The 111,606-nt window shown below is 63.3% G+C and carries 112 protein-coding genes, 2 tRNA genes, 1 pseudogene and 1 riboswitch (1 of these 116 cut by a window edge); of the genes and pseudogenes, 76 read left to right on the plus strand and 39 right to left on the minus strand.

The genetic code is table 11. From position 1 onward, the window contains the following. The 5 genes from AC07SZ_RS02305 to AC07SZ_RS02325 all read left to right on the plus strand — a co-directional run. Positions 1–134, plus strand: the 3' portion of a protein-coding gene (locus AC07SZ_RS02305) for a DMT family transporter (RefSeq protein ID WP_056563142.1). Its footprint begins 790 nt before the window's first position; 134 of the gene's 924 nt are visible here — the last part of the coding sequence; its start codon lies beyond the left edge, outside the window; its stop codon occupies positions 132–134. After that, positions 127–330, plus strand: coding sequence for a hypothetical protein (locus tag AC07SZ_RS02310; protein ID WP_056563138.1), 204 nt, complete (start codon positions 127–129; stop codon positions 328–330). The genes AC07SZ_RS02305 and AC07SZ_RS02310 overlap by 8 nt, the downstream gene beginning before the upstream one ends. Before the next feature lie 161 nt (positions 331–491). Further along, positions 492–941: a Ros/MucR family transcriptional regulator gene (locus AC07SZ_RS02315; RefSeq protein WP_081294783.1), complete on the plus strand. Its 450-nt coding sequence runs from the start codon at positions 492–494 to the stop codon at positions 939–941. Positions 942–1,077: 136 nt separating this feature from the next. After that, positions 1,078–2,955: an ABC-F family ATP-binding cassette domain-containing protein gene (locus AC07SZ_RS02320; RefSeq protein ID WP_056565525.1), complete on the plus strand. Its 1,878-nt coding sequence runs from the start codon at positions 1,078–1,080 to the stop codon at positions 2,953–2,955. Between the two features lie 212 nt (positions 2,956–3,167). Next, entirely contained in the window at positions 3,168–5,276 is a 2,109-nt protein-coding gene (locus AC07SZ_RS02325) for a molybdopterin-containing oxidoreductase family protein (RefSeq protein WP_494913117.1), read from the plus strand. A gap of 22 nt (positions 5,277–5,298) precedes the next feature. On the opposite strand, the gene AC07SZ_RS02330 is transcribed toward AC07SZ_RS02325, so the two are convergent. Together AC07SZ_RS02330 and AC07SZ_RS02335 are read right to left on the minus strand one after the other, a co-directional pair. Next, positions 5,299–6,441: a flavin-containing monooxygenase gene (locus AC07SZ_RS02330; RefSeq protein WP_494913118.1), complete on the minus strand. Its 1,143-nt coding sequence runs from the start codon at positions 6,439–6,441 to the stop codon at positions 5,299–5,301. An 82-nt stretch (positions 6,442–6,523) separates the two neighbouring features. Continuing rightward, a complete protein-coding gene (locus AC07SZ_RS02335; RefSeq protein WP_494913119.1) occupies positions 6,524–7,003 on the minus strand; it encodes an Lrp/AsnC family transcriptional regulator in 480 nt (159 codons plus the stop codon). 104 nt (positions 7,004–7,107) lie between these two features. On the opposite strand from AC07SZ_RS02335, the gene AC07SZ_RS02340 reads away from it, so the two are divergent. The 10 genes from AC07SZ_RS02340 (at position 7,108) to AC07SZ_RS02385 (ending at position 17,628) form a co-directional block, all read left to right on the plus strand. Continuing rightward, on the plus strand, positions 7,108–8,316 hold the full coding sequence (locus AC07SZ_RS02340; protein ID WP_494913120.1) for a diaminopropionate ammonia-lyase: 1,209 nt from the start codon (positions 7,108–7,110) through the stop codon (positions 8,314–8,316). Continuing rightward, positions 8,313–9,545 (plus strand): Zn-dependent hydrolase, encoded by a 1,233-nt coding sequence (locus AC07SZ_RS02345; RefSeq protein ID WP_056563123.1) that lies wholly within the window; start codon positions 8,313–8,315, stop codon positions 9,543–9,545. Before AC07SZ_RS02340 ends, AC07SZ_RS02345 begins: the two co-directional genes overlap by 4 nt. A 4-nt stretch (positions 9,546–9,549) precedes the next feature. After that, positions 9,550–10,710 (plus strand): M20 aminoacylase family protein, encoded by a 1,161-nt coding sequence (locus AC07SZ_RS02350; RefSeq protein WP_172374087.1) that lies wholly within the window; start codon positions 9,550–9,552, stop codon positions 10,708–10,710. Between the two features lie 280 nt (positions 10,711–10,990). Then, entirely contained in the window at positions 10,991–11,191 is a 201-nt protein-coding gene (locus AC07SZ_RS02355; protein ID WP_494913121.1) for a hypothetical protein, read from the plus strand. Between the two features lie 275 nt (positions 11,192–11,466). Next, positions 11,467–11,640 (plus strand): hypothetical protein, encoded by a 174-nt coding sequence (locus AC07SZ_RS02360; RefSeq protein WP_081294691.1) that lies wholly within the window; start codon positions 11,467–11,469, stop codon positions 11,638–11,640. Between the two features lie 86 nt (positions 11,641–11,726). Then, positions 11,727–13,820 (plus strand): ATP-dependent helicase, encoded by a 2,094-nt coding sequence (locus AC07SZ_RS02365; RefSeq protein ID WP_056563117.1) that lies wholly within the window; start codon positions 11,727–11,729, stop codon positions 13,818–13,820. A gap of 8 nt (positions 13,821–13,828) precedes the next feature. Beyond that, a complete protein-coding gene (gene dapB, locus AC07SZ_RS02370) occupies positions 13,829–14,605 on the plus strand; it encodes a 4-hydroxy-tetrahydrodipicolinate reductase (RefSeq protein WP_494913122.1) in 777 nt (258 codons plus the stop codon). A gap of 203 nt (positions 14,606–14,808) precedes the next feature. Continuing rightward, on the plus strand, positions 14,809–15,822 hold the full coding sequence (locus tag AC07SZ_RS02375; protein WP_172374083.1) for an ABC transporter substrate-binding protein: 1,014 nt from the start codon (positions 14,809–14,811) through the stop codon (positions 15,820–15,822). 106 nt (positions 15,823–15,928) lie between these two features. Continuing rightward, on the plus strand, positions 15,929–16,738 hold the full coding sequence (locus AC07SZ_RS02380; RefSeq protein WP_056563111.1) for an ABC transporter ATP-binding protein: 810 nt from the start codon (positions 15,929–15,931) through the stop codon (positions 16,736–16,738). 11 nt (positions 16,739–16,749) lie between these two features. Continuing rightward, positions 16,750–17,628 carry an ABC transporter permease gene (locus AC07SZ_RS02385; RefSeq protein ID WP_494913123.1) on the plus strand — a complete coding sequence of 293 codons (879 nt, stop codon included), beginning with the start codon at positions 16,750–16,752 and terminating at the stop codon, positions 17,626–17,628. Between the two features lie 13 nt (positions 17,629–17,641). Here AC07SZ_RS02385 and AC07SZ_RS02390 read toward each other — a convergent pair whose 3' ends face one another. Both AC07SZ_RS02390 and AC07SZ_RS02395 read right to left on the minus strand, forming a co-directional pair. Next, entirely contained in the window at positions 17,642–19,000 is a 1,359-nt protein-coding gene (locus AC07SZ_RS02390) for a sensor histidine kinase (protein ID WP_494913124.1), read from the minus strand. Further along, on the minus strand, positions 18,990–19,658 hold the full coding sequence (locus AC07SZ_RS02395; protein WP_056563102.1) for a response regulator: 669 nt from the start codon (positions 19,656–19,658) through the stop codon (positions 18,990–18,992). Before AC07SZ_RS02395 ends, AC07SZ_RS02390 begins: the two co-directional genes overlap by 11 nt. A gap of 480 nt (positions 19,659–20,138) precedes the next feature. On the opposite strand from AC07SZ_RS02395, the gene AC07SZ_RS02400 reads away from it, so the two are divergent. From AC07SZ_RS02400 to AC07SZ_RS02415, 4 genes are all read left to right on the plus strand, one after another. Next, the gene (locus AC07SZ_RS02400; protein WP_056563099.1) at positions 20,139–20,342 is read left to right on the plus strand and encodes a DUF680 domain-containing protein; all 204 of its coding nucleotides are present in this window, start codon (positions 20,139–20,141) and stop codon (positions 20,340–20,342) included. A gap of 47 nt (positions 20,343–20,389) precedes the next feature. Next, complete coding sequence (locus AC07SZ_RS02405) at positions 20,390–20,617, plus strand: DUF680 domain-containing protein (protein WP_056563096.1); 228 nt, start codon at positions 20,390–20,392, stop codon at positions 20,615–20,617. A 441-nt stretch (positions 20,618–21,058) separates the two neighbouring features. Continuing rightward, entirely contained in the window at positions 21,059–21,292 is a 234-nt protein-coding gene (locus tag AC07SZ_RS02410; RefSeq protein WP_056563093.1) for a DUF680 domain-containing protein, read from the plus strand. 219 nt (positions 21,293–21,511) lie between these two features. Then, a complete protein-coding gene (locus AC07SZ_RS02415; RefSeq protein ID WP_494913125.1) occupies positions 21,512–21,754 on the plus strand; it encodes a DUF680 domain-containing protein in 243 nt (80 codons plus the stop codon). 49 nt (positions 21,755–21,803) lie between these two features. Here AC07SZ_RS02415 and AC07SZ_RS02420 read toward each other — a convergent pair whose 3' ends face one another. The 3 genes from AC07SZ_RS02420 to purM are packed head-to-tail and all read right to left on the minus strand — an operon-like array spanning position 21,804 to position 24,142. Then, positions 21,804–22,313, minus strand: a complete 510-nt coding sequence (locus tag AC07SZ_RS02420) for a SixA phosphatase family protein (protein ID WP_494913126.1) — start codon at positions 22,311–22,313, stop codon at positions 21,804–21,806. A gap of 15 nt (positions 22,314–22,328) precedes the next feature. Further along, the gene (purN, locus tag AC07SZ_RS02425) at positions 22,329–23,036 is read right to left on the minus strand and encodes a phosphoribosylglycinamide formyltransferase (protein ID WP_056563083.1); all 708 of its coding nucleotides are present in this window, start codon (positions 23,034–23,036) and stop codon (positions 22,329–22,331) included. Next, positions 23,033–24,142: a phosphoribosylformylglycinamidine cyclo-ligase gene (purM, locus tag AC07SZ_RS02430; protein WP_494913127.1), complete on the minus strand. Its 1,110-nt coding sequence runs from the start codon at positions 24,140–24,142 to the stop codon at positions 23,033–23,035. Before purM ends, purN begins: the two co-directional genes overlap by 4 nt. A 209-nt stretch (positions 24,143–24,351) precedes the next feature. Between purM and AC07SZ_RS02435 the strand changes: the two genes are divergently transcribed. Genes AC07SZ_RS02435 through hdaA form a run of 3 tightly spaced genes read left to right on the plus strand, consistent with a single transcriptional unit; the run spans position 24,352 to position 26,789 of the window. Next, positions 24,352–24,909: a CDP-alcohol phosphatidyltransferase family protein gene (locus tag AC07SZ_RS02435; RefSeq protein WP_494913128.1), complete on the plus strand. Its 558-nt coding sequence runs from the start codon at positions 24,352–24,354 to the stop codon at positions 24,907–24,909. Further along, positions 24,881–26,083 carry an AI-2E family transporter gene (locus AC07SZ_RS02440; protein ID WP_056563073.1) on the plus strand — a complete coding sequence of 401 codons (1,203 nt, stop codon included), beginning with the start codon at positions 24,881–24,883 and terminating at the stop codon, positions 26,081–26,083. The genes AC07SZ_RS02435 and AC07SZ_RS02440 overlap by 29 nt, the downstream gene beginning before the upstream one ends. A gap of 1 nt (position 26,084) precedes the next feature. Further along, the gene (gene hdaA, locus AC07SZ_RS02445; protein ID WP_056563067.1) at positions 26,085–26,789 is read left to right on the plus strand and encodes a DnaA regulatory inactivator HdaA; all 705 of its coding nucleotides are present in this window, start codon (positions 26,085–26,087) and stop codon (positions 26,787–26,789) included. Positions 26,790–27,275: 486 nt separating this feature from the next. On the opposite strand, the gene AC07SZ_RS02450 is transcribed toward hdaA, so the two are convergent. Then, positions 27,276–27,352 (minus strand) — tRNA-Pro (locus AC07SZ_RS02450). A gap of 124 nt (positions 27,353–27,476) precedes the next feature. Between AC07SZ_RS02450 and AC07SZ_RS02455 the strand changes: the two genes are divergently transcribed. From AC07SZ_RS02455 to AC07SZ_RS02485, 7 genes are all read left to right on the plus strand, one after another. Next, the gene (locus AC07SZ_RS02455; RefSeq protein WP_015318428.1) at positions 27,477–27,782 is read left to right on the plus strand and encodes an ETC complex I subunit; all 306 of its coding nucleotides are present in this window, start codon (positions 27,477–27,479) and stop codon (positions 27,780–27,782) included. Positions 27,783–27,831: 49 nt separating this feature from the next. After that, a tRNA-Arg gene (locus AC07SZ_RS02460) sits at positions 27,832–27,908 on the plus strand. Between the two features lie 151 nt (positions 27,909–28,059). Then, positions 28,060–28,305 carry a hypothetical protein gene (locus AC07SZ_RS02465; RefSeq protein WP_244493888.1) on the plus strand — a complete coding sequence of 82 codons (246 nt, stop codon included), beginning with the start codon at positions 28,060–28,062 and terminating at the stop codon, positions 28,303–28,305. A 172-nt stretch (positions 28,306–28,477) separates the two neighbouring features. Continuing rightward, positions 28,478–28,699, plus strand: a complete 222-nt coding sequence (locus tag AC07SZ_RS02470) for a hypothetical protein (RefSeq protein ID WP_172374078.1) — start codon at positions 28,478–28,480, stop codon at positions 28,697–28,699. 175 nt (positions 28,700–28,874) lie between these two features. Then, entirely contained in the window at positions 28,875–29,663 is a 789-nt protein-coding gene (locus AC07SZ_RS02475; RefSeq protein ID WP_494913129.1) for a GGDEF domain-containing protein, read from the plus strand. Positions 29,664–29,833: 170 nt separating this feature from the next. After that, positions 29,834–30,838, plus strand: coding sequence for a glycosyltransferase family 4 protein (locus tag AC07SZ_RS02480; RefSeq protein ID WP_494913130.1), 1,005 nt, complete (start codon positions 29,834–29,836; stop codon positions 30,836–30,838). A gap of 121 nt (positions 30,839–30,959) precedes the next feature. Next, entirely contained in the window at positions 30,960–32,186 is a 1,227-nt protein-coding gene (locus AC07SZ_RS02485) for an anion transporter (protein WP_056563058.1), read from the plus strand. Here the strand turns inward: AC07SZ_RS02485 and AC07SZ_RS02490 are convergent. After that, positions 32,183–32,770, minus strand: a complete 588-nt coding sequence (locus AC07SZ_RS02490; RefSeq protein ID WP_056563055.1) for a TetR/AcrR family transcriptional regulator — start codon at positions 32,768–32,770, stop codon at positions 32,183–32,185. The two genes, AC07SZ_RS02485 and AC07SZ_RS02490, sit on opposite strands and share 4 nt — an antisense overlap. 79 nt (positions 32,771–32,849) lie before the next feature. On the opposite strand from AC07SZ_RS02490, the gene AC07SZ_RS02495 reads away from it, so the two are divergent. Continuing rightward, positions 32,850–33,725 carry a crotonase/enoyl-CoA hydratase family protein gene (locus tag AC07SZ_RS02495; RefSeq protein WP_056563052.1) on the plus strand — a complete coding sequence of 292 codons (876 nt, stop codon included), beginning with the start codon at positions 32,850–32,852 and terminating at the stop codon, positions 33,723–33,725. Here AC07SZ_RS02495 and AC07SZ_RS02500 read toward each other — a convergent pair. From AC07SZ_RS02500 to AC07SZ_RS02520, 5 genes are all read right to left on the minus strand, one after another. Then, on the minus strand, positions 33,704–34,027 hold the full coding sequence (locus AC07SZ_RS02500) for a cupredoxin domain-containing protein (RefSeq protein ID WP_172374075.1): 324 nt from the start codon (positions 34,025–34,027) through the stop codon (positions 33,704–33,706). The two genes, AC07SZ_RS02495 and AC07SZ_RS02500, sit on opposite strands and share 22 nt — an antisense overlap. Next, positions 34,024–34,548 (minus strand): DUF4142 domain-containing protein, encoded by a 525-nt coding sequence (locus tag AC07SZ_RS02505; protein ID WP_494913131.1) that lies wholly within the window; start codon positions 34,546–34,548, stop codon positions 34,024–34,026. Before AC07SZ_RS02505 ends, AC07SZ_RS02500 begins: the two co-directional genes overlap by 4 nt. Positions 34,549–34,655: 107 nt before the next feature. Continuing rightward, positions 34,656–35,342: an RNA polymerase sigma factor gene (locus AC07SZ_RS02510; protein ID WP_494913132.1), complete on the minus strand. Its 687-nt coding sequence runs from the start codon at positions 35,340–35,342 to the stop codon at positions 34,656–34,658. A gap of 94 nt (positions 35,343–35,436) precedes the next feature. Next, positions 35,437–36,516: an HPP family protein gene (locus AC07SZ_RS02515; RefSeq protein ID WP_172374072.1), complete on the minus strand. Its 1,080-nt coding sequence runs from the start codon at positions 36,514–36,516 to the stop codon at positions 35,437–35,439. Positions 36,517–36,742: 226 nt separating this feature from the next. Then, the gene (locus AC07SZ_RS02520; protein ID WP_494913133.1) at positions 36,743–37,924 is read right to left on the minus strand and encodes a cystathionine beta-lyase; all 1,182 of its coding nucleotides are present in this window, start codon (positions 37,922–37,924) and stop codon (positions 36,743–36,745) included. 677 nt (positions 37,925–38,601) lie between these two features. On the opposite strand from AC07SZ_RS02520, the gene AC07SZ_RS02525 reads away from it, so the two are divergent. The 5 genes from AC07SZ_RS02525 to AC07SZ_RS02545 all read left to right on the plus strand — a co-directional run bounded on the left by AC07SZ_RS02525 (position 38,602) and on the right by AC07SZ_RS02545 (position 43,638). Beyond that, positions 38,602–39,630: an amino acid ABC transporter substrate-binding protein gene (locus AC07SZ_RS02525; protein ID WP_056563038.1), complete on the plus strand. Its 1,029-nt coding sequence runs from the start codon at positions 38,602–38,604 to the stop codon at positions 39,628–39,630. 63 nt (positions 39,631–39,693) lie between these two features. Next, positions 39,694–40,881, plus strand: a complete 1,188-nt coding sequence (locus AC07SZ_RS02530; RefSeq protein WP_056563035.1) for an amino acid ABC transporter permease — start codon at positions 39,694–39,696, stop codon at positions 40,879–40,881. Between the two features lie 4 nt (positions 40,882–40,885). Then, the gene (locus AC07SZ_RS02535) at positions 40,886–42,043 is read left to right on the plus strand and encodes an amino acid ABC transporter permease (RefSeq protein WP_056563032.1); all 1,158 of its coding nucleotides are present in this window, start codon (positions 40,886–40,888) and stop codon (positions 42,041–42,043) included. 79 nt (positions 42,044–42,122) lie between these two features. After that, a complete protein-coding gene (locus AC07SZ_RS02540) occupies positions 42,123–42,872 on the plus strand; it encodes an amino acid ABC transporter ATP-binding protein (protein WP_031240865.1) in 750 nt (249 codons plus the stop codon). Positions 42,873–42,972: 100 nt separating this feature from the next. Then, complete coding sequence (locus AC07SZ_RS02545) at positions 42,973–43,638, plus strand: TIGR02117 family protein (RefSeq protein ID WP_494913134.1); 666 nt, start codon at positions 42,973–42,975, stop codon at positions 43,636–43,638. 144 nt (positions 43,639–43,782) lie between these two features. Here the strand turns inward: AC07SZ_RS02545 and AC07SZ_RS02550 are convergent, their stop codons facing one another. Both AC07SZ_RS02550 and AC07SZ_RS02555 read right to left on the minus strand, forming a co-directional pair. Beyond that, the gene (locus tag AC07SZ_RS02550) at positions 43,783–45,021 is read right to left on the minus strand and encodes an FAD-dependent monooxygenase (RefSeq protein WP_494913135.1); all 1,239 of its coding nucleotides are present in this window, start codon (positions 45,019–45,021) and stop codon (positions 43,783–43,785) included. A 19-nt stretch (positions 45,022–45,040) separates the two neighbouring features. Beyond that, complete coding sequence (locus tag AC07SZ_RS02555) at positions 45,041–45,286, minus strand: zinc-finger domain-containing protein (protein WP_056563026.1); 246 nt, start codon at positions 45,284–45,286, stop codon at positions 45,041–45,043. Between the two features lie 143 nt (positions 45,287–45,429). Here AC07SZ_RS02555 and AC07SZ_RS02560 point away from each other — a divergent pair, with 143 nt between their 5' ends. Then, positions 45,430–47,631, plus strand: coding sequence for an RNA degradosome polyphosphate kinase (locus tag AC07SZ_RS02560; RefSeq protein WP_056563022.1), 2,202 nt, complete (start codon positions 45,430–45,432; stop codon positions 47,629–47,631). Further along, entirely contained in the window at positions 47,631–49,166 is a 1,536-nt protein-coding gene (gene ppx, locus AC07SZ_RS02565) for an exopolyphosphatase (protein WP_056563019.1), read from the plus strand. The genes AC07SZ_RS02560 and ppx overlap by 1 nt, the downstream gene beginning before the upstream one ends. Positions 49,167–49,457: 291 nt before the next feature. On the opposite strand, the gene AC07SZ_RS02570 is transcribed toward ppx, so the two are convergent. From AC07SZ_RS02570 to AC07SZ_RS02585, 4 genes are all read right to left on the minus strand, one after another. Continuing rightward, complete coding sequence (locus tag AC07SZ_RS02570; RefSeq protein ID WP_494913136.1) at positions 49,458–49,862, minus strand: DoxX family protein; 405 nt, start codon at positions 49,860–49,862, stop codon at positions 49,458–49,460. Between the two features lie 155 nt (positions 49,863–50,017). Next, positions 50,018–50,440, minus strand: coding sequence for a DoxX family protein (locus AC07SZ_RS02575; protein WP_056563013.1), 423 nt, complete (start codon positions 50,438–50,440; stop codon positions 50,018–50,020). 177 nt (positions 50,441–50,617) lie between these two features. Then, complete coding sequence (fumC, locus tag AC07SZ_RS02580; protein WP_056565502.1) at positions 50,618–52,015, minus strand: class II fumarate hydratase; 1,398 nt, start codon at positions 52,013–52,015, stop codon at positions 50,618–50,620. A gap of 128 nt (positions 52,016–52,143) precedes the next feature. Further along, a complete protein-coding gene (locus AC07SZ_RS02585) occupies positions 52,144–52,917 on the minus strand; it encodes an SDR family NAD(P)-dependent oxidoreductase (protein ID WP_494913137.1) in 774 nt (257 codons plus the stop codon). Positions 52,918–53,140: 223 nt separating this feature from the next. On the opposite strand from AC07SZ_RS02585, the gene AC07SZ_RS02590 reads away from it, so the two are divergent. Next, positions 53,141–54,076 carry a glycosyl transferase family 90 gene (locus AC07SZ_RS02590; protein ID WP_172374070.1) on the plus strand — a complete coding sequence of 312 codons (936 nt, stop codon included), beginning with the start codon at positions 53,141–53,143 and terminating at the stop codon, positions 54,074–54,076. Between the two features lie 54 nt (positions 54,077–54,130). Here the strand turns inward: AC07SZ_RS02590 and betI are convergent, their stop codons facing one another. Beyond that, a complete protein-coding gene (gene betI / locus AC07SZ_RS02595) occupies positions 54,131–54,769 on the minus strand; it encodes a choline-binding transcriptional repressor BetI (RefSeq protein WP_081294693.1) in 639 nt (212 codons plus the stop codon). 81 nt (positions 54,770–54,850) lie between these two features. On the opposite strand from betI, the gene choX reads away from it, so the two are divergent. Then, positions 54,851–55,789 (plus strand): choline ABC transporter substrate-binding protein, encoded by a 939-nt coding sequence (gene choX / locus AC07SZ_RS02600; protein ID WP_494913138.1) that lies wholly within the window; start codon positions 54,851–54,853, stop codon positions 55,787–55,789. Then, positions 55,786–56,616, plus strand: a complete 831-nt coding sequence (locus tag AC07SZ_RS02605; RefSeq protein WP_494913139.1) for an alpha/beta fold hydrolase — start codon at positions 55,786–55,788, stop codon at positions 56,614–56,616. Before choX ends, AC07SZ_RS02605 begins: the two co-directional genes overlap by 4 nt. Here AC07SZ_RS02605 and AC07SZ_RS02610 read toward each other — a convergent pair. Continuing rightward, positions 56,613–57,395 (minus strand): NIPSNAP family protein, encoded by a 783-nt coding sequence (locus AC07SZ_RS02610; RefSeq protein WP_494913140.1) that lies wholly within the window; start codon positions 57,393–57,395, stop codon positions 56,613–56,615. The two genes, AC07SZ_RS02605 and AC07SZ_RS02610, sit on opposite strands and share 4 nt — an antisense overlap. Before the next feature lie 148 nt (positions 57,396–57,543). Between AC07SZ_RS02610 and AC07SZ_RS02615 the strand changes: the two genes are divergently transcribed. Both AC07SZ_RS02615 and AC07SZ_RS02620 read left to right on the plus strand, forming a co-directional pair. After that, entirely contained in the window at positions 57,544–58,167 is a 624-nt protein-coding gene (locus tag AC07SZ_RS02615; protein WP_246738840.1) for a TetR/AcrR family transcriptional regulator, read from the plus strand. 222 nt (positions 58,168–58,389) lie between these two features. Next, the gene (locus AC07SZ_RS02620; protein WP_065004975.1) at positions 58,390–59,523 is read left to right on the plus strand and encodes a metallophosphoesterase; all 1,134 of its coding nucleotides are present in this window, start codon (positions 58,390–58,392) and stop codon (positions 59,521–59,523) included. Positions 59,524–59,571: 48 nt separating this feature from the next. Here the strand turns inward: AC07SZ_RS02620 and AC07SZ_RS02625 are convergent, their stop codons facing one another. Next, positions 59,572–59,751, minus strand: a complete 180-nt coding sequence (locus AC07SZ_RS02625) for a CsbD family protein (RefSeq protein WP_494913141.1) — start codon at positions 59,749–59,751, stop codon at positions 59,572–59,574. 162 nt (positions 59,752–59,913) lie between these two features. On the opposite strand from AC07SZ_RS02625, the gene AC07SZ_RS02630 reads away from it, so the two are divergent. The 9 genes from AC07SZ_RS02630 to AC07SZ_RS02670 all read left to right on the plus strand — a co-directional run bounded on the left by AC07SZ_RS02630 (position 59,914) and on the right by AC07SZ_RS02670 (position 65,536). Further along, positions 59,914–61,359, plus strand: coding sequence for a patatin-like phospholipase family protein (locus AC07SZ_RS02630; RefSeq protein ID WP_494913142.1), 1,446 nt, complete (start codon positions 59,914–59,916; stop codon positions 61,357–61,359). 217 nt (positions 61,360–61,576) lie between these two features. Further along, positions 61,577–62,245: a glutathione S-transferase family protein gene (locus AC07SZ_RS02635; RefSeq protein ID WP_494913143.1), complete on the plus strand. Its 669-nt coding sequence runs from the start codon at positions 61,577–61,579 to the stop codon at positions 62,243–62,245. 56 nt (positions 62,246–62,301) lie between these two features. Continuing rightward, positions 62,302–62,625, plus strand: coding sequence for a YciI family protein (locus tag AC07SZ_RS02640; RefSeq protein ID WP_172374062.1), 324 nt, complete (start codon positions 62,302–62,304; stop codon positions 62,623–62,625). Between the two features lie 450 nt (positions 62,626–63,075). Further along, a complete protein-coding gene (locus tag AC07SZ_RS02645; protein ID WP_010915421.1) occupies positions 63,076–63,285 on the plus strand; it encodes a cold-shock protein in 210 nt (69 codons plus the stop codon). A 354-nt stretch (positions 63,286–63,639) separates the two neighbouring features. Further along, a complete protein-coding gene (locus AC07SZ_RS02650) occupies positions 63,640–63,864 on the plus strand; it encodes a hypothetical protein (protein ID WP_056565493.1) in 225 nt (74 codons plus the stop codon). Next, positions 63,864–64,271, plus strand: a complete 408-nt coding sequence (locus AC07SZ_RS02655) for a hypothetical protein (RefSeq protein WP_056562978.1) — start codon at positions 63,864–63,866, stop codon at positions 64,269–64,271. Before AC07SZ_RS02650 ends, AC07SZ_RS02655 begins: the two co-directional genes overlap by 1 nt. 1 nt (position 64,272) lies before the next feature. After that, entirely contained in the window at positions 64,273–64,437 is a 165-nt protein-coding gene (locus AC07SZ_RS02660; protein ID WP_081294695.1) for a hypothetical protein, read from the plus strand. 4 nt (positions 64,438–64,441) lie between these two features. Then, positions 64,442–64,822: a YkgJ family cysteine cluster protein gene (locus AC07SZ_RS02665; protein WP_081294696.1), complete on the plus strand. Its 381-nt coding sequence runs from the start codon at positions 64,442–64,444 to the stop codon at positions 64,820–64,822. 102 nt (positions 64,823–64,924) lie between these two features. Then, positions 64,925–65,536, plus strand: a complete 612-nt coding sequence (locus tag AC07SZ_RS02670) for a LysE family translocator (protein WP_056562976.1) — start codon at positions 64,925–64,927, stop codon at positions 65,534–65,536. Positions 65,537–65,601: 65 nt separating this feature from the next. On the opposite strand, the gene AC07SZ_RS02675 is transcribed toward AC07SZ_RS02670, so the two are convergent. The 7 genes from AC07SZ_RS02675 to AC07SZ_RS02705 all read right to left on the minus strand — a co-directional run bounded on the left by AC07SZ_RS02675 (position 65,602) and on the right by AC07SZ_RS02705 (position 72,390). Beyond that, a complete protein-coding gene (locus tag AC07SZ_RS02675; protein WP_065004976.1) occupies positions 65,602–66,042 on the minus strand; it encodes a TadE/TadG family type IV pilus assembly protein in 441 nt (146 codons plus the stop codon). After that, complete coding sequence (locus AC07SZ_RS02680) at positions 66,039–66,644, minus strand: TadE/TadG family type IV pilus assembly protein (protein WP_155772382.1); 606 nt, start codon at positions 66,642–66,644, stop codon at positions 66,039–66,041. The genes AC07SZ_RS02675 and AC07SZ_RS02680 overlap by 4 nt, the downstream gene beginning before the upstream one ends. Beyond that, positions 66,641–68,692 carry a pilus assembly protein TadG-related protein gene (locus tag AC07SZ_RS02685; RefSeq protein ID WP_494913144.1) on the minus strand — a complete coding sequence of 684 codons (2,052 nt, stop codon included), beginning with the start codon at positions 68,690–68,692 and terminating at the stop codon, positions 66,641–66,643. The genes AC07SZ_RS02680 and AC07SZ_RS02685 overlap by 4 nt, the downstream gene beginning before the upstream one ends. Positions 68,693–69,060: 368 nt before the next feature. Beyond that, complete coding sequence (locus AC07SZ_RS02690; protein ID WP_494913145.1) at positions 69,061–69,345, minus strand: hypothetical protein; 285 nt, start codon at positions 69,343–69,345, stop codon at positions 69,061–69,063. Between the two features lie 196 nt (positions 69,346–69,541). Beyond that, on the minus strand, positions 69,542–71,197 hold the full coding sequence (gene groL / locus AC07SZ_RS02695; RefSeq protein ID WP_065004977.1) for a chaperonin GroEL: 1,656 nt from the start codon (positions 71,195–71,197) through the stop codon (positions 69,542–69,544). Positions 71,198–71,259: 62 nt separating this feature from the next. Then, positions 71,260–71,556, minus strand: coding sequence for a co-chaperone GroES (gene groES / locus AC07SZ_RS02700; RefSeq protein ID WP_010915433.1), 297 nt, complete (start codon positions 71,554–71,556; stop codon positions 71,260–71,262). A 207-nt stretch (positions 71,557–71,763) separates the two neighbouring features. Beyond that, entirely contained in the window at positions 71,764–72,390 is a 627-nt protein-coding gene (locus tag AC07SZ_RS02705; RefSeq protein ID WP_172374060.1) for a TetR/AcrR family transcriptional regulator, read from the minus strand. A 124-nt stretch (positions 72,391–72,514) separates the two neighbouring features. On the opposite strand from AC07SZ_RS02705, the gene AC07SZ_RS02710 reads away from it, so the two are divergent. From AC07SZ_RS02710 to AC07SZ_RS02725, 4 genes are all read left to right on the plus strand, one after another. Further along, positions 72,515–73,699: an MFS transporter gene (locus AC07SZ_RS02710; RefSeq protein ID WP_494913146.1), complete on the plus strand. Its 1,185-nt coding sequence runs from the start codon at positions 72,515–72,517 to the stop codon at positions 73,697–73,699. Positions 73,700–73,710: 11 nt separating this feature from the next. Beyond that, positions 73,711–74,988: a D-arabinono-1,4-lactone oxidase gene (locus tag AC07SZ_RS02715; RefSeq protein ID WP_494913147.1), complete on the plus strand. Its 1,278-nt coding sequence runs from the start codon at positions 73,711–73,713 to the stop codon at positions 74,986–74,988. Next, positions 74,985–76,130: a DSD1 family PLP-dependent enzyme gene (locus AC07SZ_RS02720; RefSeq protein WP_056562960.1), complete on the plus strand. Its 1,146-nt coding sequence runs from the start codon at positions 74,985–74,987 to the stop codon at positions 76,128–76,130. Before AC07SZ_RS02715 ends, AC07SZ_RS02720 begins: the two co-directional genes overlap by 4 nt. 188 nt (positions 76,131–76,318) lie before the next feature. Next, on the plus strand, positions 76,319–77,254 hold the full coding sequence (locus AC07SZ_RS02725) for a bifunctional helix-turn-helix transcriptional regulator/GNAT family N-acetyltransferase (protein WP_494913148.1): 936 nt from the start codon (positions 76,319–76,321) through the stop codon (positions 77,252–77,254). Positions 77,255–77,260: 6 nt separating this feature from the next. Here AC07SZ_RS02725 and AC07SZ_RS02730 read toward each other — a convergent pair whose 3' ends face one another. Further along, positions 77,261–78,094: a GyrI-like domain-containing protein gene (locus AC07SZ_RS02730; RefSeq protein ID WP_494913149.1), complete on the minus strand. Its 834-nt coding sequence runs from the start codon at positions 78,092–78,094 to the stop codon at positions 77,261–77,263. 263 nt (positions 78,095–78,357) lie between these two features. Then, positions 78,358–78,562: riboswitch (cobalamin riboswitch) on the plus strand. A 90-nt stretch (positions 78,563–78,652) separates the two neighbouring features. On the opposite strand from AC07SZ_RS02730, the gene AC07SZ_RS02735 reads away from it, so the two are divergent. From AC07SZ_RS02735 to AC07SZ_RS02770, 8 genes are all read left to right on the plus strand, one after another. After that, positions 78,653–79,066 carry a DUF1636 family protein gene (locus AC07SZ_RS02735; RefSeq protein WP_494913150.1) on the plus strand — a complete coding sequence of 138 codons (414 nt, stop codon included), beginning with the start codon at positions 78,653–78,655 and terminating at the stop codon, positions 79,064–79,066. Beyond that, positions 79,047–79,835, plus strand: a complete 789-nt coding sequence (locus AC07SZ_RS02740) for an ABC transporter ATP-binding protein (RefSeq protein WP_494913151.1) — start codon at positions 79,047–79,049, stop codon at positions 79,833–79,835. The genes AC07SZ_RS02735 and AC07SZ_RS02740 overlap by 20 nt, the downstream gene beginning before the upstream one ends. Before the next feature lie 45 nt (positions 79,836–79,880). After that, positions 79,881–80,828 carry an ABC transporter substrate-binding protein gene (locus tag AC07SZ_RS02745; protein WP_056562947.1) on the plus strand — a complete coding sequence of 316 codons (948 nt, stop codon included), beginning with the start codon at positions 79,881–79,883 and terminating at the stop codon, positions 80,826–80,828. After that, entirely contained in the window at positions 80,828–81,877 is a 1,050-nt protein-coding gene (locus AC07SZ_RS02750) for a FecCD family ABC transporter permease (protein WP_065004981.1), read from the plus strand. Before AC07SZ_RS02745 ends, AC07SZ_RS02750 begins: the two co-directional genes overlap by 1 nt. A 148-nt stretch (positions 81,878–82,025) precedes the next feature. Then, entirely contained in the window at positions 82,026–82,505 is a 480-nt protein-coding gene (locus tag AC07SZ_RS02755; protein ID WP_056562941.1) for a MarR family winged helix-turn-helix transcriptional regulator, read from the plus strand. Continuing rightward, a complete protein-coding gene (locus AC07SZ_RS02760; RefSeq protein ID WP_056562938.1) occupies positions 82,502–83,683 on the plus strand; it encodes an HlyD family secretion protein in 1,182 nt (393 codons plus the stop codon). The genes AC07SZ_RS02755 and AC07SZ_RS02760 overlap by 4 nt, the downstream gene beginning before the upstream one ends. 297 nt (positions 83,684–83,980) lie before the next feature. Beyond that, a complete protein-coding gene (locus AC07SZ_RS02765; protein WP_056562935.1) occupies positions 83,981–85,516 on the plus strand; it encodes a DHA2 family efflux MFS transporter permease subunit in 1,536 nt (511 codons plus the stop codon). 134 nt (positions 85,517–85,650) lie between these two features. Beyond that, a complete protein-coding gene (locus AC07SZ_RS02770; RefSeq protein ID WP_494913152.1) occupies positions 85,651–86,634 on the plus strand; it encodes an isopenicillin N synthase family dioxygenase in 984 nt (327 codons plus the stop codon). 6 nt (positions 86,635–86,640) lie between these two features. On the opposite strand, the gene AC07SZ_RS02775 is transcribed toward AC07SZ_RS02770, so the two are convergent. From AC07SZ_RS02775 to AC07SZ_RS02785, 3 genes are all read right to left on the minus strand, one after another. Further along, positions 86,641–87,153, minus strand: coding sequence for a CAP domain-containing protein (locus AC07SZ_RS02775; protein ID WP_056562930.1), 513 nt, complete (start codon positions 87,151–87,153; stop codon positions 86,641–86,643). A 431-nt stretch (positions 87,154–87,584) separates the two neighbouring features. Then, a complete protein-coding gene (locus AC07SZ_RS02780) occupies positions 87,585–88,868 on the minus strand; it encodes an NRAMP family divalent metal transporter (protein WP_056562927.1) in 1,284 nt (427 codons plus the stop codon). A 362-nt stretch (positions 88,869–89,230) separates the two neighbouring features. Beyond that, complete coding sequence (locus AC07SZ_RS02785) at positions 89,231–90,454, minus strand: TadE/TadG family type IV pilus assembly protein (protein WP_056562925.1); 1,224 nt, start codon at positions 90,452–90,454, stop codon at positions 89,231–89,233. A gap of 294 nt (positions 90,455–90,748) precedes the next feature. Here AC07SZ_RS02785 and AC07SZ_RS02790 point away from each other — a divergent pair, with 294 nt between their 5' ends. Then, positions 90,749–91,573, plus strand: coding sequence for a DUF2189 domain-containing protein (locus AC07SZ_RS02790; protein WP_056565478.1), 825 nt, complete (start codon positions 90,749–90,751; stop codon positions 91,571–91,573). Positions 91,574–91,620: 47 nt separating this feature from the next. Here AC07SZ_RS02790 and AC07SZ_RS02795 read toward each other — a convergent pair whose 3' ends face one another. Together AC07SZ_RS02795 and AC07SZ_RS02800 are read right to left on the minus strand one after the other, a co-directional pair. Beyond that, positions 91,621–92,253, minus strand: a complete 633-nt coding sequence (locus tag AC07SZ_RS02795) for a LysE family translocator (RefSeq protein ID WP_056562922.1) — start codon at positions 92,251–92,253, stop codon at positions 91,621–91,623. A gap of 139 nt (positions 92,254–92,392) precedes the next feature. Beyond that, the gene (locus AC07SZ_RS02800; protein ID WP_494913153.1) at positions 92,393–94,378 is read right to left on the minus strand and encodes a TadE/TadG family type IV pilus assembly protein; all 1,986 of its coding nucleotides are present in this window, start codon (positions 94,376–94,378) and stop codon (positions 92,393–92,395) included. Between the two features lie 363 nt (positions 94,379–94,741). Here AC07SZ_RS02800 and AC07SZ_RS02805 point away from each other — a divergent pair, with 363 nt between their 5' ends. Continuing rightward, on the plus strand, positions 94,742–95,602 hold the full coding sequence (locus AC07SZ_RS02805; protein ID WP_494913154.1) for a TIGR01459 family HAD-type hydrolase: 861 nt from the start codon (positions 94,742–94,744) through the stop codon (positions 95,600–95,602). 6 nt (positions 95,603–95,608) lie between these two features. Further along, the gene (locus AC07SZ_RS02810) at positions 95,609–96,589 is read left to right on the plus strand and encodes a bifunctional riboflavin kinase/FAD synthetase (protein ID WP_172374055.1); all 981 of its coding nucleotides are present in this window, start codon (positions 95,609–95,611) and stop codon (positions 96,587–96,589) included. Positions 96,590–96,666: 77 nt separating this feature from the next. Here AC07SZ_RS02810 and AC07SZ_RS02815 read toward each other — a convergent pair whose 3' ends face one another. Further along, the gene (locus AC07SZ_RS02815) at positions 96,667–97,221 is read right to left on the minus strand and encodes an HdeD family acid-resistance protein (RefSeq protein WP_056562914.1); all 555 of its coding nucleotides are present in this window, start codon (positions 97,219–97,221) and stop codon (positions 96,667–96,669) included. Positions 97,222–97,409: 188 nt separating this feature from the next. Here AC07SZ_RS02815 and AC07SZ_RS02820 point away from each other — a divergent pair, with 188 nt between their 5' ends. The 3 genes from AC07SZ_RS02820 to AC07SZ_RS02830 all read left to right on the plus strand — a co-directional run bounded on the left by AC07SZ_RS02820 (position 97,410) and on the right by AC07SZ_RS02830 (position 102,467). Then, positions 97,410–98,222: a MipA/OmpV family protein gene (locus AC07SZ_RS02820; RefSeq protein WP_494913155.1), complete on the plus strand. Its 813-nt coding sequence runs from the start codon at positions 97,410–97,412 to the stop codon at positions 98,220–98,222. Between the two features lie 287 nt (positions 98,223–98,509). Next, on the plus strand, positions 98,510–101,506 hold the full coding sequence (gene ileS / locus AC07SZ_RS02825; protein WP_056562908.1) for an isoleucine--tRNA ligase: 2,997 nt from the start codon (positions 98,510–98,512) through the stop codon (positions 101,504–101,506). Between the two features lie 283 nt (positions 101,507–101,789). After that, positions 101,790–102,467, plus strand: a complete 678-nt coding sequence (locus AC07SZ_RS02830; protein WP_081294697.1) for a metal ABC transporter substrate-binding protein — start codon at positions 101,790–101,792, stop codon at positions 102,465–102,467. Between the two features lie 34 nt (positions 102,468–102,501). On the opposite strand, the gene AC07SZ_RS02835 is transcribed toward AC07SZ_RS02830, so the two are convergent. Beyond that, complete coding sequence (locus tag AC07SZ_RS02835; RefSeq protein ID WP_172374053.1) at positions 102,502–102,951, minus strand: nucleoside deaminase; 450 nt, start codon at positions 102,949–102,951, stop codon at positions 102,502–102,504. A 241-nt stretch (positions 102,952–103,192) separates the two neighbouring features. Between AC07SZ_RS02835 and AC07SZ_RS02840 the strand changes: the two genes are divergently transcribed. The 6 genes and pseudogenes from AC07SZ_RS02840 to AC07SZ_RS02865 all read left to right on the plus strand — a co-directional run. Beyond that, positions 103,193–105,178, plus strand: coding sequence for a pseudouridine synthase (locus AC07SZ_RS02840; RefSeq protein ID WP_494913156.1), 1,986 nt, complete (start codon positions 103,193–103,195; stop codon positions 105,176–105,178). Beyond that, a complete protein-coding gene (gene rsmD / locus AC07SZ_RS02845) occupies positions 105,175–105,729 on the plus strand; it encodes a 16S rRNA (guanine(966)-N(2))-methyltransferase RsmD (protein ID WP_056562902.1) in 555 nt (184 codons plus the stop codon). The genes AC07SZ_RS02840 and rsmD overlap by 4 nt, the downstream gene beginning before the upstream one ends. Positions 105,730–105,857: 128 nt before the next feature. After that, positions 105,858–107,210, plus strand: a complete 1,353-nt coding sequence (locus AC07SZ_RS02850; RefSeq protein ID WP_056562899.1) for a M16 family metallopeptidase — start codon at positions 105,858–105,860, stop codon at positions 107,208–107,210. 110 nt (positions 107,211–107,320) lie between these two features. Next, the gene (locus tag AC07SZ_RS02855) at positions 107,321–108,685 is read left to right on the plus strand and encodes a M16 family metallopeptidase (RefSeq protein WP_494913157.1); all 1,365 of its coding nucleotides are present in this window, start codon (positions 107,321–107,323) and stop codon (positions 108,683–108,685) included. Next, positions 108,682–109,545, plus strand: coding sequence for a patatin-like phospholipase family protein (locus tag AC07SZ_RS02860; protein ID WP_056562896.1), 864 nt, complete (start codon positions 108,682–108,684; stop codon positions 109,543–109,545). The genes AC07SZ_RS02855 and AC07SZ_RS02860 overlap by 4 nt, the downstream gene beginning before the upstream one ends. Positions 109,546–109,563: 18 nt before the next feature. Beyond that, a pseudogene (locus AC07SZ_RS02865) lies at positions 109,564–109,753 on the plus strand (HNH endonuclease); the annotation flags it as partial. A 27-nt stretch (positions 109,754–109,780) separates the two neighbouring features. On the opposite strand, the gene efp reads toward AC07SZ_RS02865, so the two are convergent. After that, positions 109,781–110,350, minus strand: coding sequence for an elongation factor P (gene efp, locus AC07SZ_RS02870; RefSeq protein ID WP_081294698.1), 570 nt, complete (start codon positions 110,348–110,350; stop codon positions 109,781–109,783). A 129-nt stretch (positions 110,351–110,479) separates the two neighbouring features. Here efp and epmA point away from each other — a divergent pair, with 129 nt between their 5' ends. Next, positions 110,480–111,526, plus strand: a complete 1,047-nt coding sequence (gene epmA / locus AC07SZ_RS02875) for an EF-P lysine aminoacylase EpmA (RefSeq protein ID WP_056562890.1) — start codon at positions 110,480–110,482, stop codon at positions 111,524–111,526. Positions 111,527–111,606: the final 80 nt, after the last annotated feature.

Genomic DNA, 111,606 nt, shown 5'->3' on the forward strand with positions numbered 1-111,606 from the left:
CGATCGCGTCGACGTTGCTGCTGACCCTGTCCGGCGAACGACTGACGACGACCGCTATCGCCGGAGCAGTCCTTGTCATCGGCAGTTGCATAGCGGTCGGGCTGGAACGTTCGGAGGCGCAAGACCATGTTTGACGAAGATGAACGTCTCGCGAGGCAGGAAGCGCACTGGCTGATCAAGGAATTCGGCGCCGAGGCACCGCTTTACGCGGCGATGAAGGCCGAGAAGGCGATTGAACAGAAGGATTTCGGGCGCTGTGCCCGATGGAAGCGTATTCTTGAGATATTGGCCGACGGCCGGACAACCAAGTCTGCCGGCTCCAAGTATTAGATTTTCTAATTTGCGTGACGTCGATTTTCCATAAAAGTAGTTGACGCCAAGTCTTGATTCGTTTTGGAGCTTGGCGGCCCGTTGGGGGACGCGGTTAAAGAGATACATCGACAAAAGTCTTCGCTGGGGTGGATGACTTTGTCGCAAAGAAGGTGAAAGAATTGTCAAATATCGAGGATAAGACCGTTATCGAGCTGACGGCCGATATTGTCTCGGCCTATGTCGGCAACAATCCGCTTCCGGCTTCCGGCCTGCCTGACCTGATTGCCAGCGTCAGCGCCTCGGTTCGCAAGCTGGCTGGCGCGGCCGTCGTGGAAAGCCCGAGCCTGGTTCCGGCTGTCAATCCGAAAAAGTCGGTGTTTCCCGACTACATCGTCTGCCTGGAGGATGGAAAGAAATTCAAGTCGCTCAAGCGACACCTCAGGACAGACTATGGTTTGAGCCCGGACGACTATCGGGCCAAATGGGGCTTGCCGCCGGACTATCCGATGGTTGCTCCGAACTACTCGGCGACCCGGTCGGCGCTGGCGAAGTCGACGGGACTTGGCCGCAAGCCGGCTGCACCGGCCACTGTCGCCAAGGCGACAAAGCGTGGCAAGGCCACGGCCTGAGGCCTTGCCGGCCGGTACGGCGAGCCATTGATCGGCGGCTGGACGGCGCAATCGCAGGCGCCGTTTTCAGGCCTTGTACGGCCAACCGGTCCGCAAGGTCTTGCGAAGCGTCGATGTCCGGTGCAAAAGCGCGGCCATGCTGATCATCAATGACCTTTCGCTCCGCATGGCCGGGCGCCTGCTTCTCGACCATGCCTCGCTGACCTTGCCGGCTGGCACCAAGGCCGGCCTTGTCGGTCGCAACGGTACCGGCAAGACGACGCTGTTCAAGGCGATCACCGGCGATTTTCCCTCCGAGACAGGCTCGATCAGCCTGCCGAAGAACACGCGCATCGGCCAGGTGGCGCAGGAAGCGCCGGGGACCGAGGAGCCGCTGATCGAGATTGTGCTCAAGGCCGACCTTGAGCGTACGGCGCTGCTCGAAGAGGAAAAGACCGCCACCGATCCGCACCGCATCGCCGACATCCACATGCGGCTGGCCGACATCGACGCGCATTCGGCCGAGTCGCGCGCGGCCACCATCCTCGCCGGCCTCGGCTTCGACGATGCGGCGCAGCGCCGTCCGGCCTCGTCCTTCTCCGGCGGCTGGCGCATGCGCGTGGCGCTGGCCGCCGTGCTGTTTTCGGAACCAGATCTCCTGCTGCTCGACGAGCCGACCAACTATCTCGATCTCGAAGGCACGCTGTGGCTGGAGAACTATGTGTCGAAGTATCCGCACACGGTGCTTCTGATTTCGCACGATCGCGACCTGCTCAATCGCGCCGTCAATTCGATCGTTCATCTCGACCAGAAGAAGCTGACCTTCTGGCGCGGCGGCTACGACCAGTTCGAGCGCCAGTATACCGAGCAGAAGGAATTGCAGGAAAAGGGCAGGGTCAAGCAGGAGGCCGCCCGCAAGCATATGGAATCCTTCGTCGAGCGCTTCCGCGCCAAGGCCTCCAAGGCCAGGCAGGCGCAGTCGCGCATCAAGGCGCTGGAGAAGATGAAGCCGATCGCGGCCATCGTGAACGATTCGGTGCGGCCGTTCTCCTTTCCCGAACCAGTGAAGACGGTTGCCTCGCCGATCGTTGCGCTGAACAACGTCAATGTCGGCTATACCGAAGGCCAGCCGATCCTGAAGAAGATGACGCTGCGCATCGACGCCGACGACCGCATCGCGCTGCTCGGCGCCAACGGCAACGGCAAGTCGACTTTCGCCAAACTGCTGTCCGGCCGGCTCAAGCAGGAGACCGGCACCATGACCGTGGCGCCCGGGCTGAAGGTGGCGATCTTCGCCCAGCACCAGCTCGACGATCTCCGTCCGGAGGAAAATGCCTATGAGCATGTGCGCCGGCTAATGCCGGAAGCGCCGGAATCCAAGGTGCGCGGCCGCGTCGCCCAGTTCGGTCTCACCACCGAGAAGATGAATACGCCCGCCAAGGACCTGTCCGGCGGCGAGAAGGCGCGCCTTCTGATGGGCCTGTCGGCCTTCGAGGGGCCGAACCTGTTCATCCTCGACGAACCGACCAACCACCTCGACATCGACAGCCGTGAATCGCTGATCCATGCGCTCAACGAGTTTCCCGGCGCGGTCATCCTCATCTCGCACGACCGCCACTTGCTCGAGGCGACCGCCGACCGGCTGTGGCTGGTCAAGGATGGCGCGGTCAACCCTTATGACGGCGACCTGGAGGACTACAAGACGCTGGTCACCGGCGTGTCCGGTGACCGCCGCGGCAAGCGTGAGGCTGACAAGGCGTCAAAAGCCGACCGCCGCCGCGATGCGGCGGCACGCCGCGCCGCTTTCGAGCCGCTGGCCAAGGAAATCCGCGCCACCGAGGCGCTGATGGACCGCATCCGCAAGCGCATCGACGGCATCGAGGACGAGTTGGCCAACCCGGCGATCTACGAAAAGGATCCCTCGACCGCGACACGCCTGGCCAAGGAACGCTCGCAACTCGCCCAGACGCTGGCCGGCCACGAGGAAAAATGGCTGACCATGTCGGCTGAATATGAGGAAGGCACGGCGGAGTGATTTACCCTCCCCCTCGAGGGGGAGGGTCGATCCGCGAAGCGGTGTGGGGGCAACGCGGCGGTTCACCAACCCCGGCGCCGAGCGCCGCCCTTCCCATCAAGGGACGGTGAGCCACCGTCACGCCATGGCAGGTGGAAAAGACATCTCCCAAACGCAGCTTGTCGGCAAATCTGGCCCTACACGCTACGTCTGGAACCGGCTAACCTCACCCCATGAACCAGCACGCCAAGCTCCGCATCGGCCATTCGGCCTGTCCGCATGATTGCCCATCGACCTGCGCGCTCGAGGTCGAACTGCTTGACGGCAACCGCATCGGCCGCGTCCATGGCGCCAAGGCCAATAGCTACACATCGGGGGTGGTCTGCGCCAAGGTTGCCCGCTACGCCGACCGTGTCCATCATCCCGACCGCTTGCTGAAGCCGCTGGTGCGGGCCGGCGCCAAGGGCGACGGACTGTGGAAGGAAGCGAGCTGGGACGCGGCACTCGACCTCGTCGCCGAAAAGTTCAACGCGGCCGAAGAGAAATACGGCTCGGAGACGGTGTGGCCCTATTTCTATGCCGGCACGATGGGACTGGTTCAGCGCGACGGCATCCACCGGCTGCGCCACGCCAAAAAATATTCGGGCTTCTTCGGGTCGATCTGCACCAATCTGGCCTGGACCGGCTGGATGATGGGGGCGGGAGCCTTGCGCGGGCCCGACCCGCGCGAGATGGCCAAATCCGACTGCGTGGTGATCTGGGGCACCAACGCGGTGGTCACCCAGGTCAATGTGATGACCCATGCCATCAGGGCGCGCAAGGAACGCGGCGCCAAAATCGTCGTCATCGACGTCTATGAAAACGCGACCATGAAGCAGGCCGATATGGGCCTGGTCCTGAAGCCCGGCACCGACGGCGCGCTGGCTTGCGCGGTCATGCATGTGCTGTTCAGGGAAGGCTTGGCCGACCGTGCGTATCTCGAAAAATACACCGATGACCCAAAGGGTTTGGAAGAGCATCTGAGGACGCGCACGCCGGAGTGGGCAGCCGGGATCACTGGGCTTTCAGTGGCCGAAATCGAGGCCTTTGCCCACCTGGTTGGCACGATCAGGAAAACCTATTTCCGCCTCGGCTACGGCTTTGCCCGTCAGCGCAACGGCGCGGTGAACATGCATGCCGCGTCCTGCATCGCCGCGGTCACCGGCAGCTGGCAATATGAGGGCGGCGGCGCCTTCCATTCGAATTCCGGCATCTTCAAGCTTAACCAGGACGTTCTGGAAGGCTCGAGGATGCGCGATCCAGCGATTCGCTATCTCGATCATTCGCGCATCGGCCCAGTGCTGACCGGCGCCAGCGACGCGCTCTATGGCGGACCTCCGGTGACGGCCATGCTGATCCAGAACACCAACCCGGTGAATGTCGCGCCAGAGCAGCGGCTGGTAAAGCAGGGTTTCCTGCGCGACGACCTGTTCACGTGCGTGCACGAGCAGTTCATGACCGACACCGCCAAGCTCGCCGACGTCGTGCTGCCGGCGACGATGTTCGTCGAGCATGACGATGTCTACAAGGGCGGCGGCAACCAGCACATCACGCTCGGCCCCAAGCTGATCGAGCCGCCGGAAGGGCCGCGCACCAATCACTTCGTCATCGAGGAACTGGCCAAACGCCTCGGCGTCGCCGATCGCCCGGGCTTTGGCCTGACCGAGCAGCAACACATCGACATCATTCTGGGCAAGCGCGGGCTGGGCAGCTTCGACAGCTTGAAAGAGCAGAAATGGGTCGATTTGCAGCCTGATTTCGAGAGCGCGCATTTCATTGGAGGATTCGGCCACGCGGATGGAAAGTTCCGCTTCCGCGCCGACTGGACCGGCCAGGCGGCTCCAAACCGGCCGCCGAAGAGCATGGGCCTGTTCGGACCTTTGGAACGCCTGCCGGAATTTCCCGACCATGTCGATCTGATCGAGGTCGCCGACGAGGCGCATCCGTTCCGGCTGACGACCTCGCCGGCGCGCAACTTCCTCAACTCGACCTTTGCCGAGACGCCGGTGTCAAAGGAAAAGGAAGGCAGGCCGGCACTCCTCCTGCATCCCGACGATGCGGCGGACCTTGGACTTGCCGATGGCGATCGTGTCGAGGTCGGCAACCGGCGGGGCGACCTGGTGCTGCACGCGAAATTCTTCGACGGCATCAAGCGCGGCGTGGTGATCGCCGAAGGCATCTGGCCAAACAGCGCGCATGAGCGCGGCGAGGGCATCAACGTGCTGACCGGCGCCGATGCGCCGGCGCCCTATGGCGGCGCCGCCTTCCATGACAACAAGGTCTGGCTGCGCAAGGCAAGTTGAGCCGGGCAAGGTGCTGGGTCGACTATACCGGCAGGATTTCGGTGGCCTTTTTTCTGTTCAGCCGGTGATGGATGTCATCGGCGATCGCCTGGGCTTCGATCGCGATCTCGCGCAACAACCCGGTGACCGCATTGTGGAAGCCAACGAGGTAGAGGCCGAGATCCGAGGCCTGTGCGGTGACGCCACTGCGGCCTGGCTGGATGCCGGGCCCGAGAAATTTGGCATAGCCCGGCCGGAAACCAGTGGCGAAGATGATCGCGTCGAATTCGCCGTGCTTGCCATCGGTAAAACGGGCGCCGCGTTCCGAGATCTCGGCGATATCGGGCGCGACCTTGATCGCGCCTTCGCGGATCTTGTCGATGGTGCCCACATCGATCACCGGAATGCGCGATGCGACCGCAATCTGTTGCAGCAGGCCCTGTCCCGGCCGTTTGAGCCCATATTTTTCCAGCCTGCCCAGCACCAGGTCGAGGATGATGGGGAAGAGAGCGTCATTGACGCGTTGCGGCCCGAGCCGCGCCGCCATGCCGACCATCTGGATGGGCACGCCGAACAGCTCACGCGGCACGACATGAACGCCGCCGCGCACGGAAATCGTCGGTTTTGCGCCGTTTTCCGCCAGGTCGAGCGCAATCTCGGCGCCGGTGTTGCCCATGCCGACGACCAGCACCGACTGGCCGGCGAAAGGCATGGCATTGCGATAGTCGGCGCTGTGCAATGTCTTGCCAGTAAAGGTGTCGATGCCGGTAAATCCGGGCCGCAAGGGCTCGGCATTGTAGCCTGACGCAATCACCACATGCCTGGCGCGCAACGGACCGGATGTCGCCTCCACACGCCAGCCCTGGTCCTCCCGGGCGATCGCTTTGACCGTTTCCCCAAATTGGGGTCGCAGGTCGAAGCGCTGCGCATAGGCATCGATATAGTCGACGAAGAGATCGCGCGGTACATAACGTGGATAATGCCTGGGGAAGGGCGCGAACGGCAGGGACGAATAGCGCTTGGTGGTATGCAGGTGGACGCGCTCGTAGTGCCGCCGCCATGCGGGTGCGGCCTGCTGCTCTTTTTCCATGATGATGAAGTCGACGTCGGCCTGGCGCAGGCATGCGGCAACAGCCAGGCCCGCCGGCCCGGCACCGATGATCGCAACCGGGGTGGTATCGTCCAAGCGCGCCTCCGCCGCTCAGTTCGCGTCCTGAGAATGTCAAAAGCATGGCGAGCCTGGCTGGAGCCCTGCCTGCCGGCAAGGGTCAGTCCGGCAACGGCACCGTCAGCCCGACCTTGACCCGGTCCATGGCGACGAAGGTGCGGAATTTCCGGACATTGTTGCTGCCGAAGAAAAGTTTGCGCGTCAGCGCCTCATAGGCGCCCATGTCGGCCACCGTGATGACCAGGATGAAGTCGGCTTCGCCGGTGACGTAATAGCATTGCTGCACTTCAGGCGTTTCGGAGAATTGCCGCTTGGCGGCATCGATCAGTTCGGTGCGTTCGCTCTCCAGCTCCACCTCGACGAAGATGGTGATGGGTTGGCCGACCGCCGCGGGTTCGATGATCGCGACATTGGCGGCGATGACGCCGGTCTGCTCCATGCGCTTTATGCGCCGCTGCACCGCTGGCGCCGACAGGTTCACCGCTTCGCCGATCAGCCGCTGCGGCGTGGTGTTGTCCCGTTGCAGGATGGCAAGGATGGCGAGGTCGAAACTGTCGAGCGGGAGCGGCGATGGAGGCAATGGAGCTATCCCGGCGAAAGAAACTTGCATTTTGAAGGCCTAATTACAGCGCTCTTTGCGCCTGCCTTGCAATATATTCTCGCTGACTGCCAAGGAGGCCGCCAGTGTTCCTGCTCAATCGCAATGCCTTGCACGGTAAGCCGCTTGATGTGACGGATGCCGAAACCCTGGGGATCACGGGCGCGGACACGGTCGAGCGCTTCCTTGCCCACCGTGAAAACCACGCAATGACGCCGCTGCACGCGCTGCCGGCACTGGCGAGTGAACTCGGCCTTGGCGCGTTGCATGTCAAGGACGAGGGCTTTCGTCTCGGCCTTGGCAGCTTCAAGGCGCTGGGCGGCGCCTATGCTGTCTTCCGACTGGTGCTGGAGCAGGCAGGCGAGCGCCTTGGCCGCTCTGTCGATGTCAGTGATCTCGATCGAGCCGATGTTCGCTCGGTCGCCGCAGGGATGACTTTTGCCTGCGCCACCGACGGCAATCATGGCCGCTCCGTCGCGCAGGGCGCCGAGCTTGCCGGCGCCAAGGCCGTGATCTTTGTCCATGCCGGGGTCAGCGACGAGCGCATCTCGGCGATAGCTCGCTATGGCGCGGAGATGGTTCGTGTCGACGGCAATTATGACGATTCGGTCCGGCAAGCCGCCGAAGTCGCGGCCCAGAAAGGCTGGACCGTGGTGTCGGATACGTCATGGCCGGGTTATGAACGCATTCCTGGCCTGGTGATGCAGGGCTATACGGCGATCGTGCGCGAAGCGCTGCGCCAGCTCAGCGAACCGCCAACCCACGTCTTCGTCCAGGCCGGCGTTGGCGGCGTTGCCGCTGCTGCGGCTGGCCATCTCGCCATCGTGCTCGGCGAAGCCAGGCCAATCTTTACCGTCGTCGAGCCCGCGCGTGCCGCATGCATCGTCGCAGCCGCTGTGGCAGGGCGTGTGGTCAAGGCGGCACACGACCAGCCGACTGTCATGGCGATGCTTGAATGCTACGAGGCCTCACAGGTCGCCTGGCGCGTGTTGGCGCGCGCCGCCGATGCCTTCATGACCGTGGACGAGGACGACGCCATCGCGGTGATGCGGCGGCTGGCACGGCCGGCCGGCGACGATCCGGTGATCGTCTCCGGCGAGAGCGGCGGCGTCGGCCTTGCCGGGCTGATCCGGGCGCTGGCCGCAAACAAGACCGATCTCGGTCTCGACGGCAGATCCCGGGTGCTGGTGATCAACACCGAAGGCGCCACCGACCCGCATCGCTATTCCGAACTGGTCGGCATGAGCCCGGCCGATGTGCTGGCCGGCAAGCTTGCCGCCGAGGCAACGCCATGATCGCCGTCGATGCGCGGCGCCTGCTTGGCCGCATCCGTGAACTGGGCGCAATCGGCCGCGATGGTGAGGGCAGGCTGACCCGGCTGGCCGCTTCCGACACCGACAAGCAAGGCCGTGATCTCTTCGTTGGCTGGCTGCGCCAGGCCGGGCTCGATGTTGCCATCGACCGTATCGGCAACATCTTCGGCATCTGGCAAAGCGCCGGCAACGCAGGCAAGGCGCCGCTGCTCATCGGCTCGCATATCGACACCGTCATCGACGCCGGCATCTATGATGGCTGCTACGGCGTGCTTGCCGGGCTGGAGGTGATCGAGACGCTGAAGGCGTCGGGCTTGTCGCCGTCGCGCCCGCTCGCCGTCGCGGCCTTCACCAATGAGGAAGGCGTACGCTTTTCTCCCGACATGATGGGCTCGCTGGTCCATGCCGGCGGCGTCGATGTCGAGGCGGCACTTGCCGCTGTCGGGACCGACGGCGGCACGCTTGGGCAGGAACTCGCCCGCATCGGCTATGCCGGCGAACGCGAACCGGGCTTTCTCAAGCCGCACATCTATGTCGAGCTGCATATCGAACAGGGGCCGGTCCTGGAGCGCGAAGGCATTCCAATCGGCGCGGTGGAGACGCTGCAGGGCATCTCCTGGCAACGCATCACCCTCGATGGCGTCGCCAACCATGCCGGCACCACGCCGATGTCGATGCGCCGCGATGCCGGATATGCCGCGGCACGTGTCGTCACCTTCCTGCATGACCGGGCAGCGGCGTCCAACGCACCAACCGTTGCCACAGTCGGCACGATGCGTCTGGAACCGAACGCCATCAACGTCATTCCATCGCGCGCCGTCTTCACGGTTGATCTGCGCGATCCCGACGAGCAGCGCCTGCAGGCGGAAGAGGCGGCGCTGGCCGCCTTTCTGCAACGGCTCGCCGTCGAAGGCATCGCCGTGACGGTCGAAAGGCTCGCGCGCTTCGAACCGGTTGTCTTCGACGGCCGAGTGGTCGAACTGATCGAGACCGCGGCGAGGAAGCGCGGGCTCGTTTCGAGGCGCATGACCTCGGGCGCCGGCCATGACGCGCAGATGATCGCGCGCATCGCACCGGCGGCGATGATCTTCGTGCCGAGCGCGGGGGGCATCAGCCACAGCCCGCGTGAGCACACCGAGGATGCCGAGCTTGTTGCCGGCGCCAACATCCTGCTTGATGTGATCACTGAGCTTGCCGAGCTCGAAGGGTGAGGACATGGCCGAACTCGATCCCGAAACGCTGAAGCGCGAGATGACCGGTTGGCGGCGCGACCTGCACGCGCACCCCGAATTCGGCTTCGAGGAGAAACGCACATCTGCCTTTGTCGCGGCCAAGCTGCGCGAGTTCGGCCTTGACGATGTCGCCGAGGGTGTCGGTGGCACAGGCGTCGTCGGCACGTTGAAGCGCGGCGACGGCAACCGCGCCATCGCGCTGCGGGCCGACATGGATGCGCTGCGCATATCGGAGCAATCGACCGCGCCCTATCGCTCCGGCAATGTGGGAATCATGCACGCTTGCGGCCATGACGGCCACACCGCCATGTTGCTTGGCGCGGCCAAGCTGCTGGCAAGCGAGGGCGGTTTCGACGGCACAGTGCGCTTCATCTTCCAGCCGGCCGAGGAGTGGGGCAGGGGCGCGCTCGCCATGCTCGACGATGGCCTGATGCAACGCTTCCCCTTCGACGAGATATTTGGCCTGCACAACATGCCCGGCCTTCCCGTCGGGCACTTCGAGACCCGCGCCGGTCCCGTGATGTCGGCGGAGGACAATTTCGAGATCGTGCTCAGGGGGCTCGGCGGCCACGCGGCGCGGCCGCATTCGGGCAGCGAGACGCTGGTGGCCGCCTGCGCGCTGGTCACCAATCTGCAGACCATCGTCTCACGCCGGCTGAGCCCGGCCGACATAGCGGTGGTGTCGGTGACCGAATTGATCACCGACGGTACCCGCAACGCACTGCCCGGTCTTGCCCGCGTCCTCGGCGATGCGCGCAGCTTCCGGCCAGAAGTCAGCGCCGAGATCGAGCGCCAGATGCGAGCCATCGCCGAGGGCACAGCTGCCGCCTACAATGTAGCCGCGGAGGTGAACTACAGCAGAGAATTCGTGCCGCTGCGCAACGATGCCGAACTGGTCGACGCGGCCTTTGCCGCCGCGGCAAGCGTGTTCGAGCCCGGCAATATCGCGGTCGCCCGGGAGCCGATGACGGCATCGGAGGACTTTGCCCGGTTTCTTGATCACGTGCCGGGCTGCTTCGTCTTCCTCGGCAACGGCGAGGCTTCGGCACCGCTCCACAATTCCAGCTATGACTTCAACGATGACGGGCTGTTGTTCGGCGCCAATTTCCATGTCGCGATCGCCCGGCAACGGCTTGAGGTTTGACAGGCTACGGGATGCATTTGGCGGGGGAAAACGCCCCGAAAGGGCCGAGATCCGCGATCCCGCATGACGTGGCGGCAAGACTCAGCTAGCCTTCACCGTGCGGCGGACCTGATATCCGCCTGGCCGGCGCTATCAGACACCTCCCAAGCGGCGCCGGCCTTCTTCTTTGCGGCGACCGCCTGCTAAATTAGTGCTAATTAAATTTAGAGTATTCGCACTTGCATGAAGTTAGGGGTCTTGCTGGCATGGAAGCCTCAGGTCTTTGGGGGCGGGAAGACAGATGCGCGGGCGGAGCTGGATAAAGGCATTGCGTCAGGAGGAGGCGCGGCAGGTGCGCGCGCGCCTCGCCGAACTGGAAAGAAATCTGACGGCAGCATACCCGCCCCGCAGCCGCCGGCAACGGCAGGAAACCGGGCACGAACTGCGCATTGCCAAGTTCCGTCTCAAGCGCCTTGAGGAGTGCATCGCCGCAATGCCCTGAGGCCTCAGGACACCCAACATTCTCCAACTGATCCCTGCGTCATCGCGGAAGCATTGGCGAATACAGGCCGCGTTCGGCTCCCGGAGCCTTTGTCGGTGGCAGTTTGTTGTCGCAAGCCGTTACAGTCAAAGCCACCAGGGCGAGGGCTAATCTCAGCTTTTTCATTGCTGCCGCCTCCAACCTCACAACGAGGCGGCGCCGGTTTGGTTGCGAACCGGCGCAGAGGGAACAAAACGCCGCGCGTCCGGTTGATCCCTATTAGAGGAGACCACAACATGATCCGTTTGCTTCTGGCAGGCACATTTGCCTTTCTGGCCTACCGCTTCGCTCGCAAGATGATCGATGATGTGCCCGACGACATTGACCCCCTGTTGCTGCCGGCATCGAGAAGTGACCGCGAGGCTCTGCGACGCCAATCGGCGGCCATGGGCGTCGATCCCAGGCGGTAGAGCCATTCCGGGAATCGCGTCAAAATCAGGAGTAGCGCCCGCCGCTTCCTTGTTGCGAACAAAGCGGAAACGATGCTTGATGGGCGATGAACCTTGCCGCCCATGATTCGACGTTTCTGGAGCCGACTGTCCAGCCCGCCTATCTTGCCCGCCTGAACGACGCCCAGCGCCAGGCCGTCGAGCATGGCGACGGCACGATCGCCGGGCCATTGCTGGTCATTGCCGGTGCCGGTTCGGGCAAGACCAACACGCTGGCGCATCGCGTCGCCCATCTCATCGTCAGGGGAGCCGACCCGCGCCGCATCCTGCTGATGACCTTTTCGCGCCGCGCCGCCTCCGAAATGGCAAAACGTGTCGAGCGCATCGCCGGCGAAGTGCTGGGCCGCGACGCCGCTGTCATCACCGATGCGCTGACCTGGGCGGGGACCTTTCACGGCATCGGCGCGCGGCTGTTGCGCGACTATGCGCTGGAGATCGGCCTCGACCCGGCCTTCACCATCCATGATCGCGAGGATTCCGCCGACCTGATGAATCTCGTGCGTCACGAGCTCGGCTTCTCAAAGACCGAGGCGCGCTTCCCCACCAAGGGCACCTGCCTTGCCATCTACTCGCGCGCCGTCAACGCGCAAGCGCCGCTCGGCGAAGTTTTGGGGGCGGCCTTCCCTTGGTGCGCCGGCTGGGCGGGAGAGCTGAAGCAGCTGTTCGCAGGTTATGTCGAGGCCAAGCAGGCGCAGAATGTGCTCGATTACGACGATCTGCTGCTCTACTGGGCGCAGATGGCGGCCGAGCCGGAGATCGCGGCGCATCTGGGCGGGCGTTTCGACCATGTGCTGGTCGACGAATACCAGGACACCAACCGGCTGCAGGCCTCGATCCTGATGGCGCTGAAACCCGACGGTGCCGGGCTGACGGTGGTCGGCGACGATGCGCAGTCGATCTATTCGTTCCGCGCCGCGGAGGTGCGCAACATACTCGATTTTCCAAAACAGTTCGCCCAGGCCGCCGATGTGGTGATGCTGGAGCGCAACTACCGCTCGACCGAGACCATTCTGGCGGCCGCAAACGCGGTGATCGGCGAGGCTTCGGAGCGCTTCACCAAGAACCTGTGGTCGGAGCGCAAATCCACCGACAAGCCAAGGCTGGTGAGCGTGCGCGACGAGGTCGAGCAGGCGAATTTCGTCTGCGATACCATCCTCGCCGAGCGCGAGGCCGGCACGGCGCTGAAATCGCAGGCGGTGCTGTTTCGCGCCTCGCACCATAGCGGCCCGCTGGAGATCGAGCTGACGCGGCGCAACATTCCCTTCGTCAAGTTCGGCGGGCTGAAATTCCTCGATGCCGCACATGTCAAGGACGTGCTGGCGGTGTTGCGCTTCGCCGAAAACCCGCGCGACCGCGTCGCCGGCTTCCGCGTCCTGCAGCTGATGCCGGGAATCGGACCTTCAGCCGCGGCACAGATCGTCGAGACTATGACGACAGCACTTGATGAGGCGATGGGGCTGGCCGGCTGGCGGCCGCCGCAACGCGCGGCGGACGACTGGCCGAGCTTCGTCTCGCTCTATTCGGGCCTGCGGGCCGGCGCCAAATGGCCGGCCGACCTCGAACAGGTCAGGCTCTGGTACGAGCCGCATCTGGAGCGCATCCACGAGGACGCGATCACGCGCCGCGCCGACCTGCTGCAGCTCGAGCAGATCGGCTCGGGCTACGCCTCGCGCGAACGGTTCCTGACCGAATTGACCCTCGATCCGCCTGACGCAACCAGCGACCAGGCCGGACCGCCGCATCGCGACGAGGATTACCTGATCCTGTCGACCATCCATTCGGCCAAGGGCCAGGAATGGAAGAACGTCTTCGTTCTCAACACGGTCGATGGCTGCATTCCGGCCGATCTCGGTGTCGGCACCAAGGAGGATATCGAGGAGGAGCGCCGGCTGCTCTACGTGGCGATGACGCGGGCCAAGGACAGCCTCAACCTGGTCATGCCGCAGCGCTTCTTTCCGCATGGCCAGGCGGCACGCGGCGACCGCCATCTCTACGCCTCGCGCACGCGTTTTATCCCGGCTTCGATCCTCGCCGCGTTCCAGCAGATGTCGTGGCCGGGCGTGCAAGCGGCGCAGGGCAGGGCGCCCCGGCCGGAAGTGCGCGTCGACATCGGCGCGCGCATGCGCGGCATGTGGAAATAGCTGAAATCGTGACGCGCCCACCGGTCAGGATTGCCATTGCCGGCGCGCTGGGGCGCATGGGCCGCCAGATGGCGGAGGCCGTGCGGGCTGATCCGCGGCTGGCGCTCGCTGCCCGCTTCCATCGCCCGGATAGTGCCGGCGACGGGCTGGTGAGCCGCGACGAGGCGCTTGCCATGGCCGATGTGGTGATCGATTTCACCACGCCGGGGGCTTCGGCCGACCTGGCGCGGTTTTGCGCAAACCGGGGCGGCCCCGCTTTAGTGGTTGGCTCGACGGGTTTCGATGCCGCCGAACTGGCCGATATCGCCGACGCCGCGAAAACGATTCCCATCGTGCGCTCCGGCAGTTTTTCGCTCGGGCCCAATATGCTGGTCGGATTGGTGGCACAGGCGGCGAGAACGCTCGATGCCGATGACTGGGATGCCGAGATTTTCGAGGCGCATCACCGCCACAAGGTCGATGCACCGTCGGGCACCGCACTGATGCTGGGGCAGGCCGTTGCTGGCGGACGTGGCGTCGAACTGGGCGCGGTCGCGAGGCGCGTTCGCGACGGGCTCGTCGCCGCACGTCCGGCCGGCGAGATCGGTTTTGCGGTGACCCGTGGCGGCAGCATGATCGGCGAGCACAGTGTCAGCTTCTGTGCCGAGGGTGAACTTGTTACCTTGTCGCATGCGGCAGGCGACCGCATCATGTTCGCCCGTGGCGCGATCGCCGCGGCACTTTGGGTATCGGGACGCCCGTCCGGCCAATATGATATGCGCGACGTGCTGGGACTGAATGGCTGAACACAAGGCATGCATCGTTACAGCGTCGCGACAGCCCGTCAGTTGCGGCTTACCTATACGTAAAATTTGCCATGATTTTCGGCTTTACCCTGAAAGCTGAATGAAAGGTTGATGCCATTACTGTTGGCTGGCGTCCCCATATTATCACGCAAAAAGCGATGGGAGAGAGGAGGGGCGCGGGAAACGAACAAAGGGAAGAGGCCATGTCGCTCGCGCGAATACTGCTTGATTCAGCCGCCACAACCGCACTCGTCGCCACCATGGCTTTCGCCACGCCCTCCGCGCGCGCCGACGAAAAAGTTTCCATCATGGTCGGTGGCTACGAGAAACAGATTTATCTACCCGCCAAGCTGACCGAGGCACTCGGCTACTTCAAGGACGAGGGGCTCGACGTCGAGTTGCTGAATGAACCCGCCGGCGTCGATGCTGAAAACGAGATGCTTGCCGGTGCCGTGCAAGGGGTCGTCGGCTTCTACGATCACTGCATCGATCTGCAGGCAAAGGGCAAGTTCGTCGAATCCGTCGTCCAGTTCAGCCAGGCGCCTGGCGAAGTCGAGCTTGTGTCGACCAAACATCCCGAGATCAAGTCGCCCGCCGATTTCAAGGGCATGAGCCTTGGCGTGACCGGCCTCGGCTCCTCGACGAATTTCCTGACGCAGTATCTTGCGGTCAAGAACGGCTTGAAGCTCGGTGAGTTTACTTCCGTTCCCGTTGGCGCCGGCAACACCTTCATCGCCGCCATGCAACAGGACAAGATCCAGGCGGGCATGACGACAGAGCCGACGATCACGCGGCTGCTGAAGACCGGCGAAGCCTCTGTACTTGTCGACATGCGCACCATGGAAGGCACCAAGGCCGCGCTCGGTGGCACTTACCCGGCCGCATCCCTCTACATGCAGACCGATTGGGTCGAAGCGCACAAGGACATTGTGCAGAAGCTGGCCAATGCCTTCGTCAAGACGCAGAAATTCATCAACTCGCATAGCGGCGCCGAGATCGCCGAAAAGATGCCGAAGGACTACTATGTCGGCGACAAGGAGGGCTATGTTAAGGCCCTCGATGCCGGCAAGGCGATGTTCACCCCCGACGGGATCATGCCCGAGGGTGGGCCGGAGACGGTGCTGACGGTGCTTTCGGCCTTCTCGAAGGACCTGCAAGGCAAGCAGATCGACCTTGCCAAGACCTACACCTCGGAATTCGTCAAGAACGCCAAGTAGCAGGCGATGCCGGCGCGGTGAACGACATCACGCCGGCACCCGTCATTTTTCACGTCCGGCGGCCTTGGCCGACGGCGGGCGTCCGCTCGTATCCTGGAGTTCCACCATGGCACTAGAAAAAAATGAGCCGGCGATCGAACTGATCAATGTCAGCCGTCGCTTCCTCTCGCCCACCGGCAAATCGCTGACGGCGCTGCGCGATTTCACAATGACCGTCGAGCGCGGTGAATTCGTTGCCGTGGTTGGCCCGACGGGTTGCGGAAAATCCACCACGCTCAACCTTGTCACAGGACTGGCAAGCCCCAGTGCCGGCGAGGTTCGTGTCATGGGCGCGCCGGTCAAGGGGATAGACCCGCGCATCGGCTTTGTTTTCCAGAGCGATGCCCTGTTCCCCTGGCGAACCGTGATCGAGAACGTGATGGCTGGTCCACTCTTTCGCGGCAAGGCGAAATCGGACGCCACCGTCGCGGCGCGTGACTGGCTGGCGCGCGTTGGGCTATCGCGGTTCGAGCATCACTATCCCCATCAGCTTTCGGGCGGCATGCGCAAACGTGTGGCGCTTGCCCAGACATTCATCAACGGACCCGAGATCCTTCTCATGGACGAGCCGTTTTCAGCGCTCGACGTGCAGACGCGCGTGCTGATGCACGAGGAACTGTTGCGCCTGTGGTCGCAAGCAAAGGCCTCGGTGGTCTTCGTCACGCACGACCTGGAGGAGGCGATTGCGCTGGCCGACAAGGTATATGTTCTGACTGCCGGACCTGCGACCGTGAAGTCGGTCTACACTATCGACCTGCCTCGTCCGCGGGTTGTCGCCGACATCCGCTACGAACAGAAGTTCATCGACTATTCACGCACGATCTGGGCCGACCTCAAGGAAGAGGTCGAGACCAGTTATGCGCGTGCGGCAGCCTGAGGAGGAATGCCATGACTGATGCCGCCATCGATATCAGCTCCGGAACTTTCAGGCCGGGCACCTCCGACGCCGAAATCGAAGCGGCGGCCGCCAAGGCCGCACAGCACCGCCGCCGCACCGTGATGTTCTGGCGTATAGCCATTCTGGTTGCCTTTCTGGCCTTGTGGGAAATCGCCGCGCAGATGGCCTGGATCGATCCGTTCTTCTACGCGATGCCGAGCGCGATCGCGCAACGGCTCTATGAATGGACAACCGAAGGAACATCGGAAGGGCCTCTCTGGTACCACCTCTATGTCACCATGGAGGAGTCGGTCATCGGCTTTGTGACAGGCTCGGTTGCCGGGATCGTCATCGGCGTCGCGCTCGGTCGCAATCGGATGGCCGCCGATATCTTCTCCATCTACATCAAGGTCATCAACTCCATCCCGCGCGTGGTTCTGGCGCCGATCTTCATCATGATTCTTGGCCTCGGACTCGCCTCGAAAGTCGCCCTTGCCTTCGTGATGGTTTTCTTTGTCGTGTTCCACAACGCATTCCAGGGCGTGCGGGAAGCGGACAGGGCAATGATTGCCAATGCCCGCATCCTGGGTGCCTCCAACTGGCAATTGACCCGCTCGGTGATCGTCCCGTCGGCGATGAGCTGGATCTTCGCCAGCCTGCATGTCAGCTTCGGCTTTGCCATTATCGGCGCGATCGTCGGCGAATTCGTCGGCTCTCGCTACGGCATCGGCCTGCTGATCAACATTGCCAAGGGATCCTTCGACGCCGCCGGCATGTATGCCGCCATCGTCATCGTCATGGTGGTGGCGCTCGGCGCCGAATATCTGATGACGATGGTCGAGGATCGCCTGGCAAAATGGCGTCCCCAGCCGCTGCATGAAACGCAGTGAGCGGCGACGTGCTCTAGCTGCCTGCCAGCGGCAACTTCACCTCAACCACCAGGCCGGCGGCCGCGCCATCCCGCAGGGTGACACGGCCGCCGGCGTTTTCGACGACCTCGCGCACGATGGCGAGCCCCAGGCCGCTGCCTTCCTCGGTCGAACCGGCAATGCGGTAGAAGCGTTCGAATACATGGTCGCGCTCATCCGGCGGGATGCCGGGGCCGTCGTCGGTAACCGTCAGCACGGCTTCGCCATCGACGGCCGCCACCCTCACCGTGACGCTGCCGCCTGACGAGGAATAGCGCAGCGCATTGTCGACAAGGTTGACGATCATTTCGCGCAGTATGGTGCCGTCGCCGACGACAGGCACGGGGCCGGTCTCCTCGAGGCCGAGATCGATGTTGCGGGCGATCGCCGCCGGCGCCTGCGTTTCCAGCACGTGCCTGGCGGCCTCGGTCAGGTCGATGCGATCGGCGCGTGGCCGCCGGCTGCCGGGCTCGGCCCGCGACAAGGTGAGCAACTGTTCGGCCAGACGGGCCAGCTTGCCCGAGCTTGCCTGCAGCGCGATGAGCGCCTCCTGGCGTGCGTCGGGGACAGTTTCCCTCAAGGCATAGCTCGCCTGCGTCGAAAGCAGCGCCAGTGGCGTGCGCAACTGGTGCGCGGCGTTGGCGATGAACCGGCGCTGCGCCGCCATCTGCGCCCGCACGCGCTCCATATAGACGTTCAGCGCTTCGATCAGCGGCCGGATCTCGCTTTGCGCGTCCGGCACCTCGACCGGGTCGAGATCGCTGCGGCTCGGCGAGCGCACCGCGTCGCGCAGCCGGATCAGCGGCGCCAGGCCGCGATGCAGGCCCAGCAGAACGAACAAGCCGGCAATCGCCACCAGCGCCAGCTGCTGGGTAAAGGCGCCAAACCAAAGCCGCCGGACCATGGCATTGTGTCCGGCAAGCGTGACACCAACAGTAACGGATATCGGCGAGTCGTCTCCAGCGCCGACCACCGTATGGCTGTAAGTAAGCAACCGCAGCAGATGGTCCCGATAGGTTGCCTCGGTGCCGGGATACTTCACCGCCTCCGGCAGGTCGGGATAGCCGGTCAGCAGCCGCCCTCCGGCAGCCTTGACATGGTAGTAGACGCTGTCGCGGTCACCGGTATCGAACATCTCGATCGCCGCCGGCGGTATTGTGGCGTCGAGCACGCCGTCGCTCACGGCGACACGTTCGGCGATAGCCCGCGCCGAGCCCATAAGCATGCGATCGGTGACGAGATCCGCGGTCGCCAGCGCGTTGCGATGGCTGGTCCATAGGTTGATGGTGGCGAGCCCAACGAGCGGCAAGACCACCCAAGCCAGCAGTTGCAGGCGGAGACTGTTAATCCTCATGGCGCAAAAGATAGCCGAGGCCGCGCAAGGTGGCGATCTGGACGCGCGACCCTTCGAGCTTCTTGCGCACACGGTGCACATAGATCTCGATGGCGCTTGGATCCGCATCGGTCTCGAAGTCATAGATGGCAGCCGACAGTGCAGCCTTGCTCACCGTGCGTCCGGCTTTCACCATCAATTGTTCAAGCACTGCGTGTTCTCGCGGCGTCAGTGCCAGCATTTCGCCGGCGAGCGAAAACAGCCGCGTGTTGGTGTCGAAGACGAGATCGCCGCAGGCAACGACAGGCGCGGTGCGGTCATTGGCGCGGCGCAGTTGCACGCGGATGCGTGCTTCGAGCTCCTCGATCTGGAACGGCTTGGCGAGATAGTCGTCCGCGCCTTCGTTGAGGCCTTTGACCCGGCCATCGAGACTGGCGTTGGCGGTCAGCACGATCACAGGCACTGCGTTGCCGCGTGCCCGCAGCATGCGCAGCACCTCCATCCCGCCCATGCGCGGCAGTGCCAGGTCGAGGATGACAAGCGCATGATCGCCCGCCGCCAGCGCGTGCTCGACATCCTCGCCCTCATGGACGATGTCGACCACGTAATTTGCCTGGCGCAGGGTTTTGCCCAACCAGTCGGCGAGTTCACGATTGTCCTCAACAAGCAGCAGTCGCATATCTATGGCGGTCCGGATCCCATCTCCCCGCGGAATGCCCAAGGCTTGATCGGCCGCGGCACCCCTGATCTCTCCTGAATGAGCGACAGTATCGATCTCAACGCAAGACAAATGCGGCTCTGGCGCGGGGTTACAGCAGACCCATCCTGGGTCAAATCAGCCCGTTTCTGTATACAAATCGAACCGAACGGTTCGGTTCTGATTGACAGATTGTACCGCAGACGGTGAACAATGGCCTCCAGAATCACTGGGCCCTCGTCAGAGGGGAAGAGTTTAACGCAATGAAATAATTGAATAATTCTTATTTGGTGCGCTGCGATGCAATATGCATCGTCTATAATATAACGAGGTCCTGCAGGACCGGGGCGACTGGAAATCCCAAAAGGCATTCCCTACTTCGGGGTGGTCCGAGCGACGCGAAATTCCTCCCAAGGGCACGCCACTAGACGGACAGGACAGATAAATACTGGAGTAAAGAAAATGACCAAGATCGCTCTTACAGCAGCCGCCATCCTCGTTGCCACGGGCACCGCCTTTGCCGGCAGCGACAACTATGGCTCGGCCAACGTCAACCAGCCCGCCGCCACTGTCGACCATTCGGTCACCGCTTCGATCTCGAAGTCGACCGCAACCGTCCAGGCCCAGGCCCCGCAGGGCGCTGACCGTAACCTCTTCGGCCGCTAATCGCGACTGTCGATTTCAATCCGACCTTCAATTCAGGAGTACTTAAAATGACCAAGATCGCTCTTACCGCCGCTGCCATCCTTGTTGCCACGGGCACCGCTTTTGCCGGCAGCGACAATTATGGCTCCAACAATGTCAACCAGCCGGTTGCCAACCAGTCGATCTCCAACGTCGACAACACGCATACCGGTTCGATCGCCAAGTCCGTAAAGGTACAGGGCGACGCCAATGCCAACGTGCCGGCTCAGTCGGGCCAGGGCATCTGGGGCCGTTAATCCCTTCAAACCACGGTAGACGACAAAGAGCGGTGGGCTTGGCCCGCCGCTCTTGTTTTTTGTGCGATGGGGATAAGTGCCAATGCCGATCGAGTTATGAGGGAGGCAGGGCTCCAGCGGTTCACATTGGGGTTGATCGAAATCGAACCGATCGGTTCAACTTATCTTGACGAGCCGTGAGCGGATGGGGCCGCCGGTTCAGCAAATCGCCGTGCCATACGTTGGTCGAGTTCCTATAACCATATGATATTGATCAGTAAAATTATTGTCGTCCTACGATTTGGCCGAGGTCGGACGTCTCGATCCGGTGCGTGATGGAACATCTTCGTGATTGGAAGTCGGCGAATGAAAAAACCACCTGCAGCCTGTCCGAGCGACGCGAAATTCCTCCCAAGGGCACGCCACTAGACGGACAGAACTGGAAATACCGGAGTAAAGAAAATGACCAAGATCGCACTTACCGCCGCCGCCATCCTCATTGCCACGGGCAGCGCCTTCGCCGGCAGCGACCATTATGGCTCGGACAACGTCAACCAGCCGGCAATTACCGCGCCCGCTGGCAATATTGATTACAGCCACACGGCTTCGATCCGCAAGCCGGTCGAGCACCACGGCTTCAAGCTGACGCCCGATTCAAACCAGCCGGAATCCGGCCAGGGTATCTGGGGCAACTGAGCCGACGCTCAAGCAGGCTTCGATACAAAGAGCGGTGGGCCTGGCCCGCCGCTCTTGTTTCTTGTGCGACAGGGCTGGTGACCTCGGTTTGACCAACCAATCTGCCCATCCGGCAGAAAAAACGTCCGCGTTCAGGAATAAAGCCGGGTGGCACCGGGTCTTGTCCTCAGCGGAACCGTCCTCCCAAGACGCCGCCCAACGGATGAACAGGAGATTGAAATGAACAAGATTGCTCTCGCTGCCCTCGCTCTTCTCTTCGCGACCGGCGGCGCCTTTGCCGGCAGCGACCACTTTGGCTCCGACAATGCCAGCCAGCCGGTTGCTCCGATTGCCGGCGTCGATCATGCCGTCACCGGCGCGGTCAAGAACACGGATATGGCCGGGCACAAGGCAGCCGACGCCAAGATGAAGACCGCCACCACCGACTGGGCGGAACCCGGCCAGGGCATCTGGGGCAACTGAGGGTTCGAATGCGGCGGACCTGTCCGCCGCATCCGCCCGGCATGGGCTTTTAGCCCAAATCCTTCGGGCGCAGGCAATGCGTCAGCCGCGCGGACAACAGGTCGGACCACTCGCCCTCGAAGACGAAGCGCGCGAGGGCTGCCGTGGGGAACTTTTCCTCGAGCCCCTTGCACGCCTTGACCTCCGAGCCCGGACCGGCGAGCTGTTTTGCCAGGTCCTCCAGTCCAGGATTGTGGCCAACCGCCATCAGGCAGCCGCTCGACGGGTCGGCCTTATGGATATGGCCCAGAATATCAGCAGCCGGAGCTTCGTAGAGAGGTTGGGCAAACACGACCCGTGGATGCACGGGCAACTTCGCGGCCACCAATCGCCACGTGTCGCGGGTGCGCAGCGCCGACGACACCAGCACCTCATCCGGCAGCCAGGCGCGCGCCGCGAGCTCCCGCCCCATCAATCGCGCCGCCTTCAATCCGCGCTCGGCGAGCGGCCGGTCGAAATCATCGAGGTCAGGGTCGTCCCAGCTCGATTTGGCGTGGCGCAGGAGCAGAAGTTGTCTCATCGCCGCACTCTCGGCTCAGGGCGTGATCCGCGCCAGGTGTTCCAGGTCGGCTTCCTCGCGCAGCGGATCGGGCGCCATCACCACCGAGGTGCCGTTGTCGGCGTCATCGGCAAAGTGGGCAAGCACCGTGCGCCCGCCCTCCATGCGCGCCTTGCCCTCGGCGACCAGTCCGAGCGCCAGCGGATAAAGCCGGTGCTCGGCCTTCAGCACCCGGGCGGCCAGCGTATCGGCATTGTCGCCGACCATTACCGGCACGGCCGCCTGCGCGATGATCGGCCCGTCATCCATCTCGGATGTGACGAAATGCACGGTGCAGCCATGGATGCGCAGGCCGGCGGCCAGCGCGCGCGCATGGGTGTCGAGGCCCTTGAACGCAGGCAGCAGGGCAGGGTGGATGTTGATCATGCGACCCTGCCATTTCTGGACGAAGCCTGATGTGAGGATGCGCATGTAGCCGGCCAGCGCCACGATCTCGGCATTGAAGGCCTTGAGCGCCGCGTCGATCGCCGCGTCATGCGCCTGCTTGCTGCCATGGTCGGCGCGGGTAATGACCTGCGTGGCGATGCCGCGCGCCTTGGCGATGCCGAGGCCGGCGGCGTCCGCCTTGTCGGAGATGACGCCGACGATCTCGGCCGGAAAGGCCGGGTCGCTGGCAGCGGCGATCAGCGCGGTCATGTTGGAGCCGCGCCCCGATATCAGGACGACTGTGCGTTTTCTGCTCATAGGCCGATCGAGCCCCGATAGATGACGCCGGCGTCACGGCGCGGCACGATGCGGCCGATCGGCGTCACCGTCTCGCCGGCCTCCTGCAGCACGGCGGCGACCTGTGCCGCCTGGCCAGACGCGACGGCCAGGATCATGCCGACGCCGCAATTGAAGGTGCGCATCATCTCTTCCGGCGCCACGCCGCCGGTCTTGGCCAGCCACGAGAACACCGGCGGGACGTCGATCGCTTCGAGATCGAGCTCGGCCGAAAAATCCTTGGGCAGCACACGCGGGATGTTTTCCGGGAAGCCGCCACCGGTGATGTGGGCCAGAGCCTTGATGCCATGCGTGTTGCGGATGGCCTTGAGGATCGATTTGACATAGATGCGGGTCGGTTCGAGCAGCGCTTCGGCCAGCGTCGCCTCGTCGTTGAATGGCGCCGGATCGCTCCACGCCAGGCCGCTGGCGGCGACGATGCGGCGCACCAGCGAGAAACCGTTCGAATGCAGGCCGGAGGAGGCGAGGCCGAGCAGCACATCGCCTTCGACAATGTCGTCCGTGGGCAAAAGCTGGCCACGTTCGGCCGCGCCCACGGCAAAGCCGGCGAGGTCATAATCCTTGCCGTGATACATGCCTGGCATTTCCGCCGTCTCGCCGCCGATCAGCGCGCAGCCGGCCTGACGGCAACCTTCGGCAATGCCGCCGACGATCGCCGCACCTTGGTCGGGGTCGAGCTTGCCGGTGGCGAAATAATCGAGGAAGAACAGCGGTTCGGCGCCCTGCACGACGATGTCGTTGACGCACATGGCAACGAGGTCGATGCCGATCGTGTCGTGCTTGCCGGCATCGATGGCGATCTTGAGCTTGGTACCGACGCCGTCATTGGCGGCGACCAGCACCGGATCGGTGAAGCCGGCGGCCTTGAGGTCGAACAGGCCGCCGAAACCGCCGATCTCGCCATCCGCGCCCGGCCGGCGCGTCGCGCGCACCAGCGGCTTGATCTTCTCGACCATGAGATTGCCGGCATCGATATCGACGCCGGCCTCGGCATAGCTGAGCCCGTTCCTGCGCTTGCTCGTTTTGGACTGGCCCGTTTTGTGCTGGCCAGTTTCGCGCTTGCTCATCACAATTTTCCTGCTCGTTTGCGGGCTCTTCGCATGAACGGTTTCGGTCCGCAAGGATAACGGCGGGACCGAGCGCCATTTGGCCTGACAAAAAGGTGGATAGCCTGGCATCCCGCATGACGCCGCGCTTGGAACGGACTGCTTCTCCCTTGTGTCGCCCTTCCGTCTCCCTCATCTATCCGGAAAAGGGAATATGGCGGGACAACACGTTGACCATCCCCAACCTGATCAGCATCCTGCGCCTTGTTCTGGTGCCTGCCGTGGTGCTGGCCATGCTGCAGGCGCGCTGGGACTGGGCCTTTGCCGGTTTCGTCATTGCCGGCGTGTCGGATGGTGTCGATGGCTTTATCGCACGCCGTTTCAACCAGCAGTCCAGGCTTGGTGCCTATCTCGATCCGATGGCCGACAAGCTGCTTCTGGTTTCGGTGTTCGTCGTCATGGGCTTCACCGGGCAGTTGCCGCTGTGGCTGGTCGTCACAATGGTATCGCGCGATGCGCTGATCGTCTGCGCGATCCTGTTGTCCACGGTGATGGCTCATCCCGTCGAGATAAAGCCGTTTCTGGTATCGAAGGCCAATACCGCCATCCAGATCGTGCTGGCGGCGGTTGTGCTGGGCGAACTCGCCTTTGCCGCGCGCCTCGACCCTCTGCGGCAGGCCCTCATATTGCTGTCCGGGGTCTTGACCGTGGCTTCGGCCGCAGCCTATCTCGTGGCTTGGCTGAGGCATATGAGCGGCTATGGCGAAAGCTCCAATCCGGACATCTGAGAAAGAAGCGGCAGTGATCGAGGCCGCGGCTGCCGATCTTGCCGCGTCCTCCGCGTTCCGCCGCCAGATCTTCTTCTGGCTGGCCGGCGCGGCGATCCTGGCGCTTTTCCTCTATGTCTTCAGCGCCATCCTGCTGCCTTTCGTCGCCGGCATGGTGCTTGCCTATTTCCTTGACCCGGTCGCCGACCGGCTGCAGCGGCTCGGCCTGTCCCGCTTCATGGCGACTGTGGTCATCCTCATCACCTTCCTCATCGTGCTGGTATTGGCCTTCGTCATCCTCATTCCGGTGCTGGCGACGCAGATGGCCGATTTCGCCGGCAAGCTGCCGGAATATCTCACCCGGCTGCAGAGCCTGATCACCTCCTTTGATCCGAAATGGCTGGAGCAGAGGTTCGGCGTCAATGCCAATGGCTTGCGTGACGGGCTGAATTCGCTGCTGACCTCGGGCTTTGGCCTGATCACCACCGTGTTCACTTCGCTGTGGAGTTCCGGCATGGCACTGGTCTCGGTGGTCAGCCTGTTCGTGGTGACGCCGGTCGTTGCCTTCTACATGCTGCTCGACTGGGACCGCATGGTGGCGGTCATCGACAGCTGGGTGCCGCGTGACAACGTCGCGACCGTGCGCGCCATCGCGCGTGACATCAACACCGCGACCGCCGGCTTTGTGCGCGGCCAGGGCACGCTCTGTCTGGTGCTGGGCGCCATGTACGCCACCGGCCTGACGCTGACCGGGCTGAATTTTGCGATCCTCATCGGCCTGTTCGCCGGGCTGATCTCCTTCATCCCCTATGTCGGCTCGCTGACCGGGCTGGTGCTGGCCGTCGGCGTCGCCTTCGTCCAGTTCTGGCCGGATTGGACGATGATCGTTGCCGTCGCTGTGGTCTTCTTCATCGGCCAGTTCATCGAAGGCAACATCCTGCAGCCCAGGCTGGTCGGCAAAAGCGTCGGCCTGCATCCGGTATGGCTGATGTTCGCGCTGTTCGCCTTCGGCGCGTTGTTCGGCTTTGTCGGCCTGCTGATTGCCGTTCCGGCTTCCGCTGCCGTCGCGGTTCTGGTGCGCTTTGCCATCGCCCGCTATCTCGAATCGCCGCTCTACAAGGGCCGCGCGACCGAGACCTTGCCGCCGCTGCCGGCCGATCGCGGCGGCGGCCACCGCACGCAGCCGCGTCGCTGAAGTGACCGCTCAGCGAACCGATCCGCCACGCCAGCTGCCGCTCGATCTCGGCCATGGCACCGGCTATTCGCGCGACGAACTTGTCGTCTCCGGCACCAACAACCAGGCGGCGGCGCTGGTCGACCGTTGGCCGGACTGGCCCGCGCCGGTGGTGGTGCTGGCAGGTCCCGCCGGCTCCGGCAAGACGCATCTGGCTGCCATCTGGCGCGCGCGCGCCAATGCGCTGGCCGTGAATGCCGGGCGCATTGGCGACGGCATCGCGAACCTTGGCGCCCGGCCGGTGCTGATCGACGATGTCGATACAGGCGCGATCGACGAGCAAGGCCTGTTCCATCTGATCAATGCGGTGCGTGGCGCCGGCTCAACGCTGCTGTTGACGGCGCGCCGTTTTCCGTCGGCCTGGGGTGTTTCCCTGCCCGATCTTGCCTCGCGGCTGAAAGCGGCGGCGACGGTCGAAATCCACGAGCCGGATGATCTCCTCCTCGCCGGCGTCATAACCAAGCTGTTCGCTGACCGTCAGGTCGAGGTCGAGCCGCATGTCGTGCAGTATCTGGTGCGGCGCATCGAGCGCTCGCTGGCGACCGCAATGCGCGTGGTGGAGCGGCTGGACCGCACCGCGCTCGAGCGCAAGACGCCGATCACGCGGGCGCTGGCGGCGGAAGCGGTCAGCGCCATGGACGAAGGGCAGGGCGCGTTCGAGATTTGACGCATGTCGCCCAGGGTTGCCCTTGGTGTTGGGACACGACATGCACAGACAGTGACATTGAGCGGGCCGGATAGATCTGTTTTGACGCAACGCGCTCGGGGTGACTCGGTGTTCAGACGGCGGCGAACGCGAAGCGTGTCCCATTTTGGGAAATAACAGCTGGCATCCATCTTGCAGCGCGAGGTTGCCGGCTGACCCCGGTCCTGATTGCGTTCCAAATCAGGTTGTAGGCTCGCCGGGAATGAGGTTGTTGGGGTTCTCGCCCGGCGAGCTTACCTTCAAATGCATCGACCGGTCTCCTGTACGGCGGCCGCGACCATTCCGAGCCGCCACGGCTGTCGTTTCCCGCCATTTTTGCAGTGCTCCAGTTGCTGCCGTCTTCAGATTCGCACCGGAAACCGTCGCAGCAAGGCCCACGGCCGGAAGCGACCAAGATAGCCATTCGATGATGCCAATGGCTATCGATACCGCACTTTTCGAAAGGGATGGTCGGAGTGGAGAGATTCGAACTCCCGACCCTCTGGTCCCAAACCAGATGCGCTACCAGCCTGCGCTACACTCCGAACGGTCTGTTGCCTATTCATTTCGGTGCTGCATGGCAAGTGCAAAAACCTTGCCGCCATGCGCATTGCGCAGTAATGACGGGCAAAGGGCGGCGATGCTGCCTTGCACAACAATGAGGTGGCCATGTCCGCGCGCATTTTCAGCCCAGCCAAAACCGCGATGCAGTCCGGTAAGGCAAAGACCGGCCACTGGGTGCTGGAATTCGATCCCGAGATGCGCAAGAAGATCGATCCCCTGATGGGCTATACGACCTCTGGGGATATGAGAAGCCAGATCAGGCTCACCTTCGACACGCGGGAAGAGGCCGTGGCTTACGCCGAAAAGGAAGGGCTTGCCTTCCGGGTCGAGGAGCCGAAAGAGACCAAACGCCGCCAGATTTCCTACGCGGAGAATTTCCGCTATGACCGCAGGACGCCCTGGACGCATTGAACGGCGACCAGCGCCAGATATCTAGCCGGTCCCTTTCGGCCGGCCCAGCGGTCCCGTAGCTCAGCTGGATAGAGCACCGGCCTTCTAAGCCGATGGTCACAGGTTCGAATCCTGTCGGGATCGCCAATCTTTTCAAGTAGTTAGATATTGTATTGCGAGTCTGAAACCAACCGAAACTGGTCGTTTTGCAGATTTCGTTCCTCATGGGTTCTTTTCCATGCGGTGAATGACGGTGTCAGGCCGCGGGAACCTGATGCCTGTCAGCGCGTTGCCTCGCATGCTCAAGAAGATCGCCTTCGCCGCCGTGCTGTTCCAGGTTGCCGTTTTCTCGGCTCTGATAACCCAGACGGTTCTTTTTGCATCCACGGCGACCCAAGCGGCGTCCGTGCAGCATGGCGAGCCCGTTGCGGTCACTGACAAGGAGTGCGCCTCCGCGACATGGCCGAATATTCCGGCCCGATGCCTGGAGCGGGTCGAGGCGCGGAATTCCAGTATCACGATGGTGCCGATGGCCGCGCAATAGGGCAAGGCTCGACGGGCGAGCTGGAATTATTTCGTGATCCATCGAGGTTGGAACCTTAGGCCTCATGAGGCGTTCGGGGCCTTGTATTCGCGGAACCTCATAAAAGGCAATGTGCGGACCAGCGAATGGGCGGGGCAAAGCAAGCGCGGGTTGGGGGAGGAGAAGCCAGGCCATGTCGAAACGAGAAATTGGAACGTCCCCTGCCTTGGGGCGGCGTATCGCTGAACTCAGGGCCAGAATGCGGGATGCCGAAATTTCCGACTATGAGATGAAGACCTTCCACAAGGTCGCCGCCATCATGGGAGCAGGCGACGGCTCGCTACGACTGGATGCCGACGACCTGATCGCCGCATCCTTCGTTGTGGAGGCGAGTCGACCGGCGCCCGGCCGTTGACGTCGGGAATTCCCGCATCGCGAGAAATCAAGGACCGAACCGCTTTCACCGCCGGAGCACGACCACCGATTGGGCGGGCGTGCTCCGGCTCCCTGATCTCGAATTGAAGGGAAAGTCTTATCATTTTGTTTGCGTTGGCACGTCATGGTAGAGGCGGCTAACGGAGTGGAATGGGATGAAGCTCGACCTGTCGCCGACCAGCTGGGGCAGGGTGATCGCTGTCACCGCGGCCGGTACGGCATTCTTCATTGCCGTGGCGTTTTTTGTTGATTCGTTCAATTTCCCCTATCTCTCATCCGAGGCGATCTGGCGCGCGCAACTGACGGACCTGCTTCTTCCCCTGGTGCTGGGCGGCTCGTTTCTGTTTCTTCTCATGTGGAAGATCCGCCAACTGGCCATAGCCCAACGCGAGCTCAGCGTCATTGCCGCGACCGACAGTCTTACGGCGGTGCTGAACCGCGGCGCCTTCTCGATGCTGGTCGAGGCCTATCTCGAGGAGACCCGCAAGCAGGAGCACATCCGTTCCGGCGCGCTGCTGATCATCGATGCCGATCACTTCAAGTCGATCAACGACCGCCTCGGTCATGACTGCGGCGACCAGGCACTCAAGCTGATCGCGCAGGCGATCAAGGGGCAACTGCGCGGCAGCGATATCGTCGGCCGCATCGGCGGCGAGGAGTTTGGCGTGTTTCTTCCCGGTGTCGACCCCTCGCAATCCCGGCTGGTTGCCGAAGGCATCCGCCGGCGGATTCGCGAGATGGACTTTTCGCCCGGCGGCCGCGCCTGTCCGCTTTCCGTCTCGATCGGCGGCACCAGCTTCAGCGGGCCGACCACCTACGAGGCGATTTTCTCCGCCGCCGACCGACGTCTCTATGCCGCCAAGTCGAATGGACGCGACCAGGTCAGTTTCGACCCGGCGGAAGCCGCCCTGGTGTCTCAGCCCAGCGCCGCCACGGTTCATTGAAGGCAGCCTTGCGGCGCGCGAAGGCGGCCGCTTCCTTGACGCCTTCTTGTCGGTGTGCTTCCTCCGCCTAAGGTGATGTATTGGGCATCGCCAGAGACATTCTGCTTTCTTGATCTCCTCGGTCTTCCGGTCCGCTGGCGCGGTCGCGACCTTTCGGTGCCGACGAACGAGTGGCGGGATGGCCCGGGCAAGGCCTGGCAAGCGCGGCGATCATGATCCATCTCTTCAACGGTTTCCAAAACCCGTTTGGCGGCAGCGAGCGCGAAACGCTCGACCTGTACCGGCTGTTGAGCGCCGACCAGCAGGCGCGTCTTTGGGCAACCTCTTCGCGCGTGTCCGACGAACTGATGCGGCAATTTCCGATTCACCGCGTCTCGCTGGCAAAGCGCGACGTGCCGGACGGCGGCACCTACGTCTTCCTCGGCGCGCATTGGCGCAACAAGATCTGGCCTTACCTGATCCGGCGGCCACGCCGGCTGATCTATGTCTTCAACACCTTTCACCCAAAAATCATCGCGCTGACGACCGGCATGCCGCGCCTGCTGGGATGGCCCGACGCCGAACTGGTGCTGATCTCCGATTTTCAGAAGCGCATGCTGCAGGTCGAAGGCGTCGTGCATCCGTCGCCGATCGATATCGGGCGTTTCTCACCATGGCCGGCAAGGTCGGATCGGCCGTTCACCGTGGGCCGGCTGAGCCGCGATACGGCGGACAAGCATCATGCCGACGATGCGGCGCTTTATGAGGCATTGCTGGCCGATGGCGTTGCGGTGCGGATCCAGGGCGGGATGCCGCTCAAGGACAAGCTCACGCCACATCCGCAACTCGAACTCCTGCCGCAAGGCCAGTTTGCCGCCGAACAGTTTTTGCCGACGCTCGATGTCTTCTATTACCGCACCGGCTCGCATGTGGAGACCTTCGGCCGCGTGGTGTTCGAGGCGATGGCTTGCGGTTTGCCCGTGGTCTGCCATTCGCATGGCGGCTATGCCGACCATATCATCCATGGCGAGAACGGTTTTCTCTTTGAGACGACGCAACAGGCGGCGCAAATCCTGGCCGAGCTCAAGGCCGATCCGGCGCTGCGGGCCGACGTGGGCCGCAAAGCGCGGCAAACCGTCGAGCGGCTGTTCTCGCCGCAGGCGCTGCAACAGCGGCTGGATTTCTATCGGCGCTAGCGATACCGCCCGCAACGCCCACTCCGTTTGTCATCAATCTCGACATCACCAAAGTTGACATGCAAAAGAACCACCGGGCGGACCGCATCGGCGCCACCAGATCGAGCGGGGCTTCTTACCAATGACGTTGATGGGCGCGGCGGCACTGCTGATCCTGGTCCTGACCTATGCCGGCGTGGCTATCGGCCGCATACCTGGATTGCGCCTCGACCGGGCGGGGATTGCGCTGCTTGGCGGCGCCGCGATGATCGCCATCGGCGCGATCAGCATGGAGGATGCCTACCGCGCGATCAATTTCGACACCATCACGCTTCTGCTCGGCATGATGATCGTGGTCGCGCATCTGAAGGTCTCCGGCGCCTTTCGCGGCCTCGGCGCCATCGCCATCGAACACGCGCACGCCCCCTTCATGTTGCTGGTGATGGTCACGCTGCTGACCGGCGTGCTGTCGGCCTTCCTGGTCAATGATGCCATCTGCCTGGTCATGGCGCCGATCGTCGTCCACGTCACCCGCGTCATCAACCGCAACCCGATCCCATATCTGATCGCCACCGCCACCGCGTCGAACTGCGGCAGCGTCGCCACCATCACCGGCAATCCGCAGAATATGGTCATTGGCGCGCTGTCCGGCATTTCCTATCCTGCCTTTTCTGCGGCGCTCGCGCCGGTCGCCCTGTTCGGCCTGGTCGCGGTCATCGTCATCGTGCGGATCGTCTATCGGGCCGAATTCACCCGCACCGCTGAATTGACGCCGCATGTGTCGCGCGGGCGCATGCATCGCGGGCAGGTGTTGAAGGCGGTGATCGTCTGCGTCGGATTGGCCGTCGCCTTCTTCGCCGGCGTTCCCGTCGCCAAGGCGGCATTGATCGGCGGCGCCATCCTCCTGCTCACCCGCGCCATCAAGCCCGCGCGTATTTACCGCGAGATAGACGGACCGCTGCTGTTCATGTTCGCGGGTCTGTTCGTGGTGGTCGCAGGCGCCGAAAGGACGCTGCTGACGCCTGATCTCATCGCCTCTGCCAAGAATCTCGGCCTGGATGATGTCTGGCGTTTGTCCGGGTTCACCGCGGTGCTGTCCAACATCATGAGCAATGTGCCGGCCGTTCTGGCTTTGCGGCCGTTCATACCTGGGTTGGAAAACCCCGAACGCGCCTGGCTGGTGGTGGCGATGAGCTCGACGCTGGCCGGTAATTTCACGCTGCTCGGCTCGGTCGCCAACCTGATCGTCGCCGAGCAGTCCAAGGCTGCCGGCTCACCCTTGTCTTTCGGCGCCTTCTTCAAGGTCGGCTTGCCGCTGACGCTGATCACGCTCGTGGTCGGCACGGCGTGGCTGGCGTTCGGATTCTAGGCAGGGCTGCCCGGAATTCGTGCCCTGGCCAGAGTGGCCGCGGCCCGGCCTGCCGCCTCGATGTAATCAGGATTGCGGTGGACCAGCATGATCGAAAACGAGCCGTCGATCAAAAGCACGATCTCGCGCGCCACGACCTGTGGGTCCTCGATGCCATGGTCGGACAATGCGCCAGCGAGCCATGTCTCAAAATTTGACTTGTGACGCGACCCGACCTTGACCGCCGGATGACCGGGCATCGAGGCGAGTTCGGCGGCCGTGCGCAGAAAGCCGCATCCTTTCCATTTTGGATGGTGCGCGACCCGCGCAAGGTTGGTGAAGATCGCTTCGACCTTGCGGTCCGCGCCGCCCTCCGCGGCATCGAACCAGCTGGCCATCTGCCGCAGATTGGGCTGGTCGCGACCGTCGAGATAGGCGGCGATCAGGTCGTCCTTGCTCTTGAAGTGATAGTAAAGCGTACGCTTGGTGAGGCCTGCCTTTTCGGCAACGGCATCGACGCTGACGCGACCGATTCCCTCGGCGTAAAATAGCTTCGTCGCGGCATCGACGATGCGTTTGCGGGTCGGACTGGCGGCTTCAGGCATGAAGCATGTATACCGACTAGTGAATATACACGCAATCAAAAGCATGATCCTTTTCCGCTGTATCTGGAAAGGAAGAACAATGGCCGATCTAGTCCTGAACGAGACCCACGACGGGGTCACCGTCCTTACCCTCAACCGCCCCGAAAAGCTCAATGCGCTGAACTATGCCCTGATTGATCGCCTGCTTGCTATCCTCGATGACGTTGAGGTCGACGACGGCATTCGCGCGATCATTCTGACCGGCGCGGGAGATCGGGCCTTCTCGGCCGGCGGCGACATCCAGGAGTTCTCGGGCAGCGTGGCCGATGGTACCGACACAGCCATGCGGGATTTTGTCATGCGCGGCCAGCGGCTGACGGCACGGCTCGAAGCCTTCCGCAAGCCGATCATTGCCGCCGTCAACGGTATTGCCTTCGGCGGCGGCTGCGAGATCACGGAGGCCGTGCCGCTGGCGATCGCCAGCGACCGCGCCCTGTTCGCCAAGCCGGAAATCAACCTCGCAATGCCGCCGACCTTCGGCGGCACGCAGCGCCTGCCGAGGCTCGCCGGGCGCAAGCGGGCGCTCGAATTGCTGTTGACGGGCGACTGGTTTCCGCCGCCGCGGGCGCTCGAACTTGGTCTCGTCAATCAGGTCGTGCCGCATGGCGACCTGATGCCGGCAGCCTTTGATCTGGCCGGGCGTATCCTTCGGCACTCAGGACTTGCGGTCGCGAGCATTCTCACAGCCGTGGCGCGCGGGCTCAACCAAAGCATCGCCGAGGGCCTGTTGGTCGAAGCCGAGCAGTTCGCCCGCATGGCTCCGACCGTTGATTTGCGCCAAGCGCTCGATGCCTGGATCGAGCGGCGTAAGGCAAGCCGCGATGGCTCGTGGACGCATGTTGCCCGGCCTGACGAGGCCAGACGCGCCTCGCTGCAACTCGACAGGGCCGTTGATCAGGGCGCCACGTTCAGATGACCCCTCATGTTGGGGTGGAAGCGGCAGAAATAGTCGGCCGCGCCCGCCGCCTTCAACGTCAGGCTCGCCGACTTCTTCGGCGGGATCATCACCTCCCAGCCGCCCTTCACGGTGGCCGTATGGGCAATCACGTCCTTGTTCACCCACTCGATCGTGTCGCCGACCTTCGCCTCGATGGTCGCTGGCGTGAAGACGAGTTTGTCGATGGTGATCTCTATGGTCGCGGCCGCCGCCGGCGCTGCTGTAAGCACCAGAGCCAGGGCGGCCAGCCACGACGGATGGATCAATGCGCCCGCTTTCATTTCAGCATGCCGGCGACATGTTCGGCGTGCTGCTCATGCCCCTGGAAGATCTTGAGGCCGGTCTCGAGCAGGCTCTTCAGCTCGGCATTGCTGGCCGAGGGTATGAGAAGGGTTTCGAGCGCGCCGTTGACCTGCTTGTGATAGGCCACCTCATTCTCGATATAGGCCTTGTCGAATTCTGCGCCCGTCAGCTTGGCGAGCTTGGCGCGTTCGGCCTCCGCCGCCTTGCTCAGCGCCTGGCTGGTGGCGTTGTCCTCGGGCTCCACCTTGAGCTTCTTGACCAGGTCGAGCGCCTGCTTGTTCACCGCCTCGTGGTCGCGCTCCATATCCTTGGCGAAGGCGACGACCTCCTTGTTCTTCGATGTCTTGATCGCCTGCTTGGCCGCCTCGATGTCGAGGACGCCGGCTGTATAGGCGATGTGGGCGATCTGCGGGTCGGTCGGCTTGTCGGCGGCTTGCGCGAACGGGGCAGCGCTGACGAGAAGCAGGGCGGCAAGGGCCGCGGTATATCTGGTGAGCATGGCATTCTCCTTCGCCCGGCCGCGCGGAGGCGCCGGGCTCGATTTTTTCAGTTGACGCTGATTGGATGCGCGGCCGGCAGAAACGTTCCCGCAAGATCAGAGCAGGATCATTCGAAGCCCAGGCGTCTCATCACCGACTGGGTCAGCCGCTCGCAGCGGCGGCCGGCGAAGGGGAAGGCGTCGAGCAGCACCGGGCCGATCTCGTCGTCCAGCGCCTTGCGCAACAGGGCGCGCGCACGGTGCAACCTTGTCTTGACGGTCTCTGGCCGCACACCAAGCAGATCGGCGGTTTCCTCCATGCTCAGGCCCTCTATGACACGGGCCACGAAGACCATACAGTAGATGTCGGGCAGGCTGTCGGTCGCCCGTTCGACAAGTGCGAGAATCTGCCGCTGCGCCATGGTCCGCTCCGGATCGTCGCTGGGATTGAGGGGAAAGCGGATGATCTGGGCTTCCGGGTTCTCGGGCATCGCCACGGTGTGCCGCCTCTTGCGCAGCCGGCCGAGCGCTTCGTTGATGACGATGCGCGACAGCCAGGTGGCGAGCGAGGAGTCGCCGCGAAAGGAGCCGAGGCTGGCGAAGGCGCGCATATAGGCCTCCTGCACGATGTCCTCGGCCTCCGCGTCGTTGCGAACCACGCCGCGAGCGATCCGATAGAGCAACTGGTTATGTTTCTTGATGATAGCGCGAAAGGCACCAGCCTCGCGTGCGAGCGCGCGCTGCACGAGCAGCACGTCGCCGGAAAGGCCTTCAGCCGCCTCCGGCATTTTGGCGGGCATTGTGAGCTTGCTCATCGCGACCGGATCTCCCCGAACAGACGCATGACTGCACGTTGGATGCGCCCGCCGGAAAAAGGTTCCCGAATTTCGGCAACCTGTCTTTGCTATTCTAAGCCGCCGCCAATCCCTTGTCTGCGGCCTGAACGCGCGCGGCCGCCGCCAGAAGATCGGTCTGGGTGATAAGGCCGAGAATGCGCCGTTCGCGGTCGACGATGACCACGGCGTGGCTGCGCCCGTCGGTCAGCACCGGCAGCAGGCCCATCGCCGGCGTGTCGGGCGAGGCGGTGCCGGCCTTCGACATGACGCCCTTCACCGTGTCGCTGGCCCTCGTCAGTTCACGCAGGCCAACCGCGCCCACCAGACGGGCGTCCGCGTCGACCACCGGCAGGGTTCGGATATTGTGATCGAGCAGTTGCTGGCGTGCCTCCTCGATGGTGGCTTGCTCAGGCACTGACACCACGTCGCGGGACATGATGTCCTCGCACAGCAACGTCCTGTGCGAGCGCACCATGGCCTGCAGCTCGACTTGCCTCAAGAGCCGTTCGAGGTCGTTGCGGTCGATGTCGAAGGTTTCGTCGAGCGTGGTCAGCGCCGCGTCGATATCCTCGGGCCGGAAGCCGACGCGCTGCCGCGCCGGCGGATCGGCTGTCCCATGGCTGTTGGCAGCGGGTGCGGCGACATGCGGATAGTTGCGCCGCGCCAGCCTGTGGAAGAGGAAGCCGAGCGTGACCAGGATGATCGAATTCAAGGCCACCGGCACGAAAGGGAACAGGAAGCCCGCGCTGACAACGGCAGGCCCGCCGAGGACGGCGGTCAGCGCCGCCGCGCCGCCTGGCGGGTGCAGGCAGCGCGTGAACGACATCGCCGCGATTGCGAAAGCCACGGCGAGGCCCGAGGCAATGACCGGATCATGGACGAAATGCGCCACGGTCACACCCACCAGCGCCGATATGGAATTGCCGCCGATGATCGACCAGGGCTGCGCCAACGGGCTCGCGGGCACGGCAAAGAGAAGCACGGCGGAGGCGCCCATAGGCGCCACCAGCAGGGCCACGTGCGGGCCGCCACCCATCGCCAGCCCGCTGATCACGCCGGTCAGCGCGATGCCGATCGTGGCGCCGATACACGCCAGGATGCGTTCGCGCAGCGTCGCGCCGGCAAGGATGGGGACAAAAAGACGAAAGGCCATGGCAAGCTTTGTGACAAATGGAATGGTCGGCGATGCCGTGCAGCACGCAATGCGGCCGAATCCGCGGATTTGAAAGTCAAACAAATCCGGAAAATCGCGGCCCGGGAGAATAATATTGCGCGCCGCGCGGCAATGGGATGCCGCGAGCGGCTCGCGCTTTGTCATCAGCGCCAAGGCCTTGCGGCCGTTTGCTGACTCTGTGCGGCGGTCAGCTCGCGCGCACCGGTCAGCCCGCGGCTGCGGCTAGGCCACGCAAAATGTCGGCTTTCAGGTCGTCGACATCCTCGAGGCCGATCTGCAGGCGGATCAACGGGCCTTCATAAGGAGCTTGTACAACGACGCGGTCGCCAAGCCAGACCGGCACCGCAAGGCTTTCGTAGCCGCCCCAGGAATAGCCGAGCCCGAAGATCCGCAGCGCGTCGAGGAAAGCGTGCTGCTCCTTCTGGCCGCCTCCGGCAAGCACGATGGAAAAGATGCCGCTCGAACCGCAAAAGTCACGCTTCCACAAATCGTGGTCCGGGTGGCTGGGAAGGGCAGGGTGGAGCACGCGCGCCACGCCCTTCTGGCCTTCGAGCCACGACGCGATGGCGAGTGCGCTGCGTTGATGATGCTCCAGGCGCACGCCCATGGTACGCAGGCCGCGCAGCACTTGGTAGACATCGTCGGGGCCTGCGCAGCAGCCAAGCGTGCAGAAGCTCTCATAGAGCTGTTTCCAGTGGCTTTCATTGGCCGACACCGTGCCGAGCAGCACGTCGGAATGGCCGGCCGGATACTTGGTCGCGGCATGAATGGAGATGTCGACGCCATGGTCGAGCGGCCGGAAATAGAGCGGCGTCGCCCAGGTGTTGTCCATCATCACGATGGCGCCGGCCGCATGCGCCGCCTTGGCGATCGCCGGGATGTCCTGCACCTCGAATGTGTTGGACGCCGGCGATTCCGTGAACACCACCCTGGTGTTGGGCTTGATCAAGGCGGCGATGCCGGCGCCGATACGCGAATCATAATACTCCACCTCAACGCCGAGCCGCTTCAGCATGGTGTCGGCGAAATTGCGGGTCGGATGGTAGACGCTGTCGACGATCAGCAGATGATCGCCGGCCGATACGAAGGCGAGTAGCGGAATGGTCACCGCCGCAAGGCCCGACGGCACCACGATCGTGCCGGCGGATCCCTCCAGCGCGTCGATGGCCTGGGCAAGTGCGTCCGTCGTCGGCGTGCCGCGCGTGCCGTAAGTGTATTTCTGGCTGCGGCTCGACATCGCGGCGGCATTGCGAAACAGCACAGTCGAGGCATGCACGACCGGCGGATTGACGAAACCGAAATAGTCGTGCGGGTTGTTGCCCGAATGGGCAAGCCGCGTGTTGATCCCTACTGTGCCGGAACCCTGTTCGTTGCCGTCTGTTGCCATTCGTCCTGCCTCTTCTGGTAAGCCGCTAGCCATAGTGCGGCGGCATGGGCCGTGCAACAGCATGGCGTTCGCCAGGAAACCGACTTCTGATATGCCAATTTCTTTCGCGGAGGCCGTCTTCCGTCATGTGCCCGCCGGACCGCCGCAAGCATCGCGCTGCCGAACCCCGATACGACATCGCTGCGCGCGGCAATAGGGAGAGTACTCGCCGATTCTGGAATTCGAGCCGCTGCGGGCCGGATCGCTCACGAGATCGGGACCATGTCGAGCATGCACCATGCCATCGGCAAAATCGTACGCTTGAGCGCCGGCTGATCAAGAAATGTCGGCTGTTGGCGCAGCGTTGATGCGCTGCTGTGCAGTAATAATAAGTTGGCTATCGGGTCACAGAGTATCTTGCATGCAGTCCGCTTGGCGGATTTATGAGGTCACGGCCTGGATCTCGACCGCGTTTGTCTGGGGTTCGGGCATTTCAGGCAATCGATTTTCAAACAGGTTCGGATTCGGTCATTTTCCTTGACCTCACAGGAATTATCGCCTTCGATGCCATTCGTGAATGGGAGGCGGCGCGTCGGTTACGATGCGGGGTTCCGGGAATGGGCCGGGATGGGAGCTGCGTTCACACGGGAAAAAAGATCAGGGTTTGCCTGAAAAACAGAGAAAAGGGTCTGTGGGTCATGAAACATATTGCTATCGGCATTCTTGGCGCCGCTACGCTTGGATTGATGGCGTCGGCCGCGTCGGCCACGACGCTCGACACCGTCAAGGCGAAGGGCTTCATCCAGTGCGGCGTCTCGACCGGTCTGGCCGGCTTCTCGGCGCCGGATGACAAGGGCGACTGGCAGGGCATAGATGCGGATTTCTGCCGCGCTGTCGCGGCGGCCGTCTTCGGTGACGGCACCAAGGTCAAGTTCACGCCGCTCAGCGCCAAGGAACGCTTCACCGCGCTGCAGTCCGGCGAGGTCGACATCCTTTCGCGCAACACCACCTGGACCATTAACCGCGACACCGCGCTCGGCCTGAATTTCGTCGGCACCACCTACTATGACGGCCAGGGCTTCATGATCAACGCCAAGAAGCTGCCGGGCGTCAATTCGGCTCTCCAGCTCTCGGGCGCCGCCGTCTGCGTGCAGAGCGGCACCACCACCGAACTCAACCTCGCCGACTACTTCAAGGCGAACAAGATGGAGTACAATCCGGTCGTCTTCGAGAAGCTCGAAGAGGTCAATGCCGCCTATGACGCCGGCCGCTGCGACGTCTACACCACCGACCAGTCGGGCCTTTACGGCATCCGCCTGACACTCGGCTCGCCGGCCGATCACGTCGTCCTGCCCGAGATCATCTCCAAGGAGCCGCTCGGCCCGGCCGTGCGCCAGGGTGACGACCAGTGGTATCATATCGTCAAGTGGACCTACTTCGCGCTGCTCGACGCCGAGGAACTCGGCATCACCAAGGCCAATGTCGACGAGATGAAGAATTCGGCCAGCCCGGAGATCAAGCGCGTGCTCGGCCAGGAGGCCGACACCAAGATCGGCACCGATCTTGGCGTCTCCAACGACTGGGTCGTCAACATCGTCAAGGCCGTTGGCAATTACGGCGAAATGTTCGATCGCAATGTCGGCTCGGGCAGCCCGCTCAAGATCGCGCGCGGCATCAACGCGCTGTGGACCAAGGGCGGCCTGCAATACGCTCCGCCGATCCGCTGACCGAAATGTGATCCGGAAGGCAGATACTCTGCCTTCCGGTTTCTCTTTCCAGGGGACGGTCACATGGCATCGCAGGAAGTTCTTCGCGAAGAGCCCAGCCGGGCTTCCTTCATCAATGATCCGAAAGTCCGCGGCCTCTTCTTCCAGACGCTGGTCGTCATCGTCCTGTTTGGCTCTGTCTGGTGGATCGTGCAGAACGTCATCGACAATCTGCAGCGCCTGCACATCGCCTCCGGCTTCGGCTTCCTCAGGGGACGCGCCGGGTTCGACATCTCGGATACGCCGATCGCCTATACGTCGGATTCGACCTACGGCCGCGCCATCCTCGTCGGCCTGATCAACACCATCATCGTCGCCGTTGCGGGCATCATAACCGCCACGATCATCGGCTTCGTCATCGGCATCGGCCGCTTGTCGCAGAACTGGCTGATCCAGAAGATCTGCACGGTCTATGTCGAGATCTTCCGCAACATCCCGCCGCTGCTGGTCATCTTCTTCTGGTATTCCGGCGTGCTGGCGGTGCTGCCGGCGCCGCGTGACAGCTATCATCTGCCCTTCGGCTCCTTCCTCAACCAGCGTGGCTTCTATTTTCCCCGCGCGGTGTGGGGCGAGGGCTCCTGGTTGATCTTCGTCGCTCTGCTTGTCGGCATAGCCATGGCGTGGTTCGTCGCCCGCAGGGCGCGTCAGCGGCAGATGGCGACAGGCCAGCAATTTCCGGTGTTGTGGACTTCCGTGGCGCTGATCGTCGGCCTGCCGCTGCTCGCCTACATTCTGAGCGGTTTTCCGCTGAGCTTTGATCTTCCGAAACAATCCACCTTCAACCTGACCGGCGGCTTCCAGGTCAAGCCGGAGTTCCTCTCGCTCTATCTGGCGCTGTCCTGCTACACGGCGGCCTTCATCGCCGAAATCGTGCGCGCCGGCATCAGGGGTGTCAGCAAGGGCCAGACCGAGGCGGCGGCGGCCCTAGGGCTACGATCCGGCTCCATCCTGCGGCTGGTTGTGGTGCCGCAGGCCATGCGCATCGTCATCCCGCCGCTGACCAGCCAGTATCTCAACCTGACCAAGAACTCGTCGCTGGCGATCGCCATCGGCTATCCGGACCTGACGGCGACGGCCGGCACGGTTCTGAACCAGACCGGGCAGGCGGTCGAAGGCGTGCTGATCATGATGATCGCCTATCTCATCCTCAGCCTGGTGACCTCGGCCGTGATGAACGTGGTCAACGCCAGAATGGCGCTGGTGGAAAGGTAGAGCCATGCAGGAACACGATATGTCCTGGGTGCGCACCGAAATGGCCCTGGCGCAGCCCGCGCCCACAAGCGTCCGCGGCCCGATAGCCTGGGTGCGCAAGAACCTGGTCGGAACGGTTGGCGACACCATCCTCACCATCCTCGGCATCGTCATCGTCGCCTGGATCCTGCCGCAGGTCATCAACTGGGCGTTCCTCAACGCGCAGTGGACAGGGCCGGACCGCACTGTCTGTGCGACCGTTGCACAAGGCGGCATTCAGCCGGATGGCTGGACCGGCGCCTGCTGGGCTTTCGTCAATGCCAAGTTCGGCCAGTTCATGTTCGGCACCTATCCGATCGAGGAGCGCTGGCGGCCGATCCTGGTTGCCATCCTGTTCGTGGCGCTGCTGGTGCCGATGCTGATCCCGCGTGTCCCCCGCAAGGGGCTGAACGCCATCCTGCTTTTCCTGGTGCTCCCGATCGTCTCCTTTTTCCTGCTGATCGGCGGCGTGTTCGGCCTGCCGCATGTCGAGACCTCGCGGTGGGGCGGCCTGCTGGTCACGCTCAGCCTGTCCTTCGTCGGCATTGCCGTGTCGCTGCCGCTGGGCACGGTGCTGGCGCTCGGCAGGCGTTCGAAAATGCCGATCATCAAGACTTTGTGCGTGATCTTCATCGAAACGGTGCGCGGCATTCCGCTGATCACCGTGCTGTTCTTCGTCAGCGTCATGCTGCCGCTGTTCCTGCCGGCTGGCGTCACCTTCGACAAGTTCCTCCGGGCGCTGATCGGCGTGTCGCTGTTCGCCGCCGCCTATATGGCCGAAGTCGTGCGTGGCGGCCTGCAGGCGATTCCCAAAGGCCAGTATGAAGGCGCCGATTCCCTCGGACTCGGCTATTGGCAGAAGATGGGGCTGATCGTGCTGCCGCAGGCGCTGAAGCTGGTCATTCCCGGCATCGTCAACACCTTCATCGGCATGTTCAAGGACACCAGCCTGGTGCTGATCATCTCGATGTTCGACCTGCTCGGTGTCGTCAAGCAGAACTTCTCGGACGCCAACTGGGCGACGCCGCAAACGGCCCGGTCCGGCCTGGTGTTCGCCGCCTTCGTCTTCTGGCTGTTCTGCTTCGGCATGTCGCGCTATTCAATGTACACCGAACGCCGGCTCGACACCGGCCACAAACGCTAAACGAAAGACCAAGGGGACCCTGTCAATGGCCACCGAAAATGCCGTCAGCGCGGAAGAGATCAAGGTCAACGCCGCCAAGATGCACATCTCAACCACCGATGTCGCCATCGACATCATCGCCATGCACAAATGGTATGGCGAATTCCATGTGCTGAAGGACATCAATCTGAAGGTGATGCGCGGCGAGCGCATCGTCATCTGCGGGCCCTCGGGCTCCGGCAAGTCGACCATGATCCGCTGCATCAACCGGCTGGAGGAGCACCAGAAGGGCAAGATCATCGTCGATGGCAAGGAGCTCACCAACGATCTGAAGAAGATCGACGAGGTGCGTCGCGAGGTCGGCATGGTGTTCCAGCACTTCAACCTGTTCCCGCATCTGACCATCCTGGAAAACTGCACGCTGGCGCCGATCTGGGTGCGCAAGACGCCCAAGAAGCAGGCCGAGGAAATCGCCATGCATTTCCTCAAGCGCGTGAAAATTCCGGAGCAGGCCAACAAATACCCCGGCCAGTTGTCGGGCGGCCAGCAGCAGCGGGTGGCGATCGCGCGCTCGCTGTGCATGAACCCGCGCATCATGCTGTTCGACGAGCCGACCTCGGCGCTCGACCCGGAAATGATCAAGGAAGTTCTGGAGACCATGGTGGGGCTCGCCGAGGAAGGCATGACCATGCTGTGTGTCACGCACGAAATGGGTTTTGCCCGCAAGGTCGCCAACCGGGTGATCTTCATGGATCAGGGCCAGATCGTCGAGCAGAACACGCCGGCCGAATTCTTCGACCATCCGCGCCATGAGCGCACGAAGCTGTTCCTGTCGCAGATCCTGCACTGACCGGTCCCAAACCGAGCGCAAGAGCCCGGCCGCATTGCGGCCGGGCTCTTTTCTTATGGATCGGCTGATGCGAGTGGCGACAAACCGGCGGGCGTCATCGATGAGAAGCGTCCTGCGTTTCCTTTCCATGTCGCTTGCCGTGATCGTGCTTGCAGCGGCCCTCGGCACGCTGGTGCCGCGTCCGCTCTGGCCGGCGGCGTCCGCGGGCGAGGGCATGCGGCACATATTGGTGCTGAAGAACCCGATCCATACCGACATTGCCATCCCGGTGGACGATGCCGTGCGCCAGCGCTTTCATTTTCTGGTCGAAGCCGGCATCCCGGCCGATAGTCCGGAGGTGCGCTACATCGTTTTCGGCTGGGGTGGCCGCGCCTTCTATCTGGAAACACCGACCTGGTCCGAACTCAAAGCCGGTCCGGTGATGAAGGCGCTGACCCTCGATGCCTCGGTGATGCACGTCGATGTCGCCGGCGCCATCGCCGAACCGCATCCGGATGTCGCGGGCTTCGACATTGACGGGAAGCGGTTCGCGGCGTTGCTCGACTTCATCCAGGCCAGTTTTCAGCAGGGACCGAACGGTCTGATCCATGTCCCGAACGCCGCTTATTCAAGATTCGACGGCTTTTTCGAAGCCAACGGCCATTTCAACGCGCTGGTCGGCTGCAACACCTGGACCGCTGCGGCGCTGCGTACCGCCGGCCTGCGGACCGGCTGGTGGAACCCGTTGCCGGTGTCGCTGGGGTGGTCGATGCGGTTGTATAACTGAGATCCGTCAACGTTTCCAAGATGGACGCCGACGCCAAAGCCGCCAATTTCCTCACAGGTGGAGGAGAAATCCGGCAGGACAGAGAGGGCCGCGGTCCCCGCCAACCTATCGGGCCAACCTATCGGGCCGACTTGTCTCGACGTCCTACCGCCTGACGACCTTCGGTTCCTCCCAGCCATAAAGCCAGTCGAGATCGGTTGCGAGCTTCTCCGCCGGCCGCGTCGCCAGCACCAGGTTGCGGGCCAGCGCCACCGGGCCCCGGGCATGCCAGGCAAGCCGGTTGAGGGCGCCGCGCCTAAGCACCTTCTCCACGCGCGGCCGCCGCAGATTCTCCCAGATGCTGAGGCCCTGTCGCGGATCGGCGGGGAAGTCGGCGACCAGAGTGGCAAGCGTCGCGGCATCCTCGATCGCCATCGCCGCGCCCTGTGCCGCGAATGGCGTCATCGCATGCGCGGCATCGCCGATCAGCGCAATGCCGGCCGGCGTTGTCCAGGGCTGTTTCCGTTCGACGGTATGCAGCGGCCAGGTCAGCCATGGGCCAGCCATTTCCACCAGCTTCACGAGTCCTGGCGCGGTGCCGCGCATGGCGGCGGCGAGGATGCCGGGATCGGCATGGCCGGACCAGCCCTCGGCAATGCGCTCGCCCTTGGTGAAGGCGACGAGGTTGAATGCGTCGCCCTTGCTGACCGGATAGGCGACCATGTGGAAACCCGGATGCAGGAAAGTCGTGACGCAATCGGCTGCGCCGATCGCGGCGAAGGCCTGCCCGGCGCTGCTGTCCGCCGCGACGGTGGTGCGCCAGGCCAACTCTCCCGAAAAACGGCTTCCTGGCGATGCCATCCTTTTTGCATCGACAAGCCCGCGCACCGCCGACCAGACGCCATCGGCGCCGACCAGCAAGGTGCCCTGTTCCTCCGCCGTCTTGCCGCCGATTTCGACGGTCGCCGTGACACCATGGCTGCCAGTCGCAATTCCTTGGACGCGCGCCCCGAGGGTGAGATGGATATCAGGCATCTCGGCAACACGCGCCATCAGCGCGCTCTGCAGGTCGGCCCGGTGCGCGACGAGATAGGGAGCGCCCCAATGGTCTTCTCCCGACTGCCCCAACGGCACATGCGCCAATGCGCGCAACGTCCTTGCATCCTTCAGCACCACGGCCTCCGGCCGCACCGCCGCCGGCAACAGCCGGTCGAGTACGCCGAGGTCACGCAGGATGCTTGTCGCGTTGGGGGAAAGCTGCAGGCCGGCGCCTACGGCTTCCAGGCGTGGCGCCTGCTCGAACACCCGCACGAGGTAGCCGCGTCTGGCAAAAGCAAGGGCCGAGGTCAGCCCGGCGACGCCCGCTCCGGCGATGACGATTTGCCGGGAGCGCGGGTCCTCCATCAGGTCCGTCGCGAAGGAATCAGGCGGCCTGGTCGATGTAGAGGCAGCCGGCAGGCAGCGTTTCCGTCGCCTTCAGCTTCGGCGAATAGCGGTAGAGCGTCGAACAATAGGGGCAGACCTTCTCATTGTCGTCGCCCATGTCGAGAAACACATGCGGGTGATCGAAAGGCGGGTTGGCGCCCGTGCACATGAATTCCCTGACGCCGATGTCGATCGCCGGATGGCCCGCATCGTTCTGGAAATGGGGAATGGAACCGCCTGCCATCGTCGTCTCCTTAACGCAGTCTCGCATGCATCTGGATCATAACAGGTCTCTTTGCAAGATCGATGAAATGAAACTGTCGCAAAAGCCTGTCAGAGGATAAGTTAAGCCGGTTAACCGGCTGAGCGGTGGAAAGAGCAGGAACCATGAACGAACTGAAGCCGGTGCAGAGCGAATTCATCAATGTCGAAGCGGCGAGCCCGGAAGGCGGCAATCCCGATCGTTTCGTCAATCGCGAGTTTTCCTGGCTGCAGTTCAATCGCCGCGTGCTCGAGGAATCGCTGAACACCCATCATCCGCTGCTGGAGCGCGTTCGTTTCCTGTCGATCTCGGCTGCCAATCTCGACGAATTCTTCATGGTGCGGGTCGCCGGTCTCGCCGGCCAGGTCCGCGAGGGCATCGTGCTGAAGAGCCCTGATGGCCGCACTCCCGAACAGCAGCTCGAACAGCTGCTGCGCGAGGTCGAACGGCTGCAGGAAGACCAGCAGAAGAGCCTTTCGGCGCTGACTGTGCTGCTCAACAAGGAAGGCATCGAGACGATCACCCGCGACGCTCTGACCAAGGACGAGAAGGTCTGGTTGGAAGAGCATTTCCAAGACCAGGTGTTTCCGGTGCTCACCCCGCTGTCGATCGACCCGGCGCACCCGTTCCCGTTCATTCCCAATCTCGGCTTCTCGATGGCTCTGCAGCTCCGCCATCGCAAGAACGGCGAGGAGATGAGCGCGCTCCTGCGCCTGCCAGTGGCGCTGAAGCGCTTCATCCGTCTTCCGGATCGCAAGCACCATGTCCGCTTCATCCCGCTGGAAGAGGCGGTCGGCCTCTATATCGGCAAGCTGTTCCCCGGCTACGAGGTCAAGGGTTCAGGCACGTTCCGCATCATCCGCGACAGCGACATCGAGGTCGAGGAAGAATCGGAAGATCTGGTGCGCCTGTTCGAGACGGCGCTGAAGCGCCGTCGTCGCGGGTCGGTGATCCGCATCGAGTTCGACAGGCTGATGCCTGGCGAATTGCGCGATTTCGTGGCCAGCGAACTCGGCGTCTCATCGAGCCGCATCAGCGTCCTGACCGGGCCGCTGGCGCTCAGCCAGATCTCGGAGATCGTCGCCGTTCCACGCGACGACCTCAAATTCACGCCCTACAATCCGCGCTTTCCCGAGCGCATCCGCGAGCATGGCGGCGATTGCTTTGCCGCCATCCGCGAGAAGGACATCATCGTCCACCACCCCTACGAATCCTTCGACGTGGTGGTGCAGTTCCTGCGCCAGGCAATGGCCGATCCCGAAGTGGTGGCGATCAAGCAGACGCTTTACCGCACCTCCAATGACAGCCCGATCGTGCGCGCGCTGGTCGACGCGGCGGAGGCCGGCAAGTCGGTGACCGCACTGGTCGAGCTCAAGGCGCGCTTCGACGAGGAAGCCAACATCCGCTGGGCGCGCGACCTGGAGCGCGCCGGCGTGCAGGTCGTGTTCGGTTTCCTCGAGCTGAAGACGCATGCCAAGATGTCGCTGGTGGTTCGGCGCGAGGATGGCAAGCTGCGCAATTACGTGCATCTTGGCACCGGAAACTACCATCCGGTCACCGCGCGCATCTACACCGACCTGTCCTTTTTCACCACGGACCCGACGATTGCCCGCGACGTCGCGCAGCTGTTCAATTTCATCACCGGCTATGCCGAACCGACCGCCGAAATGCGGCTGGCGATCTCGCCGTTCACGCTGCGGAACCGCATCCTGCAGCACATTTCCGACGAAGTCGCCCATGCTCTGGAAGCAAGGCCGGCGCGCATCTGGATGAAGATGAACGCCCTTGTCGACCCGATCATCATCGACGCCCTCTATGATGCCAGCCGCGCCGGTGTCGAGATCGACCTCGTCGTGCGCGGCATCTGCTGCCTGCGGCCGCAGGTGCCTGGCCTGTCCGAAAACATCAGGGTCAAATCGATCGTCGGCCGCTTCCTGGAGCACAGCCGTATCTATTGCTTCGGCAACGGCCATGGCCTGCCGTCGGACGAGGCGATCGTCTACATCTCCTCGGCCGACCTCATGCCGCGCAACCTCGACCGTCGCGTCGAGACCATGGTGCCGATCACCAATCCAACTGTGCATGAACAGGTGCTCGGCCAGATCATGCTGGGCAACATCATGGACAATCAGCAAAGTTTCGACGTATTGGCTGATGGAACCTCCCGGCGCGTGGTGCTGGAGGAGGGCGAGGAACCGTTCAACGCGCAGGAATATTTCATGACCAATCCGAGCCTGTCCGGACGGGGTGACGCGCTGAAGTCGCATGCGCCCAAACGCATTGCGCAGTTCAAGCGCCGCAAGAAGAACGCCGCAGCGTCCACCTGATGCTGTCTGATTCCCAGGGCCGGCTGCAGGACCGCCGACCGCTGTCCATCATCGACATCGGGTCGAATTCGATCCGCCTCGTTGTCTATGAAGGGCTGGCGCGCTCGCCGACCATGCTGTTCAACGAAAAGATGCTGGCCGGTCTTGGCCGCGGCATCGTTTCGACCGGCAAACTCGACCCCGAGGCGGTGACGCGCTCGATGGAAGAGTTTCGCCGCTTTCGCGCGCTGTCCGATCAGGCCGGCGCCGAGCATATGTATGTCTTGGCCACCGCCGCCGCGCGCGAGGCAATCAATGGTCCCGATTTCATCCATCGGGCCGAGGACGTACTCAAGACCGAGATCCGGGTGATCAGCGGGCGCCAGGAAGCCTACTATTCGGCGCTCGGCGTTATTTCCGGCTTCCATCCGGCCAATGGCATCGCCGGCGATCTGGGCGGCGGCAGCCTCGAACTGGTCGACGTCAGTGGCGAGGCGATCGGTGACGGCATAACGCTGCCGCTCGGTGGCCTGCGCCTGCAGGACATGGCGAAGAACTCGCTCACCCAGGCGCAGAAGATCGCGCGCGAAGAGCTTGCGCGGGCCAAGCTGTTGAAGGGCGGGCAGGGCAGGCCCTTCTACGCCGTCGGCGGCACCTGGCGAAACCTCGCCCGGCTGCACATGGAGATGACCAACTACCCGCTCGGCGTCATGCACCACTACGAGATATCGGCCGACAGTGCGGCGAACTTTCTCAAGCAGGTGGGCAAGGCCGAGATCGAGAAGGTCAAGGGCATCGAAGGCGTCTCGAAGAATCGCCGTTCGCTGCTGCCCTACGGCGCCATCGTGCTGCAGGAGATCATGGCGGCGATGCAGCCGTCGAAGATCATCGTCTCGGCGCTCGGTGTGCGCGAAGGCTTCCTCTATTCGTTGCTCGACGAGGCGGAGCAGAGGGCGGATCCGTTGATTTCGGCGTCCGAGGAGCTTGCCCGGTTGCGTTCGCGCTCTTTCACCCATGCGCATGAACTGGTCGACTGGACGGCCAAATCCTTCGCCGCCTTCGGTATCGACGAGACCGAGGACGAGGCGCGCTACCGCCATGCCGCCGCACTGCTGGCCGACATCGGCTGGCGCGCGCATCCCGAGTATCGCGGCAGGCAATCGCTCAACATCATTGCCCATGCCTCTTTCTTCGGCGTCGACCATCCGGGCCGTGCCTTCCTGGCGCTGGCCAACGCCTATCGTCACGACGGCATCTTCAACGAATCCATCGCGCCGGAAATCAAGGCGCTGGCGACGCCGCGCTACCTCGAGCGTGCCCGGGTGCTGGCGGCGATGATGCGTGTCGTCTATCTGCTGACCGCCTCGATGCCCGGCATCATGCCCAGGCTGAAATGGGAGCAGCGCGCCAATGGTGTGCTGGCGCTGGTGTTGCCGGCCTCGCTCTCCGACCTCTACGGCGAGCGGCCGGCCGGCCGGCTGGCGCAGCTGGCGCGGATCACCAACCGCAGGCTGGTGCTGGCGGTGGAAGGCGGGCCAAGCGTTTCGGTGAAATGAACACGGCCTGATAGCAGACCGTGTCTTACCTGATTCAAGCGGGTATTGGACTGCCGGTGGTGATCAGTCGTCTTGGGCCTCGCGATTGTGGATCGGCTTCCCCCAATCGGTCGCTGCTTTGCAGCGCCACCTTTCCCCCTCCGGAGGGAAAGGAAGGGAGTCCCGTTGGAGAAGCGTTGGCGGCAATAGGCTCGTGCCCTTCCTCTACCCCGTCGATCGGGGGAGAGGTGGCTCGGCGAAGCCGCGACGGAAGTGGCGGTCGACCAGCTCGGGCGCGTTTAAGCAAAGATGTTAAACCGCAGCGCGCCTATCGGCCGACCAGGCTCCGGCGCCGGCCATGGCCAGCGCCAGGAAGCCGCCCGAGATCGCAATGTCCTTCATCAGCATCTGCTGGTGCAGGAAGGCGAGCGTCGCATCGTCGGCACCCTGGCCGTAATGGCCGATGAAGCCGGCAACGACGCAGAAGGCCGCCAGCAGCAGCGCCACGATCCGGGTCTGGAAGCCGACGAGGATCAGCAATCCGGCGATCAGCTCGAACAGGCCCGTGCCCCAGGCGGCAAGCGCCGGCAGCGGCAGGCCGAGGCCGGCGAAATAACTGGTCGTGCCGGCAATGTTGGCGAGGGCCTGGAAGCCGGACGGTACGAACAGCACGGCAAACAGCAGTCGCGAAACCAGAAGCAATGCGTTGCGGGTCATGGCCACCTCCCTTGCCGGCGCCCGGTCGGGCTTAAACTGGTCGCGGCGCAGTTTACGCCTGCGAAGCCAGAGCCGAAACCGAACTGCCTATTCCAGACAACGAAAAAGCGGCACGGAAAATTCCGCGCCGCTTTTGGCCAGGCCCTTGGGAGGTTTCAGCCGCGTTTGGCGTCGATCGAATAGGCGCCAGCGCCGAGCACTGCCAGAAGCAGGAAGCCGCCGGTCAGGCCGAGGTTCTTCTGCAGCATCAGCAACTGCATCTGGTCGCCGAAGTTGAGATGCGCGACGGCGGTCGCGGCGAGCGTGAAGATTGCGAGCGCGATCGCCACGATGCGGGTCTGGAAGCCGACCAGGATGGCGAGGCCGCCAAAGAATTCGAGCAGGCCGGAACCCACGGCGGCAGCTGTCGGCAACGGCAGGCCAATGCTGCCGAACCACTGCGCGGTGGCGGAAATCGCAGTCAGCTTGGCAAAGCCGGAAAGGATGAACAGGATCGACAAAAGGACGCGGCCGACAAGGATCGTGGTAGAGGCGTTGGATGCGGTGCCGGCGCCGGCGGCGGAAGTGTTGATGGACATGGTGGCTCTCCGAATGGGTTGAATGACCCAAGAGATAGACGATGCAGACTGTTCACCAAAGCCGCCTATGTGGCGACACATTGTTCACAGCCTGTACATTTCCGTGATCGGGCAAGAAGCGCGAAATTCGTGTCGAACGGTGCCGCGACGGGAGTAAATTCTCCCGCCGAAAACAGCTTATCCCGGATGCGTCATGTCCTCCGGCCGGACCAGCCGGTCGTAGTCAGCCTCGCTGACCAGCCCGGTGGCCAGTGCTTCCTCGCGCAGCGTGGTGCCCTTCTTGTGCGCCGTCTTCGCGATCTTGGCGGCGTTGTCGTAGCCGATGGTCGGGGCCAGCGCCGTCACCAGCATCAGTGAGCGGTCGAGCGCCGCCTTGATGTTGTCCTCGCGGGCCTCGATGCCGACGACGCAATTGTCGGTGAAGGAAACCGACGCGTCGGCGAGGAGCTGCACCGACTGCAGGAAGTTGTAGGCCATCAGCGGATTGTAGACGTTGAGTTCGAAATGGCCCTGGCTGCCGGCGAAGGTCACCGCGGCGTTGTTGCCGAACACCTGCACGCAGACCTGTGTCATCGCTTCGCACTGCGTCGGGTTGACCTTGCCGGGCATGATCGAGGAGCCGGGCTCGTTCTCCGGCAGCGACAATTCGCCAAGCCCAGAGCGTGGGCCGGAGCCGAGGAAGCGGATGTCGTTGGCGATCTTGAACAGCGCGGCGGCGGCCGCGTTGATGGCGCCGTGCGAGAACACCATGGAATCGTGGGCGGCAAGCGCCTCGAACTTGTTCGGCGCGGTGACGAAGGCGATGCCGGTGATAGCGGCGATGCGATCAGCCACCCGCTCGGCGAAGCCGACAGGCGCATTGAGCCCGGTGCCGACGGCGGTGCCGCCCTGCGCCAGTTCCTGCAGGCCGGGCAGCGTCATTTCGATGCGCTTGATCGAGGAGGCGACCTGCGCCGCATAGCCGGAAAATTCCTGGCCGAGGGTGAGGGGAGTAGCATCCTGCGTGTGCGTGCGGCCGATCTTGATGATGTGATTGAAGGCCTTGGCCTTGGCGTCCAGCGCCTTGTGCAGGTGCTTCAGCGCCGGCAGCAAATCGTGCACGATGCGCTCGGCGCAGGCAATGTGCATGGCCGTCGGATAGGTGTCGTTCGACGACTGGCTCATATTGACGTGGTCGTTGGGATGCACCGGCTTCTTCGATCCCATCACGCCGCCGAGCATCTCGATCGCCCGGTTGGAGATCACCTCGTTGGCGTTCATGTTGGACTGGGTGCCGGAGCCGGTCTGCCAGACCACCAGCGGGAAATGGTCGTTGAGCTTGCCGTCGATGACCTCTTGCGCGGCCGCGATGATCGGCTTGCCGATCGCCGGATCGAGCCGCTTCAGCTCCATGTTGGCTTCCGCCGCGGCGCGCTTGACGATGCCGAGCGCGCGCACGATCGAAGCCGGCTGCTTTTCCCAGCCGATCTTGAAATTGCCCAGGGAACGCTGCGCCTGCGCGCCCCAATAGCGGTCGGCTGCGACCTCGATGGGGCCGAACGTATCGGTTTCGGTTCTGGTCTTTGGCGTGCTCACGGCAAGTCTCCGGTCTGTCGATTTGGGCAAGGGCGTATCGCGTTGCACAATGGCCTTCAAGCGGAGATTGCGGGTGGCGCGGATGCAAATCGGTTGAAGATGAGTGCATTTCCCCTCTTCTCGCGCTCTCATCCCGCCGTATAGCCCCCATCCACCGGGAAGATCCCGCCGCTGGTCCACCCAGCCTCGTCGCTGGCGAGATAGACCGCCATACCGGCAAGGTCCCCGGGCCGGCCGATGCGACCCAGCGGATAGCTACGTTCGACATAGGCCGTCAGCTCCGCCTTTGCCGCGGCTGGCAGGTTGTCGACGGTCTTGCGTCGCATGGCGGTGTCGACCGTGCCGGGCGCGATGGCGTTGACGCGGATGCCGCGCGGGCCGAGCTCGAAGGCAAGCGATCTGGTCAGCGAGTTCAACGCGCCCTTGGACAGGGAGTAGAGGCTGGACGGCCGCTTCGGGATCATCTTGTTGGCGAAATAGGAGGAGATGTTGATGACGGAGGCGCCGGCACCGAAATGCCGCAGCAGTCCCTGGGTAAGGAAGAACGCGGCTGTCACATTGAGCGCGAAGGAGTGCTGGAACTGCGCCTCGCTGACAGTCTCGAATGGCACGAGATAGGCGACACCGGCATTGTTGACGAGAACGTCGAGCGGCCGGCCGGAAGCTTTCACGTGTTCGGCAACCGCTGCGATGCCGCGGCTTGTGGCAAGGTCGGCCGACAACGTCTCCACGGTTCTCCTTGGACCGGCAGCCGCCAGTTTGTCGCGCGCGGTTTCGAGTTTGCCGGCGTCGCGGCCGACGATCAGGACATCGGCGCCCTCGCGCAGAAACGCCTCGGCTATTGCCAGGCCGATGCCGTCCGAGCCGCCGGTCACCAGCGCATGCTTGTCTTGAAGCCTCATCTGGCGCTCCGAAGTCATGGGTCAGGCCAGAGCACCGCATGGTCGCGGCCCAGGTCAAGCCGCGGGCCTATCGCACGGTATGAACTTCGTCAGGTGCCAACGCCGGGATTGTCCGCCCTTGCATCCGCCGCGCCAAAGGGATAGCCGCGTTGATCGAAAACAGGCTGCGGCGAGCGTCTTTTTGAAAATGGCACCACTCAAGAACGGACCGAGAGCGCTTCCCATGGCTGTCGATGTCGTCGAGGTTGGCAGGCGCTTTCTGCCTGGGCTCAATCGCGGCGAGATCCACTGCCGTTTCGAAGGCGGGACGCTCAAGGTGCGCTCCCGCGCTGCCTGGCTTGAGCGGCACGTGCAGGTCCTGACCTTGATCGCCGAGGCATTGGCGTCCCTGGATGTCGAAAGCCTGCCGCCCTTCTATATGCTGCTCGGCGACACGCCGTCGCGCAGAAGGCATCGCTATTTCCGCACGCGCTTTGCCTTCTCTCAAGCCGACGGCTATGGCGAGGTGGCCGCGCCTGATTTCGTTTTCGATGGCTGGCCGGACGCGAAGTTCGACGATTACGACCGGAAGACGCGGGCGATGGCTGCCGCCTCGGAAGAGCCGCCGCGCGATGACCGATTGTTCTGGGCGGGGCGCTGCATGAACCATGCTCGCCAGGCGATAGTCGAGATTGCAAAGGCGCGGCCGGATCTGCTTGAGGCCTACGACACCGAGCCGAACTACAACACCGACATCAATCGGTATTCCGCGACTTTCAAGACAATGGAAGACCAGGTCGCCACCTACAGGTACATGATCGATATCGAGGGCGCGGGCTACAGTGGCCGCTTCAAGATGCTGCTCCACACCAAGCGGGTCGTGCTGTTGCAGGATCGGCCGTGGCGCGAGTGGTTCTTCGACGATATCGAACCGTTTCGCCACTATGTCCCGGTGGCGCGCGACCTGTCCGATCTGGCCGAACGCATAGAGTGGCTGCGCGCCAATCCGAAACTGGAGGCCGAGATAGCCGCGGAGGCGCAGGATTTCGCCCGGACCCGCCTGACGCGGGCGGCAGCGGTGGCGGCATGGGCGAGGCTCCTGAAGGATCACGCCGCCGCCGGTGGCAATCTGAAATCCGGCCTTGAGCGGCGCAAGCGCGCGACCGGCTGGCCGCCCTGACGGCGCGCCGTTCATTCGGCATGGAATTCGGCCTGGCCGTAGGCCGGGGCCGGCCTACGCGTTGACGGTCGCAGGCTGGTACATGGCCAGCCGCGCGGCAACGAAATCCTTGACCTGGCGGATAGCCTGTTCGCGCGACACGCTGCCCGGCTCCAGGCCGAGCCGCAGCCAAAGCCCGTCGATCAGTGAGGTGACGCCAAGCGCGATGTCATCGGCAACCTTGGGGGAGGTGAGGCCGTGCAGGCCGGACAACAGGTTCGAGCGCATGCGCGCGTGAAGCACCTTCTGGATCCGCGCCAGCTTCTCGTCGCGCGGCACCTCGGCGCAGAGCGAAAGCCAGGCATGGCAAAGCGATGGTTGGAACAGATGCTCCTCGAAATTGCCATCGATCACCGCATCAAGGCGTTCCCTTGGCGTGCGCGCCTGGCGAAGCCGGGCGACCACAGCGTCGCGCAGCACGGCGTTTGCTTCCCGCATCGCATGTTCGAACAATTCCTGCTTGTTGCGGAAATAATGCAGCACGATGCCCTTGGAGGCGCCGGCATGGGCGGCAACCTTTTCCAAAGTCGCGCCGGCAATGCCTTCGCGCTCCAGTACCGCGAAAGCGGCTTGCCGCAACTCCTTGCGGCGTATGTCACCGAGACGCTTGAGTTTCACGGGTTCGATCCAGGCATTGCGAATCCACGTTGACATCTTCGTCCGTCTAGATCAACTATTGACCAGTGGGACAATAAAAAAACCATCCGGTCAATTTAGGACAAGAGGAGAACCGAAATGTTGCGAGCCCTTGCAAATGGCGTGTGCCTTGCCGCTTTGGTGCTGGCGTCTCAAGCGGCCCGGGCGGCAGAGGCAGAAGAGTGCAAGACCGTTCGCATGGCCGAGCCTGGCTGGAACGATCTCGCCTTCACCACAGGAGTGGCCAACGTCCTGCTGCATGCGCTGGGTTATCAGTCGCAGAGCGAAGTGCTCGGCATCAACGTCATCTACGAGGGCATGAAAAACAGGGATCTCGACCTGTTCCTGGGTTACTGGGATCCGGCGATGGTCACCTATTACGAGCCCTACAAGAAGGACGGCTCGATCGAGAATGTCCGCGTCAATCTTGTCGGCGCCAAATACACCTTCGCCGTACCGACTTATGTCTGGGAGGCCGGGGTCAAGGACGTTTCCGACCTGCACAAATTCGCCGACAAGTTCGGCAAGAAAATGTACGGCATCGAACCCGGATCCAATCAATTGATGATGGACGCCATCGCCGATCCGGCCTTCGGCCTTGACGGCTGGCACGTGGTCGAGTCGAGCGAAGCGGGTATGCTCTCGGAGGTCGGCTATGAGATCAAGGAGAAGCAGTTCATCGTCTTTCAGGGCTGGGCCCCGCATCCGATGAACACCATGTACGATTTCAAATATCTGACTGGTGGCGACAAGTTCTTTGGCCCGAACTTCGGCGCCGCGACGGTGACGACGCAGGTGCGCAAGGGCTATCTGCAGCAATGCCCCAATGTCGCGCAGTTCCTGAAGAATCTCGCCTTCGACATTGATTTCGAGAATGTCGGGATGGGCTACCTGATCAATGACGGCATGAAGCCGGAGGACGGGGCACTGAAGGCGATCACGCTGAACAAGGACCGCCTCGACGCCTGGCTCGCCGGCGTCACCACCTTCGACGGCAAGCCCGGCCTTGCCGCGGTCAAGGAGAAGCTCGGCCTGTGACGGCGGTCGAACCGAAGGCGACACCGGCCGCGGAGCAGGACGCCTGGGCCGGTCGCAAGCAATTCGTCAATCCTGGCGGCCTCGAGATCGCCTATGTCGAGATATCGGGCGCCGAGCCGGCGCTGGTTCTGGTGCATGGCTTCACCGACACCAGCCGCAGCTTTTCGCTGCTGGCGCCGCACCTGGCCGGCCGCCGGCTGATCATGCCCGACCTGCGCGGCCATGGCGCCTCGCCAGCGGGCAAGAGTTGCGGCATTACCGACTTCGCCGATGATATTGCGGGCCTGATCCGGCATTTGCGGCTCCATCGGCCCGTTGTGGTCGGCCATTCGCTGGGCGCCATGGTGGCCGTCGCTCTGGCTGCGCGATACGCCGAGCTCCCAGGGGGGCTGGTGGTCATGGCAGGCACGTTGAAGCCCGATTTCGCACACGATCATCCGCTTGTCGCTGCTGTTCAGGCCCTGCGTGACCCGATATCGCCGGCCGATCCGTTCTATGACTGGTGGCATGCCTGCCGGCCCGATGTACCCCAGCCGTTCCTAGCCGGCCTGGCGAAAGACGCATCGGCGATGCCCGCGGCGCGCTGGCGCGCCATTCTGGAAGAGATATGCCCGGCCGACCTGACCAGCGCGGCACAGGCAGTGCGGACCCGAACGCTGATCATCGCCGGCGCGTGCGACCCGCTGTTCGGCGAGGCGCACCAGGAGGCGCTGTTGCGCAGCCTGGCGGGGGCAAGACTCCTGCGTGCCGAAGCGTGTGGCCACAACCCGCATTGGGAGGATCCGGCCTTTGTCGCCGGGGCCATCATCGAGGCATTGGGAGCCTAGAGGCTCGGCCCGACCAACGACCGCGAAGTAGGCGACAGCCGCAAAGTCTCCGTTGGCTTGGTCAGGTCGAGCTCGGCCGCCTGCCAGAAGGCCCGCCAGTTCGGCGACGCGGCCAAGGCGGCTTCATGGCGGGCATGCGCCTCGCTGCCGTGGAAGCCGGTTACGGAAATGAAAACGTTTTCGCTCGTCCGCACCGGCAGGCGCGGAAAGCTGTTTTCGGCATGCTCCGTGACAAAAGCGGCGAGGAGGCGGACGCCGGAGGCCTTCATCATGGGTACCGTCTCGGCCTTGAAGCGGCTGGCGAAGCCGGTCTCCGCCCCTGGTCGCAGATGATGAATCCGGATGGCAACAATGCCAGCCAGCTGATTGTTTTGAATTGGCTTTTCACCCGTGGCCAAGGCGGCGCGCTGCGTGCCCGAAAGGTCGAACCCGGCTCCCGGCCATGCCGGCTTCAGCAGCAACACGTCGTCGGAATCGATCATCGTCGCATTGGCCACGTCACGGTGCGCCGCCCAGACCGGCCCGCCGTAAAAGGTGGCCAGGGCCTCCTTGCGGGTGTCCATGCTTTCGAAGCCGCGCAGCCAGACGAACATGTCGGGACGGTCCAGGTCGCGAAACTGGCCGATGATGCTCATGCCAGTCGCCTCCTGGCTCTCGATGAACTCCCGGTCGAAAAGGTCAATCAGCGTTTCACGTTGCCCTGGCTTCAATGTGTATTGCCTCAGCTCGACGACGGGCGAGGCGAGCACCTTGACGGGAAGTTCGAGGCGCGGATTCATCGGCAGTCTCCAGAAACAGGATGATCGTCCTGTTTATAAACAGACCGGTTGTCCTGTTTTGTCAACATGCTATGGTCCGGCAATGTCAGAAGAGATAATCACCCAATCAGGCCCCCGGCCTGGAAAGCGCGTCAACGACCCGGAGGGCATGCGCAGAAAAGTCCTCGATGTGGCCGAGGTCGTGTTTCAGGCACGCGGCTATCATGCTTCCAGCCTGGGTGACCTGATGGCGACGGCAGGGGTCAGCGGCGGCGCGTTGCATCACCATTTCCCGACCAAGAAGGCGCTTGCCCTGGCAGTGATCGAGGAGCGCGTGGCGGCGGCGGTCGAGCAGACATGGATCGCGCCGGTCAAGGCGGCGGCTTCGGCGCGCGACGGGGTGCGGGCCGTGTTTGAGGCCGTGGCGGCGGAACTGGACCAGCAGGGTTTCGTGCGGGGCTGTCCGCTCAACAATCTGGCGCACGAACTGTCGCTTGCCGATCCCGATCTGCGCGCTGCCCTTGCCGGCATTTTTGCGGCATGGCGTCAGGCGATCGCCGACAAGGTCAGCGCCGACCAGCGGGAGGGCAAGGAGCAGGGCACCGATCCCCAGCATTTTGCCGCACTTGCCATCGCCACCTATTCCGGCGCCATGTCGATGGCCAAGACGGCGCAGGACGCCGGCCCGTTGCGCGACTGCCTTGCGGCTTTGGAGCGCGGCGCCTCCCAGGTCGCACCGTCGCCGGGCGGGAGGCGACGTAGCAGGGTGCTGCGGCGGCATGGCACCATCTAAGGCGGGTGCACCGCTTCGCGGCGATGGACTGGCAAGCGCAACACTTGCAGACAGCAGAACCGCCAATGCCATGCCGGCAAGCGCGTTCTTCACGCAACCAGTTTCTTGAGGATGCAAGCGCAGGTAGAAGTGGCAGACGTTCATTGCGATGTCGATGCTCAAGGCAAGTGGCGATACTGCCGAAACTGGACGGACGGACGCCGCTTGTGCTGAAATTCCGGCATGATGACTCGCCATTCCCCTGTATTGCTTTCACGACGCGGCTTTCTGGTGCAGGCCGCGGGTCTTGCCGCGGCCGGCGCGCTTTCACGCCCGGCGCTCAGCCAGACCGGGCAGCGCATCCAGCCCATCGACGCCACCTTCCTGTTCATCGCCGATGTCCATGCCTGCCGCATGGCAAGCGGCCTGAGCCCCAACTGCCTGCAGGAAGGCAAGACCGACGCCGCGCTGTTGCGCAATGTCGCGGCACTGAATGCCATTGGCGACAAGGACTGGCCGGACGAGATCGATGGCGTCGCCACCCGCTTGCGTTCAGCGGGCCGCCGGATCGGCATGCCGTTCGGCCTTGTCATCGGCGGTGACATCACCGACGACGGCGGCGGCCAGATCACCCAGCCGAGCGAGGGTACGCAGCTGCTTCAATTCAGCCAGCGCTACAGCCAAGGGGTCGGCCCGGATCGCGTTCACATGCCGGTCTATATCGGGCTCGGCAACCACGATCTCGACCAGAACGGTCCGCCGCACCATGTCGACTGGTACCGGCGCGAACTGCGTGACTATGTCGAAGTCAACCATCGCGCCGGCGTGTTCTTCAAGCCGCCCGTGCCGGCCACCGACTACGATGTCGAGACTGACTGCTATTCGTGGGATTGGGGTGGCCTGCATCTCGTCCAGACGCATCGTTTCGCCGGCGATACCGGCCATGGTGCCGATAGCAGCCTGCCATGGCTCAAGCAGGATCTGGCGACCTACGCGGCGGATGGCCGTCCCGTCATCCTGTTCCAGCACTATGGCTGGGACACATTTTCGACGGAGCGGTGGGATCCCGCCAAGCGGACCTATGACGATGACGGCGCCGGTGCGCCGCACTGGTGGGGCGAGGCCGACAGACAGGCGCTGGTGGCGGTGCTGAAGGGGTACAATGTCATTGCCATCTTCCACGGCCATCAGCACGAGACCTCGCTGATCTACCGTCGTGACGGGCTCAACCTGTTCAAGCCAAAGGCTGCCTATATGGGAGGTTTCGCTCTGGCCAGGGTGACCAGCGATGGCATGGACGTGGTGCTGGGCGAGGCGACCGACGACCACGGCGAGATCGCTTTCACCAACGCTTTCAGCAAGGGCTGGAGCACATGAAAAAGGCGGCCCCGGGCCGCCGCCTTTTCCGACCTTCCCGATGCGGAATCAAAACGCCTTCCTGACCTTGTCCTTCACGTCGCCATAGGCCTTCTGCACCTTGCCCGCGACCTTGTCGGCCATGCCTTCGGCCTGGGCCTGCCAGTTGCCGGTGGCCTTGCCGGCTGCTTGCTTGATCGAGCCCTTGATCTGCCTGGCCATGCCGGCGACCTGATCCCTGTTCACCATTTCGCATCTCCTGGGATTTCGGGATTTTCACTCGCGAAAGGCAAACGAGCCAGCCCTGCTTAGGTTCCGCAGGCCCGCGGGGGCAGACAACTGGTTGCCTCTGGCGAGGCAATGCGGCTACCGTCTGCGCGGGACCAGCCTACGGGCCGCCGGGGGAGTTCTATGCGTTTTCTGTTTCGCCTTGCCTTGGCGGTCGCTGTCTCCCTGCTGGTGGCAGGTTGCATTGCCGACGATGTCGGACCGATCAACCTCCTGACATCTGAAGCAGGCCACCCTTCACCGACCTTCATCCCTGATCCGGGCGACGATAGTTCGACCGTGGTCGGCCTCGCCTTTTCCGGCGGGGGCACCAGGGCGGCTGCCTTCTCCTATGGCGTGCTGCGGGCCCTGGACGACATCGTCATCGACGAGCGGCCATATCGCCGTACGCTGGTAGACGACATCAGGATGATTTCCGGAGCGTCCGGCGGCGCCATCGCGGCGGCCTATTTCGGCTACAAGGGCAAGGACGGCTACCAGGATTTTCGCCAGCGCTTCCTGATCCAGGACGCGGAAGCCGATCTCAGGACATCGGTGTCGCCGGTCAATCTCGTGCGCGCCTATTATGGCGGCGTCAATGACCGCAGCGGCTTCGCCAAATGGCTGAACGACCATCTTTTCGATGGCGCGACCTTCGAGGCATTCCGCAAGCCGGACCGGCCGATCGTCTGGGTCAACGCGTCCGATATCTACAACCGTACGCCGTTCATGTTCACCTACGACACCTTCGCGGCGCTGTGCAGCGACCTCGACAAGGTGCGGCTGGCCGATGCGGTTGCCGCCTCCGCCGCCGTGCCCATCGTCTTCGCCCCGATCGTGGTCGCCGCCACCAAGCCCGATTGCGGCTACCGCAAGCCGTTGTGGCCGAGCCGGGCGCTTGCCGACCGCAATGCCTCGCTCAGGCTGAAGGCCTACGCCAGCGCGCTCGATTCCTACCAGAACGCCGATCCGCTCGACTATGTGAAGCTGCTCGACGGCGGCTTGACCGACAATATCGGCGTCACCGGCTTTTCGCTCGAGCGCTCGGCCGCCGGCACGCCCTATGGGCCGCTGTCGCCTTCGGCAGCCGTCCGCCTGACGACGCTGATCTTCATCGTCGCCGATGCGGGCAGCAACAGGGATGTGAGTTGGGCGAAATCACTCCATGGACCAAAGGCCTCGGAGCTGCTCGACGCCGTGACCAGCACCACGCTTTCTTCCTCGGTGCGCGACGAATTCGATGCCCTGACCCTGGCCGTCTCGCAGTGGAAGGAGGAGTTGGTGCGCTACCGCTGCGCCTTGCCGGCCTCGACGGTGGCCGCCTATCGAGGCTCGACGGGCGGCTGGAATTGCCGCGACGTCCGGCTTGTGGTGCAGCACCTGTCTTTCGCCGACCTCGATCCGGCGGCGCAAATCAGGCTCAACGCAATACCGACAAGGCTGAAGCTGCCGGTCGAAGAGGTCGATCTCACTATAGAAGCCGGACGTGAGGCGCTGCGCGTCAATGCCGATATTGCCAGCGCCGTCGCCGCGATCCGCGCCCGCGCCGGTGTTTCGCCTGGGGCGCAATTGGCTGCACAGGCAAACTGAGTTCATCACCGGGTGAAGGCCGCAAGGCTGCCGACACGCTTTGCTGCCAGTGCACTCCGTGCTGGAGCAGTTCATCGTTTCACGGAAACGCCGAACTGCTCTAACTCTTTGTTTGGACGCAATTCCCAAGGGAAAGCGCTATGCGCTTTTCCCGGGAAAACCGTTACACACCTTTCCTGGAATTGCTCTAGAGTGATGAAAATTGGGGGAAATCGCCTTGGCTGAATTCACGCTCTACATCGGCAACAAATGCTTCTCCTCCTGGTCGCTCAGGCCATGGGTGGCGATGAAGCATCTGGAGATCCCGTTCGAGGAGAGCTTCGTGCGCCTGCGGACGCCCGAGACCTTTGCCAATCTTGCCAAGGTTTCGCCTACCGGACAGGTCCCCGTCTTGGAACACAAGCCGTCGCAGGGCGGGGACAGGGTCGTCTGGGAAACCCTTGCCATTCTTGAATATCTTGCCGACCTGTTTCCGGACAGAGGGCTCTGGCCCGACGATATCGGCGCCCGGGCCTTGGCCCGCTCGGTGGCCACCGAGATGCATTCCGGCTTTCGCGAGGTTCGTTATGGCTGGCCGATGAATCTGCGCCGCCCCAAGGGCCACAAGCCGCTCGACGCCGAAGGGGAAGTGCAGCGCGCCCGCATCGAGGCCATCTGGCGCACGTGTCGCGAAAAATACGGCAAGGGCGGACCCTTCCTGTTCGGCCATTTCACCGCGGCCGATGCCATGTACGCGCCGGTCGTCACCCGCTTCGACACCTATGGCGGCGAACTCGCGCCCGACACCAGGGCCTATGTCGACGCCGTGCTGGCCACGCCGGCGATGCGGCACTGGTACGCGGAAGCGGCCAAGGAGCCCTGGCCGGAACCGGGGCCGGACGAATAGGTCAATCGAGGCGCTAAGCACCGATGGCCGATTGACGGGGTTTTGGAGGAGGACCGATGTCCAGCAACGGCGGACCGCTCACGGTGCCATTGATCTTTCACTGCCGGCTGATCCCGCCTCGACCGGATTTCGCCTTCACCATGACCGAGGAAGAAAAGGAACTGATGGGACGGCATGCCGACTATCTGCGCGGCAAGCTTCGCGAGGGTACCATGGTCGTGGCTGGCCCGGTCGCCGACCCGGCCGGCCCCTGGGGCCTGTTGATCCTGCGTGTCGGGAGCGAAGTCGAGGCGAGAGCCGTGATCGATGGTGATCCGGTATCGCGTTCTGGCCGCGGTTTCCACTACGAGATCCTGCCGCTGATCAGTGCCATTATATAGCCCGCCTCGCGGCCCGGCTTCGGCCTCCTGGCAAATACAAGAACTGGCACATACAAGAACGCCTCTCGCACCTGTTATCGTGCGGGAGGCGTCCTTTTGTCAGCTTTCCCGAGATTGCTCTCTAAAATGCTGACACGGTTGAAATGCGTCGGCATGGAATTGGTTCCGGGCGTGTGCGTTTTTTTGGGGGACCTTTGTCTGTCGGCCGTTTCGCCAGTTGAGGCTTCGAGTTAGAGCAATCGCGGGTTGAATGCTGGCCGATGGAAAACCAGAAATTGACTCGCCGGCAAAAGAAGCCTATAAGAAATATGTCGATATTTGTTTGACTGACTTTTGTTATCCGCGCATGCATGCGCGCTTTTGACGAACTTCCCCATCAAAAATCGAGACAAAAATCGTTGTGCATTCGCACCGCGATTAACGAATATTTGCCATGGAAAGGGTTCGTTTATGAGCACCGGCACAGTTAAATGGTTCAACGCCACCAAAGGTTTTGGTTTTATTCAGCCTGACGACGGCTCGGCCGACGTTTTTGTCCACATCTCGGCCGTAGAGCGTGCCGGCATGCGCGACATCGTCGAGGGCCAGAAGCTCGGCTACGAGATGGTCCGCGACAACAAGTCGGGCAAGATGTCCGCCGACCAGTTGAAGGCGGCCTGAAGAAAGAATTCAGCCCTCCCGGTGACCACGGATGTACTGGCACCGGTGATGGGCGAATTTAGGCGCATGGCCTTGGAAACCTGAGTTTCCAAGGCCATGCGCATGAAGGAGTGTTCCTGTGCATCCATCTGGATGTGCGGTACTCCTGGGGAGGTCAGGCGGTGCCTGGCCTTTTTCATTTTACGCCTGTTGCCGCCGAAAATGCGCTGCGCGTCGGGCTGAACGTGCTATGGAACGCCTCAGCAATTTGAATCAGCTGCCCTATTGCCCCAATGCCGTGTTGCTTCGTGCGTGGCCCTGACCGAAGAGCCGGTCTCGTCCTATCGGCACCAGGCTCCTGACAGGAGAAAGATCTTGACCGCCCATTCGAAGACCGCCGATCCGGCGGTGTCGCTGTTCAGCAGGACGCAAACCCAGTCAATGTCGCTCAACCGCATCATGTCCGAACGCGATGCCGTAAGCGAGGCGCGGGAAGCCAAGACCGCCCGTTTGCGCGAGCTGCGCCTCGAAAAGGAAGCCGACGAGATGGCGGCGGCGGCAGCACTCGCGGTGCAGCCGAAACGAGCCGGAAAACGCTGATGGCCACCAAGCGCGTACCGCCGACGCCGATCGCGGCCGATGCGACCATTGCCGACATGGTCGAAACCCTGGACAAGCCGGTCGAATACGTCCGGCGCGTGCTGGAAAAACTCGAACGCTGCAAGCGCGCCCATGGCGACGCCCAGGTACGCGTAGGCGTGCGCGGCCGTGCCGAAGCCCCGAACTACCTGATCGAATATGTCCGCGAGGACAAAAAGACCCAGGAGCGGGTGACCTACCAGGATGCCGCCTACAGCGGCAGCACGCATCGTGAACTGGCGCCGCATCACATTGCGGAAGCCAGGAACTGGTCGCCCGAGGAAATGAACATCACGGCGGTTTCGGCGCTGATCGGCCGCTTGCGCAATCCGCGCGCACCATCATCGCGTTTCGCCGACGAGGACTGACATGGCCATTAAATTTTCCGCCAAGGATCAGCCGGCAACGCCGGCTCCCGCTGCAAAGCCGGCCAAGCCGGTTGCCGCGAAAGCCAGCGAAGCTGGCGAAGCCGCGACCGATCTGTTCAAGTCGCCCGCTGAAGCGCCGGCGCGCAAGACAGGCAAGAAGAAATAGCGCCTTGCCGCAGGACGCCGATCGCAATTCTGCCACGCCAGGGCTGTTCGCCCTGGTCGCTGCCGCGAGACTTTCGTCGTCGCGACGCGAAACCGCTTCTGTCTTCGATTGTCAGAGCTGTGGCGCGTGCTGTTCATATTCAGCCGAATGGCCGCGCTTTTCGACCGAGGATGACGCGCAGCTCGACCGCATCCCTGAGCAATATGTAGCGGCCGACCTGTCGGGCATGCGCTGCGAGGGCGTGCGCTGTTCGGCCTTGTCGGGCGAAATCGGCAAGTCGACCGCATGCGGCATCTACGAATTGCGTCCGGATGTCTGTCGCGCCTGCATGCCTGGCGACGCGGAATGCCTGATGGCGCGCCGGGCGATCGGATTGCCGGTGTAACTACCGATCTACCCAAACGGGGATTGCGCAAATCGCCTCCGCTTGTGCGGCGCCCGTTGGCCCGGTACGTTCCCGGCCGGGCAGGGCCGTGGAGGAACCATCGTGAGCATCGAATTCCTGTTGACGTCGCTGATCGTCGTGGCTTCGCCCGGCACCGGCGTTCTCTACACGCTGAGCGCCGGACTTTCGCGCGGTGCGCGGGCCTCGATCATTGCGGCCTTCGGCTGCACGCTCGGCATCATCCCGCACATGGCGGCCGCCATCACCGGGCTTGCGGCGTTGCTGCACACCAGCGCGGTTGCTTTCGAAACGCTGAAATATCTAGGCGTCGCCTATCTCATCTACATGGCTTGGAACACGCTGAAGGAGAAGGGCGGCTTGAGCGTCGAGGACAATGTCGCGCCGCGCTCGGCCGGCAAGGTGATCGCCACCGGCATCCTGGTCAACGTGCTCAATCCGAAGCTGTCGATCTTCTTCTTCGCCTTCCTGCCGCAATTCGTCAGCACCACTGAGCCCAACGCGCTGTCGAGGATGCTGGAACTCAGCGCCGTCTTCATGCTTCTGACCTTCGTGGTTTTCGTCGGCTACGGCATCTTCGCCGCCTCGATCCGCAGCCATGTCGTGTCGCGGCCGATGGTGCTGACCTGGATGCGCAGGACGTTCGCGGGCGCCTTTGTCATGCTCGGCGCCAAGCTGGCCCTTGCCGATCGCTAGCTCCAGGCCCTTGTTCCCATGCGTGCCGCCCTCTCAAAACCGAGATCGCTTATAGGCGCACTGCATCAGGCGCCCTGATTTGGGAAGCAAGCCTTGGCGCTGAGGTCGGGGCCATTCGCCAGCGAGGTGAGGAAGGCCGGCAGCACGGTCGCGAACGTGTAGGAGACCTGGACGCTCGAAAAGCCGGACAGACCCGAGCAGGTGGTGTTGTTGCTGACGGTGATGTTGGCCGTGCTCAGGACAATGCCGTCGGCTGCCGCCCTGTCGCTGATATAGCTGATGGCGCTGGCGGCGTTGTAAGCGCCGTTCTGCGTGCATCCGCTCTGCAGCACGCCGACGCAACGCGCCCCCGCGGCGGCGATCTCATTCAGCACGTGCTGCGCCCAGTACATGCGACCGAACTCGAACGTGCCCATCAACACCATCAGCAACGGCACCGACAGCAGCGCGAACTCGACGGCGTTGGCGCCGGATCTGTCGCGCAGGAACGACCGAGAGCGGCTCATTGCGGCTGCACCACCGAGTTGACGGTGATATTGCCGTTGGTGACGATGCCGAAGCCGCCAAAAAGCGGCGTGTAGGGCTTGCTGGCCGCGATCGTCACGAATTTTCCGGCGATCCCGCCGGCACTGCAGATGCTGGCGCATGCGACCGGAGCGCTCCAGGCGACAGTCCCGGAATTGCCCGGGCAGTAGCAGAGATCCGCATTCGCGGCCGTGCCGCTCTGGGTCGCCTTGGACGTGCTGGCGTCATACGCGATCGTCGGGCCGTTGTTGATGACGACCTGAATGTTGCCGGCATTGCCGCTCAGGCCGCTCGTTACCACCGTGGCGATGTTGCCGGCCAGCGCGCTGCCGCCGGAGGAGTTGACCTTGTCGCCATTGAGCAGCGCATAGTTCGAACCGGCCGAGACCGCCGAGCTCAGTTCGAACTTGGCCTTCAGTGAGCCGCCTATGTCGACGGTTCCCGCCAGGATCACGAGCAGCACCGGAGTAACGAGCGCGAACTCGACCGCCGATACGCCTGCTTTCTGACGCCGAAGGAAGTCCGTGAATGAATGAGCGATGCCGGCGAGCAGGCTGAGGCCAAGGCGTGACGGATTTCTCATTGCACGAGGCTCACCTTGCTGCTGGCACTGGTGCTCGGGGCGGCGATGCATTCCGAAGCGGCCGCGGTGCCGCCTGATAGCGTGATGCGCGAGCCGATCATCTGCAGGCACTTGCTCGAGTCGGTCTTCGATCCCAGCACGCTCGAGCCGCCATTCATGACGATCGGGCCATAGGGAAAATAGAATGCACCTGATATCTGGGCGTTGGAGCCGCCTTCGGCGAATGTCGCGCCGCCGGTGTTTGTGGTCGCCGTCGGACCGATAACCGCCAGCTTCGCCGTTGCTCCCGACTGCGGTGCGGTGAGCACGATGTTGCTGTAGCCGGCGGCGACGCAGAAGACATAGCCGTTGCAACTTCCCGAACTGGACTTGGCCTTGCCCGACAGCACAAGCGTCACACTGGCGCCGCTGACGCTGATGGTGCTGCCGTTGCAGTTGGCGCTGCCGCCGCCATTGCCGCCAAGCGCGAAATAGCCGTCCACGGTATAGACGCCGGCGCCAAGCAGGATGGCGCCCGAGCCGATGAAGTTGCCTGAGATGTCGTGTTGTGCCGCGGCGCTGACGACAAAGCAGCTGCCGCCGCCACCGCCATTCACATTGCCGACGACCTGGAAGACGCTGCTCGCGCCGGTCGCATCGGCCATGATCGTGGTGGACCCGCCGCCGATCGTGATGGCATCGCCGTTGCTGCCGGGGCCGATCTTGTAGGAATTGGTCGTACCCGAGCCGAAGACGAGTGTCGAGCCGCCGGTGTTGGTATAGCCGCCGGGCAGTTCGAAAACGCTCGGTCCGCCAAAGGTCAAGGTGGAGGTATTGCAGATGCTGACCTGCCCGGAGCCGCTGCAGGCGGTGTCGCTGCGGCCAATCTTGAAAGTGCCGGCGCCAAAGGTTGTGGTGGCACCGCCGCCGGTGGTCAACCCCTTGGTGAAGTTGAAAGTGCCGGCACCAAAGGTCGTTGTTCCACCGGTGGTCACCTGCTTGCCGAAATTGTAAGTGCCGGTCTTGAAAGTGGTCGTTCCCGCCGTCGTCAGGGTCTTGGCGAAATTGTAGATTCCGGGACCGAAATTCGTCGTGGCGCTGGTGGTGAAATCGCCGGCGAAATTATAGGTGGTCGTTGCCGCACCGTTCAGGGCGAAGTTCAGGTTGATGCCGCCGCCAATAGTGACGGTCCCCAGATTGATGGTCGTTTTGCTGCCACAACTGAACGTCCAGGTCGGCTGCGACCAAGACGCGGTACAGCCAGCGGCAGCAGCAGCGTTCATCGTCGCGGTCTGGTCCCACGCGAAGTCGATGTTGGTGCCGGTCGTATTGGTCGGAGCGGAAGGGGCGGTCGTCGCCGACAGTGCGGCCACGGTTGAAAAGCGGGCCACGGCGGCCGTGACCGCGGCATTGCCGGCCAGCGGGTCGGGAGTCGATTTCTTGGTGATCACCGCGGCCGCCCCGTTTGGGCCGGTGATGCCATTGCAGGGCTGGCTTGGAGCCGCGGCGGAATTGTAGTTGACGCCGATTGCCGAAATGCTGGTGCCGCAAGGGACGGTCACGGTGTTGTTGGAGGAGACGGTGCATTTCGGCGCCGAGATCGAGGTGCCGCCGCTCAGCGTCACGCCGGTCTGCGTGCCGTCAAGCGCGAGCATGCATCCGGGTGTCTGTGGTTGAGCGCCGACCTCGGCCACCGAATTGGCGTAGATCTGCAGCTGCTGGCGATCGTTCAGGACGCGTGCCAGGAACAGGGTCCTGTAAGTGTTGATCGACACCGAAACGGCGTTGACGCCGGTTGTCCTGGGGGAGGCAACCAGGCTGACCTGGACATTGGCGGCGTCGACGCCGTTAAGCACCGCGACGCCGACAGCTGTGGCAGTCATCTGGTCGGTGGACTTGTTGGCATTGTAGGCGAGCGCGCCCGCATAGGCCGAGAGGTCGGCAACGCGCTGATTGTCGGCCTGCTGGACCAGCGCGGCGCCATATTCGGTCACCAGCGCGGCCATGCCGATCAAGACCGGCATCACCAGTGCCGAAATGATCAGGATGTTGCCGTCGCGGTTCCGCAAAAATCGTCGGAAAAAATGCATCGCTGGTTACCCGACACCACACGCTCGAGCGATTTCGCCTTGCGCTTGCCCTTTGGTAATCGCGAATGTGTTAAAAAATATTGTCAGACAGTTTTTGCCGGACCACGGAAATTTGATGGAAGTGACTGATTTTATTGATGAAAAAGACCGATAAATAGTCAACCGTTCTCATTGATGGCAGGTGTGGCCGCGCAAGGCGGCGCATCTTCGCCATCACGCCATGCCGCGGATTGTCGTGTCGCACCCCTGATGCGGGGAGCAGCGCGGCTTCGCCGATCGGCTTCCACGTATTTGTCGTGGCCCGGTTCCTGATACACGCACTCGGATGATCGAAGCGGCGGCGGCTATCACGGCACGTCGCTGAACGACATTTTAAGCGCCAGCGCCGCACCCGAGGCTCGCTCTATTTCCATTTCCCGGGCGGCAAGGACCAACTGGTCGTCGAGGTGACGCGCGCCAGCGTGGCCTAGGTGACGGAGCGCTTGGGCGCTCAACTGGCCCCGGAAAATAATCCGGCGGTCGCGGTCCACCACATCTATCAGTCCGTGGCCCGGATGCTGGAGGACGATGAGTTTTCGCTTGGCTGCCCGATCGCGCCGGCCAGGCCAACCGCACAACAAAAAGGGCGGCATCGCTGCCGCCCCTTTCCGCATACATACGCCAGGTAGGCTGGATTAGAAGTCCATGCCGCCACTCAAGCCCGCAAGCGGGCTTGAGCAATGTTAGTTGATGGGCGTGCTTTATGGACTTCTTAGAAGTCCATGCCGCCACTCAAGCCCGCAAGCGGGCTTGAGCAATGTTAGTTGATGGGCGTGCTTTATGGACTTCTTAGAAGTCCATGCCGCCCATGCCGCCCATGCCGCCGCCGCCCATGCCGCCAGGCATGCCGCCGCCAGCCGACTCCTTCTTCGGAGCCTCCGCGATCATGGCTTCGGTGGTGACGAGCAGGCCGGCGACCGAAGCCGCGTCCTGGAGAGCGGTGCGCACGACCTTGACCGGGTCGACGATGCCCATGGCGATCATGTCGCCATACTCGCCCGACTGGGCGTTGTAGCCGAAGGTCGCGCCCTTGTTCTCAAGGATCTTGCCGGCAACGATCGAAGCTTCCGCACCGGCGTTCGAGGCGATCTGGCGGGCCGGAGCCTGCAGCGCGCGACGCACGATGTTGATGCCAGCAGCCTGGTCGGCATTGGCGCCGGTAGCCTTGATGTTGGCCGAAGCGCGCAGCAGGGCCACGCCACCGCCGGCGACGATGCCTTCTTCCACGGCCGCGCGGGTCGCGTTCAGGGCGTCATCAACGCGGTCCTTCTTTTCCTTGACTTCCACTTCCGTCGCACCGCCGACGCGGATCACCGCAACGCCGCCCGCCAGCTTGGCGAGACGTTCCTGCAGCTTCTCCTTGTCATAGTCCGAGGTGGTCTCTTCGATCTGCTGCTTGATCTGGGCAACGCGGCCCTGGATCTCGGCCTTCTTGCCGGCGCCGTCGACGATGGTGGTGTTCTCCTTGGAGATCGACACCTTCTTGGCGCGGCCGAGCATGTTGAGGCCGACATTCTCGAGCTTGATGCCGAGGTCTTCCGAGATGACCTGGCCACCGGTGAGGATGGCGATGTCTTCCAGCATGGCCTTGCGGCGATCACCGAAGCCCGGCGCCTTGACGGCGGCGATCTTCAGGCCGCCACGCAGCTTGTTGACGACGAGCGTGGCCAGAGCCTCGCCTTCGACGTCTTCCGAGATGATGAGCAGCGGCTTCGAGGTCTGCACGACGGCTTCGAGAACCGGCAGCATGGCCTGCAGGTTGGAGAGCTTCTTCTCGTGGAGCAGGATGTAGGCGTCCTCGAGATCGGCAACCATCTTGTCCGCGTTGGTGACGAAGTAGGGCGAGAGATAGCCGCGGTCGAACTGCATGCCTTCGACGACTTCGAGTTCGGTCTCGGCGGTCTTGGCCTCCTCGACGGTGATGACGCCTTCGTTGCCGACCTTCTGCATCGCTTCCGCGATCATCTTGCCGACCGACTCGTCGCCGTTCGCCGAGATCGTGCCGACCTGGGCAACTTCCTCGGAGGTCTTGATCTTCTTGGCAGCCTTGCCGAGAGCCGCGACGACTTCGGTGACGGCGAGATCGATGCCGCGCTTCAGGTCCATCGGGTTCATGCCGGCGGCAACCGCCTTGTGGCCTTCCTGGACGATCGACTGCGCCAGAACGGTCGCGGTCGTGGTGCCGTCGCCGGCGATGTCGTTGGTCTTCGAGGCGACCTCACGGACCATCTGCGCGCCCATGTTCTCGAACTTGTCCTCAAGCTCGATTTCCTTGGCGACGGTGACGCCGTCCTTGGTGATGCGCGGGGCGCCGAACGACTTGTCGATGACGACGTTGCGGCCCTTGGGGCCGAGGGTCACCTTCACCGCGTCGGCGAGGATGTTGACGCCGCGCAGCATGCGCTCGCGGGCATCACGGGAGAATTTTACGTCTTTGGCAGCCATTTTTAAGCTCCTGGCAGGGGCTTGGGGTAAGCCCGGAATTCAGTTGACGGTAAGGCCGATAATCAGCCGATGATGCCCATGATGTCGGATTCCTTCATGATCAGAAGGTCTTCGCCATTGAGCTTGACTTCGGTGCCCGACCACTTGCCGAACAGGATGCGGTCGCCGGCCTTGACGTCCAGGGGCACCAGCTTGCCGCTTTCGTCGCGGGCGCCGGAGCCGACGGCGATGATCTCGCCTTCCTGCGGCTTTTCCTTCGCCGTATCCGGGATGATGATCCCGCCGGCGGTCTTGGATTCGGATTCGACCCGGCGAACGACCACGCGGTCATGAAGCGGGCGGAACTTCGACTTTGCCATTTTTTCTTCCTCGAATGAGAACGGTGAGAAACAGTTCCTCCGTCCGGCGAAGCCGGACATACGGTTAGCACTCACCAATGGCGAGTGCTAACGTGGCGCTGAAATAGGCTGACGGCCTGCGAGAGTCAAGGCGCACGGGAAGGGGCAATCACGGGAATTTTTTCTGGCGCTGACCGGCGGTGCCGAAAAATCCCGGTCGCCGCTCCGCTAAAGAAACAGCCGCAACTGGGTGTGGATGATCGACCGGTAATCCTCGATGGTGCGGCGGCTTTCCGCTTCGCCCTCCGCAAGTGCCAGGCGCACCACGCCGCCGGCGAGCTGGAAGATCAACAGAACGATGCGTTCGAACTGCTCGTGCTTCGGCGGCTCGATCAAGCCGATGACATGGTCGCAGAACATCCTGGCCTGGCGCCGAGTTTCGGCGATGTCGAGATTCTTGAGCGCCTTGTCGGCCTGGATGGCGTTCTGCAGATCCTGGATGGCTGGGTCGCCGGCGACGCGGCTCAGATAATCGTCAAGCAGGCGGTCGGCCGCGACGATGACGTCCTTGGCTTCGCGGATATCGGCGATGATATCAGCCAGTCGCGCGCGGCTTACCTCCGAAAACCGCTCATAGAGCATCGCCAGGATCGCCGACTTGTTGGGGAAGTAGTGGTAGACGGTGGCGATCGGCCCGCCCGCCAGCATGCCGACCTCCTTCATGGTGACGGCATCGATGCCCTTCTCGCCGATCAGCTTCATGGTCGTCGACAGGATGGCGTCGATGCGCTCGCGGCTGCGCTCCTGCTTCGGCTGGCGCCTCGGTTCTGTCGCTGTTCGCCTTGCTTGTGTCATGCACCGGTCTTTCGCTCGAACTGCCAAATTCTGGTTGACAAGAAATATGATCAAGTATCAGGTCTTGAAATGCTGACAGGGTGTCAGCTTTTTTGCCGTGCGGCAAGGACGTTGGGAGGCGCCTTTGACATCTGGTGACCTGCATACCGGAAGCGGCGACTGGCTGGTCGGCAACCCGACCGGCAGGCAGCTTGCCTCTGCCCTGTGGATCGGATCGGTCGGTCTGCTCATTCTCGGTATGCAGCCGGTTTTGCTCGGCGCCCTCTACACAGAGGGCCATGTCAGCGGCGATGAACTGGCACTGGTCGCCACCGCCGAGCTGATCGCCATCGCGATCGGTTCGGCGATCGTTGCGACGCTGCTCTCGGCCCGCAACATGCGCTGGAAAAGTGCGGCGCTTCTGCTCCTGCTGGCGCTGGCGAATGTCTGGACCGCCTATGCCGCCGGCGCCAACATGTTGATGGCGGCCCGCGCCGTGGCCGGCCTTGCCGAAGGCGGCCTTGTCGCGGTCGCCACCGAACTGATCGCCCGCTCGCGCCGGGCCGAGCGCATCGGCGGCTATTTCGTCACCATGCAGACGCTGGCGCAATGCCCTCTTGCCCTGCTGCTGGCGCTCTATGTCATTCCAGCGGCCGGGTCGGTCGGCGGCTTCCTCGCTCTGGCGGTCGTCTGCATCCTGTCGCTGGTGGTCGCCTTCACGGTTCCCGCCGACTATGCCGACCTGCCCAAGGACGAGGATCTGGCCAATGTGCTGACGGTTCCTTCGATCACGGCGTTGTTGTGCATCTTCTGCTACTTCATGTTCTTCGGCTCGATATGGGCCTTTCTGGAGCCGCTTGGCGCCCAATTCGGCATCGACGGCCGCACCGTTGGCCTGATTGTCTCGGCCAGCCTGGCGATGCAGGTCCTGGGCGCGATGACCGCGACCGTGTTCGAGGCCCGCATCGACTATCGCCTTGCCATAGCGGCAATTGGCACCGTCGCACTTGTCGCCTCGCTCATCCTCGCCAGCGGACCTGGTCTCCCGATCTTCTGGGTCGCCGCCCTGGTCATGGGTTTTATTCTCCTGTTCATCGTGCCCTATCAGATCAGGCTGACGATCACGGCGGACGAGACACGCACGGCCGTGCTCTTGGTGCCGGCCGCGCAGCTCCTCGGTCTGGCGATCGGGCCGGTCGCGGCGTCGCTGCTCATCGACGGCAAGGATTTTCGTCCGGTTCCGGAATTCGCTGTCGGCAGTGCCCTGGCCAGCGTGCTGCTGCTTGGCCTGTTCGTCCTTGTCTCGCGGCGCCGCCGCGCGGTTGCCTGATCGGGGGTAATATGTCCAGCTGGAGCAACTGGTCGGGCTATGTCACCGCCGAACCGCGGCTGATCGCCAGCCCCGCCGATGCCGGTGAAGTTGGTGATCTCATTCGCACCGCACCCGGCCCGATCCGCGTCGTCGGTGCCGGTCACTCCTTTACCCCGCTGGTGAAATCGCAAGGCACCATCCTGTCCCTGGAGAAACTGGAGGGGTTGGTCTCGCACGACGCTGAAAAGCATCAGGCGCGTGTGCGGGCGGGGACGCGGCTTGGTTCGCTCATGCACATCCTGCAGGATATCGGCCAGGGCCTGCCCAATATGGGCGACATCGACCGACAGGCGATAGGCGGCGCGCTCGGGACCGCTACCCATGGTTCGGGACCGACGCTCGGCGCCTATCACACGCAATTGGAGACGGTGCAGATCGTCGACGGCCTTGGCAATGTTCGTGAATTCACCAGGGCAGGGGATCAAGATACGATCCACGCCATCGGCGTCTCGCTCGGTGCCTTCGGGATCATGAGCGAAGTGACGCTGAACAACATTGCGACCTACCGGCTGCGCCGCCGCAAATGGGTGCTGCCGGTCGCCGACATGCTGCGCGATTTCGAAACGATGATGACCGCGCATCGGTCGGCCGAATTCTACTACGTCCCGTTCTCCGGCTATGCGCAGTTCATCGCCAGCGACTTGAGCGACGCGGCGACCAGCGCGCGCCCGACCGAGGATGACGAGGCCGGACTGAGGACACTGCGCCGGCTGCGCACCGGGCTCGCCTGGCTGCCGTCGCTGCGCCGCCGGCTGATCCAGGGTGCCGTCGCCAAGGTGCGGGCCGAGGACTATGTGCAGGACTGGCTCAATGTCTATGCCAGCGACCGGCAGACCAAATTCAACGAGATGGAATATCACCTTCCGTTCGAGGAAGGACCGAAGGCGCTGGCCGAAATCATCGAGCTGACCGAGAAGCGCTTTCCCGAGGTCTATTTCCCGATGGAGGTGCGCAGCGTCGCGGCTGATCAGTTCTGGCTCTCGCCCTTCTACGACAGGCCGACCTGCTCGATCGCCATCCACCATGACGCGGCGAACGATCCGTTGCCGTTCATGCAGGCGGCCGAGCCGGTCTTGCGCAGATATGGCGGCAGGCCGCACTGGGGCAAGATGCACAGCCTGAAGGCGGCGGACTTCAGGAAGCTCTATCCGCGCTGGGACGATGCCATGGCGGTGCGCCGCGACATCGATCCGCAAAACCGTTTCGTCTCGCCCTACATGGCCGGCTTGTTCGGCATCGAACCATGAGCGCCTATTTCGCCAATCTTTCGCAGGCGCTGGAGCAGGCCGGTATTTTCCAGCCCTGTCTGGTGCTGGATCGCGACCGGCTGGACGGCAACATCGCCCTGGTGAAGGCCAGGCTTGATCCCGGCCTTGCCGTGCGGCTGGTCGACAAGTCGCTCGCTTGCCTGCCGCTGCTTTCGCATATCGGCAAGACGCTTGGAACCGATCGCTTCATGACCTTCCATCCGCCGATCAGCGCGGCGGTGCTGAGCGCGTTCCCGCATGCGGATCTGCTGTACGGCAAGCCGATGCCGGTCAGCGCGGCGAGAGCGGCGCTGGTGAAGGGCGACGCCGACTGGTCGCGTGTCTGCTGGCTGATCGACAGCGACGAAAGACTGGCGGAATATGGCGCGCTGACCGCCGAGCTCGCTATCGAACTGCGTATCGCCTTCGAGATCGATGTCGGCCTGCATCGCGGCGGGTTTGCCACATCGGAGGCCTTGTCGCGGGCGTTGAAGATGCTGCCGGCCCACAAAGGGCTGCGCTGCGAAGGCGTCATGGCCTATGAGGCGCACGCACCGCACATTCCCGGCCTGTTCGGCGGGCCGGGCAGGGCGTTGGCGCGGGCCTCGGAGCAGGCCGCCGATTTTTTGGCGCGCCTAGGCGCCGACCAGCGAAGCATCCTCAACATTGGCGGCAGCAAGACCGCGCTGCTTCATCACCGCGGCATTGCCAATGAGGTGTCGATGGGCTCGGCCTTCGTGCTGCCCGGCGATTTCGACACGCCCGGTCTCGAAGGTTTCCAACCGGCGGCTTTCATCGCGACGCCGATCCTGAAAGTGGTCGAACCGATGCTGCCAGGCCCGCCCGCCGTCTCCCGCCTCTTGCAGGCGCTTGGCCGGTTTCCGCGCAAGGGCTGCTATCTCTATGGCGGCAAGTGGATGGCCGAGCCGGTATTTCCGGAAGGCATGAAGACGAACGGTTTGCTCGGCCTGTCCTCCAACCAGCAATTCATGGGCCTGCCGGCCGACGCTGCTGTGATGCCCGGCGACCATGCGTTCCTGCGGCCGACGCAAAGCGAGGCCGTGCTGCAGCAATTCGGGCCGATCGCCGTGCTTTCCGGCGGCAGGATCGTTGATCGCTGGCCGGTGTTGCCGATGATGTGAGGGGCGCCACTGCGGTCATGATTGGCGCTCCGGCCCCCCCGCGATGTCCTCATTCTAGGGCGGACCAAGGAGCGAAGCGACGCGCGCAGACCCTAGAATGACGAAGTTGTGAGGTTGTATTGCTTCAATCATTTTATTGACTAAGTCAACTAATTGGTCGATCCTTTCCATGACAGGAGAACCATCCCATGACCGTCCACAACCTCCCCAACAAGCACCTGATCGACGCGGTGCGGGCTTTCAACCGCTTCTACACCCGCCAGATCGGCCTGCTCGACGAAGGGCTGCTGAAAAGCGCCTTCTCCCTGACCGAGGCGCGTGTGCTCTACGAACTGGCGCACCGCGACGGCCTGACCGCGACCGACCTCGGGCGCGACCTCGGTCTCGATGCCGGCTATGTCAGCCGTCTGCTGAAGAAGTTCGAGCGCCTTCACCTCATCTCCAGGTCGACGGTGGTTTCGGACGCCAGGCAATCGTCGATTGCGCTGACCGCGGCGGGCAGGAATGCCTTCGCGCCGCTGAACAAGGATTCGCACGACCAGGTCGCGGCGCTGCTCGATCGGCTGCCCGCGTCGGAGCAGGACCGGCTGGTGAAGTCCATGCGGACGGTCCAGGCTCTGCTGGGTGAAAGCGCAGAGCCAAGGATCCCTTATCTGTTGCGCCCGCTGCAGGTCGGCGACATCGGCTGGATCACCCGCCGGCAAGGCATGCTCTACGCACAGGACTATGGCTGGGACGAAACCTATGAGGCGCTGGTTGCCGAAATCCTCGCGGCATTTGTCAAATCCTTCGACCCGAAATGGGAACGAAGCTGGATCGCCGAGCGCGAAGGCGAGGTGGTCGGCTCGGTCTTCGTCGTGCGCAAATCGGATCAGGTGGCGAAGCTGCGCCTGCTCTATGTCGAACCTTCGGCGCGTGGCCTCGGCATAGGCAGGCGACTGGTCGAGGAATGCATCGGCTTTGCCCGTGCGAAGGGCTACAACACGCTGACCTTGTGGACCAACGATATCCTGATCGCCGCCCGGCACATCTACCAGGCGGTCGGCTTCAAACTGACCGAGGAAGAACCGCACCACTCCTTCGGCAAGGATCTGGTCGGCCAGACCTGGGACTTGGAATTGTGATCTCTGCTAAGCCTTGACGGGTATCCAGATCTCCAGTCCGCCATTGCCGCTGCGCGGATCGAACTCCGGGCCATAGCGTTCGAATTCGGGGGCGTCCGCTATCTCGTGCCCGGAGGCCGGCAGCCATTTGTTCCAGATCGTGTTGACGGTCCGGCGGATAGTCGAGATGTGTTCGCGATGCGAAAACACCGCGTATTTCTGGGCGGGTATGCGCACGCGGCTGAGTTCCCTTGGAAGGTCGGAAAAGTCGGTGACCTCGACACCGGCGACGTAGTCGAAATTGCCGGCATCGTCGCCGTTGGCGCAGACACCGTAGGCGACGTCGCCAGTCTCGCTCGGAATGTTGCCGATATAGGGGCCGAAGCGTTGCCACTGCATCGGAATGGCGGCGCTGGTTTCACAGTTGTAGCGTTCGCCGAGCCCAGCGATCAGCAACGGCCGGCTGGTCTCGAAGCGCGGTGGTTCGAGGGCGGAAAGAAAGGATTGGTCCATCAGGATCGGCTCCACGAGGTCGAGGGTGTTGGTCGAGCCTTGCGCGCGCACCATCTCCGGCGTGGTGCCGAACTGGTCGCGGAAGGCGCGGGTGAAAGCCTCATGCGAGCTGTAGCCGGCATCGAGCGCCACCGATAGGATGTCGGGCGCTCCGCCGGCCAGCCGGCGCGCCGCCTCGGTCAGCCTGCGCGCGCGCATGTAGCCCATGACCGAGCGGCCGGTGGCGGCGCCGAAGGCGCGCGTCACATGAAAGCGCGACACGCCGCTGCTTTGGGCGACATCGTCGAGCGAGATCGCCTCCGGCAGATGGCTCTCGACGAACCATAGCGCTTTCTCGGTCGGGTTCATGGCTCCTCGCATTGAGGGGATCATCTTGCCACCTTCGCGCGCGGCAGTTTGATCGGAATTGCGCTCGCCGCGCAATCCGGACGGCAACGCTCCGCAGCCAACAGCATCTGGCTCGCTGGCTTCTTCCGGCAGCAAGCTCTCACTTGACGCCGCCGCGCGCTATCGTCTAAGACGTAATGTAATTACATAACATATAAAATTCGAGCGCCGCGGCGGGATCGACAATGCACCGAGAAATCCGTTGCGAAGCAATTGGGGGAAAACTACGATCGAGTGGTGATGGTCCCCGAGTCGAAAGGCGAGGGGTGAAAAGGGAACACGGTGAGACCCAAGAGGTCGAAGCCGTGGCTGCCCCCGCAACTGTAAGCGGTGAGCAAGATCCGAAATGCCACTGGCCGGCAAGGCTGGGAAGGCAGGATTGCGCAAGGACCCGCGAGCCAGGAGACCTGCCATCACCAAGTTGACCGGACGGGGTGTGCCGGGAGGAAACGTGGACGTCGGTCTTGTCGGCCGGCTCGCCAACATCCTTCCGTCGCCAGTTTTGGAAAGTGACGGAAGTTGGACGGCGCCATCGATCACCGCATCATCGTGTGCACGCTTTGCCGTGATGTTTCGACCGGCATCAGGTCGGGCGAAAGCCTATGCGCCGATTTGCGCTCCCGGCTCTCGGCCCACGATGAACCCGCCGTGGCGCATGGCTTCACGATCGAAGGCGTCGAATGCATGGCGGGCTGCGCACGGCCGTTGACGGTAGCCTTCCAGGCTCCGGGCAAGGCCACCTATCTTTTCGGCTCCGTCGATGCCGAGGCCGATGTTGGCGACCTTGTGCGATTTGCCAGGCTTTACGCCTCGCTTGCCGACGGCTGGTGCAATTCCGGACAACGTCCGCCGCGACTGGCCGGCAAGACGCTGGCTCGCATCCCGGCGCCGGGCAAGCTGGGGGGGATAGTCGATGACAATGCCACTTCTTGAAGCGCGCGACCTGGGTGCCGTGGCGAATGGCCGGAATCTGGTCCATGCGGTCAGCCTCTCCATCGCCACCGGCGATCGTCTCGCCATCATCGGCCCCAATGGCGCCGGCAAGACGACGCTGCTGCGCATGCTGTCGGGCATGCTCAGGCCAAGTTCGGGCGAGGTGAAGCTTGGCGGGCGACGCCTGGACAGAATCTCGACAGCCGAGCGGGCCCTGCACATGGCCGTCGTCGGCCAGACCGACCAGCCGGATCCGCGGCTGGCGGTGATCGACTATGTCGAACTCGGCCGCGTTCCGCATGCCGGCCTGAGGCGCAGGAGCGAGGAGCGCGACATCGTCGTCGATGCCTTGCGCCGGACTGGGCTTCTACCGCTGCTTGGCCGCACGATCGGCTCGCTGTCCGGCGGGGAGCGCCAACGCGCCCAGCTGGCGCGCGCCATCGCGCAGGAACCGAAGGTGTTGTTCCTCGACGAGCCGACCAACCATCTCGACCCGCGTGCTCGCGGCGAGCTTCTCGAACTCGTCGCCGGCTTCGGCATGACGGTGATCGCGGTGCTTCACGACCTGACCCTGGTGGCGCCTTTCGCCACCAGGGTCGCGGTGATGAACGAAGCCCGGCTGCACGCGTTGGCCGCACCGCGCGAAGCGCTGACGCAAGAGCTGATCCGCGAGATTTTCGGTGTCGACGTGTTTCGCCTGCGCCATCCCACCGAGGACCGCGAACTGACCGTGTTCGATGTTCCGAACCGCGCCGCGCCGCCATCCTGAACGAACCCATCCCCATCGGCACTGTTCAACCAAGGAGCAAAATCCGTGAAACGTCTCGCCTTGTCGCTCGTCTTTTCTTTGCTGGCCTCTACCGCCTTCGCTTTCCCCGTCACCGTCGACAGTTGCGGCAAGCCGTTGACCTTCGACGCGCCGCCCAAGCGCGCCGTCATCCACGACCTCAACATGGCCGAGATGGCCTTCGCGCTGAAGCTGCAGCCGTCGATCGTCGGCCTGACCGGCATCACCGGATGGTACAAGGTCGGCCCCGAATTCAAGGCCGAGCAGGGCTCCATCCCGGAACTCGCGCCCAAATACCCGACGCTCGAAAACCTGGTCGCCGTCGAGCCCGATTTCTTCTTCGCCGGCTGGTACTATGGCATGAAGCCGGGTGGCGACGTGACGCCCGATACGCTCGCCCCGCACGGCATCAAGACACTGGTGCTGACCGAAAGCTGTGTCCATCTCGACAAGAACCGCCCGGCGGCTTCCATGGACCTGCTCTATGGCGATGTTGAAAAGCTGGGCAAGATCTTTGGCAAGGAGACAGAGGCGCAGAAGCTTGTTGCCGGCTGGAAGGCGCAACTCGCCGACATCACCGCGAAGGTCGGCAGCGCCAAGGGAACCCGCGTGTTCCTCTATGATTCCGGCGATGACAAGCCGTTCACCGCCGGAAAATTCGCTATTCCCAGCGCCATGATCACGGCCGCCGGCGGCGACAACATCATGGCCGACATGGACACCAGCTGGGGCAATACGGACTGGGAAACGGTGGCCTCGCGCAACCCGCAATTCCTCATCCTGCTCGATTACCAGGATGGCGGCGGCTACAGGAAACTGCTCGATTTCTTGAAGGCCCATCCGGCAATGAGGGAGACGGACGCGGTCAAGAACGAGCGTTTCGTGGCGCTGCGCTATGCCGAACTGACGCCCGGACCTGCAAACATCGAGGCGATCGCCAAGATCGCCAAGGCGATGCATCCGGAAGCGTTCTGATGCTTCTTGCCCCCGGGCATAAATCCGGCGCGCTTTCCGGGCACAAGGGATTCGCGTTGGCGATGGTGGCGGGCATGGTGGCGGTCGTCGCCCTCGTGCTGCTGTCGATCGCCTATGGTTCGACGCTGATCCCGCTGAGCGACGTCATCGGCTCGCTTGGCCATGCCGTCGGGCTGCATGAACACCAGGTGTCGGGCCCGGTCGGCAAGATCGTCGTCGATCTCAGGCTGCCGCGCACGATCCTGGCGATCTGTGTCGGTGCCGGCCTCGGCATGACAGGTGCGTTGCTGCAGACGGTGACCCGCAACGATCTCGCCGACCCGTTCCTGTTCGGCCTGTCGTCGGGAGCCGCCGCCGGCGCTGTTTCCGTCATCACCGTCTTCGGCGACAGTTTTGGCATCTGGACCTTGCCCATCGCGGCCTTCACCGGCGGCATACTGGCCGCCTGCATCGTCCTGCTGCTGGTCGCACGGGTAAGGGGACAGGGGCCGGAGCGGCTGATCCTCGCCGGCCTTGCCGTCTCCTTCCTGTTCACGGCATTGACCAATTATCTGGTCTTTGCCGGAGACCAGCGCGCGGCCCATTCGGTGCTGTTCTGGACGATGGGCGGGCTGGGGCTGGCGCGCTGGGACAATGTCTGGCTGGGCGCCTTGGGAGCCGGCACGATCGCGGCCTACGGGCTGTGGAACCACCGCAGGCTGGATGCCTTCCTGGCCGGTGAAAGTGCCGCCGAAAGCCTCGGCGTGCCGGTGGCGCGCATGCGCAGGGCGACGTTTCTCGTCGCGGCCTTCTCGACCGCAATTCTCGTCTCGGTCGCCGGCGTCATCGGCTTTGTCGGATTGATGATCCCGCATCTTTCGCGGCCGCTGGCCGGTCCCTTGCATCTGCGCCTGATCGCCAGCTGTGCATTGTTCGGGGCGGTGCTCTTGCTGGCAAGCGATCTTCTGGCACGGACGCTGCTGCCGCCGCAGGAACTGCCGATCGGCATCATAACCAGTTCGCTCGGTGCCTTCTTCGTCGTCACGCTGGTCGTCCGAAACCGCCTGTGAAGAAGGCCGATTCCCGCCTGACCGGCTGTCTCCAGCGGTTCACGGATTGCCATCCACGGTCGCGTTGCAAGACCGCCACGCATATTTGCCGGCTTTCACCATCACGTGACATCTTGAATAGTAAGCACGCTTATTATATCTATCGCTCATGGTTTCTGATGGCATAGACAGACTGGGCTTTTTGATCCACGACGTGCAACGTCTGCTGCGCAAGCGCTTCGAGACGCGCGCCAGCGGGCTTGGCCTTTCGTCGGCGCAATGGCGCCTCATGGTGCGTGTCGCCAAGGAGGCAGGCGTTACCCAGGCGCGGCTCGCGGAACTGCTCGAAATCGAGCCGATCAGCGTCTCGCGCCTCGTCGACCGGATGGAGGAGGGCGGCTGGATCGAACGCCGCGCCGACGCCGCCGACCGCCGCGTGCGCATGATTTTCCCGACAGCCAAGGCGAGCGCTGCCTATGCCGAGGTCAAGAGTCTCGCCGGCAAAGTCTATGAGGAATCGCTTGTCGGCGTTTCGCCCGAGGACCGCCGCGTCCTGATCAGGGCGCTCGATGTAATCGTGCAGAATCTGGCGGACGGCGAGGCTTCGTCGCTTGAAAAGATCAAGAGTGCGGAAGGCGCAGCAGCATGAATGCGGTAGCCAAGGTCGACGAAAACGCCCCCAAGGTTGAGATGGAAGCTCCGGCCCAGCCGGTTGCCGCCCCTGTGGCGGTCGCCCCGCCTGTAGCGCCGGTCCCGGCGGCACCGAAGAAGAAGCGCCGCATGGGCCGCTTTCTGTTGATGTTCGCCCTGCCGGCCGCGCTGATCATCGGCGGCGGCTATGTCTGGGTGACGGGTGGGCGCTATCAGGAGACGGAGAACGCCAATCTGCAGCAGGCCAAGGTGTCGATTGCCTCGGACACGGCCGGCCGCATCGTGCAGGTCGCCATATCGGACCATCAGATGGTCAAGCGGGGGGATCTCCTGTTCGCCATCGACCCGGAGCCTTACCGGATCGCGCTCGCCCAGGCCGACGCCGCGGTTGCCGCGGCACGCCTCAATGTCGAGCAACTGCGCGCCGCCTACAGCCAGTCGATGGCGCAGGAGAAGTCCGCCAGCAGCGAGGTCGACTACGCCCAGTCGCAATATGACCGCGCCGCCGATCTCGCGCAGAAGGGCATCAACGCCAAGTCGTCGCTGGACCAGGCCCGCAACGACCTCGACAAGGCAAAGCAGCAGGTCGCCGTCGCCCAGCAAGGCATCGTCAGCGCCAAGGCCGCACTTGGCGGCAATCCCGATATCGAAACCGACAAGCATCCAACCGTGATGTCGGCGCTCGCCGCGCGTGACAAGGCCGCCTACGACCTGGCCCAGACCACGGTCAAGGCGCCCGCCGATGGCGTCATCTCGCAGGCCTCGTCGTTCAAGGTCGGCCAGTTTGTCGGCTCCGGCACGCCGCTGTTTTCGCTGGTCGAAACCGGCGACTCCTGGATCGATGCCAATTTCAAGGAAACCCAGCTCACCAACATGAAGCCGGGCCAGAAGGCCGAGATCGTGATCGATACCTATCCGGGCAAGACCTTCGAGGCGACGGTCAAGGCGATCGGTGCGGGAACGGGTGCTGAATTCTCGCTGCTGCCCGCGCAGAACGCCACCGGCAACTGGGTCAAGGTCACGCAGCGCATCCCGGTGCGCCTGGAGCTTACCGATCCCGACGCCAAGATGATGCTGCGGACGGGCATGAGCGCCTCTGTCACCGTCGATACCGGCGTAGCCCGCGGTTTCCCCGCCATATTCGGTCACGCCAAGGCTGGCGAGGCCGCGCAATAAATGAGCGGAAGCCCGCCAGGACGAGGCGGGCGGACGTGGATAACAGGATTGGTCTGATGGGAAGAGTCAGCGCCTGGTTCGAGCCGCGTTGCGGCTTGGCCGAAACTGAAATCTTCGACACGGACCCGTCGGTCCTCATGTTTCCGGGCGGCAGGCATCCGCTCATCAGAGATTCTCGGTCGATGTAACCCCCACATCGACAATCGCGTCCCACCGCGATGAGGCTCTCTCAACGGAAGGCTTTGCCGCCCGGAAACCCCATGTACACGTTTTTGTTACCGGCTGGAAGTTCCGCGGATGAGCACGCCCGAATCCTTCAAAGAAGTGCCGCATCGCGGCCTGATCACGGTCGCGCTCATGCTGGCGACGATCATGCAGGCACTCGACACCACGATTGCCAACGTCGCGCTGCCGACCATGACCGGCGACCTCGGCGCCTCTCCGGACAACATCAACTGGGTGCTGACCTCCTACATCGTGGCCGCGGCCATCATGACGCCGGTCACCGGCTGGCTCTCCGACCGCTTCGGCCGCAAGGAGCTGTTCCTGACGGCCGTGGTCGGCTTCACCATCTTCTCCATGCTGTGCGGCCTGGCATGGAGCCTTGAAACCATCGTGCTGTTCCGGCTGATGCAAGGCGTCTTCGGCGCCGCCATCGTGCCGCTGTCGCAGACCTTCCTGCTCGACATTAACCCCAGGGAGCGCCACGGCCAGGCCATGGCCATCTGGGGCGCCGGCATCATGCTGGGGCCGATTCTGGGCCCGACGCTGGGCGGCTGGCTGACCGAGAATTTCAACTGGCGCTGGGTGTTCTTCATCAACCTGCCGGTCGGCATCGTCGCCTTCCTTGGCATGGCCGTCTATCTGCCAGCCGTTGCCCGGCGGGTGCGCAGCTTCGATTTCTTCGGCTTTGCCATGATATCGCTCGGCGTCGGCGCGCTGCAGCTGATGCTCGATCGCGGCGGTGAGGTCGACTGGTTTTCCTCGGTCGAGATATGGATCGAACTCGGCCTGGCCATCACGGGCTTCTGGGTGTTCATCATCCACACCATGACGGCGGAACATCCCTTTATCGACCCCAAGATCTTCCTCGACCGCAATTTCGTGACCGGCCTGGCGTTCATCTTCGTCATGGGTGTGCTTATCCTCGCCTCGATGGCGCTGCTGCCGCCGATGCTGTCGACCATCTTTGGCTATCCGACCATCACCATCGGCATCGTCATCGGTCCGCGCGGTGTCGGCACGATGATCTCGATGCTCGTCGTGGGGCGCATCATGGGAAAGATCGATGCCAGAATTCTCGTCGTCATCGGTTTTCTCCTGACCGCGCAGTCGCTCTACACCATGGCCAGTTTCACGCCACAGATGGACAACTGGTTGATCATCACCTCCGGGGTGATCCAGGGCCTGGGCATGGGAATGGTGTTCGTGCCGCTGTCGACGGTTACATTCGCCACGCTCGACGTACGCTACCGCACCGACGCGACCGCGTTGTTCAGCCTGGTGCGCAATCTTGGCTCGTCGATCGGCGTGTCTGTCGTGACGGTGCTGCTGGTGCGCAACACGCAGATCAACCACGCCGAGCTTTCTGCCTTCATCAACCCGTTCAATCCCAATCTCTGGGCGGTCTCGCCCGCGGCCGCCGGCGGCGATCCGACAGCGCTGTCGGAGGTCGATCGCATGGTCAATATCCAGGCGATGATGATCTCCTACGTCAACGACTTCAAAATACTGATGATGATGACGCTGCTCGCCATCCCGTTCGTCTTCCTGCTGCGCAAGCCGAAAGCCGGCCCGGCTGGTGGCGGCGCGCCCGCCGCGCATATGGACTAGGCCCCGCGGCAGGCAAAGTGGCAGGCATGTGCCTGCCACCGATATGGACTAGGATTGCCGCGTCGGTTGGTGCTAGCTCATTGCGCAAGCGGCCTGCATCGTTTGGCCGTTGACCCCAGCGGGACGCAAGAACGATGCAGCACCAGACATTTCCGGTATTCGATCTCGGGCGGTTCGAAAACGCCGGCGCCGAGGAGAAGCAGGCCCTCGGGGCCGAGGTCGACCGCATCTGCCGCGACACCGGGTTCTTGGCCGTGACCAACCACGGCATACCACAGGCGGTGATCGACGCGGCATGGTTGAAGGCGCGGGCCTTTTTCGATCTGGCGCCGGAGCACAAGCAGCGCTCGAAGGCGCCCTACAAGGGCTATCCCTATGGTTATCTTGGCCCTGAACTCGAAGCATTGGCCAAATCACGCAACGTCGACACGCCGCCCGACCTCAAGGAGAGTTTCAACGGCGGCCCCCTCGGCGTGCCGCAAGGCATGTCCGATCCCGAGGCGCTCGCCTTCTGCTATGCCGAAACGATCTGGCCCGCGGAACCTGAGGGGTTCGTCGCCGCCTGGAAAGCCTATTATGCTGCGCTCGAGGATCTGGCGTTGCGCATCATGCGTGTCTTCGCCACCGCGCTTGGTCTGCCCGAAAATCATTTCGACAGCTATCTCGATGCGCCGATCAGCGCGCTTCGGGCGCTCAACTATCCCGAACAGCATGTCGCGCCGAAACCCGGCCAGATCCGCGCCGGCGCTCACACCGACTACGGCAGCCTGACCATCCTTCTGCCGCAGGCCGGATCACGCGGCCTTCAGATCATCACGCCGGATGGAGAATGGACCGAGGTGCCGCCGATCCCGGGGGCCTTCGTCATCAATATCGGCGACCTGATGGCGCGCTGGACCAACGACCGCTGGGTCTCCACCGTGCATCGTGTGGTCAATCCGCCGGCGCAACAGGGTGGCAAGGACCGGCGCCAGTCCATGGCCTTCTTCCACCAGCCGAACTGGGACGCGGAGATCAACGTGCTGCACGCCTGCCTCGCCGACGGCGAAGCGCCGAAATACGAGCCTGTGCGCTCCGGCCCCTATCTGATGGGAAAATTCAAGGCGACGACCAAATAGGCCGTTCTATTTTCCGAGCACGAGAGCCCAGTACCGCAGGCTGGAGTCGCGGCCGTCGCGCACATAGGCGAGGCCGAAGCGGGTGAAGCGCGGGTCAAGCATGTTACGGCGATGGCCGGGCGAGTGCGCCCAGATGTCGAACAGCTTCTCCTGGTCGAAGCGGCCCTCGGCGATGTTTTCGGCGGCGGCACCGGCAATGCCATTGTCCTTGACGCGCGAGGCAAAATCCTTGCCCCAGCCCGTGGTGTGGCTCATGCGCTCCCGCGATGCCATGTAGCCGGCCTGCTGAAGCGCCGCCTGTTCGAGCTGGGTGTCGGGAACGAGCGGCCCCAGTCCCGCCGTGGCGCGCAGGCTCGCCAGCGTGCCCGTCGCGGAGGAGGAAACCCCGGCGCCTTGCCCGGTCGGCAGCGAGACGGTGCCGCAGGCGGCGGGCCCGACCAAGGCCGCGAGGCCGGCTGCCTTGAGCCATGTGCGCCTGTTCAGGCCTTTTTGACGGATTTCGACTTTTTCAGCTGTCATGCCCGTCTGACATAGCCGCGATCATGGCTTTTGCCGGGCGGGGCTGACAAAATCACGCGATACGGGCAGAAGACCGTCGATGCCGCCATCCAGGTTCGGGCGGGCTCGGTGGGGGAACTACCTTCAGTATGACCGAGCCGGAGGACCATCATACATGAGCAGATGGCTCGAACTATTTGTTGAACACGCGCGGTCGATTGTCATGGACTAAAGGGATAGTTGGGCTACCTGCGCATGCGCGAGGAGCCAATCTGCATGTCGTTCCAAATACTTGGCCGCTGTGAAAAACAATGCAGATTGCCGTGCGCTGATCAATTTCCAGCGGCTGAGCAGTTGCATCAAGCGGAGCGCCCCAACGGCCAAATGCAGAAGAAGCCAGACCGCGCCGAAAGTCAGCCATGATGTGAATTTGGCTCGGGCCTGACTGTCGGTCACAGTACGAAAAAGGCAATCGAGGCCAGAGCCATCACCGCCGTGGCAAGCACTCCGCCGAAAGTCATCCAGCGCGGCAGCGTAAGCCGGCCCATGATCCGTGGGTTCATCGCGATCATCATCATGATTGCCATCAGCGGGGCAGCCAGTATTCCATTGACGACAGCGCTCCAATAGAGTGCCCTGATGGGGTCCAGTCCGACGAAAGTCAGGGTCACCCCGCCCAGCGTCGCCACCGCGATCGTGCCGTAGAAGGCCTTGGCGTCCTGCGGGCGTTGGTCCAGTCCCTCCGGCCACTGAAACATCTCCGCGATGGCATACGCGGCGGAGCCGGCCAGGACGGGCACAGCAAGCATACCTGTGCCGATGATGCCGACCGCAAAGACCACGAATGCAAAGTCACCGGCAACGGGTCGGAGTGCCTCTGCCGCTTGCGACGAGGTTTGAATCTGGGTGACACCGTTGGCATGCAGGGTCGCCGCCGTGGCTATGATGATAAAGACGGCGACAAGGTTGGAGAATCCCATTCCGAACAAGGTGTCGCTCTTGATGCGCGCAAGCTGGTGCGCGGCGCTGCGGGAGTGAGCGCCGAGCCGTAGCCTATGCTGTCGATGCTGCTCCTCGACTTCCTCGCCGGCCTGCCAGAAAAACAGATAGGGGCTGATCGTCGTGCCGAGAACCGCTACCAGCGCCATAGCATGATCGCCGTCGAAGACGATTTGCGGAACCAGCGCACCATAGAGCGCTGTTCCCCAGGGCACATGCACCGACAGAACTACCGCGACATAGGCAAGCAGGGACAGAGTCAGCCATTTGAGCACCGTGACATAGCGGCGGTAGCTCACGAAGACTTGCAACAGGATGCAGATCAGAGCGAAAAGGATCGCATAGAGGTGATGCGGCCCCCCGACCAGCAATTCGAGCGCCGCTCCCATAGCCCCGAGGTCGGCGCCGATGTTGATAACGTTGGCGACGAGGAGCAGCAGCACCGCAAAACGCAACAGCCAAGGCGAATAATGCCGACGCAGGTTGCGCGCGATACCTTGGCCTGTCACCGCACCGATCCCGGCACTGATCCCTTGGGTTACGGCCATAAGCGGATAGCTGAACAGCATGATCCAGGCGAGCGAGTAACCGAATTGTGCCCCCACCTGACTATAGGTGGCGATACCGCTTGGATCATCGTCGGCCGCGCCGGTGATCAGGCCTGGGCCCAAGGTTCCCAAAAAGTTAAAACGTTTGCGAAGCGTTGACGTGCCCGGCGCTGACTCCGGTAATTCCATCGAATGATCCCCTCCCGCTAGGAATGGACTAGCAAGGCCAAGCAGGTCTTTAACACATTCCCACAGGGCTGATGCAGGCGGCGGTCACCGCGTTCCGCTATTTTTTGATCGCCGCCGGTCTCTCTTTCAGCGTCGTCGGATTGACCCGCAGGGTCAAAACGCTCATCGAGTTGGCTGCGTCCATTTTGCTCTGCTTGCCGCGCGTCTCCCCAACGAATATGTCGCCGACAGCGTTGAAATCCTCAAGACTGATGCGCCTCAGTTTTCACAGCCGACCTATCGATCGAGACGAGTGAGCGGCCCGACGCCCTCACTACCGCAGGTGCCGCCGAGACGTCGGGTTAAGCGTTGGGGGACGTCTCTCATTTCACGAGAGTGATCATCCGGCTGGCATACATCTCGCGATTTCCAAACACGGCCGTGCAGTCGGTTTTGATGGATGAGTTTCCGGTCATCTGCACGGTCAAGCCAACAATCCTCAGACAGTCCCCCTGACCGCTCATGTCTGAGTTGCCGGCAAAGGAAATGGCGGCGTCAGGCGCATAGACGAACCCGCTGATCACGGAATTTGCGCCGCCATTCAGCGTCAAGGCCGATGTGTTGCCGCGGTTCTCGAAAATGGTGATGCCGGCGTAGGGACCGCTGGTGGGTGGGGATAGATTCACCTGTTCATTGGCATTTATGTAGATCTGTGAGCCTTCCATGAGAAATATGGTCACGCCCTGACCGGTCAGGCTGCCGTTGCCGCCCGGTTTTATGGTGACGCCACGCATGATGTAGACGCCCGGATTGAGCGTGATGTTTCCCGACAACGTCTTGTCGCAATAGGTTCCGGGCGACAGCGTATAGGTTTTCCCGTTCGGAACCGGCAGGCACAATGTGTAAGGCGGAGCGACGACGTTCGCCAGAGGATCGAAAGACGCATATTGATGTTCGAGCGGGGCTCCGCAGGTGAGATTGGCGCTGGGCGGCGACAGCCCGTAAGTGCCGCCGACAGTCGAGACGCAGCCCGCCGAAACCTGTGCGGAACCGCCTCTGCTGACGGCATTGGACGCGTCGGAGTTCGCCGCGATCACGCAACTGGTCATAGAGACATTGGTCGAGCCTTGCAGGCTTACGGCCGCCGACGCATGCGGATCGAGCGCCAGCACACAGGCCTGCGCACCAGGGTCCATCTTGACCATGGCCGAGCGGTAAGCCGGCCAGGGGGCCGCGCCATTGATGAAGCTCGGACGGTTGATGCTGGACGATAGCGAGATGTAGTAGGCGCTCGGGCCGCCGCTGGCGGTTGCCGAAAAAGCGGAGACGCTGTCCGCATATTCCTGCTGGTCGGCGACGCTCATATTGGCCGCAAAGAATGTCAGCCCAAGCCCCTGGACATCACTCGCGGGCATGCTGGCCAGGTATTTTGTGCCGACAGCAAGTCCGGCCGCGTCCAGCGAGCTCTGCAATTGTGAGGCGTCGTCGCTCGTGCCCGTGAGGTCGATCGTGCCAGCCACGACAACCATTATCGGCACCATCGCTATGGCGGTCGCGATGGCAAAGTTGCCACGCCGCGAAGACCAGAAGCCTTTCAATGCCAACATTGCCCCTCGCCCAAACTTGGTAAGCTCAAGTGATACGCCAAGGGTCTCTACGATGAATTTAAGCAATAACTAAAATACGTAAATGCTAAAATTTGATGCAATGGTTGACCAAAGCGAAGGTCTGCCAAAGCACGCCAAATTTGGCGACATGAAGAGATGCGCGCAACGAGGAACGGATCCAGGTCATCGATTGCGCGACAAGCCCTGGCAAATCGGCTATGGTGCGACATCTACTAGTGGCAGCTGCGGGCGGCCATCTCGGCGGTGACCGCCCCGACACACGGGAGGATGGTTATGGCCGGCTTTCATGTCATGGCGGACGCTTACGGGATGCATGTGCAGCCTGCGGTGCGCCGCATCACCGCGGCGGATCTCTGGGACGCGCTCAAGCTCGGCGCCGAGGATTTCTGGGCCAAGCCCTCGCATTATATGTTCCTGTGCCTGATCTACCCGGTCGTCGGCCTGATCCTGACGCAGTGGACGTCGGGCTCCAACGCCATCCAGCTTGTCTATCCATTGATGTCGGGCTTTGCCCTGGTCGGGCCTTTTGCCGCGATCGGGCTTTACGAGATCAGCCGCCGGCGCGAACTCGGCATGAACACGGATTGGCGCCACGCGCTCGATGTGCGCCGCTCCCCGGCGCTGCCGTCGATCGCGGTCATCGGCATCATGTTGTTTGTGCTGCTCCTGTTGTGGCTGTTCACCGCCCAATCGATCTACACCAGCCTGTTCGGCGACCAGCCACCGGCTTCCATCGGCGCTTTTGTCCGCGATGTGCTGACGACCAGCAAGGGCTGGACGTTGATTCTGCTTGGCAACGCGGCCGGTTTTGTCTTTGCGGTGGTGGTGCTGGCGACGACGGTGATCGCCTTTCCGCTGCTGCTCGACCGTGATGTCGGTGCCGTCTCGGCAATCGAGACTTCGGCCCGGGCGGTGATGGCCAACCCGCTGCAGATGGCACTGTGGGGGCTGCTGGTCGCCGTGCTTCTGGTGATCGGCTCGATCCCGCTGTTCGCCGGGCTGGCCGTGGTCATGCCGATCCTGGGTCACGCTACCTGGCACCTCTACCGCAAGGTGATCGAGCCGGCGCGGGTCCGGCCGATCCGCCGGCCGATGTAGGCTAAGGCGGTGGGAACCGGCTTTGGGAAAGGATCGTGCCGGAGGCCTCAGCGCTGCGCGTCGGTCGCCATCTTCAGCGCCAGTGCCGTCAGCACGCCTCCCATCATCCAGCGTTGGATGACCAGCCACAATGGCCGTCCGGCAAGGAAAGTGGCGATCGAACCGGCCGTCACCGCGATGATGGCATTGACGGTCAGGCTGATGGTGATCTGAGTCGCGCCCAGAACCAGCAACTGCGACAGGACATGGCCTTTGCCGATGCTGATGAATTGCGGCAGCAGCGACAGATAGAGAACGGCCACTTTCGGATTGAGCAGATTGGTCATCAGGCCCATGGCGAACAGCTTGCGCGGCCCGTCTTTCGGCAGGTCGCGCACCTGGAATGGCGAACGTCCGCCAGGTTTCACCGCTTGCCAGGCCAACCACAAGAGATAGAGCACGCCGGCAAAGCGCAACGCATCGTAAGCATAGGGCACGGCGAGCAGCAGTGCGGTGATGCCGAACGCCGCCGAAAGCACATAGAACAGGAAACCGACCGCAACCCCGCCAAGCGAGATCAGTCCGGCCTTCGGCCCTTGCGACAGCGAGCGTGAGATCAGGTAGATCATGTTCGGGCCTGGCGTCAGCACCATGCCGAGGCAGACCAGCGCGAAAGCGAGATGGTTGGCGGTATCGGGCATTGTTTGTCCCCAGGCGTGCCGCGATGGAAGCGGGATCCCGCGGGCGGCCAATATCTGCCTGTCGCGGCGGGCGCCCGCAAGGGCTTGGGCGGCGCAGGCATTGCGCCAGCGCGCGTGATGCCGTTCGACGCGACACGCTCTAGCCGACCACCCGCAGGTTCGACAGTTCGTTGCCGATTTCCTTGAAATCGTTCGACAGGCTGGCGCCGGTCGCATTCCAGAACAGCTTCGCAGGCTTGCTCGGGTTCGCCGGATCCTTGCGGAAGCGCGAGTCCGAGGAGCAGGATTTCAGTGCATCGATCGCCAGCTTGTCGCTGGCCTTGGTCGTCGACAGGTCGAGCGCCACCGTCATCACCATGATGTTGGCCGCCTTGGCGTTGTTGCAAAGCGTTGCCATCTGCTCGTTGAGCGCGTTCGTGTAGTTGCCGTTCGAATAGTCGAGCCGACCGATGGCGCTCGATGTGCCCATGAACAGGCGACCGACCGAGGTGCCGTTGTAGCCGGGGTTGAGATAGCCATAGGACGCATAGGTCGATTTGGAGTTGGCGGGATCGGAATAGCTCAGCGAGGACGGCGTATAGTAGGTGTTGGCGCCGTCGGTCAGGACGATCACCACTTTGTCGTTGCCTTTCTCGGTTTCAGCCCGCCCTTGCGTGAACGGCTCGCCACTCGAAACCACGCGCCAGCCCCACGCCATGCCCTCGGGAACATTGGTGCCGCCATTCGGCTGCATCAGGTCGATGGCGGCCTTGATCGAGGTGAGCCCATCGGTGACGCTGACATCGGTCAGCGGCGTGATTGGATTGGTGGTGCAGCTGTAGTTCGGGCCGTTGCCGGCAGGCAGCGCCGGCGCATTGATCGGCCGCGGCTGGAAATACTTGGCCATGTTGCGCAGCCGCGATTGGCCGGTGCTGCTCGAAGGATCGTCATTCCACCAGCTGTTCACCGCGCCATAAGTCACCGGTGCCGCCTCGTCGGGATCCTGGGTGAGCTTCCAGTGGTTGCCGGGCTCGTCCGGGGCGAACATGGGCACGAACATCGTTGCCGGATCGCCGACGCCTATGCCGGTGTTGGCGGAGCCGCCGGATGCCGGTGTGTCGTTGACATTGTAGGGGTAGGGCCGGGCCTCCACGCAGCCTTGCCAGCTGGCAAACGGCCCGTAGGAGTCGATGTAGTCATATTCGTCGTGGCTGCGCTTGCAGGTGTTGTTCGAATTGTATTCGTCGCAAACCACCCGCTTGCTGTTGACGACGCGCTCGTGGTTGGTGACGACCTTCATGTCCCGGTAGAGCGAAAACCGGGTCAGAATCTGGCCTTCCTCGCTGCCCCAGCCGGTGCCGCGCTTGTACCAGATGCCGTTGGTCTGCTGGGCGTATTTGTTGGCCGCATTCAGCGTCGACCAATCGAAATTCTCGTTCGACACCGGGGACAGGCCCTCTGTGTCCATCCACGATGCATTGCCATTGCCGGGGCCGACATTGACCGAAGCGGCAAAGGGCACGAGACCGAACTGCACCGGCTTGTCGACCTGCTTGATCATGGCCGCCTGCTGGGCCAGCGTGTCGACCAGTTGCTTGGACGCCGTCTTGAGAAGATCGATGCGCTTTTGTCCCGAGCCGGTGCCGAGTGTGGTCATCGACCCGGAATTGTCGAGCACCAGGGCAACTTCCAGCGTGTTCTTCAGCCTCACCTGGGAGGTGACGTTGAAGCTGATCCTTTGGTTCGCATCGATTGCGGATTTACCGACAAGCTGCGCGAAGGCCGGGTAGAAATAGGGCTTGTAGGCAAGCTGCGCCGTCATGGTGAGCAGGCCGCCACCGGTGGTGTTGCTCGGCAAGACGACGTTGAGGGTCGTGCTGGCGGGATCGACATCGTTCAGGTTGGCGTTGAAGAAGTCGAGCGCGTAGGCCTTCAGCTGGTCGTCCGTCGCGCCTTCCGTCAGCCGGCGCGCCGTGGCGAAGTTGGCGGCGTCGAGCGCATTCGTCACCACCTGCTTTTCACGGTTCATTTCCGTGAAGTCGACCGCGATCGCCAGGCCGCCCATCAGCGGTATCGTCGCCACGACTGTCACAAGAGCATAGTTGCCGCGCCGGTCGCGGCGGAACTGACGCCAGATTTCATGCATGTCTTGCAGCGGCCCCCGCCGGCGGATTTTCGGTCTGCGCCAGCTTCTCACAAAACGCTGAAAGACGGGTTTGGGAAACCGCTCTATTGCTTGGTTGGCGCTTCACCAACCGCTAACCAATCAACGGCCACGGCCCTGATGCCGTCCAGAAAAACGCCTGCCGACGCAGGACGTAGGCATATTGGGCTGACAGATAGGACGGATAAGAGAGCGCTCATGGTCATCCAGCCAACTCTCATTGATCAATTGACGAGGCTGCCAGGCGAAAGCTGGTGACAGCATGGAGCGGTTCGGATAATTCGAAACCCGCTGCGGCGACCCGTCGGCCGCGGCACTCGCAACGCTTATACTGAAGGAAACGGCATGGCGAATTCGCCTGAAATCGTCGGCTCGCTCGAAGACGTCTCGAAAGCCTATTCGGCAATCCTTTGCGATGTCTGGGGCGTGATGCACAATGGCGAATGGCATTTTCCGGCGGCCGCGGCGGCGCTTGCCGAGGCGAGGACAGCCGGTATACCGGTTGTCCTTATCACCAATTCGCCTCGCCGCAGCGCCGATGTCGTGGCTCAGATGAGCGTGATCGGCGTTCCGCCATCGGCCTACGACCGTGTGGTGACCTCGGGTGACGTGACCCGCGACCTGATCGCGGAGGGCCCGCGCAAGATCTTCCACATCGGCGCCGAACGCGACCTGACCCTTTATGACGGCCTCGATGTCGAGCTCGTCGAGGAATTCGAGGCCGCCGGTGTAGTTTGCACCGGGTTGTTCAACGACGAGGTCGAGAAGCCTGAGGATTATACGGACCTTTTGCGCCGATTGCGTGCCAGGAACCTGCCGTTCATCTGCGCCAATCCCGATATCATGGTGGAGCGCGGCGAACGGATCATCTGGTGTGCGGGTGCCCTGGCGCGCGACTATGCCCAGCTCGGCGGCCGCACGCTGATCGCTGGAAAGCCTTACACGCCGATCTACGACGTCGCGATGAAAGAAGTGGCGGAGGTGCTTGGGCGGCCGGTTGAGCGTTCGCAGGTGCTGGCCATCGGCGACGGGATGATGACCGATGTGAAGGGCGCGGCCGACAATGGTTTTGATGTTCTTTATGTCTCCGGCGGCATCCATGCCCGCGACTATGGCGATGCAGCCCGGCCGGATCCGGCAAAGCTCGGACTCTTCCTGGAACGGCACGGCTATCGTCCGGTGGCCGTCATAGCCAGACTGCAGTAGGTGACAATGGTGGCCTTCCAGCATCTCTCGGCAGCCGCGCCGCTGCCCGCCGATCTGCGGGGCGGCGTTGTCGCGATCGGCAATTTCGATGGTGTCCACCGTGGCCATCAGGCGGTGCTCGAGCGGGCGTTGGCCGAGGCTGCGCGGCGTGACGTGCCGGCCCTGGTGCTGACCTTCGAGCCGCACCCGCGCAAGGTCTTCAGGCCCGACATACCGTTGTTTGTGCTGACCCCGCCGCCGATGAAGGCGCGCCTTCTGTCGTTGCTCGGCTTTGCCGCGCTCGTCGAGCAGCCGTTCACGCGCGACTTCGCCTCGCTGTCGGCGGAAGCTTTCGTCACCGAGGTGCTGGAGAGGACGCTCGGCATCACCCATGCCGTGACCGGTTTCGATTTCCATTTCGGCAAGGACCGCCAGGGCGGACCGGCCTATCTGATGGCAGCCGGCGAACGCCATGGCTTTGGCGTCACGCTCGTCGACGCTTTTCGCGACGAGGGCGCCGAGGTGGTCTCGTCAAGCCGGATTCGGGGCTTGCTCTGCGATGGCGAGGTGGCCGAGGCCGCCGGTCTGCTCGGCTACCGCTTCACGGTCGAAAGCGAGGTGGTCGGTGGCCAGCAGCTCGGCCGAACGCTCGGCTTTCCGACCGCGAATATGCGGCTTCCCGCGGAAGCCACCCTCAGGGAAGGGATCTACGCCGTCCGCTTTCGGCGCGCCGACGGCACGTTGCACGATGGCGTCGCCAGCTTCGGCCGCCGCCCGACCGTCGACGACAATGGCGCACCGCTTCTGGAGACCTTCGTCTTCGATTTTTTCGGCGATCTCTATGGCGAGACCTGCGAGGTCTCGTTCTTCGGCTTCCTGCGCAGCGAGATCAAATTCGACGGGCTCGACGCGCTGGTCGTGCAGATGAAGAGGGACGAAGCCGAGGCGAGGGCGCTGCTTGCCGGCGTCAAGCCGCTTTCACAACTCGACGCCGCCATCGCTTTTTGAAAAGCGCTATCCCGAACCGGATATCCGCCCCGTCGGATCGGTTTTCGCACGAGACCGTGCGGGGGTAAGGCTCTACTTTACTTTTTCAGCGCCAGGCCGACGGCGATGAAGGTCCAGCCCTGGAAGATCAGGTCGATCGCCAGGAACAGTCCGAGCACCCACACGCTGTTGACCGGCCAACCCATGGCGATGATCAGGCCGGCAAGCACGCTGATGGCGCCTGCCGCGACGATCCAGCCCCAGCCCTGTTCCGGACGGTGACTGTAGCCGACCCAGGCCCGCAGCGCGCCGGACGCGACGAGCGCGACGGCCAGCAGGAAGGTCAGCACCGCCGAGGCAAGCAGCGGGTTGTCGAAAGCGAAAAACCCGGCGACCGCGTATAGCAGGCCGCTCAGCAGCCAGTAGAAGAAGCGCCCCCAGGTCTTGACCCCGAAAGCATGCATGATCTCGATGATGCCGGCCACCAGCATCAGCCAGCCGACGACGTAGACGGAAGCCACCGTGGCGATGAACAAATTGCCGAAGGCAATGCCGCCGAGGATCAGCAGCAATACGCCCAGACCGACAAACCATCCCCACTTTGCTCGCGTCTGGCCGATCGCGTTCTTCAGTGTATCGCCGTGCAGTGTCATGTCGCCACCTCCCTTGAGGACTGCCAGAATAAAACGAAGTTACCCCTGGGGCCGATCCGCGTCCAGCCGAGGGCGGACAGGGGGATGCAAGCAATGCGAGGCTTATGTCTCTGCTTTAAATCAAATTTTACCAAAGCCTCGTCAAAGCTGTCTCAGAAGGACAGTTGTATCGTGTTAGTGGAGTAGCCATGAGTCCGTTCGGAAAGATTTCTGCAGCCTTGGCTACCGTCATGCTGGCCACGTCGGGCGCGGCTGAGGCCGGCGACGGCGCTTTGGGCTGGCTGTCCGGCGACTGGTATCTGACGGTTGGCGCCACTGGCATGGTTGCGCCGAATTTCGAGGGCGGCAAGAAATACATGCTTAGCGCCCAGCCCATCATCTCATTGGGCAAGGCCGGTCCCCAGGCACGCTTCACCTCGCGCAACGACAACATTTCGCTGGCGCTCGTCGACGATGGCGGCGTTCGCGCCGGTTTGACCGGCAAGTTCCTGTTTTCGCGCGACGACGGCGATGCCGACGAACTCAAGGGCCTCGATCCGGTCCGTTGGGGTGGTGAAGTCGGTGGCTTTTTCGAATTCTATCCGATGGACTGGATGCGCGCGCGCGCCGAATTGCGGCACGGCATCCGTGCCCATAATGGCTTTGTCGCCGATATCGCCGCCGACGCCTTCTACGATGTGACGCCAACCGTCAGGATTTCGGGTGGCCCGCGCGTGTCCTTTGCCTCGGCCAAGTATTTCGACGCCTATTATGGGGTCAACGCGCAGGAAGCCGTGGCCTCGGGCCTGAGCCAGTATAATCCTAGTGGCGGCCTGAAATCCGTCGGCCTCGGCGGTGCGGTGACCTGGAAGGTGACCGATCCGATGACCGCCAGCCTGTTCGGCGAATATTCGCGCCTGGAAGGTCCGGCGGCCGATTCCAGCCTGGTCAGGGAGCGCGGCGACCGCAACCAGTTCATGGTCGGTGTGTCGACCACCTATCGCTTCGACTTCAAGATGTAGGCGAATTGAACGAGACGCTTTATTCCTGCGCCTATCTCCGCTAAAAGCCCACCAATGACGAGCTTTTCGCGCCTTCGTGTGCTGACGATACGAATTACCGGCCCGGTGTTCCGGGCGGCCTGAGCGCCGCCGGAGCCGCCGGGACTTTTGCGCGCACCCTCGCGTTTTTCCAGAACATCGACGCATATCGCCCAAAAGTGGGTCCGGTTTTGGGAAACGGATGTGCATCAACCAAGACTTCAAGCCCCGGGGCTTTCCCGCCGCCGGGCAATTGAGATGGCAGATCAATGACCGATACCCCTACCGCCGACAAGGCCGAGACGATCGACTATTCCAAGACGCTTTATCTGCCGCAGACGGATTTCCCGATGCGCGCCGGCTTGCCCGAGAAGGAGCCGGTGCTGGTCAAGCGCTGGCAGGACATGGACCTCTACGCCAAGCTGCGTGAGAGTGCCGCCGGCCGCACGAAATACGTACTGCATGACGGCCCGCCCTACGCAAACGGCAACATCCATATCGGCCATGCGCTGAACAAGATCCTCAAGGACGTCATCACCCGCTCGTTCCAGATGCGCGGCTATGACTCGAACTACGTTCCCGGCTGGGACTGCCACGGCCTTCCCATCGAGTGGAAGATCGAGGAGCAGTACCGCGCCAAGGGCAAGAACAAGGACGAGGTGCCGGTCAACGAATTCCGCCAGGAATGCCGCGAATTCGCCGCGCACTGGATCTCTGTGCAGGGTGGAGAGTTCCAGCGGCTCGGCGTCGTCGGCGACTTCAAGAACCCCTATACGACGATGGCCTTCCATGCCGAGTCGCGCATCGCCGGCGAGTTGTTGAAATTTGCCATGTCGGGCCAGCTCTATCGCGGCTCGAAGCCGGTGATGTGGAGCGTCGTCGAGCGCACCGCATTGGCCGAGGCCGAGATCGAATACCAGGACTACGAGTCCGACACGATCTGGGTGAAGTTCCCCGTCGCCAATCTCGTCGTTGCCAGTGTCGTGGACGGGCAGCCGGCGGAACTCAATCCGGATCTGAGCGGGCGGTCGCTGGATTTGCTGGATGCCCATGTCGTGATCTGGACGACGACGCCTTGGACCATCCCGGGCAATCGCGCCGTCAACTATTCGCCGCGCGTCGCCTACGGGCTCTACGAGGTGACAGCGGCCGAGAATGCGTTCGGTCCGCAACCGGGTGAGAAGCTGATCTTTGCCGACGCCCTGGCCGAGGAAAGCCAGGCCAAGGCCAAGGTAACCTTGAAGCGCCTTCACGGCATCGGCACCGAACAGCTTGGAAATCTTGTGCTTTCGCACCCCTTCAAGGGCCTCGGCGGCGGCTACGAGTTCCCCGTGCCGATGCTTGCCGGGGACCATGTCACCGATGATGCCGGCACCGGTTTCGTCCACACGGCACCCGGCCACGGTCGCGAGGATTTCGACGCCTGGATGGACGCGGCGCCCGGACTGCGTGCGCGCGGCATCGATACCGCGATCCCGTTTACCGTCGACGACGCCGGCTTCCTGACCAAGGACGCGCCGGGCTTCGGCCCGGACCGCGAAGGTGGGCCGGCACGCGTCATCGACGACAATGGCAAGAAGGGCAACGCCAACCAGGCGGTCATCGACGAGCTGATCAAGCGCAACGCCTTGTTCGCGCGCGGCCGCCTGAAGCATTCCTATCCGCATTCCTGGCGGTCGAAGAAGCCGGTCATCTTCCGCAACACGCCGCAATGGTTCGTCTACATGGACAAGGACCTCGGCGACGGCACGACTCTGCGCAGCCGCGCGTTGAAGGCCATCGACGACACCCGCTTCGTGCCGGCTGCCGGCCAGAATCGCATCCGTGCCATGATCGAGGAGCGCCCCGACTGGGTGCTGTCGCGCCAGCGCGCCTGGGGTGTGCCGATCGCCGTATTCGCCGATGAGGACGGCAACGTCCTGAAGGACGAGGCGGTCAACCAGCGCATCATGGATGCCTTCGAGAAGGAAGGCGCCGACGCCTGGTTCGCCGCCGGCGCCAAGGAACGCTTCCTCGGCAACCACGACGCCTCCCGTTGGAAGCAGGTGATGGACATCCTCGACGTCTGGTTCGATTCGGGCTCGACGCACGTCTTCACGCTCGAGGATCGTCCCGACCTGAAATGGCCGGCCGACGTCTATCTCGAAGGTTCCGACCAGCATCGCGGCTGGTTCCACTCCTCGCTGCTCGAAAGCTGCGGCACCAGGGGCAGGGCGCCTTACGACACCGTCGTCACCCATGGCTTCACCATGGACGAGGACGGACGCAAGATGTCGAAATCGCTCGGCAACACCGTGGTGCCGCAGGACGTGATCAAGCAATCCGGCGCCGACATTCTGCGCCTGTGGGTGGTGACGACCGATTATTGGGAAGACCAGCGGCTCGGCAAGAACGTGCTGCAGACCAACATCGACGCCTACCGCAAACTGCGCAACACCATTCGCTGGATGCTGGGCACGCTCGCCCATGACGATGGCGAGACGGTCCCGCTGGTTGAAATGCCGGAGCTCGAACGGCTGATGCTGCATCGGCTGGCCGAGCTGGACGAGGTGGTGCGCCAAGGCTACGACGCCTTTGAATTCAAACGCATCACCCGCGCATTACTCGATTTCATGGTGGTCGAACTGTCGGCCTTCTATTTCGACATCCGCAAGGACGCGCTCTACTGCGACGCGCCGTCGAGCGTGAAGCGCAAGGCCTCGGTGCAGGTGGTGCGCCATCTCTTCGACTGCCTGGTGAAATGGCTGGCGCCGATGCTGCCCTTCACCATGGAAGAGGCCTGGCTCGACCGCCATCCCGATGCCGTTTCGTTGCATCTCGACCAGTTCCCGGAAATCCCGGCGGATTGGAAGAATGACGCGCTGGCGGAAAAATGGCGCAAGGTGCGGCAGGTCCGCCGTGTCGTCACCGGCGCGCTGGAGATCGCGCGGGCGCAGAAAGTGATCGGCTCCTCGCTCGAGGCAGTGCCGGTGGTCACGATCAACGACGCGGCGCTTGAGGCGGCCATTTCGGACGTCGACATGGCAGAGATGGCGATCACCAGCGATCTCGTCATTGCCCATGGCCAGGCGCCGGAAGGTGCCTTCACGCTCGACGACGTCAAGGGCGTCGCCGTGGTGGTCGAGAAGGCCGAGGATCGCGGTCTGGTCAAATGCGCGCGTTCCTGGCGCTACACGGCCGATGTCGGCCAGGATCCTGCATTTCCCGATGTCTCGGCGCGCGACGCTGCCGTGCTGCATGAACTGCAGGCGCTCGGCCGGCTTTGACGCATGTCGCCCGAAACCACGCCCTCGGGCCTGGCCCGAGGGCGTGCCGCGGTTTTGGGATCACGGCAGGCGTAGCCGGAATGCGCGGCATATCGGTGCACAAATGCCACGCCGGGCGGCGCGGATCCGCCCGTGCGTTGCCCTTAACGAGCGGTTGAGGTAAACACGCGAAACTCCGGAAGACAAATTGTCGCCGGATTTCCGTCGCAAGTGCTTGGACGATGGGGGCCGGACATCAAGACCGGTGGCGATCGAGAGGCTGTCTAGAGTGGGACTTTTTGGCATGACCGAGAGATATAATGCGCGCCTCGCGCTGCTGGCGCCGCTTGTCGCATCGGGCCTCGCTTTGTCCGGCTGCATGGGCTCTCCGACCTACGGCACCGACAAGACTGCCGCCGAACAGCTCGCCGGCGATCTCACCGGCGCCGTTTCCTTCGCGCCGAAGCGCAGGGATCCGATCGACTACAAGCCGCGCCCCACCCTGGTAAAGCCCGCTCCCGGACAGAAGGAAGCCCTGCCTGCACCGCAGGACAGCATCGAGACGGCAAGCGCCGAATGGCCCGAATCGCCCGAGCAGCGCCGTGCGCGCTTGCGCGCCGACGCCACCGCCCACCAGAATGATCCGAACTACCAGGCCGAGATCGTTGACGACGTGCAGACGGATCCGGCTTCGGTTAAAAAGGCTATGGCAGAGTCTGGTTCCAGCCACCCGCCGGCTTGGTCGCCCGCTGACTCCGACAAGGGTCGCGCCGCTGAAATCCAGCGCCGTCTCGCCGTGAGCAAGCAGGGCGATCCGAACACGCGCAAGTATTTGAGCGAGCCGCCCTTGGCCTACCGTGTCGCATCGGACACCGCGCCACAGAACGAACTCGGCGAGGACGAATACAAGAAGGAACGCCGTTTGAAGAAACAGGCGGAAGGCAAGAAGGGCGGCTGGTTCGATTGGCTGCCGTCGCTCTAAGAACGGCCCGCGCTGCCTTTTCGGTGGCATGGCATCAGTCGCGGCGTTCCCTGAAAAATTCCTTGAGCAGCAGGGCCGCTTCGGTCTCTGCCATACCCGGATAGATGTCGGGCGTGTGGTGACACGTCGGGGAGGCGAAGAAGCGCACGCCGTTGACGACAGCACCGCCCTTTTCGTCCTCGGCGCCGAAATAGAGACGGCGCAGCCTGGCGAAGGAAATGGCGCCGGCGCACATGGCGCAAGGTTCCAGCGTCACATAGAGATCGTGGCCGGTAAGCCGCTCGCTTGAGAGTTTCCCACACGCTTCGCGGATGACCAGCATCTCGGCATGCGCCGTCGGGTCCGCCAGCTCGCGGGTACGGTTGCCGGCACTGGCCACGATTGTGTTGCCCGTGGCGATGACGGCGCCGACCGGCACTTCGCCGCGCAAGGCTGCCGCTTCGGCCTCCTTCAGCGCCGCCGCCATGAAATCCGGCCGCTTCACGCGGTTTCCATTCCGATTATCTCCTCGCCACGCCAAGCTTTTGATTTTCGTTCGCCTTGCCGGAAATACCGGCCTCCACTTTTCCCTGACAAACTCTGATGATCCTGTTATTGAGCGCATCGGCCTGAAAATCGGACTCGATTTTCAGAAAAGATCATGCGCCAAATCAAAGTGCTACAGCGTTCGTTGCGCGCCCGAAAGGATGCGCCACGATGTAGCAGCGCAAACGGACGAAGGCCACATGGACGACAACGACAAGAAATCTCCGCGCCAAAAAGGTCCGGGCAAGAAACCCGCGGCTCCGCGAGGCGACAGGGGCGGCAAGCCATCCTTCGGCGCCAAGAAACCCTACGCGCCGCGCGGCGATCGTCCGATGGCCACCGAGGGCGAGCGCCCGAAGCGCGACTTCAAGGGCGGCGACAAGCCATTCAGCAAGGGGCCGCGCCCTGCGGGCAAGCCGTATGAGAAGCGCGAAGGGCCACGCAAGCCCTACGCGCCGCGCGGCGACCGGCCAATGGCGGCTGAAGGCGAGCGCAAGCCGTATGAGAAGCGTGAAGGACCGCGCAAGCCTTATGCGCCACGCGGCGACCGTCCGACGGCGGCCGATGGCGAACGCAAGCCGTATGAAAAACGTGAAGGGCCACGCAAACCCTACGCGCCGCGTGGCGACCGTCCTGTTGCCGCTTCAGCAGAGGGCGGCGAAAAGCGTTTCGATCGCCCCAAGCGTGATTTCGGCGATCGTCCGAAGCGTGACTTTTCCGACCGTCCGAAGCGCGACTTCAGCGATCGTCCCAAGCGCGACTTCGGTGATCGGCCGCAAGGGGCATCAGGTGGCTTCAAGCCGCGACCACGGTCCGCCGAAGCCACGGAAGAGGCCGGCGAACGCATCGCCAAGCGGCTGGCGCGCGCCGGGCTTGCCTCGCGCCGCGATGCCGAGGAGCTGATCGCCGCCGGCCGCGTCAAGGTCAATGGCCGGGCGCTGACATCGCCGGCGTTCAATGTCATGCCAGGCGACATCATTCATCTCGACGGCATGGAAATCCCGCCGATCGAACGCACACGCCTGTTCCTTTTTCACAAGCCGGCTGGCGTCGTCACCACCAACCGCGATCCCGAGGGCCGCAAGACCGTCTTCGACGTGCTGCCGGCCGAATTGCCACGGCTGATGACCATTGGCCGGCTCGACATCAACACCGAAGGCCTGCTGCTGCTCACCAACGATGGTGGCCTGTCGCGCGTGCTCGAACTGCCGGCCACCGGCTGGCTGCGCCGCTACCGCGTGCGCGTCCACGGCAAGGTCGAGGAAAGCGCGCTTGCCGGGCTGCGCGAAGGCATTGCCGTCGACGGCGTGTTCTATGGCGCCATCGAAGCCAGCCTCGACCGCGAGCAGGGCTCAAATGCCTGGCTGACGATCGGCCTGCGCGAAGGCAAGAACCGGGAAGTGAAGAACATCCTCGGCGCGCTCGGCCTCGACGTGACGCGGCTGATCCGCATCTCCTACGGCCCGTTCCAGCTCGAGGACCTTCCCGAAGGCCATGTGCTGGAGATCAAGGGCCGCGTGTTGCGCGACCAGCTTGGCGAACGCCTGGTGGAGGAATCCGGCGCCAATTTCGATGCCGAGATAACAAAGCCCTTCTCCAACAAGCCGGTGCGGCGCACTGAGGTTCGCGAGCCGGAACCCGAACGGCCGAAATTCACGCGTGATGGCGAGCGCCGGCCGATCGGCGAGGGCGGGCTGATCAAGAACCGCAAGCGCCGGGAAGGCAGCCGCGACGAGGCGCTCGGCAAACTGTCGACAAGCCCCGACAGAAGCGAGAGGCCGGAAAAGAGCTTTGGCGAGCGCGGTCCGAGGCCAGAGCGTGGTGGCTTTGGTGACAAGCCACGCGGCAGTTTTGGCGACAAGCCGCGCGGTGGCTTCGGCGACAAACCTCGTGGCGGCAAGAAATCCGAACGCGAGCAGCGGCCGATCGAGCCGCCCGGCCAGCGCAAGGCCAATGTCTGGATGGCGCCTGGTGCCCGGCCGATCGGCAAGGGCAGGGCGGAAGCCGATGCCGCCAAGGCGGCCGACGCCAAGGCGCGCAAGGCGTCGTTCAAACCGTCCTATGGCAAACCCGGCGGAAAACCGGCAGGCGCCAAGCCGTTCGGCAAGCCGCGCGGCGAGCGTCCTGGCGGCGCCGGCGGCGGTGAGCGGCCGCGCGGCGGCCCCAAGGGTCCCCGGACACGATGAGAATCGTCGGCGGTGAGTTTCGTGGGCGTCCGCTGGCGACGCCTCGCAGCAGCGCCATCCGCCCGACGACCGACCGCACCCGCGAGGCCGTCTTCAACGTGCTGGCGCATCGTTTTGCCGAACAATTGGACGGCGCGCGTGTGCTCGACCTGTTCGCCGGAACCGGTGCGCTCGGTCTGGAGGCGTTGTCGCGCGGGGCATCCTATGGTGTCTTCATCGAGGAATCGGCCGAAGGCCGTGGCCTGATCCGCGACAATGTCGAGGCCTTCGGCCTGACTGGCCGCACCAAGATTTTTCGTCGCGATGCGACAGGTCTTGGCGAGGCGGGCACGCTGGCGCCGTTTGGCCTCGTCTTCGCCGACCCGCCCTACGGCAAGGGCCTTGGCGAGCTTGCCTTGCGGTCGGCGAAAGCCGGCGGCTGGCTGCGCCCCGGCGCGCTGTGCGTGGTCGAGGAGACGGCGGCGGTTCCCTTCGAACCAGGCCCGGGCTTTTCCGTGCTGGATGAGCGCAATTACGGTGAAACCGTGATCCGTTTCATCGAGGCTGAATGATACGCCCGCGTTCGCGATCCCTTCCGAAGTCAAACGGTAGGCCGGGCGCCTTCAAAATGACGAACAAATTCGCTTTGCCTCGGCTGGCAACCCCGCCTATCGTCCCGTCATGACAACCGGAGCCATCGATGAAACGTCCTGAATGGCTGCGCGCAATGCTGCTGACGACCGCTCTGGCGCTGATCAGCCCCGCCCTTGCAGCCGATGATGGCACGGTCACCGACTTCCTGCTCGACAACGGCATGGAAGTGGTCGTCATTCCCGACCATCGCGCGCCGATCGTCACTCATATGGTGTGGTACAAGATCGGCAGCGCCGACGAGCCGCCGGGCAAGTCCGGCATCGCCCATTTCTTCGAACATCTGATGTTCAAGGCGACGACAAATCACGCGGCCGGCGAGTTCGACCGCGCCGTCTCCGACATTGGCGGCTCCAACAACGCCTTCACCTCCTACGACTACACCGCTTTCCACGAGACGGTGGCGCCATCGGCGCTCGAGCAGATGATGGGCTTCGAGGCGGACCGGATGCGCAACCTCATCCTCACGGATGATGTCATCAAGACCGAGCGCGATGTCATCCTCGAGGAGCGCCGTTCGCGCATCGACAACAATCCGCAGGCGGTGCTCGACGAGGAAGTCGATGCCACGCTGTGGCAGAACCAGCCCTATCGCATTCCGGTCATCGGCTGGATGCAGGAGATGGAACAGCTGAACCGAACCGACGCCACCGCCTTTTATGACAAGTACTACCGGCCAAACAATGCCGTGCTGATCGTGGCCGGCGATGTCGAACCGGAGACGGTGAAGGCGCTGGCCGAGAAGACCTATGGCAAGGTGGCGCGCGGCCCGGACCTGCCGCCGCGCGTCCGCCCGGTCGAGCCGGAGCAGAACACCAAGCGCACCGTCACGCTCTCCGACGCCCGCGTCAGCGTGCCGAGCTTCTCGACGCAATGGGTGGTGCCATCCTACCACACCGCCAAGCCGGGGGAGGCCGAGGCGCTTGACCTGCTTGCCGAAATCCTCGGCGGCGGCAACCGCAGCCGGCTCTACCAGGCGCTTGTGGTCAAGCAGGGCATCGCGTCCAATGCTGGTGCGTATTTCCAGGGCACCATGCTCGACGACACCAATTTCACCGTCTTTGGCGCGCCGCGCGGCGACGCCAAGCTGGCCGACGTCGAGGCCGCGGTCGATGCCGAGGTGGCGCGCATCGCCAGCGACGGCGTCACACCCGATGAGCTTGAAAAGGCCAAGGACCGCTATATCAGGTCGATGGTCTTTACCCGCGACAAACAGGACTCCATGGCCGAAATGTATGGCTCGACGCTCGCCACCGGCGGCAATGTGCAGGATGTCCAGCAATGGCCGGACCGTATCCGAAAGGTCACGGCCGACGAGGTCAAGGCCGTCGCCGCACGCTACCTGGTGCTGGCTCGCTCGACGTCAGGCTATCTCTTGCCGCAGCAACAGGCGGGGAATTGATGATGAACTCGATCCTCATGGACGTTGGCACCGCAAAAGCCGGTGATTGGCGAAATCGTCGCTTGGAGCGTCCGTCCGACCGTTTGCCGGGAGAGGATGCCGGCAGGCAGATGAGGGGCGGCGCCGACCTTGCTACATCGTCGCCAATGCATATCGGCGTTCCGCTGGTCACTCTGCTCCTCACCATCCTCTTCCTGGTCCTGCCGGCGCTTGCGGCCCGCGCCATGGAAATCCAGTCCGTCACCTCGTCGAAGGGTGTCACGGCCTGGCTGGTGGAGGATTATTCGGTACCGATCGTTGCCGTCCGCCTGGTCTTCGGTGGCGGCTCGACACAGGACCCGCCGGGCAAGGAAGGTCTGGCCAATCTGATGACCGGCCTGTTCGACGAGGGTGCCGGCCCGCTCGATTCGGAAGCCTTCCAGATCAAGCTCGACGATGCCGGAGCCGAGATGAGCTTCGACGAGAGCCGCGACGGCATCTATGGTTCGATGCGCATGCTGGCCGAGCAGCGCGACGAGGCGTTCGACCTGCTGCGGCTGGCGGTCAACGAGCCGCGCTTCGACCAGGCGCCGATCGATCGCATCCGCGCCCAGATCCTGTCCGGCATCATCGCCAACGAGAACGACCCCGACACGGTGGCGCAGAACAAATGGGCGCGTGCCGTCTATGGCGACCACCCCTATTCGCGCTCGGACCAGGGTACCAGGAAGAGCATAGCGGCCATCACTCAGGATGATCTGAAGACCCTGCACAAGGCGGTGTTCGCCCGCAGCGGCCTTCATATCGCCGTCGTGGGCGCCATCGACGCCGAAACGCTGAAGAAGAAGCTCGACATGGTGTTCGGCGACCTGCCACAGAACCAGGCGCTCGCGCCTGTCGCCGATATCGAGCCCAAATTGGCGCAGCATCTGGAAGTCAATTACGACTTGCCGCAGACCTCGCTGCAACTCGCCTGGCCCGGCGTGAAGCGCAAGTCGGCGGATTTCTTCCCGGCGGTGCTGATGAACGAGATCCTCGGCGGCGGCACCTTCACGTCGCGCCTGTTCCAGGAGGTGCGCGAAAAGCGCGGGCTGGCCTATGGCGTCAACTCCTCGCTGGTCAACCAGGATCATGCCAACGCGCTGATTGTCACCACCGGAACGCGCTCCGACCGCGCGGCCGAGACGCTCGGCATCGTGCGCGATGTCGTCAAGCAACTGGCCGAGAACGGTCCGACCGAGGCGGAACTCGCGGCGACCAAGAAATACCTGATCGGCGCCTATGCCATCAACAATCTGGACTCATCGAGTTCCATCGCCGCGACGCTGGTTGAATTGCAGCTCGACGATCTCGGCATCGACTATATGCAGCGCCGCGCCGGTTACATCAACGCGGTGACGCTCGACCAGGTCAAGGCGGCTGCGAAAAAGCTGCTGACGGCCGAGCCGACCATCATGGTGGTCGGACCTCCGCTGGCGGGGGCCGGCAAGGGATGAGCCCGACTTTCGGCATAGCTTTCGGCGGCGGCGGCGCGCGCGGGCTGGCGCATATCCATGTCATCGAGGTGCTGGACGAACTCGGTATCAAGCCGGTAGCGATCGCCGGTTCGTCGATCGGTGCCATCATGGGTGCCGGCATGGCCGCGGGCATGACCGGCAAGGATATCCATGACTACGCCCGCTCGATCCTCGGCCGGCGCGCCGAGGTGGCGAGCCGTATGTGGCGCGCTCGTCCGGGCACGATCGCCGAAGCCATGCAGAACGGCATCCGTGTCAGCCAGTTCAATGTCGAGCGTATCCTGAAGGCGTTTCTGCCCGAGGCCATTCCCGAAACCTTCGCCGAGCTGAAAATTCCGCTGAAGGTGACGGCGACCGATTACTTCGGCCATAAGCTGGCCGTGTTCGCGGATGGCGACCTGCATTCCGCCCTGGCCGCTTCGGCAGCCATTCCCGCCGTGTTCCGCCCGGTGATGCGCGACGGCAGGCTGCTGATCGATGGCGGCATCTACAATCCCGTGCCATTCGACCTGATCGAGAACGACGCCGACATCATCATCGGCGTCGACGTCGTCGGCGCGCCCGAAGAGGTCGACCGCAAGCAGCCCACCTCCGTCGACCTGATGTTCGGCGCCACGCAGCTGATGATGCAGTCGATCATCGCCAACAAGCTGAAACAATGCCGCCCCGACATATTGGTCCGCCCGGCAGTGTCAAAATACCGCGTGCTCGATTTCCTGAAGATCGACGCATTGATGAGCGAGACGGCTGATATCAAGGATCAGCTAAAGCGCGAGGTTGAGAGGGTGGTGGAGGCGCGGGGCGGGAAGGGAAAGCGCGGGAAGAGGGTGGCTGGGTGAGGGGGCTTCGAGCGCCTGCATTGGATGTTCGATCGTGGATTGATCAGCCTTTCCCATGGTTTGGAAATCTTGATCTCGGCAGGTCAATGACCTTGAAAGCGTGCAAGGGTTCGTAAACAGGACTGGGCGCGCGCTTCCGCCTCGCCGACAGCTAGAACGTCCGCATCCTCATTTCCTGCAATGGCACCGCGAAAACTGTTTCAAAGAGTTATGCTTCGCCGACGCACCAAACCCCTCAGTCCTTCGCCCGCTCCACATAAGCCCCATCGGCGGTCATCACCACCACGCGGGTGCCCGGCGCGATGTGCGGCGGCACGGCGGTGCGCACGCCGTTGGAGAGCACGGCGGGCTTGTAGGACGATGACGCCGTCTGGCCCTTGGTCGTCGGCTCGGTTTCGACCACTTCGAAGGTGGCGCGCTGCGGCAGCACAAGGGCGATCGCGATGCCGTTGAACTGCGAGATCTGCACCGGCATGCCTTCCTGCAGATAGGGGGCCGCGTCGCCCACCACGGCTTCCGTCACCGCCACCTGGTCGTAGGTCTCCGGGTTCATGAAGTGATAGCCTTCGCCGTCGGCATAGAGGAAGGTGTGCTCGCGCTCCTCGACATAGGCGCGCTCCACTTGCTCGGTGGTGCGGTAGCGCTCCGAAACCTTCACCCCATCGCCGATGCGGCGCATGTCGAGCTGCGTCACGGGCGTGCCCTTGCCTGGGTGGATGTTTTCGGCAAAGAGGATCACATAAAGCTTGCCGTCCTTGTCGACGACATTGCCTTTGCGGAGCGAACTGGCGATGACTTTCACCACGGTTTTAAATCCTGCGAGAGTTGACGGGCGTTTGCCGGCTTGTGCGGCGCTGGTAGCGCATCTTGGCGCGAACCGCCAGCCCCTGCTGCAAACTGACATTGCCCGCACCAGCACGTCTTCAATCCGCTCATGACCGCCGCTTCACCCTGGTGGACGCCGCATGTCCACGCCGATCGCCGCCCGCGCCTGCTGCTGCGCAATGGCCTGACTGCTGCCCTGCGCGACTGGTTTGCCCGCAACGATTTCATCGAGGTGGAAACATCGGCCTTGCAGGTCTCGCCCGGCAACGAGGCGCATCTGGCGGCTTTCGCCACGGAGGCGGTCGGCCCGGATGGCGCGCGCGCGCCGCTCTATCTCCACACCTCGCCGGAATTCGCCTGCAAGAAGCTGCTCGCCGCCGGTGAACCCAGGATCTTCAGCCTCGGTCCGGTCTACCGCAATCGCGAACGCGGCCCCTTGCACCATCCCGAATTCACCATGCTCGAATGGTACCGGGCGGGCGAGACCTATGAGAGCCTGATGCGCGATTGCGCCGATCTGCTGGCGCTGGCCGCGACGAGGGCAGGGGCGATGCGCTTTTCCTTCCGGGGCCGTGATTGCGATCCCTTCGCCGAGCCCGAACGGCTGACGGTGGCGGATGCCTTCACCCGACATGCCGGCATCGATTTGCTGGCCACCGTCGCCGCTGATGGCGGCACCGACCGGCACGCGCTCTACGCCGCCTTGACCAAAACCGGCCTGCGAACCGCGCCTGACGACAGCTGGGCCGACCTGTTCAGCCGGGTGATGGTGGAGAAGATCGAGCCCAACCTGGGGCAGGGGCGCGCGACCATCCTGTGTGAGTATCCGGTCGCCGAGGCGGCGCTGGCCCGGCCGAGCCCGCGCGATGCCCGCGTCGCCGAGCGCTTCGAGCTCTATTGCTGCGGTGTCGAGCTCGCCAACGGCTTTGGCGAACTGACCGATGCTGAAGAACAGCGTCGGCGCTTCATCCTCGAGATGGACGAGAAGGAGCGCATCTATGGCGAACGTTACCCGGTGGACGAGGATTTTCTCGCCGCCCTTGCCATCATGCCGCAGGCCAGCGGCATCGCGCTCGGCTTCGACCGGCTGGCGATGCTGGCGACCGGTGCCCGAAAGATCGAGGATGTGATCTGGACGCCCGTGGCCGAGCCGTGAACCGACCGGCTACCGGCTTTGTCCTTGATCCGCCCGCCAAGAAGCTGGCGCCGACACCTGCGATCGATCCACTGATTCCG

The sequence above is a fragment of the Mesorhizobium sp. GW821-FHT07A06 genome, from assembly GCF_059419085.1.

Coding starts and splice junctions, on each gene's coding strand:
- AC07SZ_RS02405 (WP_056563096.1), top strand. CDS start 20,390: ATGACCAAGATCGCTCTTACCGCCGCTGCCATCCTTGTTGCCACGGGC.
- rsmD (WP_056562902.1), top strand. CDS start 105,175: ATGAGAATCGTCGGCGGTGAGTTTCGTGGGCGTCCGCTGGCGACGCCT.
- AC07SZ_RS02475 (WP_494913129.1), top strand. CDS start 28,875: ATGAAGCTCGACCTGTCGCCGACCAGCTGGGGCAGGGTGATCGCTGTC.
- AC07SZ_RS02415 (WP_494913125.1), top strand. CDS start 21,512: ATGAACAAGATTGCTCTCGCTGCCCTCGCTCTTCTCTTCGCGACCGGC.
- AC07SZ_RS02750 (WP_065004981.1), top strand. CDS start 80,828: ATGCTTCTTGCCCCCGGGCATAAATCCGGCGCGCTTTCCGGGCACAAG.
- AC07SZ_RS02320 (WP_056565525.1), top strand. CDS start 1,078: ATGCTGATCATCAATGACCTTTCGCTCCGCATGGCCGGGCGCCTGCTT.
- AC07SZ_RS02590 (WP_172374070.1), top strand. CDS start 53,141: ATGGCTGTCGATGTCGTCGAGGTTGGCAGGCGCTTTCTGCCTGGGCTC.
- AC07SZ_RS02790 (WP_056565478.1), top strand. CDS start 90,749: ATGGCCGGCTTTCATGTCATGGCGGACGCTTACGGGATGCATGTGCAG.
- AC07SZ_RS02365 (WP_056563117.1), top strand. CDS start 11,727: ATGAACCTTGCCGCCCATGATTCGACGTTTCTGGAGCCGACTGTCCAG.
- AC07SZ_RS02515 (WP_172374072.1), bottom strand. CDS start 36,516: ATGGCCTTTCGTCTTTTTGTCCCCATCCTTGCCGGCGCGACGCTGCGC.
- AC07SZ_RS02660 (WP_081294695.1), top strand. CDS start 64,273: ATGGCCATTAAATTTTCCGCCAAGGATCAGCCGGCAACGCCGGCTCCC.
- AC07SZ_RS02855 (WP_494913157.1), top strand. CDS start 107,321: ATGAGGGGCGGCGCCGACCTTGCTACATCGTCGCCAATGCATATCGGC.
- AC07SZ_RS02620 (WP_065004975.1), top strand. CDS start 58,390: ATGATGACTCGCCATTCCCCTGTATTGCTTTCACGACGCGGCTTTCTG.
- AC07SZ_RS02540 (WP_031240865.1), top strand. CDS start 42,123: ATGCACATCTCAACCACCGATGTCGCCATCGACATCATCGCCATGCAC.
- AC07SZ_RS02615 (WP_246738840.1), top strand. CDS start 57,544: ATGCGCAGAAAAGTCCTCGATGTGGCCGAGGTCGTGTTTCAGGCACGC.
- AC07SZ_RS02765 (WP_056562935.1), top strand. CDS start 83,981: ATGAGCACGCCCGAATCCTTCAAAGAAGTGCCGCATCGCGGCCTGATC.
- AC07SZ_RS02360 (WP_081294691.1), top strand. CDS start 11,467: ATGATCCGTTTGCTTCTGGCAGGCACATTTGCCTTTCTGGCCTACCGC.
- AC07SZ_RS02730 (WP_494913149.1), bottom strand. CDS start 78,094: ATGAACCCGACCGAGAAAGCGCTATGGTTCGTCGAGAGCCATCTGCCG.
- AC07SZ_RS02680 (WP_155772382.1), bottom strand. CDS start 66,644: ATGAGAAATCCGTCACGCCTTGGCCTCAGCCTGCTCGCCGGCATCGCT.
- AC07SZ_RS02780 (WP_056562927.1), bottom strand. CDS start 88,868: ATGGAATTACCGGAGTCAGCGCCGGGCACGTCAACGCTTCGCAAACGT.
- AC07SZ_RS02545 (WP_494913134.1), top strand. CDS start 42,973: ATGAGAAGCGTCCTGCGTTTCCTTTCCATGTCGCTTGCCGTGATCGTG.
- groES (WP_010915433.1), bottom strand. CDS start 71,556: ATGGCAAAGTCGAAGTTCCGCCCGCTTCATGACCGCGTGGTCGTTCGC.
- AC07SZ_RS02310 (WP_056563138.1), top strand. CDS start 127: ATGTTTGACGAAGATGAACGTCTCGCGAGGCAGGAAGCGCACTGGCTG.
- AC07SZ_RS02400 (WP_056563099.1), top strand. CDS start 20,139: ATGACCAAGATCGCTCTTACAGCAGCCGCCATCCTCGTTGCCACGGGC.
- AC07SZ_RS02775 (WP_056562930.1), bottom strand. CDS start 87,153: ATGACAGCTGAAAAAGTCGAAATCCGTCAAAAAGGCCTGAACAGGCGC.
- AC07SZ_RS02355 (WP_494913121.1), top strand. CDS start 10,991: ATGCGCGGGCGGAGCTGGATAAAGGCATTGCGTCAGGAGGAGGCGCGG.
- AC07SZ_RS02375 (WP_172374083.1), top strand. CDS start 14,809: ATGTCGCTCGCGCGAATACTGCTTGATTCAGCCGCCACAACCGCACTC.
- AC07SZ_RS02570 (WP_494913136.1), bottom strand. CDS start 49,862: ATGACCCGCAACGCATTGCTTCTGGTTTCGCGACTGCTGTTTGCCGTG.
- AC07SZ_RS02690 (WP_494913145.1), bottom strand. CDS start 69,345: ATGCCGCCCTTTTTGTTGTGCGGTTGGCCTGGCCGGCGCGATCGGGCA.
- AC07SZ_RS02455 (WP_015318428.1), top strand. CDS start 27,477: ATGTCCGCGCGCATTTTCAGCCCAGCCAAAACCGCGATGCAGTCCGGT.
- AC07SZ_RS02770 (WP_494913152.1), top strand. CDS start 85,651: ATGCAGCACCAGACATTTCCGGTATTCGATCTCGGGCGGTTCGAAAAC.
- AC07SZ_RS02390 (WP_494913124.1), bottom strand. CDS start 19,000: ATGAGGATTAACAGTCTCCGCCTGCAACTGCTGGCTTGGGTGGTCTTG.
- AC07SZ_RS02585 (WP_494913137.1), bottom strand. CDS start 52,917: ATGAGGCTTCAAGACAAGCATGCGCTGGTGACCGGCGGCTCGGACGGC.
- purN (WP_056563083.1), bottom strand. CDS start 23,036: ATGAGCAGAAAACGCACAGTCGTCCTGATATCGGGGCGCGGCTCCAAC.
- AC07SZ_RS02805 (WP_494913154.1), top strand. CDS start 94,742: ATGGCGAATTCGCCTGAAATCGTCGGCTCGCTCGAAGACGTCTCGAAA.
- AC07SZ_RS02395 (WP_056563102.1), bottom strand. CDS start 19,658: ATGCGACTGCTGCTTGTTGAGGACAATCGTGAACTCGCCGACTGGTTG.
- AC07SZ_RS02705 (WP_172374060.1), bottom strand. CDS start 72,390: ATGACACAAGCAAGGCGAACAGCGACAGAACCGAGGCGCCAGCCGAAG.
- AC07SZ_RS02550 (WP_494913135.1), bottom strand. CDS start 45,021: ATGGAGGACCCGCGCTCCCGGCAAATCGTCATCGCCGGAGCGGGCGTC.
- ileS (WP_056562908.1), top strand. CDS start 98,510: ATGACCGATACCCCTACCGCCGACAAGGCCGAGACGATCGACTATTCC.
- AC07SZ_RS02510 (WP_494913132.1), bottom strand. CDS start 35,342: ATGAGCAAGCTCACAATGCCCGCCAAAATGCCGGAGGCGGCTGAAGGC.
- AC07SZ_RS02640 (WP_172374062.1), top strand. CDS start 62,302: ATGTCCAGCAACGGCGGACCGCTCACGGTGCCATTGATCTTTCACTGC.
- epmA (WP_056562890.1), top strand. CDS start 110,480: ATGACCGCCGCTTCACCCTGGTGGACGCCGCATGTCCACGCCGATCGC.
- AC07SZ_RS02495 (WP_056563052.1), top strand. CDS start 32,850: ATGGCCGATCTAGTCCTGAACGAGACCCACGACGGGGTCACCGTCCTT.
- AC07SZ_RS02440 (WP_056563073.1), top strand. CDS start 24,881: ATGGCGAAAGCTCCAATCCGGACATCTGAGAAAGAAGCGGCAGTGATC.
- AC07SZ_RS02465 (WP_244493888.1), top strand. CDS start 28,060: ATGCTCAAGAAGATCGCCTTCGCCGCCGTGCTGTTCCAGGTTGCCGTT.
- AC07SZ_RS02410 (WP_056563093.1), top strand. CDS start 21,059: ATGACCAAGATCGCACTTACCGCCGCCGCCATCCTCATTGCCACGGGC.
- AC07SZ_RS02610 (WP_494913140.1), bottom strand. CDS start 57,395: ATGAATCCGCGCCTCGAACTTCCCGTCAAGGTGCTCGCCTCGCCCGTC.
- AC07SZ_RS02815 (WP_056562914.1), bottom strand. CDS start 97,221: ATGACACTGCACGGCGATACACTGAAGAACGCGATCGGCCAGACGCGA.
- AC07SZ_RS02535 (WP_056563032.1), top strand. CDS start 40,886: ATGCAGGAACACGATATGTCCTGGGTGCGCACCGAAATGGCCCTGGCG.
- AC07SZ_RS02720 (WP_056562960.1), top strand. CDS start 74,985: ATGAGCGCCTATTTCGCCAATCTTTCGCAGGCGCTGGAGCAGGCCGGT.
- AC07SZ_RS02490 (WP_056563055.1), bottom strand. CDS start 32,770: ATGCCTGAAGCCGCCAGTCCGACCCGCAAACGCATCGTCGATGCCGCG.
- AC07SZ_RS02755 (WP_056562941.1), top strand. CDS start 82,026: ATGGTTTCTGATGGCATAGACAGACTGGGCTTTTTGATCCACGACGTG.
- AC07SZ_RS02325 (WP_494913117.1), top strand. CDS start 3,168: ATGAACCAGCACGCCAAGCTCCGCATCGGCCATTCGGCCTGTCCGCAT.
- AC07SZ_RS02345 (WP_056563123.1), top strand. CDS start 8,313: ATGATCGCCGTCGATGCGCGGCGCCTGCTTGGCCGCATCCGTGAACTG.
- purM (WP_494913127.1), bottom strand. CDS start 24,142: ATGAGCAAGCGCGAAACTGGCCAGCACAAAACGGGCCAGTCCAAAACG.
- AC07SZ_RS02555 (WP_056563026.1), bottom strand. CDS start 45,286: ATGGCAGGCGGTTCCATTCCCCATTTCCAGAACGATGCGGGCCATCCG.
- groL (WP_065004977.1), bottom strand. CDS start 71,197: ATGGCTGCCAAAGACGTAAAATTCTCCCGTGATGCCCGCGAGCGCATG.
- AC07SZ_RS02860 (WP_056562896.1), top strand. CDS start 108,682: ATGAGCCCGACTTTCGGCATAGCTTTCGGCGGCGGCGGCGCGCGCGGG.
- AC07SZ_RS02725 (WP_494913148.1), top strand. CDS start 76,319: ATGACCGTCCACAACCTCCCCAACAAGCACCTGATCGACGCGGTGCGG.
- betI (WP_081294693.1), bottom strand. CDS start 54,769: ATGTCAACGTGGATTCGCAATGCCTGGATCGAACCCGTGAAACTCAAG.
- AC07SZ_RS02350 (WP_172374087.1), top strand. CDS start 9,550: ATGGCCGAACTCGATCCCGAAACGCTGAAGCGCGAGATGACCGGTTGG.
- AC07SZ_RS02820 (WP_494913155.1), top strand. CDS start 97,410: ATGAGTCCGTTCGGAAAGATTTCTGCAGCCTTGGCTACCGTCATGCTG.
- AC07SZ_RS02675 (WP_065004976.1), bottom strand. CDS start 66,042: ATGAGCCGCTCTCGGTCGTTCCTGCGCGACAGATCCGGCGCCAACGCC.
- AC07SZ_RS02715 (WP_494913147.1), top strand. CDS start 73,711: ATGTCCAGCTGGAGCAACTGGTCGGGCTATGTCACCGCCGAACCGCGG.
- AC07SZ_RS02470 (WP_172374078.1), top strand. CDS start 28,478: ATGTCGAAACGAGAAATTGGAACGTCCCCTGCCTTGGGGCGGCGTATC.
- AC07SZ_RS02560 (WP_056563022.1), top strand. CDS start 45,430: ATGAACGAACTGAAGCCGGTGCAGAGCGAATTCATCAATGTCGAAGCG.
- AC07SZ_RS02380 (WP_056563111.1), top strand. CDS start 15,929: ATGGCACTAGAAAAAAATGAGCCGGCGATCGAACTGATCAATGTCAGC.
- AC07SZ_RS02740 (WP_494913151.1), top strand. CDS start 79,047: ATGACAATGCCACTTCTTGAAGCGCGCGACCTGGGTGCCGTGGCGAAT.
- AC07SZ_RS02795 (WP_056562922.1), bottom strand. CDS start 92,253: ATGCCCGATACCGCCAACCATCTCGCTTTCGCGCTGGTCTGCCTCGGC.
- AC07SZ_RS02645 (WP_010915421.1), top strand. CDS start 63,076: ATGAGCACCGGCACAGTTAAATGGTTCAACGCCACCAAAGGTTTTGGT.
- AC07SZ_RS02500 (WP_172374075.1), bottom strand. CDS start 34,027: ATGAAAGCGGGCGCATTGATCCATCCGTCGTGGCTGGCCGCCCTGGCT.
- AC07SZ_RS02520 (WP_494913133.1), bottom strand. CDS start 37,924: ATGGCAACAGACGGCAACGAACAGGGTTCCGGCACAGTAGGGATCAAC.
- AC07SZ_RS02810 (WP_172374055.1), top strand. CDS start 95,609: ATGGTGGCCTTCCAGCATCTCTCGGCAGCCGCGCCGCTGCCCGCCGAT.
- AC07SZ_RS02385 (WP_494913123.1), top strand. CDS start 16,750: ATGACTGATGCCGCCATCGATATCAGCTCCGGAACTTTCAGGCCGGGC.
- AC07SZ_RS02420 (WP_494913126.1), bottom strand. CDS start 22,313: ATGAGACAACTTCTGCTCCTGCGCCACGCCAAATCGAGCTGGGACGAC.
- ppx (WP_056563019.1), top strand. CDS start 47,631: ATGCTGTCTGATTCCCAGGGCCGGCTGCAGGACCGCCGACCGCTGTCC.
- AC07SZ_RS02785 (WP_056562925.1), bottom strand. CDS start 90,454: ATGTTGGCATTGAAAGGCTTCTGGTCTTCGCGGCGTGGCAACTTTGCC.
- AC07SZ_RS02760 (WP_056562938.1), top strand. CDS start 82,502: ATGAATGCGGTAGCCAAGGTCGACGAAAACGCCCCCAAGGTTGAGATG.
- AC07SZ_RS02840 (WP_494913156.1), top strand. CDS start 103,193: ATGGACGACAACGACAAGAAATCTCCGCGCCAAAAAGGTCCGGGCAAG.
- AC07SZ_RS02525 (WP_056563038.1), top strand. CDS start 38,602: ATGAAACATATTGCTATCGGCATTCTTGGCGCCGCTACGCTTGGATTG.
- choX (WP_494913138.1), top strand. CDS start 54,851: ATGTTGCGAGCCCTTGCAAATGGCGTGTGCCTTGCCGCTTTGGTGCTG.
- AC07SZ_RS02625 (WP_494913141.1), bottom strand. CDS start 59,751: ATGGTGAACAGGGATCAGGTCGCCGGCATGGCCAGGCAGATCAAGGGC.
- AC07SZ_RS02655 (WP_056562978.1), top strand. CDS start 63,864: ATGGCCACCAAGCGCGTACCGCCGACGCCGATCGCGGCCGATGCGACC.
- AC07SZ_RS02800 (WP_494913153.1), bottom strand. CDS start 94,378: ATGCATGAAATCTGGCGTCAGTTCCGCCGCGACCGGCGCGGCAACTAT.
- AC07SZ_RS02485 (WP_056563058.1), top strand. CDS start 30,960: ATGACGTTGATGGGCGCGGCGGCACTGCTGATCCTGGTCCTGACCTAT.
- AC07SZ_RS02575 (WP_056563013.1), bottom strand. CDS start 50,440: ATGTCCATCAACACTTCCGCCGCCGGCGCCGGCACCGCATCCAACGCC.
- AC07SZ_RS02850 (WP_056562899.1), top strand. CDS start 105,858: ATGAAACGTCCTGAATGGCTGCGCGCAATGCTGCTGACGACCGCTCTG.
- AC07SZ_RS02630 (WP_494913142.1), top strand. CDS start 59,914: ATGCGTTTTCTGTTTCGCCTTGCCTTGGCGGTCGCTGTCTCCCTGCTG.
- AC07SZ_RS02505 (WP_494913131.1), bottom strand. CDS start 34,548: ATGCTCACCAGATATACCGCGGCCCTTGCCGCCCTGCTTCTCGTCAGC.
- AC07SZ_RS02530 (WP_056563035.1), top strand. CDS start 39,694: ATGGCATCGCAGGAAGTTCTTCGCGAAGAGCCCAGCCGGGCTTCCTTC.
- AC07SZ_RS02830 (WP_081294697.1), top strand. CDS start 101,790: ATGACCGAGAGATATAATGCGCGCCTCGCGCTGCTGGCGCCGCTTGTC.